Here is a 115343-nt window from a genome sequence, read left to right as displayed (position 1 = left end):
TTTAAGCAGTGTAAAGATCAGTTTATTGTAGGTGCTCAATTAAGTTTGTGAATGGAGAATAAAGTTTGTGAATCGAATAAAGTTTGTGAATAGAATCAAAGGTGCCTATTCATTTTCACAGTTTTGGGATTAGCAATATATTAATATTTAACGTATATTTTTGAAAAATAAACTGTCAAGGAATTTCTTGCCGAACGTTTTTTGACCACGGGCTTGTCGTATTTTCAATATCAGTCCAAATGGAAATGCAGGCAATCTATGAGTTAATAGTAGATTAATGTTGCTCAGATGCTATATACAACCTTAATTGATCTTTACCTCCTTTTTTTGCTTCATAAGCTTTCTCATCGGCTTGCTTAATAATGGTGTCGAGTAATAAATCTTGACCCTTATGGTCAATTTTTTCCGTTACTTTATTAACTACAGCGGCGCCAATGCTGACTGCGATTGGTAATGCTACACTTTCACCATGATACTCGCAGTTGTGATTTTTTAGTGCCGTCTGCACCCGATCAAATATCATTGTTATTTCTTTTTCTCCTGCACTAGGCAGCAGTATTATAAACTCTTCGCCGCCATATCGACCAATAACATCTGTTTCTCGCAATGCACCAATAATAATTGATGTCAGATTTTGAAGGACTTTATCACCCACATCATGACCATATGTGTCGTTAATTGATTTAAAGTTATCCACGTCCAATATCGCAATAATCATTGATCCATTCTTACTGACATTATTGGTCAACATACCTTTGGCTTGTTCCATTACATTTCTGCGATTTGGACAGCCTGTCAAATGGTCGGTCATAGCCAAAAGACGCATCTTTATTTTCAAATTGCGCTCGCGAATGTAAACATATGCTAGTAGTAAAAGAACCACGATTACCGCAAAAATAACAGTCACTAGAATCCGTTGCTGATTTTGACCTTTTTCTAAAATAATATCGTTAAGTTCGTTCTGTTTTTCCAAGCGCGATGATTTCTCTTGGGCTAACTCAAGTTCAAAATGTAACATTAACTGCTGTGCGTCTAATTCTTTTTTGACTTTAAAATCGTCTTCTTCTAATTTGCTCAGTTGTTTTTGGTAAAAAGTAGCTTTAGCCAAATTGCCATCTTGCTCTGCAATCAGGAAACTAGACTGAAGCAATTCAACCGTCGGTATAGTTTGGTTTTTTGAGTTTTCAATAATGGAGTGAGCCTCCATTAGATTCGTTTGTGCTTTATCCCAATGGCCTAGACTAATATGGAACTCAGATTCATAAGCTAACGCTTCTATTACTTTTTGCGTGTAACCATTTTCTTTATATGTCTGTATTGATGTATGTATTATTTCGATTGCTTCAACACTCTTGCCAAGACCGTGTTGTGCACGGGCAATGACTTCATTCGATAATGCAAGGTACATAAAGCGGTTCGTTTCTTTCGCTTTTTGAGACGCCAATGTGGCTGTATTAAGCGCTTGATCCCACTCTAATAGTTCCAGATGAGATGAAGCTATGTTATGTGTATAGGCTGCTAAATGGCTGGAATACAGAAAGTCTCCTCCCTTGTCTATAGCAAGGTAATTATATTTAATGGCATTCTTATAATCACCCAAAGTGTAGTAGGTATTACCAATATAGCTAAGTGCTTCAGATAGTCGTTTGCGTTTGTCTACTTCATCGAAACTCGGGTTTCTTTGAATAACTTCCATCCCCAGTCGTAATTTAGCTAATCCAACTTTATATTCTCCTGAGACAATATGAAGTTGACCAGCAAGCATAAATATTTGGGCTTCATTCAAGCCTGTAAGTTCATACAATGATAAGTACGACTGTAATTCTACTATTACGTTTTTCGCATCATCATATTCTTGCAAATTTAAATGTGCATTAGCACCGGTCACCAACATACTTGCATAAAGATTAATATTTTCGTTAGTTATATTAATCTTTGCTAGGGAACCGAACTTTTCAAATATGGTTTTTATTTCGGCATGACTCCCTACATGCCTCATTTTGGTTAGGATAGCTTCATTTAAAACAAGTATTAATGGCGAATTTAAATCGCTTTTTGTACTTTCTCTTTGAAGGAGTTCCTTTAGTTCAGTTATTATTTTTTTGGAAGATAGACTAGTTTCATCTTTCAGTGATTTGACTAATTGGCGAGTTTCAGATTGTGATAAACCATCCTGGGCTGAGAACGATGGAGATAAGGCTAGGCAATTAATTAATAGTGTCGTGAATAGCACCAGTTTCATATCGTATTAACCCTAAATCCATTTATAAGTTTTATAATAAAACCCGACTACAACTTGTTACACTGCGAACTACCTGCAGGCACATATTAACGTCAACACTATAGTATATTAAATAATACGGTAGGCTTTAAATTAGTCTCTTTGCTCTCCTTAAATTTAACATGGCCATATTTAGTCAGATTGTGACTAGCATGCAAATATTATCGATTGATGCGTCACATTGTGAATAAAACTAGTCATAATAAACCTTACATCTGATGCTCAGGACGATGCTAGCGCTGACCTGCATAAAGTATTAGAAATAAGTGGTAACAACAAACGCGGGTGATTAGCCCCTAAAGTTTGGTGTGATTTGTGTTTATGCATAAATTCTATTTTGCTTTCTCTATAATTGCTTTCTCTATAATTGCTTTCTCTATAATTGCTTTCTCTAGCATCTCGACAAGTTGAACTCGTGTATAGCTATGGGGTCCCCATTGATTTAACTCTACCAATTGTTGTACTTTAGCGCCAATTGTAAAGGCCTGCTCTTGTTGATTCGGCGTTACAACATAGCGGCGCAGCGGGTTATCATCAAATAAAGCATGCATAAAGGCAGCCGAAACCTCATCAGGCTGCTTGTAGGTCAGTTCACGGGCGGCTGTGTCGGCATACATTTGTTGCATTTCTGCGGTAATTTTCCCGCCCGCTGCTTCTACTTTTGCAAACGTACGCAACACGCTACTGCGACGGATATATGATTGATAATTGCCGGGCGCAATGACACTGACTAAAATGCCTTGTGGCTCCATTTCTAGTGCTAGTGAGTCGGTAAATGCCTCAATCCAATGTTTGCTTCCACTGTAAGCGCTGAGTCCAGCTCTGGTAGCAGTGCCTGCAATTGAACCGGTCATGCTAATGCGGCCTTGTGATTCGAGGATCAGCGGTGCAAATGCTTTTGTAACACGATAAACACCCTCTACATTAATTTGGTAAACCAGTGTTTGGTCTGCCACCGGTGTCTGAGCAACAATACCACCACCGCCGATACCTGCATTATTGACCAATGCATAAAGGCCCGTGCCGCTTTTTTCGATAAGGGCAACCACGGCATCAATCTCGTCTTGTTTAGTAACGTCTAATCTGACCGCTGTAATATTATCGATGGCATTAAGGGCAGCCAGGTCTTTTTCTTTTCTTGCGCCGGCGTATACATGATGGCCATTGCGCGCCAATGTCTCAGCTAGGTTACGGCCAATTCCTGTGCTTGCACCAGTAACTAATACAGACTTGACTTCCTTTTCAGTCGTGGCGCTTGCCGAGACCGGTAATAAGAAGATCGCAGCCATTAATAAAACGATTAAGGGATGGGTACGATTCATTTGAATTCCTTGTATTTTTGGATAATAAGAGCGTAAATAGTGCTCAAAATCCGAGCATATCGATTATTTAAACCTTATGCAACAAGGTAATTTAGAGTCTGATTATAATACCAATATACGCAATTTTTGTTTGGGGTAGCAAGTGATCTGCTTACTATTGAACATAGCTAGAGTCATCATTACTAGCTCTAATATCGTGACCGTGTTGGCTTACCCATAAAACCAAATAAATAGTTTTTGGTGTCTATGCTGACAACTTCTTAATCTGAGTTGCCTAAAAATACATCACCAAAATTGGTTTTAGGGGGAGTTGAGCTTTATCCGCACGCCATCGACATCTGAGTCTTCAATAACCGCAAAGGCCAGATAGCCCTTTTTCACCAACCCTTGCTTCTTTTTCTGATATTATGTTGTCGTAAATAAGCCCTTTTCATGTCAACAATGAGTTCAATATTATGAATGTTTCTATTTTCGGTAGTGCAAAATCAAATAGCGCAACAAAAGCCCTTTTATTAGGGGCCGGCGAACTTGGTAAAGAAGTTGTCATTGAATTGCAACGACTGGGCATTGAAGTGATTGCTGCAGATAGCTACGCAAATGCACCCGCAATGCAGGTAGCTCATTCTTCGTATGTACTTAATATGCTCGATGGAGAGCGCTTAGAAGAAATCATTCGTAAAGAACTGCCTGATTTTATTATTCCTGAAGTTGAAGCAATTGCGACATCGTCATTAGTAAAATTAGAGGCCGAGGGCTTTAATATTGTACCGAGTGCGCGTGCAACAAAGTTAACTATGGATAGAGAAGGTATCCGGCGCTTAGTCGCCGAAACACTTGCGGTGAAAACATCACCTTATGTCTTTACTGACAGCAAAGAAGAATATCTGCGAGCCGTTAAAGAGCTTGGTATTCCCTGCGTTATTAAACCGGTAATGAGCAGTTCAGGCAAAGGCCAAAGTGTTATTAAGTCAGAAGCTGATTTAGAGTCCGCGTGGACTTATTCTCAAGAAGGCGGTCGCAGCGGCGCTGGACGTGTCATTGTAGAAGGCTTTGTGCCCTTTGATTATGAAATTACATTACTAACCGTCAGTGCTGTTGATGGCATTCATTTTTGCGTTCCTATTGGCCATCGTCAAGAAAATGGTGATTACCGTGAATCGTGGCAACCACAAATAATGTCTGAATTGGCACTGCAAAAGGTACAACAAATCGCTGCAAAAGTAGTTAAAGAACTCGGTGGCTATGGCCTCTTTGGTATGGAGTTTTTTGTCAAAGATAATGAAGTCTACTTTAATGAAGTTTCACCGCGTCCCCACGACACCGGCCTAGTTACACTGATATCTCAAGATCTATCGGAGTTTGCCCTGCATGTCCGAGCTATTTTAGGTTTGCCAATCGGCACTATCACGCAATATGGCCCAACAGCGTCAAGTGTCATTTTAGGTAATGGTGTATCACAAGATATTAAGTTTGCTAAATTAAGCCAAGCATTAGGTTTAGTGGCCGGTTCTCAGGTACGTTTATTTGCGAAACCAAATATCAACGGCACACGCCGCTTAGGTGTGGCCATTGCGCGTGGCGAAAGCACAGAAAAAGCGATAGAAAATGCTAAATTAGTATCAAGTAAAATTGAAGTAATTTATTAAGATTAACCTTTAACCGATATTAGCAACAGACATTGGTAAAATCCCTGTTGCTTTGTTAATTGAAGACAAATTAATAAAAGTGTTAAGCATCGGTTTCTGGGATAGGAAACAATACGGGACTAATTACACACTTGAAGATTAGTAAAACAGTGTATTCAACAGCGCAAATTTTCATAATAAACAGATCATATGCATTGTTATATTGCGCTAAGTTAGCGCTAGCCCATTACTCGATAATTTTACCGAGTGTCTCTCAATAATATTAATGTATATTAAACAAAGTCGATGCGACACCTTCAATTGGGGAAGTGAGAATTACCTATATGTCCGACTTTGAAAGACCGCGAGGACTATGTGCGAAAACCCAATGGATATGCAGGCTAAACAATGATGGTAATGTAAACTCTAGCGTTCGAAATAAGCGGTGTTTAAAAGAACTGATCGCTGTAAGGTCATCATCGTATCTAAATATTAAGCGGTTTACGGTCGACGTTTTTTTACTAATGCCGATATGCCGGTTTACTTATCTTTTTGAATTATTAAAGGAATCAATATGCCAGAAGGTCCTGAAATACGCCTTGCCGCTGATAAAATAGCAAAGGTCATCGAAGGTAAAGTAATCGAAGATATTGAAGTAGGTTTGCCTCGCCTTCTTGAGCCTTCAAAAAAACTCGAAGGGATTAGAGTTGAAAAAGTTGAAACCCGTGGCAAAGCTATGCTGATACACTTTGCTAATGGGCTCACAATTTACTCTCACAATCAGCTTTATGGTGTTTGGAAAACAGCTAGGCGTGGTCATTTCCCCAGAACCAATCGCTCCCTGCGTTTGGCTTTGCATACAAAGCAAAAAAGTGCCTTGCTATACAGTGCGTCGGATATCGCAGTATATGATCAAAGTGAGCTGGTGCAACATCCATTTTTGAGCAAAATTGGGCCTGATATTTTGAACAGTGAACTAAGCTGGGAAATCGTTGCTGAACGCCTGCAGCAAAGCCGTTTCTGTAATAGAGGTTTAAGCGCACTGTATTTGGATCAGCACTTTATCGCGGGTATTGGCAATTACTTGCGTACTGAAATCTTGTTTGCTGCTGGCGTCCATCCTGACTTTAAACCCAAGCAACTTGATTCAAAACAAATCGAAACCCTTGCTAGGCAAACGCTAATTATTGGTAAGCGTGCCTACGATACAAAAGGGCACACCTTACCGCCAACTTTGAGCAATAAACTGGCTAAAACAAAAGGCAGCTATGAAAGCGTCCGTTTTATGGCCTTTAACCGCGAAGGTTCGCCTTGTCGTAATTGCGTTCAGCCTATTGTAAAGGCGAAGCGCAATGGTAGGCGAATATATTGGTGTGAGAGTTGTCAGCTCACAGTGTCACGTGGTATTAAAGTTTGAACCTGAATTCTACTCCAAGACCGTGTAATTGTGAGTTTTAAAACAGGAAATTATCGCCAGTTGTTGAGCGCTGTAGTAATATCAGATGGTTTTATTGGATTATGTATTGGCGTAGGACACGTTGACGTGCTTACTTCAGTTTAGGAAGGGAAAGAGACTTTACCCATACTTACATTGGGTTGATTGCGCTTGTTACTTAAAAAGGCACGTTCATTGCCAGCGACACATTCGTTTGCAATGACGGCAAACAAGATTGCTTCTTTTGCATCTGCATCAACACCTAATTTGTTGGTTGAAAATACAGGCCTAGCAAGTAACTCAGAAATATTCTCTAATAAAAGTGGATTATGTATGCCACCGCCGCTGATATAAACAGTTGAGAATTCCGGTAACTGTTTAATGGTATTGACAATAGAATGGGCGGTAAATGCGTTCAATGTAGCCATTTGACTGGGCACACTGATGTCTTCCAAATGCACAGCTTTTAGCTGGGATGTAAACCAATCCAGATTAAACGTTTCTGGGCCAGTGGTTTTAGGTAAGGGTAACTTAATAAAAGGATGCTGCAATAGCTGCGTTAGCAATGACTCATTTACGCTCCCTTGCTTAGCAATAGCTGCGTCTTTATCGAAATCGTAGTCGCCGTATGCTCTCGCAAGGGCATCCATTAGGGTATTACCAGGACCAACATCTGAACAGATAACATTATCAAAGGATGCGTTTGAGGGCAGGTAAGTGATATTTGCAATACCGCCTATATTTAGCAGTGTGCGATGTTCTTGCTCGCTACTTAACAATAAATAGTCGCCGTATATTGCAAGAGGCGCCCCTTCGCCGCCATGTGCTATGTGCTTTTGGCGAAAGTCACTGACTGTTATTATCCCGGTACTAGCCGCAATATGGTCGCCATCGCCAATCTGTAAGGTGCTATTAGGCTGGCTTTTGATTTGATGCAAGGATGATGGTCGATGGTAGATAGTTTGACCGTGACTGGCGATCAAGTCGACGCTGTCATTGCGTATTTGCCAGTTAAGTAAGGCTTGGTTAATCATTTCACCATGCAAATGACCAATTTGAGCGTTCAACAAGCAAAGTGAATCTAAGGACACACTTTGTTTAGCAAATACCTGCTGGATTGCGCTTTTCAACTCTTTGCTATAACCAATGGTGGTGAATTCTTCACACCGCAATACCGCCGACTTTCCGTTCCCGGTTATTCTGCACAGAGCAATATCGAGGCCATCCAGCGATGTGCCGCTCATCAAACCAATAATTAGACGCTCAGGCGCAGTCGCTATGTTTTTAAGCTTTTCAATATGTTGCAACATTAGTAGAGTTTACTGCCCCAATTAAGTTTGGTGCGCAGTACATTAAAATAATTATAGTCAGGTGGATGCACTAAATGGAGTTTATCTGGGTTTTTTCGAATACGTACTTCGTCTCCCGGCATCAATGAAATAACGCTGTGGCTATCACAACTTACTTGCAGGTTATCCGTATTAACATTCGATACTTTTAAGGTTATTTCGCTATTAGCATCGACAACGATAGGTCGACTACTCAGGGTGTGTGGAAACATAGAAACAAGGGTAAGCGCATCTAACTGAGGCATTAGAATAGGACCGCCACCGGATAATGAATACGCAGTTGACCCTGTTGGCGTGGCTATAATCATGCCGTCTGAGCGTTGGCTAAACACAAACTGGTCGTCAACATAAAGCTCAAACTCCATCATGTGAGCCACTTTGCCATGATGCAGCACTATTTCGTTTACTGCTGAATTTGTATCTTGATGCTCATCATTTCTAAATACACTCGCTTCTAATAGAAAGCGAGCTTCTCTATACACATTGCCGTCGAAAATATGCGCAATTTGGCGGCTAATATCTTCTGGATTAATGTCCGTAAGGAAACCTAAATTTCCACGGTTTACACCAACAACATCAGTGTCAAATTTGGCTAATACTCGAGCGGCACCGAGCATATAGCCGTCACCACCAACTACAATAGCCAGTTCGGCACGTTCACCGATAGTATTAAGCGTACAGATTTCCAAAGAACGATCGTCGAGTTCTTCTTTTATGCTTGCCTCTACCAAAATAGTACAGTTTCTTTGTTTTAGTTCGCCAACAAGTACATTGAGACTTACCCGGCTGCCTTCATGGTCTGCTTTACCAATTAAGCCAACGGTTGAATAACTCATTAATTGTTCTCTGGTAATTATTATGCTTGTGTGCGGTAACTTTTACTTAATTGGCAGTGACTTGCAAGCCTAAATTTACAAACTTGCCTAACTCGCTTACCTGGCTGTCCAACCGCCATCTAATATTAGCGCTTGTCCTGTAATATTCTTTGCTGCGCTGCCAATTAAAAAGTGTGCAGTTTGTGCTAATTCTTCAATTTCTATAAAGGCTTTTTTAGGCATAGGTTCTAACATTATTTTATTAATAACATCTTCTTCAGACATGTTGTTTTCGATAGCTTGAGCTGTAATTTGTTTTTCAACCAACGGCGTTTTCACGTAAGCAGGGCACAGAGTGTTAATGGTCACATCAACATCTCCGGTCTCCAGCGCTATGGTTTTTGCGAATCCAAGCAGGCCATGCTTAGCTGCTACGTAGGCTGATTTAAACGGTGAGGCGACGACTGAATGAATAGAACCTACGTTTATAATTCGACCAAAGTTTTGAACTCGCATGTGTGGTAGAAATGCCTGTGTCAGCAATGCAGGCCCCACGAGCATAACGTTAATAAGCATTTGCCATTTTTCAGCAGGGAAATCCTCTAGTTTACTGACATGTTGAATGCCCGCATTGTTGATCAAAATATCTACAGGCGTGCTACTTAGCGATGCAGGTAAAGCGGCAACTTGCTGCGCATCACATACATTTATTTGTATCGATTGCGCGGACAAACCTAAGTTATTGAGGGTTTTTGCTGCATTATCAGCTGCGTCTTCATCAATGTCAGCAATGATGACATGATGACCTAGGTGTGCCAAATATTTAGCGATACCATAGCCGATACCACTTGCACCGCCGGTTACAAATACATTCAAAGACTTAGCTTCAGCAGTCATATTTTTTCCTTATTTTGCAGTTGTGTTTTCAAACGAGATTATCCTTTTTTAGTGCAATTTCAGTTGCAATTTATTGTTACAAACTGATGTTACCAAGGTGATCCCATGTTTTTAAATTGTGTATTAAATGTACTTATTATGAATATTAAAATAATACGTTATTTTGTATTCGAAATAATATTAGGAATATTATCCACTAAGGACATGACAGCCTTGATTTGTTTTCCGTCTTTGTTGGCGTAGTTTACGCCTGTATAACCCCACCAATCCCAGCAAGCTTGGGGGTTTAAAGGCATAAAAGCAGACTTCTTAGTTTGTGGATAAAGTACAATTAAATTATTTGTGTCCGCCCATGCATTAAACCCCGCATTTTTAGCATATTCATTGCCAATGGCTTCGGCATTTTGGTTGCAACCATGAAAGCTGATATGAATATCGCAATTCCTCTTGTCTTTGCAACTTTGGGGAACGAAAAGGTAAGCATTTTCGCCAAGCGTCTCAGCATATTCGCCTGCGTATTCGCGTTGTTCGAATGTGAGTAGTTGCTGGCTTAATTGGTCATTACTTTTAGTCGATTTAGGCTCTGTAAGTTGTGTTATGTATTTAAGCAATTCGCCAGCGGCGTCGTAATTACAATTGCCAATGAAAGGCGATACAGACTCAATGCAAGGCTTACCACTATCTAGTGTTGGCATTACATGAGCAAATGCTTGCTGGCTAAGATATTTGACATTTTTAGGCACAAACAGCGTGTTGATTTGAGCGGCTAATTGGTCTGCAACCACGCGATTAATTCGAGTGTCCAGAGTGCCGTGCAGCAACCAAACCTTATCGTCTTGGTTATATTTTGAAGCAGCTAGTTGACCACTTGCTTGATAATCATCAATAGTTGCAGCGAGCGCGGTTAAGTCTATTGTGGCATCTGGATTTGCTACGCAGTTTTGCAGTGCCGTAGATATGCTTCCTTGGGCACAAAAATAAGGGCCTCCTGCAATGAGCCCTGAGCCAATGACTTGTTCGGAAAATGATAAGTGAAATTGCATTGCCATATACGCCCCGGAAGATAAACCAGAAACACTAATGACAGGAACATCTTTTTGAACACTGGGTTTTGCACCATTACTAGGGCTACCGCAAGCGGCAAGCATCATAGATGTTATTGATACAATGCTGGCCTGTTTTAATATTAACTTTCTCATGTAACCCTCTCGGCTATTCAGCTAAAAATGCAGCGATGGTTGCGCTGTGTTTATGAATGTTCAATACGCCTTCCAAATGTCCCAAATGACCTTGGATCTCAGCAATTTTAGTGTCTTTGTTCATCTCTTTTAGTTCTTTATAAGTGTTGCGTGCATTGTATGGCATCAGCAATAAGTCTGTCGTAGCCGGCAAAAATAGCGATTTGGCGGTCATTTGCTTTAGGCCGGTGCGTAGATCTTGTTTTTGTCCAGCCATGAAGAGTTGGCAGGCTCTCACCAAATACAGCAAGCTATTAGCATCCATGTTTTCAGCGCGCCCTTTTGCTCTATTGTACAACCAATCATTAATACCATGACGCGCCTGTATATCCATCAGTGGCTTTGACTCCAGTGGCTGATGTTTTAGGTCCACACCAACTTGATTAAAGTAATCAGGCGTCAGTGCTACTTGCGTAATAAACATGAGTGCAGCTGTTAATCCTTCGGTCGGTGGCTGGGATTTGTAATAGTTACCTTGTTGCCAATATTGATCGAGCTTAATGGGTATTGTCCATTGTTCGAGTGCAGCGGTTGTCCAAGCATCACTAAACGACGAGCCTATGACTGATATAAGTCGCTCGACCTGATCAGGATAAGCCGTAGCCCATTCTATTGCCTGCATTGACCCCATTGAGGGGCCCGCTACCGCATATAGTTTTTGAATGCCAAGTGACTCCAGTAATGACTTTTGTGTATTGACCATATCTCGCATAGTAATAACCGGGAATGTGAGGCCATAAGGATTGCCTGTGGCAGGATTGATGCTGGCTGGACCGGTTGTGATTACATTTTTGTCTTTTACATTTAGATTTGCCAAGCTGTCCATGCTGACAACAAAAAACTTATTAGTATCTATGGCTTTGTTCGGCCCAATAATACTATCCCAATAACCACTTGTGGCATCGGATGCCGCATATTTACCTGCCGCATGAGAAGTCCCTGTGAAGTAATGTGTTATCAGAATCGCGTTTGATTTATCGGCGTTTAATTCACCGTAACTTTCCCATCCTAATTTCACCTCTTTAATACTTTGGCCATTGAATGTTGTAAAGTCTGCAATACTGTGTACTTGTTTTTGGCTTAGTAATTGTGGCTGCGTATCCGAACTTTCCTGTGCTATAACGGATCGGCTTATCGATATAACCGTAAGCGAAAAAGCAAGCACAAAAAGCAATGCTGCCTTTCTCGCCACACTTTGCTGGTGCAAAGCGAAATTAAGGCGCTTGCCTAGTATTTGTAATAACCGGCTTTTTGAAACGTGATTTTGCATATGGGTTGATTCCTAGAATATGATGAATAGGGCAATGGCTAGCGTTAAGCCAATAAGTGGCACAGCAACGGTTAAGGCGGCCATCGGACCATATGCTCGCTGGTGCGTTTCATGGCATATTGCGCGAATAGTCGTGACAACATAACCATTATGCGGTAAAGAATCCAAGGCACCAGAGGCTATTGCGACAATTCGATGCAATTCTTCTGGATCCACGCCCTGATCTAAATAATGTGGTCCGACTAAAGGCAGTGCAATTGCTTGTCCACCTGAAGCAGAGCCTGTTAGGCCCGCAATAACGCTAACGGCAATTGCTGCCCCGATTAGTTCATTACCCGGAATTTGTGTCATTACTTGAACGGTTTCTTGAAATGCGCTGGTGGTTTGTGCAATCGCACCAAAACCGACCACTGCAGAGGTATTGCCGATGGCAAGTAGGGCACCTGTAGTACCTAAATTAACCGCTTTTCCTAGGTTTTGAAAATACTTAAAATTAATTATCATTAGGGTCAATACACCGCCTCCTAATGCGACTATTAAGGCAAGTTGAGCTAACGATTCGTGCAAAAAGAATGATAATAAAAGAACAACTAAAAGCGGAATAAAACCCGTAATTGGGTGAGGATAGGTACGCTCTTTTATTTCAGGATCTTCCGGTTTTGCTTCAAATACTTCCCCGGCTAATACCGCTTTACCTACCATGCGCTTAAGCCACCAGTAGCCAAAAAGCGCCATAAATATGGCAACCACCAAACTCACTTCCCATGCCGCGAAAGGTGAGGTACCTAAATATTTTATTGGGATCCAATTTTGAATTTCAGGTGAACCCGCCGATGTCATGGTAAAAGTAACGGACCCGAAGGCCATCGTCGCGGGTATGAAGCGTCGAGGTAAGTTTGCATCCTTAAATAAACTCAGGGCCATCGGGTAAACCGAAAAAGCCACTACAAATACACTCACGCCGCCGTAGGTAAGAATGGCGCATGCGGCAACCACAGCAAAAACCGCTTGTTTATAACCTAATTTGCTGACAATCCATTTGGATAAAGCATCGGCTGCGCCGGTGTCCTCCATAAATTTACCAAACAGTGCACCCAATAAAAACATGAAAAACCAAGACGCAATAAAACCAGTAAATCCTGACATGTATGTTTCTACAAAGTTACTTTCGCCACTAAATACCGGGAGCCCACTAGTCAGTCCAACAACCAATGCACACAACGGAGCTGCTATAAATAGGTTCATCCCGCGGATCGTGAGCCATATTAGTAGACCCAAACCACCTACCAAGCCAATTAAACTTATCATTATTTTTTTTCCTAATTGCCGAGTGAAAAATCTGTGACCGCAGATTGCATAGCTACAACAAGTTGGTGAGAAGTAAGTTTGATACATAAGGGCTGCATTGCCCATAGTACGATGGTACTAGTTACCTTTTTGCATTTTTGCCCTAGATTAGTAACAGACCGCTACTGCTAGCAAGAATAATTAGTTAACACTACCGACAGAAATACCTTTAAGGGGATAAAAATGAAGACGACAATGAATAAAAAGCCTCAACTTGCGCTGTGCGCATTAGCGGTAAGTGCCGCTTTATCAATAGGGCCACAAGTTCAAGCGCAAGAAATACAAGAAGTTAAAGAAAGTAAACTAGAAAGAATTCAAGTAACAGCGCGTAAGACGTCTGAAAATTTACAGGAAGTGCCTATCGCGGTCACTTCAATTGGGGCCAAAGAACTCAGTGAAAAGGGTATTTCGGTTATTACCGAGATACAACAATTTTCGCCTAACACAACATTGCAGACCAGTCGCGGTACCAACTCAACGTTGACTGCTTTCATTCGGGGTGTAGGCCAACAAGACCCATTGTGGGGCTATGAGCCTGGCGTTGGTATTTATATTGATGATGTTTATATGGCGCGCCCACAAGGTGCTGTATTAGACCTAATTGATGTTGAAAGAATAGAGGTATTGCGCGGTCCTCAGGGAACTCTTTACGGCAAAAACACCATTGGAGGTGCCATTAAATACGTGACTAAAGAAATGACCGGCGGCACAGAGTTTAATGCACAAACTACGCTAGGTAGTTATTCCCAACGTGATATTAAGTTAACCGGACAGTTACCTATTCTTGATGACAAACTTTATGTCGGCTTCGGTTTTGCAGACTTAAGCCGAGATGGTTTTGGCGAGTTTTTACAATCTGCATTACCAAATCAAGACCGAGAGAACTACAACAAAGATTTATGGGCAGCGCGGGTTGACGTTGAGTTTAGAGCGTCTGATGATCTCTTTGTGAAGTTCAATTGGGATAAAACCAGAGATACGTCAAACGCAAAAGGAGGTTATCGCCTTCTACCGAGCGTAAGGACTAACGCACCCGTGCCAGACAGCGTTTACGATTCATACACGAGCCTACCTACAACAAACTTAGTTGAGCTGGAAGGTTACAGCCTGATGATCCGCTATGACTTCAGTGATGCAATGGAATTTAAATATATTGGTTCGTATCGTGAGGGCTATTCACCAACTAACATTGATTTTGATAATACCGCCTTAGATATATTCGACGTACCTGCCGAATATACGGATGAGAACAACACGCATGAACTGCAGATGAACTACGCAGGTGACCGCGTCAATATGGTCAGTGGTTTATATTTATATGACGGTGAGTCGTGCGGTAATTTTGATGCCATTCTTGGTTTATTCGGTCGCGATGTTTTTGGTAGTCCTGGTTTGACTAGAGAAGTAACTGGGTGCAATAACTCTGAGAGCTGGGCTATATACTCTCAAGCGACGTTCCAAGTAACAGATGAGTTGTCGATGACAGTAGGCGGAAGATATACAGACGAAGACAAGACAGCCATTGTAAATAATGGCTTGATATTTGATAACGTCTATCCTCAGTCTAACTGGATCCCGGGCTATACCAGACCTGATGGACAGCTAGTGCCAACGGTACTCGGCAGCGATAGCAACGGTGATGGCATACTCGATGCGCCCAAAACTGAAAACTGGACGCGTTTTACACCGCGTTTAGGCTTAGAGTATCAAGCTGCTGATAACATGATGTTGTTTGCAAGCTTCTCGCAAGGTTTCAAGTCAGGTACCTTTAATCCAAGAGCGACAACTAACGAAGACGGGGTTAATCCTGAAATTGTTGATTCATATGAAGTGGGTTTAAAAGCGGATTGGAATGACAATTTTAGAACCAACGTAACGTTGTTCTCACTTGATCATAAAGATCGCCAGTACGTTGGTCTTGGTAACGGCAACACCGCTACTGATTTGCTGCAAGTGCTGCGAAACGTAGCAGCAACCTCGGCAAAAGGTGTTGAAGCGGAAGTGACGTATGTTGCTAGCGACTACCTTACTTTCAATCTCGCGTATGGCTACATTGATGATAAAATTGAGAAAAACAACTCCGTTCCACCACTGATTGGCCTAGCAAACACACCTAGCCAAACGGTAAATTTATCGGCTAATTACGTCATTGAATCGGATGTAGGTGATTTTACGATGAACGCAGGATATTACCACAGAGGTGACTATCTGTTATTTGAAACCAGCACATTGTTAGAGCAAGAAGCATATGGTCTATTTAATGTGAGCATTAATTGGCAAAGTGTTGAGGGTGATTGGTATGCCAGCTTACATGGTAAAAACCTTACGGATGAAGAGTACTTAGTCGGAGGTTATGATTTCGTTGGCGTAGCAGATGATGGCACTTTACTAGCCGGCTTAGGTGGTGACTTTACACTTATTGGCTATTATGGTGACCCCAGAACGGTTCACCTGACAGTAGGCTATAGATTCTAGATTTCATGTGTCCTTTAGGGGCTAGCGCCCCTTTTTTGCTTTTGAATGACGAGCATACAACAGAATAAAATTTTTAACTCTTTTCAAATTGACTCTTAATTTAACACCCTCTACTATTCATACCCCCAATGTACAAAGGCATTAATTTTCCACATGGACAAAATCAAAGCATTAATTGCTGATGATCATCCCTTATTTAGAAACGCACTCAAACAGGCGTTAAGCGACCTGTTAGGTGATGGCTTACTAGAATCTGCCGATTTTCATTCCACTATAAAACAGCTTAACTTGCATGATGATATTGACTTACTTTTCCTCGATTTAAAAATGCCGGGTAACTCAGGATTGGCCGGCTTAAGTCAAATTCGTGCTGAATTTCCAAACATTTTGATTGTGGTTGTGTCGGCTGAAGAAACGCCGTCACTGATTGTCAAAGCCTTACAATTGGGAGCCAGTGCATTTATCCCAAAATCGACTTCGTTAGAGTTGATCAATGAAGCTGTATCAGATGTTCTGAATGGCAATGAGTGGTTACCTGAAAACTTAACTCATTTAGGCGAGCATGCGTCAATTGATGGCAATGATGCCTTGCAACGTATTGAACAATTAACGCCGCATCAATTAAAGGTACTCAGGATGATGGCTGACGGATTGTTAAATAAGCAGATAGCTTACGAGTTAGATATTTCAGAAAGTACTGTTAAACAGCACGCTTCGGCTTGTTTGCGAAAGTTAAATGTAAACAATCGAACTCAGGCAGGGGTTATTTTTAAACAACTAATGTCGTTTGAATAACGCATGCTTTTGGCTATGACAGCCTAAAAAGATAAAATGTTGCTTGCAGCTAATTTTTGCTAGATTCGGCAGAAATTACATTTTTAAATTAAACCCATAGAAGTGACCCTTAGGAGAAACATATGACTGACGTTGTTGCTATTCAAATTGAAAAAAAAGTTGCCACTATTACCATTCAAAACGGCAAAGTAAATGCAATTTCGCATCAAGTTATTGATCAAATGAATAACGCGCTCGACCAAGCTGAACAAGCTAAAGCGGTTGTTGTGATCACCGGTAAACAAGGCATGCTATCTGGTGGATATGACTTAAACGTAATGCGAGAAAGCATGAGCTTAGCAATGCAGTTGGTTGAGAAGGGCTCAACCTTATCTCGACGACTGCTTGCATTTCCGTTTCCGGTGCTTGTTGCTTGTCCTGGTCATGCTGTCGCAAAGGGGGCTTTTTTATTACTTTCTGCGGACTACAGAATAGGTGTGGAAGGCAATTTTAAAATAGGTTTGAATGAAGTGGCGATTGGCATGAGTATGCATGATGCCGGTGTTGAATTAGCTCGAGGTCGGTTGGCCCCTGTATTCTTCAACCGCAGTGTTATTTTAGCTGAAATGGTGTCACCGCAAGACGCTATTACAGCGGGTTTTTTAGACAAAGTGGTGAGTGAATCTGAATTCTTGCCCACGGTTACTTTTATTGCTCAAGCGATGACGAAGTTAGACATGAAGGCTCACTATAATACCAAGTTAAAAGCCAGAGCTGAATTACTTCATAGGTTAGACGCCGCAATAGAAAAGGATAAGGGAGGGAGTTTGTAATAACGCCCTGCCCAGAATGATGCGACTGAAATTGAGCTTACAGCTGCAAATGTCTTGTTGAGTGTATGTGAAAATAATCAAAGATTGGTCGTTATTAAAGCCGCACTGAGCGATTTTTAGGCGGTTATTAATGCTCTCTACTCATATAATACGAAGGTTTTCATGAGAATTTTACTTATTATTGGTACGTTATTTTTAACCGCATGCACTAGCACGCAAGGTATAACGGTTTATTCATTTACAAACTCACAAATCGAAGCTGCATTGGATCAACAACTACCCAAGCTAAGAGAAGAAATAAGCTTAATGGGTTTTCCAGTGCAAGTTGAAGTCACTAGCTTGACAGTAAACATTGGTCCGGATAATCGGGACGTGGTTTCGCTCAGCGTTGATTCAAGCGCTAAGATCAATGCCTTTTTGTTACAGTACCCAGTGCGTTTAACTTTACAAATAGAAGGTAGCCCTTTTTATGATAGTGAGAGAAAAGCTATCTTCTTACGCAATGTAAAATTACTAGACTCCAATATTAACGCGGGTGGCTTCAGCGGTAATTTGGCCTTACTTGACGGTGAAGTTATGCAAGTAATAAATACTTTTTTGGCTGTTAACCCTGTATATAAGTTAGATACTAGCATTCCTAAAGTTGCCTTATTAAGTAAGTTGCCACTAACTATGAAAGTAGTTGAAGGCGCTATTAAGCTTATTCCACGATTTTAATGAAGCGCCCGTTTGTTGTATAAGAAACGGTGATGCTAGTTCTTAAATATGCCAGCTGACCAGCTCAAACACATCATGACAATAATAAGCCCGAGTGCAGCAAGGAAAGGGTTGATTAGTGTTAGTGTTTGAGTAGTCCTAAATATTGTTCTAAATAATACCGGTTCAAGGTTTGGTTTTTTGTAGAAGCCTTTTCAATGCCATGGGTTTTAAGGGTTTTGGTAGATAAATCATATTGTGTACGTCTGCTTGCTGTCTTATTGCTTGGCTACGATCCGCCGTACTTAAGAGTAATAAGGGCGTATTTAGTTTATGTTGTTGTCTGTAGGCGATGATTGACTGGCAAACATCAATACCGTTGTCGCCATTATCTAAGTGATAATCTGCGATAATATAGTCAATGCAAGGTTGTTGTTGAAATTTTCTAACGCTTTTCCCATCATGAGCTACATAAACGAACGCTCCCCAGCCCTGCAATAAAGTAGTCATTGCATTGGCTATTAGGGCTTGATTCTCTATTAGCAAAACAGTTTTGTGTTGCATAAACGTTTGGCTGTTAACACTGTCTTCTTTCTCGACGGTGGGCATTGTGCCGCGCTTGCTGCGTTGCAATCGTATGGAAAACTGCGTGCCTTTATCTACAATTGACTGTACTTTAACGTCATGGTTTAGGAGTTGACTCATTTTCTCTACGATGGTTAAGCCAAGGCCTATACCTTCATTATTACCTTTGTTATCCAATTGCTTAAATTCATCGAATATTAAGCGCTTTTGGTCATCAGCAATCCCTCTACCTGTATCCAATACACAAATTTCTATTTTGTTTTCGTTTCTTCTCCTAACGCCTACTAATATCCGACCTGCTTCAGTATATCTCACCGCATTACTAATTAGGTTTTGAATAATCCGATTTAACAAACGACGATCACTGTGCACCCAAACGTTGGTTTCAATATAATCGATGCTTAAGTGTTTTTGTTGTGCAACAACAGCGTACTCGTTGACCAAATTTTTAAGTAATGGATTTAAACTGAATGAATGCATGTCAGGCTTAAACAAACCTGATTCAAGCTTTGTCATATCAAGCAGCATCGAAAGTAATTGGTCGGCATTTTCTAGGGCGTTAACAAGTCCTTGCGTCAGCTCTTTGTCATCTGCACTTTTCAATCGTTGATGCAGCATTGATGCAAATAATGAGGCAGCGTTAAAAGGTTGCATTAGATCATGACCCGCTGCGGCCAAAAATTTGGTTTTACTTGTATTTGCCATTTCCGCATCTAATTTTGCTGAGTTTAATTCAGCCGTGCGCTGCTCGACTCTGGTCTCTAACTCTACTTTTGATTCTTCCAATTGTCTTTGAATATGAATATATTCACTAATATCATTGTATGTGGTTACAAATCCACCGCCTGGAAGTGGGCTACCTGCTATTTCGATCACTCTACCATTTTTATTATCGCGAATGAATTTATAGGCGCTTCCAGACAGTGTGTAAGCAATGCGTCTTTCAATTAGCTCTTCGGATGATAAATCGGTATCTGGTTGATTCATTAACCCGCGTGACGCATTAAATTGAAGAATTTCGCGTAAATGCATGCCCACTCTTAAAAAGTGCTTTGGGTAATCAAATAACTCAATATATTTTTGATTCCAGGCAATTAAACTCATATCCGAGCCTATAACACTGATCCCTTGAGGAATATGAGCAACTGAAGATTGCAATAATTCATGATTGAATTGAAAGGTTTGTGAGGCTTGTTCAATCCACTCAGTGAGTTCGTTAATATCTTCCTTTTTGTTGATTGAAATTGCGGCAAGAAGAATGCGCGCACTGGCGTTTCCTACATGTGATGATAGTAGCCTTTCTGCGTGAGCAAGCACCGATGGCTCGACATAAGCTAAGTTGGCGGCATCTGATAATGACACTCGATCGGAAAAGGCCGTGGCGAGTTTTTCAGGAATAACCCGGTTAATCAGAGCGAGTAGGTCATTGGTCGGGATTTGAAAGTTACTTTTACGTTCATTCACAGGAAGGGTTAACGAACTCTGAGCATTGAACCTTTTTGCCACTTCATTTCTACTATTTGAATATTTATTTTTAGCTGAATTAAACAATGAAATTGCCACAAAAATAACGGTATTACTAATAAATGAAATATAAAAACCAATCGCTAGGTCATAGTCGGTAATAGCGTCTGCAAAGTAATAGCTGGATAGAATACTAGGATATAAAATGAAGTAGGCCCAGCATCCTGCGCCCATCAGAGTGCCAAATAGAGCACTCAATTTGGTCGCGTTTTTCCAATACACACCAAGAATAATGGTGGGAAACATTTGTGCTAGTAGCGATAAAGCGATAAAACCACTTTTAACCAATGGTGCAGTTTGGCTAATGTTTAAGTGATACCAGTAAGCGATACCTAAGACCAAAATAATCGTAAATTGCCTTATCCGTAAAATATTCGCAGGTGCTAGGTTCTTCTTCAAGTGAGGTAACACTTGAGTTGAGAGCCAAAGAGGGGTAACAAAGCTATTGGCTACCATGATGCCCATTGTCAGCGTGGCAACAATAACCATGCTGGTAGCACCAGATAGACCGCCGATATAAGAGGTAACAGAAACCCACTCATTGCCCATACTAACAGGAATAGATAAAGCAAAACTATCGGTGGAAAACTGGGTTGTATCTAAAAGAATATTACCCGCCAGTGCGATCGGTAATACGAATATAGTCATGCAAACCAAAAACAATGGGAATAGCCATCTTGCTAGCAGTAGTTCATTTTCATTATTGTTTTCAATAAACGCGATATGAAACTGGCGTGGTAAGCAAAACATAGAGCAAACACCGAGTAAAACATGGCTAGCAAAAACCCAAATTGAAAAATCAGATTGCAGTATTTGAATAGTTGCTTCATGTTTTGATGCTTGAATAAAGAGGTCAAAAACACCATCGAACAAGCTATAGCAAACATATAAGCCAACAATGACAAGCCCTGCTAGCTTTGCCAATGATTCAAAGGCAATGGTATACATTAGACCTGTGTGTTTTTCGGTTAAGTCTAGGGTTCTGGTGCCGAAAATAATCGCGAACAAAGCCATCAGCCCAACGACATAAAAACCAATACTGGGTGTTAAACTCTCGCTGTCCTTGGTCATCAAGTTTAGCATTAGGGTAATAGCGTCGAGTTGCAATGCAATGTAGGGAACAACACCAATAAAACAAATAAGGGTAATCATGCCAGCAATAATATGACTGTGTTGATAGCGCATACCAATAAAATCGGCGAGTGAACTGATGTTATGTTGGCGGCACAATTTGGCAATTTTGCAAATAACAGGGAAGGCGAACAGCATAACTACAATAACACCTAGGTACGTAGGAACAAACGCCCAGCCAAACTGCGAAGCCTGTGTTGTGGTGCCAAAAAACGCCCAAGAAGTGCAGTGAATACCCAGTGCTAATGAATATATGACAGGAGAGGCGGCTCGTTTTTTATTTCCGTAAAATGCAATAGCAAACAGCACACCTAGATAAACAAGTGTAATCAGGCCAATGGTGTAAATCGAAAACAAGTAAAACTCCTGCTAAAACAATAAAGCGAGTGTGAGTATCTTAGCCACTAGCCTAATGCCTTTTGGACGAAAAAGGTATCAGACTTTCGTTATGCGAGTGGCAAATTGAAAAAAAATGGATTTAATCTGTCATTCTCCCTTGAAGCCATTAAAAGTAACCCCATTAACAGCCCATGCAAAAGTTTTGGTGTTGTTACCTGAACGAAGGAAGTAAGTGAAAGGTCCGCGGAGAATATAATGAGTGACGAGCAGAATAAACCGGTGAACGAACAAGAATTAGAGGCTGAATTGGGTGTTGATAAAGAACAGACAATGACTGCTGACGAATTAGAGCAAGCGATGAACGAAGATGAGGGTATTGCTCGTATCGCGCAGCTTGAAGCCGCTCTTGAAGTAGCCAATGGCACGATAGAGGGTCAAAAGGATTCTGTATTGCGCGCTAGAGCCGACATGGAAAATGCAAGGCGCCGTGCTGAGCAGGAAGTGGATAAAGCACGTAAATTTGCGCTCGAGAGGTTTGCCGGCGAATTATTGCCTGTGCTCGACAACTTAGAACGCGCAATGCAAGTTGCGGATGCTGAGAATGACGCAATAAAGCCGGTTGTTGAAGGTGTCGATTTAACCCTCAAATCATTTATTAACGTGGTTGAAAAGTTTGGAATGGTAATTGTTGATCCGCAAGGCGAAGCGTTTAATCCAGAATTACATCAAGCTATGTCGATGCAAGAAACAGCTGACTTTGCGCCAAATACAGTAATGGCCGTTATGCAAAAAGGCTATACCTTAAACGGACGTTTATTACGTCCTGCAATGGTCATGGTATCGCGCGCCGCCAGCGGCGGTGTAGATACACAAGTATAAGTAACGCAAAGCCATGAAGTAGGGTGAGAACCTTTGTAGATGCGTTTTTTTAGCCAAGCATCTGACCCTACTTCATGGTTAGAATAGCACCGTTAGCTCAGGTGTAAGAAGATAAAAAAATTAATTTTTTTAAATCACATATTGAAAACAGGGGTATTAGCCCCATTTATTATTCAGATAAAACAACAAATCATATTTTGGAGACACACAAATGGGTAGAATCATTGGTATCGATTTAGGTACAACAAATTCATGTGTCGCAGTGCTAGACGGCGACAAAGCAAAAGTTATCGAAAACTCAGAGGGTGACCGTACTACACCTTCGGTTATCGCTTATAGTTCAGAAGGTGAAACGCTTGTTGGTCAACCAGCAAAGCGCCAAGCTGTGACCAACCCAGAAAATACGTTGTACGCGATTAAGCGCTTAATCGGCCGTCGCTTTGAAGACGAAGAAGTACAGCGCGACATTGACATCATGCCTTTTAAAATTGTCAAAGCTGACAATGGCGACGCTTGGGTTCAAGCAAATGGCGAGAAGATGGCACCACCACAAATTTCTGCTGAAATTTTGAAAAAGATGAAGAAAACGGCAGAAGATTATTTAGGTGAAGAAGTTACAGCGGCTGTTATTACAGTACCAGCATACTTTAACGATGCTCAGCGTCAAGCCACTAAAGATGCTGGTCGAATTGCTGGTTTAGAAGTAAAACGTATCATTAACGAGCCAACTGCGGCCGCTCTTGCATACGGTATGGACAAGAAGAAAGGCGACAGTATTATTGCTGTATACGACCTAGGTGGTGGTACCTTTGATATTTCAATTATTGAAATCGATGACGCTGACGGCGAGACTACGTTTGAAGTATTGGCGACTAATGGTGATACACACCTTGGTGGCGAAGATTTCGATAATCGCATGATCAACTACCTAGTTGAAGAGTTTAAGAAAGACCAAGGTTTCGACCTACGCAAAGACCCTTTGGCAATGCAGCGTTTAAAAGAAGCTGGCGAAAAAGCAAAAATTGAGCTTTCTTCTGCACAACAAACCGAAGTTAACTTGCCATATATTACAGCCGATGCCTCTGGTCCGAAGCATTTAGTAATCAAAGTAACTCGTGCAAAATTAGAATCACTGGTTGAAGATCTGGTGAAAAAGTCACTAGTGCCATTGAAGCAAGCGCTAGCTGATTCTGAGTTATCAGTGAGCGAGATCAACGATATCATCCTCGTTGGTGGTCAGACACGTATGCCATTAGTACAAAAGTACGTGACAGAGTTCTTTGGTAAAGAACCACGTAAAGACGTCAACCCTGATGAAGCTGTTGCTGTTGGTGCGGCTATTCAAGGTGGTGTCTTATCGGGCGAAGTTAAAGACGTATTGTTACTTGACGTTTCACCATTGTCACTGGGTATTGAGACCATGGGTGGCGTAATGACAACGTTAATCGAAAAGAACACGACTGTACCTACCAAGAAGTCTCAAACCTTCTCAACAGCTGAAGACAACCAAGCTGCGGTAACTGTGCATGTCCTTCAAGGCGAGCGTAAGCAAGCCCAAGGTAACAAGTCATTAGGCCAATTTAATTTAGAGGGTATTCGCCCAGCATCACGTGGTGCACCTCAAATAGAAGTGACTTTTGACATTGATGCTGACGGTATCTTGCATGTGTCAGCGAAAGATAAAGACACCGGCAAAGAGCAAAAAATTACCATCAAAGCTAACTCAGGTTTGAGCGATGAAGAAATCGAGCAAATGGTTCAAGACGCAGTAGCGAACAAAGATGCTGATGCTAAGTTTGAAGAGTTAGTGAAAGTTCGTAACCAAGCTGACGGTATGGCGCATGGTACTCGCACGCAAATTGAAGAAGCGGGCGATGCATTACCTGAAGAAGATAAAAAGGTGATTGAAGAAGCAATAGACGCTTTGGAGACGGCAAGTAAAGGCGACGATAAAGCTGAAATTGAAGCTAAAACGCAAGCCTTAATTGAAGCATCAGCCAAGCTAATGGAAATTGCACAAGCGAAAGCAGCAGCAGAATCCGAAGGCACGCCAGAAGGTGGTGAAGCGAAGTCTGGTAACGCAGACGACGATGTTGTTGATGCTGAGTTCGAAGAAGTCAAAGACGACAAAAAATAGTTGTTGTTGATTAACTAAGCTAATACGTTGGGCGCAACTGATAAATTCAGATTGCGCCCTGTTTGTATTAAGCTAAATCACTTCATATATAACAATTTATTGTTTTATAAGAACTTTTAAGCACTAAGTTAAATGCTGAATGATGGCCTAAAGAGCCTTTATAAAACAAAGACAAACAATGCGGGAAATGTTGATCTTATGTCCAAACGAGACTACTACGAAGTATTAGGCGTAGAACGCGGTGCCGATGAGCGCACCATCAAGAAAGCCTATAAGAAGCTCGCCATGAAATATCACCCTGACCGTACTCAAGGTGACAAGGGTATGGAAGAAAAGTTTAAAGAAGCACAAGAAGCGCATGAAATCCTAACTGATGCCAAAAAACGCCCTGCGTATGACCAATATGGTCATGCTGGTGTTGATCCAAATCGTGGCGGTGGTCAAGGTCAAGGTGCCGAATTTGGTGATATCTTTGGTGATGTTTTCGGTGATATTTTTGGTGGTGGACGTGGTCGACAATCGCGTGCTCGCCAAGGCTCCGACTTGCGTTACAATCTTGAGATGTCATTGGAAGAAGCCGTTCGCGGCAAGGACGTTGAAATTCGTGTGCCTACATTGGTTGAATGTGACATTTGTCATGGCTCAGGAGCGAATAAAGGATCATCACCTACAACTTGTCCAACTTGTAAAGGAAACGGTCAGGTACAAATGCGCCAAGGTTTTTTTGCTGTGCAGCAGACCTGTCCGACTTGCTCAGGTAAGGGCAAAATTATCAGCGACCCTTGTACACCATGCCGTGGCCAAGGTCGCACTGAGAAAACCAAAACTTTATCTGTAAAGGTGCCTGCGGGCGTTGATACTGGCGACAGGATCCGTCTTACTGGTGAAGGCGAAGCAGGCGAGAATGGTGCTCCAGCGGGAGACTTATATGTTCAGGTTAATATTCGAGAGCATGAGATTTTTGCTCGCGATGGTAATAATCTATACTGTGAAGTGCCATTGGGCTTTGCGAGGGCGGCATTAGGCGGTGAAATCGAAGTCCCTACCCTAGATGGAAAAGTAAAGCTGAAAATTACCCTGGAGACGCAAACAGGTAAAATGTTCCGTCTCAGAGGTAAAGGTGTTAAATCGGTTCGTAGTGGTAGTGTCGGTGATTTGATGTGTAAAGTGGTCATTGAAACGCCAGTTAACTTATCACCCAAGCAAAGAGAAATGTTAGAAGAATTTGATGCTTCTCTTGGTGGTGGTAAGCATCGTCCAAAAGAGCAGGGCTTCTTTGATGGTGTAAAGCGCTTCTTTGACGATTTAACCAAGTAATTTGTAGACACCGCGCTCCTAAACTCTATGTTTAGCTTGGCTGTGACCAAAACATAAAAACGCTCAACATAATTGGGCGTTTTTTTTTGAGCAAATTTTACTCTCGGTATTGTTTTCAAAACATAAATCGGATTAAACTTTGCAAACGACAGGTTAATCATTCAAATTTGGTCTATCCTTATTAAGGAAATAAATTAATTGGGTTAAAGACACTGATTTTTCCGATAAACCTTCAATATATGGTCTTACGGTTAGTAACACACCGATAATAATAAATAAAATGCTAATACAGGAATACAAAATGAAGAAAACGCTCATCTCATTGGCTTTGGTTGCGACTCTAGTAACACCACTAGTTTTCGCAAAAGAAGCAAGCTCAGAAAAGCAGGCTAACACTGCTGTTGATTTTAGGAAAGCGGTGTTGCAATTGGTTCGAAGTAATATGGGTCCCCTTGGTGGCATGGCAAAAGGTCAAATTGACTATGATCCAGAAGTAATAAAAACTAATGCATTACGTATACAGCAGTTAAGCCTGATGATGGGAGATTACTTTGAATTGGATACCAGAAAGTTTCCAGTAAAAACACACGCTCTAGATATTATTTGGGAAGAAATGGATGATTTCAAGAGTAAAACACAAGATCTCGTGGATGCTGCTACAAATCTGCAAAAAGTAGCATTGGCGAATGATGAAGATAATTATCGCAAAGCTATCGGTGCGCTAGGGGCAACTTGTAAGGCTTGTCACGACAAATTTAAGAAGGATTGATTTATATAGGTCTGCATCTATGTAAACCTAGAATGCATATAATTTGTATGAAAATTAAGCACTAATGGGCGCTTCTTTAATAATAATTTAAAAGCGCCTATTTTTTTTAAACTCATGAAATTAAATGTAATTTCAGCTTCCTACAAATAATAATACGGATAAGCAATTAAATTAGTCGAAAGTGGTATTTCATTGATGTAATTTTTATGTAATATTATTGTTAACGACGATGTGTTTTGGGAGAAATATGTCGATCGTATCAGTGCTAAATTGCTTAGTTCAGCAATTACAATGATTGTAGAGAAGAGTCCTCAGTACCCTTTGAGGTCTCTATGGAAACAACGGAAGTTACTAGCGCTAAATCCTGAATAAAAACAAAAAAAGGATTGGCCATTATGTCAAAAAATTCTCTAAAACAAACGGCAGTTGCCGTGGGACTAACCATTCTTTATGGATTGACAATTTCTCAAGCAAACGCATTTTTCTGAATTAAATCGTTAGTGTAGAGTTTATAGGTAAAAGAGCTAAGATAATTATTTTGGCTCTTTTTTTATGTGTTGTTTTTCTCGGTGGTTTTGAGGCGAGCGTAATAAAAGCTTGACGAATGATGCTTCTGAGTCGACAACAACGCATTTAGTAATAAAATTCATCAATAATCTCTGGTGCAAAAGTCACTACAATTAGATAGACGATAATTGCTGATAAGCTGGCAAAAAAAGCAAATTTTAGCCAATGATTTTGTGCTACAGGAGCGCTTATCTGACTTTTATGCTGCTTGTACCCTGTCATCATACTGACAACTAGATTTTGCTTTTTAGCAAATTTGTAAACAAGCATGGCGCCGATATGTAAAGCAAGAAAAAACCAGATTGCGTTAAATCCTTGATGATGGAGCCAATTCATTACATTTTGAGTGTCTTCTGCGACGGCATTATAATAAGGGCCGCTATGAAAGATGTCATCAGTGATAAACAAACCACTTATAGCTTGGGTTAATAATACCGTCAGAATGAAAATTATCGAATAGGCACCTAAAGGATTGTGACCGAGGCTTGGCTTGTAATTACTTTTTGTGAATGTCGTTGAATATAGCCATGCGCGTTGTGGCGAGACTACAAATTGCGAGAACTTAGCGTAATACGAACCCCAAAAGCCCCAGAGTATTCGAAAAATCAGTAAGCCTAAAATAAAATAACCACCGTAAAAATGCCACTGCATAGCGTCGTCAAGTATTTCCGCTGTAACGTACTGCGAAGATACAGCAATGACCAAAAGCCAATGAAATAGGCGGGTGGGGAAGTCCCATATATATAATTTTTGCATCACTGTTCCGTATTTTCAGATACTAATAAATTGAACTACCACTGTTCAGGAATGTTGCTATTTTTGAGGTATGTAAACCGGTTTTAAAAAGTTATGAGGTGAAAAAAGCAGTCCTGTAATCATTCTGTAATCATTATAAATTTAAATCAAGCTTTAGCTTTTTCTCTTATTCGGGCAATATATCATAAACGTAAAAAAGATAGAGTTTATATGACTAAAATAGGTGTTTTGGGAGCTAACGGCCGTATGGGGCGAGTGTTAATTGACGCTTGCTACCGGCATACCGACGTCGCACTCGGATTTGCTAGTGTGCGCAGCGGTTCTTCATTAATTGGTATTGACGCAGGTGAATTAGCTGGAGTTGCTAAACAATATATTACTGTTTGTGATACTCAGCAACAACCAACAGGTATTGCTGATGTCATTATTGACTTCACATTGCCCCAGGCCTTGCAGTCTAATATCAAATGGTGCGTAGAAAATAAGAAAGCTATGGTGATAGGTACAACAGGGCTTTCAGCTGTTGAGTTAAGCATAATCGACCAAGCCGCTAAGTTAATTCCGATTGTGTTTGCCGCTAATTACAGTGTTGGCGTAAACTTATTGCTTAGCTTGGTAAGGCAAACAAGTGCAGTAATGGGTAAAGATGCCGACATTGAAATAGTCGAGGCACATCACCGATTTAAAAAAGATGCACCTTCGGGAACGGCTGTCGCCATTGGAGAGGTAATTGCAGATGAATTAGGCCGTGATCTGTCTAAATGTGCGGTCTATGGCAGGCAAGGTGATACCGGTGAGCGCGATCAACAAAGCATTGGTTTCTGCACTATTCGCGCAGGTGACATTGTTGGTGAACATACTGCTATATTCGCCACAATCGGTGAAAGGATAGAGTTAACGCATAAGGCATCAAGTCGCCTTACGTTTGCGAACGGAGCGTTAACCGCTGCTATTTGGCTTAAAGATAAACCTGCAGGCCTATATAGCATGCAACAAGTGCTGAATTTACAATAACTTAAAATTAACTTATAAAAGCACTTACCAGCGATATATATATTTTGTTATCTGTGCTTTTTGACGCGTTCGTGGTCAGAATTTACCTTAGTGCTTGTTTTCCTTATTTCCTACTTTAATTTAAGAAACAAATAGATCATTTACTAGCATTAATATATACTCAGCGGAATTTGCCACAAACTTGCAATTTCGCTCTACGCGCAAGCATGGATCTTTGGCAAGAAAAGCCATATGATTGAGCTGGCGCTCATGTGTTGAAAATGTGAAGATTCGCGAAGAAGCTACTTAAAAGGCTGTTGTGTACCGCTTTTTATGTATTTTTCGGAAATATTAGCGTTTCGCTTGTATTTCCCTTGTTACCTTTAATTTTAGGAGGTTGACTTGGCTATTTCTGCTCTTTTAGTGCTAGAAGATGGTTCTGTTTTCAATGGTACAGCTATAGGTTGTGCGGGCCATAGTGTTGGAGAGGTCGTCTTCAATACATCAATGACCGGTTATCAAGAAATTCTTACCGATCCATCATACGCTGAACAAATCATCACACTCACATATCCTCACATTGGTAACACCGGCATAAACTCTGAAGATGTTGAATCCGATAAAATACGGGCTAAAGGCCTAATAATCCGAGACCTTCCTATTATCGCTAGCAGTTTTAGAAGCGAACAATCTCTTTCTGACTACCTCGTTGCCAGTAATATCGTTGCTATAGCTGATATCGATACGCGACGTCTGACCCGCATCTTACGTGACAAAGGCGCTCAACGCGGCTGTATTGTGACTGCTGATGCGTTAACACAAGAGCAAGCTTTGGCTGCTGCGAAGGCCTTTCCTGGATTAAAAGGAATGGATTTAGCTAAAGTCGTATCGAGAGCAGAACCAACAACATGGACCGATGGCTCATGGCAGCTTGGTAAAGGTTATGATATCAACAAGCAAAATCTGCCTTATCACGTTGTTGCTTATGATTTTGGTGCGAAAAATAACATTCTGAGAATGTTAGTAGACCGCGGTTGTAAACTCACCTTGGTGCCTGCGCAAACCTCTGCAAAAGACGTGTTAGCGCTCAATCCAGACGGTATTTTCTTATCCAACGGTCCGGGCGATCCAGAACCTTGTGCATATGCAATTGAAGCGATTAAAGTATTTTTGGATAAATCGATTCCAATTTTTGGTATTTGTCTTGGCCATCAACTACTCGCAATAGCGAGTGGTGCAAAAACACAAAAAATGAAATTTGGACATCACGGTGCAAACCATCCAGTCAAGGATTTAGCACGTAACGTGGTCATGATAACGAGCCAAAATCACGGATTTGCAGTTGATGAGTCATCGCTACCAGATAACCTGAAAGTCACTCACGTGTCTTTATTCGACAAGTCGTTACAAGGTATTGAGCGTATAGATAAACCTGCGTTCAGCTTCCAAGGTCACCCTGAAGCAAGTCCTGGTCCGCACGATGCAGCGCCGTTATTCGACAAATTTATTGAACAAATCGTTCAGTCTCAAAAACAAGCTAAATAGTAGGAAATTAGACTATGCCAAAACGTACCGACCTCAAGAGTATCTTAATTCTTGGTGCTGGACCTATTGTGATCGGTCAAGCTTGTGAGTTTGATTATTCCGGCGCGCAAGCTTGCAAAGCATTACGTGAAGAAGGTTATCGAGTTATTCTGGTTAACTCTAACCCAGCCACGATTATGACAGACCCAGATATGGCTGATGCGACATACATTGAGCCAATTCATTGGGAAGTTGTGCGCAACATCATTGCGAAAGAACGACCGGATGCCATATTACCCACTATGGGTGGTCAAACAGCACTAAACTGTGCCTTGGACTTAAACAAATACGGCGTATTGGACGAGTTCAACGTTGAGTTAATTGGCGCATCTGCAGATGCTATCGACAAAGCAGAAGACCGAGAACGTTTCGATAAGGCAATGAAGTCGATTGGTTTAGAATGTCCAAGAGCTGAAATAGCACATAGTTTGGAGCAGGCATATGACGTATCGACCCGCATCGGCTTTCCATGCATAATTCGTCCTTCATTCACCATGGGCGGAAGCGGCGGCGGTATTGCCTACAACAAAGATGAATTCACTGAAATTTGTACTCGCGGCCTTGATTTATCGCCGACCACAGAGCTGCTTATTGATGAATCATTAATCGGCTGGAAAGAATATGAAATGGAAGTGGTGCGCGATAAAGCAGATAACTGCATCATTGTTTGTACCATTGAAAACTTCGATCCGATGGGTGTGCATACTGGTGACTCAATTACGGTAGCACCAGCACAAACGCTAACCGACAAAGAATATCAAATTATGCGTAATGCGGCCATGGCGGTATTGCGTGAAATTGGCGTGGAAACCGGTGGTTCAAACGTGCAATTCGGAATTTGTCCAGAGACAGGGCGCATGGTCATCATTGAAATGAACCCACGCGTATCTCGTTCATCGGCATTGGCGTCCAAAGCGACCGGTTTTCCAATTGCTAAGATTGCGGCAAAACTTGCAATTGGTTATACATTAGATGAGTTGGCAAATGATATTACAGGTGGTTTAACACCAGCTTCGTTCGAGCCAGCCATTGATTATGTTGTGACTAAAATCCCTCGTTTTAACTTTGAAAAATTCGCCGGCGCTAACGATCGCCTAACAACTCAAATGAAGTCGGTCGGTGAAGTAATGGCAATTGGCCGCAACATGCAAGAATCGCTTCAAAAAGCCTTGCGTGGACTTGAAGTTGGGGTTTCTGGATTAAACCCAATTCTTGACTTGAACGATCCAGAAGCTAAAAACAAGTTGATTTACGAACTTCGTGAACCGGGCGCTGAACGCATTTGGTATATTGGTGATGCGTTCAGAATGGGCATGTCAGTAGATGAAGTTAATACACTTACTAATATTGACCGTTGGTACTTAGTGCAAATTGAAGAAATTGTGCAATTAGAACAACTCGTCGAGCGCATTGGTTTATCAGAAATTGACAAAAACTTGATGAGAACACTCAAGCGCAAAGGTTTTGCTGACGCAAGATTAGCAGAGTTAACCAATGTGGCTGAAGATGATGTGCGTGATATGCGCAAAAAATTCGATGTATTCCCAGTTTATAAACGCGTTGATACCTGTGCGGCCGAATTCAGCACATCAACCGCATATATGTATAGTACCTATGATGAAGAGTGCGAGTCGAATCCCTCTGATAGAGATAAAATAATGGTACTTGGTGGCGGTCCAAACCGCATAGGTCAAGGCATTGAATTTGATTATTGTTGTGTTCATGCGGCATTAGCTATGCGCGAAGATGGCTATGAAACGATCATGGTTAATTGTAACCCGGAAACTGTTTCAACCGATTACGATACATCGGACCGTTTATACTTTGAGCCAGTAACATTGGAAGACGTACTAGAGATTGTGCGTGTTGAAAAGCCAGTAGGCGTTATTGTTCAGTATGGTGGTCAAACTCCGCTTAAGTTAGCGCGCGCATTGAAAGAGAATGGGGTGCCTATTATTGGTACATCACCGGATGCAATTGACCGTGCTGAGGATCGTGAACGCTTCCAGCATATGGTCAACAAGCTAGGTTTGAAACAGCCGGCTAACTCGACAGTGAGTAACATGGAAGAGGCTCTAACTCAAGCTGAGATCATTGGTTTTCCATTGGTTGTGCGCCCGTCTTATGTATTAGGTGGTCGTGCGATGGAAATCGTATATGACCTGCAAGATCTGCGTCGTTATCTGAATGAAGCAGTGAAAGTCTCAAATGACAGCCCTGTATTGCTTGATCGTTTCTTGGATGACGCTATTGAGGTCGATGTAGACGCAATCTGTGATGGTGAGCAAGTGGTCATTTGCGGGATTATGGAACATATTGAGCAAGCTGGTGTGCATTCAGGAGATTCAGCATGCAGCCTACCTCCTTATACCCTATCTAATGAAATTCAGGATGTGATGCGCAAGCAAGTGACGCAAATGGCTTTAGAACTTGAAGTCGTTGGCTTAATGAATACTCAATTTGCAGTAAAAGACAATGAAGTTTACTTAATTGAAGTAAACCCAAGAGCAGCTAGAACCGTGCCTTTTGTGTCAAAAGCAACGGGTGCTCCGATAGCTAAAATTGCAGCGAGAGTGATGGCTGGCACGAGCTTGGCTAAACAAAACTTTACCAAAGAAATTATTCCTCCTTACTTCTCAGTAAAAGAGGTGGTATTGCCTTTTGCCAAGTTCCAAGGCGTTGACCCACTATTAGGACCTGAGATGCGGTCAACAGGCGAAGTTATGGGCGTTGGTGATGGTTTCGATGAAGCTTATGCTAAAGCCAACTTAGGTGCGTCGGCACCGCTGCCTGTTGAAGGTAAAGTACTGTTATCAGTTCGTAATAATGATAAGCAACGCTTAATTGGATTGGCAAAAGAAATGCTAGAGCAAGGCTTTACTGTAGAAGCAACCAAAGGTACGGCTCAGTTCTTAGGCGAACATGGTGTTGTATGCGGCACGGTAAACAAGTTATCGGAAGGTCGTCCAAACATTGTAGATGCTATTAAGAATGGTGAATATTGCTACGTTGTAAACACCACAGAAGGTAGACAGGCAATAAACGATTCTGTTTATATACGACGTGAAGCTTTACTTAGTAAAACCAGCTACACTACGACAATCAATGCTGCTTTTGCAACAATTAGAGCTAGGACTGCTGACGCGAAGACTAATGTGACCTCGGTTCAAGAGCTGCACAAGCGATTGAACGCTTAAAAGAACTTGACTAAAATTGTGTTGAAGTCAATTATCGGGCTTTAGTCAATTCAAAAATAGTATATAATCAATATAATGATTGAAAATGAAATGCGCCTTAGATGGCGCATTTTTGTCTAGTATGGACAGCTGAAACCATCTTGTAGGGCTTGCTGCTATAAAAATATTAGCTTCATTCTTTCCGTTTCAGATAATAAAAACAAATTAAAGAGTAGATAGATGACTACATATCCCATGACTGCGCATGGCGCCCAAATGCTACAAAAAGAATTACTTGAGTTAAAAACCGTGAAGCGTCCAGAAATCATTAAATCGATTGCCACGGCTCGTGAACATGGCGATTTGAAAGAAAACGCTGAATATCATGCTGCGCGTGATCAGCAAAGCTTTTGTGAAGGACGTATTCAAGATATTGAAGGTAAATTGTCGAACGCGCAAATTATTGACGTTACTAAAATAACAAATAACGGCAAAGTCATATTTGGTACAACGGTTACCGTAATGAATTGCAAAACAGAAGAAGAAATCACCTACAAAATTGTTGGTGATGACGAGTCAGATATCAAGAGGCTACTTATTTCAGTGAATTCACCGATTGCTAGAGGTTTTATTGGTAAAATGGCTGATGACGTGGTTAATATTCAAACCCCAGCTGGCAAAGTTGAATTTGAAATTATTGACGTGAAGTACATCTAGTTTCCAACTATCTTCCATGTCCTGAGCAAATACAGGTGAGTTGGTCTTATACCAACTTACCTTCTTAATATAGCAAGTCTAAATTGATTGCCGTCAACGTAAGTGCTAATTACTTAGTTTGTTTTCGTTTGATGAGTCTTTTACTGATCCTTGAGCGTGCAACCAATCAGTAGCCTTAGTTAATGCCTCAGTACGATTATTTACGAATGCATCCGGCGGTAAAATTTCAGTAAAACCCATTTTCTGAAATTTTTTCTTCGAACTCGGTTGTTTGACTAACATGAGGATATGTTTATCCAGCTGGTTTGCATCTTTTATTAAGTTTTCAATTGCCAGAGCAATAGTGTCGTCAAGGAACGAAACATCGCTTAAATCGATAATAATTACTTTATGTTCGGTCATGCTACTGAGTTCTCGCGACAATGCTTTTGATACACCAAATATCATGGTGCCACTTAAATAGAAAAATAAAATCTGACCATTGGCTTTATTGAGTAATTCTCGTTGTTCAATTGTCAGCGGTAAGCGCCCGTCAACATCACTAATCGCTTTTATATTTTTAGCCTGAGAGGCGCTGAGTTTTTCAATTGTAATGATATTAGCAATGAAAACACCAATGCCTACGGCAACCACCAGATCGACAAATACCGTCAGTAATAAAACTGCATACATTATTAACGAAGATTGCTTAGAAACCTTGTGAGCACGTTTGATAAAGCTCCAATCGAGTATATCGATACCGACTTTGACTGCGATACCTGCTAATACCGCGATAGGGATGACAGAAATTAACCCAGAAGCACCGAAAATAGCAACCATCAAGACGAAAACACGGATCAAGCCCGAGAGTGCAGTTTTGGCTCCAGCTTGAATATTAACCACGGTTCCCATGGTTGCGCCTGCGCCAGGTAAACCGCCTAATAATCCCGACATCATATTACCTATACCTTGGCCTATGAGTTCTTTATCTGACTTGTGCTCGCTGCGTGTCAGATTATCTGCAATGACAGACGTTAGCATTGAATCGATACAGCCGAGCATACCAAGCACAATACCATCGAGGATCATGGTTCTAATTTGATCTGACGTAAACTCAGGAAAAATAATAGAAGGTACGCTCACGTTTATTTCACCGATCCTCCTGATATCCACGGTTTGAAAGAACAAGACCGAAATAAGCGATATCATAATCAATGCAATGAGTTGGGGAGGCACAATATTTTTGAGCTTTTTAGGGGTTAAAAAGAGGATCAAAATAGTCGCGATTGCCATACCAAATTCAGTAAAGCTGATATTTTTAATAATCTCAGGCAGTGAAGTCAGCGTGCCCATTACGCCGCCAGTAGGCGCAGCCGATCCCAAAGCCGGAGCGAGTTGCATTACGATTAAAATACAGCCGATACCAGACATAAATCCGCTAATAACGCTGTATGGCATCATGGTTATGTATTTACCCAGTTTCATAACACCAAAGATAATTTGGGTAAAACCGGCGATCATGACCACAGTGAATGCCATTGCTAAGCCGTTATCAGGATTATCGGCAACCAGTGTAGTAACAACAGCTGCCATAATGACGGTCATCGGTCCGGTAGGTTCTGATATTAAGGTAGGTGTGCCACCAAACAAGGCCGCGAATAGTCCGATAATTATTGCGCCGTATAAACCAGCCTCAGGTCCGACACCGGATGCAACACCAAAGGTTAATGCCAATGGAAGCGAAACAATAGCTGCGGTGACGCCACCCAGAATATCGCCGCGCAGATTGCTCTTATTAATAGTATTGAAAATTTGCAAAACTGACCACCTTAATCAACGCATTATCTACGCTCCGATAATACATATTTCTTATTATTTTGTGTCAAGCAGACTTATGTTCTTGTTTACCGACAATAACTTACTGTATCTGTATTTTACGTTGAAGCAGAGCGCCAATGATGAACAAAACAAAGAAAAACAGGTAAGAAGGCCAGTTTCCAAGCTCTCTATACGGCGTTTTTCCGGTAACCAGCATAACGTCTTGAGTTAATACCGTATCTTCAAACTGTGGGGCAATTGCACTGATGATACCGCGATGGTCGACAAATGCAGTCACGCCTGTGTTTGTCGAGCGTAATACCGGTAATCCAAATTCTTTTGCGCGTATTTGTGCTATTTCTAAATGTTGATGTGGGCCATGTGAATCACCAAACCAAGCATCATTACTGACGGTTATAATGGCGTCCGTATTGTCATTTAGGTTGGCTCTGATTTGATTAGGAAAAGCGATCTCAAAACAAATGGCCGGTGCGAGTTTCATTCCATTCGCGACTAAGTTTGCTTGCACATAATCACCTCTGGTAAAAGAGGACATTGGCAGATCAAATATAGGGGCAAGTTTTCGTAGAATAGATTCAAATGGCACAAATTCACCAATTGGCAATAAATGGTGTTTGGCGAAACGGTTTTTATGTCCATATGCATAAGGGATTGAGTTTTGGCCTAATTCATCATTTCCTAAACTGACTAAATTATTGTAGATTTTTTGCGTACTATAATTAACGTCAACAATGCCAGTGATGAGTGCAGTATTGGTTTGTGTTGCTTTTTTATCGAGTAATTCAAGATACTCAGTAGCGGCAATTTCCAGCTTAGGAATAGCTGCTTCGGGCCAAATAATGAGATCAGAATCCCAATGATCACTGGTTAAATTCCAATACTTTTGCATGGTAGGGCGGTCTTGTTCAGGAACCCATCTAACGGTTTGTTCAATATTGCCCTGAACCATAGTGACTCGTTTTATTTCACCGCTTGGCTGCGTCCAACTGATCAAATTTAATACCAAACCAGAGACACAAAAAATAACGCCGACACTAATTGATTGAAGCCCGTTGATACGCCAAGATGTATGCTCGTGTATTAACTTTAGGCTTAAGCCTAGATTGACCGTTATTAAGATCAATACTGCACTAACACCAATTTCACCAATAATTGGGAGCCAACCACCCAGCGGTCCATTTAGCTGGCTATAACCAAGCGATAACCAAGGAAATCCAGTCATAAAATGCGCACGTGCAAACTCTAAGGCTAACCAAAATAGAGGAAGAGAAAGAGGCCAAAATTGCTTTGCGAAATAGCGATTTGTTAACCAAATTGCGATAGCTGGAAATAGGGCAAGGTAGCCACAGAGAACGGCCATCATGGCGATAGAGACAACTAAGGGTAGACCGCCATGGTCTGCAATGCTGACATGTATCCAACTTATACCAGCAGCAAAATAGCCAAAACTAAAAAACCACGCCATTTTAAAACTGTGTTCGGTGAGTTTTACTTGAACAAAAAACCAAATAGGTAAAACAATAAAAGGCATCCACCACGCATTAAACGGGGCAAAAGCAAACGTTAAACTTGCCCCCAAAATGAAAAGTGAAATTCCTTTTAACCACATGTTCAGGCGTTAATCCTCTGAATCTGGTAGTGTCACTTTCAGTTGCATAATTCGGCGTTTGTCAGAGTTGGTGATCTTAAATCCTATATTTTCGATGGTAATTTCATCATCTGTACCGGGCATATGACCAAAAGCGCGCAACACTACACCACCAATAGTATCGGACTCCTCTTCATTTAGGTTAGTTTCAAAGAAGCGGTTAAAATCCTCGACAGAGGTTAGCGCCTTTACAGAATAAGTGTGCTTATTCAATGGCCTAATTTCATCGGTTTCCTTAATGTCGTCATCGTATTCATCTTCAATCTCGCCGACAATAAGTTCCAAAATGTCTTCGATGGTAACTAGACCAGATACACCGCCATATTCATCCACTACGATGGCCATGTGATAACGCTGTTGGCGAAACTCTTTTAGTAAAACGTCAACGCGCTTGCTCTCCGGTACGATGATAGCTTGGCGCACTACTTCTTTTAGTTTAAATTCTTTATTAGGCAGAAACGCGTAAGGGAGCAAGTCTTTAGCTAGCAGAATGCCTTCAATGTGGTCTTTATCTTCGGAAATAACTGGATAACGGGAGTGGGCATGGTCGAGCATAATGGGTAGGAATTGCTCAACGTCTTGTTCAATATCGATAGTGACCATTTGTGCTCTAGGGATCATAATTTCCCTGACCCGGATTTCACTAACTGTCATCACCCCTTCAATCATTTCTTTGGTTTGGGGGTCTATTAGATCACGCTGTTCGGCGTCTGAAATGACTTCAGAAAGTTCTTCTCTGCTTCTCGGTTCCCCCTTAAAAGAATAGGCTAAGCGATTTAGCCAGTTTCTATTTGAGGAACCGCTGGTAGAGTGTGGGTTGTCGTCGCTCATGATATTTTCGCTTATTTCCTAGTACTTTATAATTAATTATATTGGTAAGGGTTGCCAATGTTCAATTTGGCAAGTATCGCGGTTTCAATACCTTCCATTTCTTGCGCTTCACTTGCATGCATGTGGTCATAACCTAACAAGTGCAATAAACCATGAATACATAAATGCGCCCAATGGTCAATAATTTGCTTGTTTTGTTCTTTAGCTTCTTGCTCGACAACAGCGGCACACACGACTAAGTCACCCAAAAACGGCATATCAATATGCTCAGGTGCGTCGAACAGGAAGGATAACACATTTGTCGGTTTATCTTTTTCTCTATAGTCTGAATTGAGTTGTCGGGACTCAATTGTATCTACTATACGAAAGGTAACTTCAAACGCCGTTTGCTGAATATTCTGTATCTCGCTATGCGTAATATGATTACTTTGGGCAGCGTTTGTATCGGCCGCTAATCCAGCATTCTTTTGCATCGAAGACCTTGAGCGTAGGTCGTTAATCGTCGCGTTTAGCCATTCTTCAATTTGCTGTACTGTGGGCAAAGCGTGGATGAGCTTGTCGCGCTCAACCACGCTTTGTAAATCAACGCTGATCGTCATTACTAGGGTGTTTACTTGTCTGCGCTTGCTGTAAGTCTTGCTCGTCAATATGTTTGCTAGAGTGACGAATTTGATCTTCTCTTAGTTGTTTCTTTGCCTCTAATTCAATTTCTTTTTTTGCTTCATATTCTTCATAAGCTTGTACAATACGGGCAACAATTGGATGTCTTACAACGTCTTGTGCAGTAAAGAAATTAAAAGAAATATCGTTAACATCACTTAATACTTCTATTGCGTGACGCAAGCCTGATTTCGCCCCTCTAGGCAAATCAATTTGTGTAATATCGCCGGTAATTACAGCTTGAGAGTTAAAACCAATGCGTGTTAAGAACATTTTCATTTGCTCTACAGTGGTGTTTTGACTTTCATCGAGAATGATAAAAGCGTCATTCAATGTGCGACCGCGCATGTATGCTAATGGTGCAACTTCAATTACGTTGCGCTCAATGAGCTTTTCAACTTTTTCAAAGCCTAACATTTCAAATAAGGCATCGTACAATGGACGTAAATAAGGGTCGACCTTTTGTGCTAAGTCACCGGGAAGGAAACCTAGCTTCTCACCCGCTTCTACCGCAGGACGGGTTAACAAAATACGTCTCACATCTTGACGCTCAAGTGCATCAACTGCGCAGGCAACGGCAAGATAAGTCTTGCCTGTTCCGGCTGGGCCAACACCAAAAGTAATGTCGTGAGTTAGCACGTTAGACACGTACTTTGACTGATTTGGGTTACGCGGTTTGATAACGCCTCGTTTGGTTGTTATATGGACTTCTTTGCCATAATCGCCAGCTTCGGCGCGTTCCAAACATTTGACTTCTTGAATAGCTAGGTGCACTTGGTTAGGTTCTAAGATAGGAACACTGCCTTTTACAGGCTGCGTTTCTATGTACAACAACTTCAACAGTTCGCTTGCGCCATTCGCTTGTTGCAGTTCTCCTAACACCTTAAATTCGTTTGAACGGTAAGTTATTTCAACACCTAAGCGACGCTCAATCTGTTTGATGTTGTCGTCTAATGGACCACATAGACTCGATAAACGTTTATTGTCTTGTGGCTGTAATACAATTTCATTACTCACTAACTTGCTCAATATAACCTCTTTTATTTAAGACTCTTATTTATCATAGACCGGCTTATGCTTGTTTCAAGCTCGCCTTTTCAAACTGCGTGTTATTGTCAAGCCATCACGCAGGAACGAATTGAGTTACACCCACATTATCAGGTTGCGGCTTTTTGGCCATAATGCTTTGCGGTGATACTGCAATACGCAATCCCATGTCTTTTTCACGTCTAATAACGTTACCACGCAGTGAATTACTGTAAACCGCTGTAATTTCAACGTCAACAAATTCACCTATCATATCAGGAGAACCTTCGAAATTAACCACACGGTTATTTTCTGTTCTTCCAGTTAATTCCATCACATTTTTCTTAGATGGCCCTTCAACCAAAATGCGTTGAGTTGTTTCTACCATATTGCGTGCAATGCGCAGTGCATTTTGGTTGATGCGTTGTTGTAAAATTTGTAAACGCAGTTTTTTGGTAGCATCAGTGACATCGTCAACGATATCAGCTGCAGGCGTTCCAGGTCGTGAGCTATAAATGAAACTAAAACTCATGTCATATTCAATGGCACTAATTAAATCCATCGTTGCTTCAAAGTCAGCATCTGTTTCACCAGGGAAACCAATAATAAAATCAGACGACATACACAGGTTAGGACGCACTTTTTTCAATTTGCGAATAGTCGACTTATATTCGATAGCAGTGTGGCCACGTTTCATTTGGTTAAGAATACGGTCAGAGCCGCTTTGAACTGGCAAATGCAAGTGATCAACTAACTCTGGAATGTGCTTGTAGGCTTCTACAATATCATCAGTAAATTCGACCGGATGAGAGGTTGTATAGCGGATACGGTCAATACCATCGATTGAAGCGACAAGCTCGAGTAACTCAGCAAAACGACAAATACTACCGTCATAATGCGGGCCTCTAAATGCATTCACGTTTTGACCTAATAAATTAACTTCACGCACACCTTGCGCCGCAAGTTGTGCAATTTCCAGTAATACATCATCGACTGGGCGATTAACTTCTTCTCCGCGAGTGTAAGGCACCACACAAAAGCTACAATATTTTGAACAACCTTCCATAATTGATACGAAGGCTGTTGGGCCATCTGCACGTGGTTCCGGCAAACGGTCAAATTTTTCGATTTCGGGGAAGCTAACATCAACAACGGATTTATCACCGCCTTTGATTTGTGTGATCATTTCAGGCAAACGATGCAATGTTTGTGGACCGAACACAATGTCGACATAAGGTGCACGTTTCCTAATTTCTGCACCTTCTTGAGACGCAACACAACCGCCAACGCCGATAATTAAGCCCGGCTTGTTTTGTTTTAAATTCTTCCAGCGGCCTAATTGATGGAATACCTTCTCCTGTGCTTTTTCGCGAATAGAGCAAGTGTTGAGTAGAATGACATCTGCATCTTCCGCGTCGTCTGCTAATGTGTAGCCATGAGTCGAATCGAGCAGATCTGCCATTTTCTCAGAATCATACTCGTTCATCTGGCAGCCCCAGGTTTTGATAAATAACTTCTTATTCATAATAGCGATATTTCGTCTTTAATTAGTTCGATACGGTCCGAACGAACGATTTTTTCGAGTTCGCTTCGGCTGATCATTCCGCTTGGAATACATAAGTGTAACATTACATTTTAGACTGGAACAGTGATAGACGCTAGTTTAAACACTCGGTAGTTCATGTTTTATTTTGTTTAAATAAACCATCGTTGTCTAATCGTTACATTTGCTGCCCAAATTAACAGAATTCCGCCAAAAAGCATGCCCAGCGTTAGCGGTTCGTCCCAGAACGTGTAACCGATCATGGCGGCGAAAAATACACTTGAATAGCCCAGTAATCCTATTTTTACAGGCGAGGCGTAATAGTACGCTTGTGTCATCAGCAATTGTCCACAAACCGCTAACGCACCGGTAAGCACTAACAATCCCCAGTTTTGGTTATTGATGGGTTGCCAGTCAGTCATCATTAGTGGAAACGAAAATAAAGTCGAAACACAAATAAAGTAGAAAACAATTCGCACTGCGGGTTCGGTGTCGGATAATTTTCTGATCGTACATTTGGTAGTAGCGACTAACAACGCACAAAACACGACAATGAATAATAAATTGAATTCAATACCTTGTTGCGGGTTTATTATAAAAGCAGCGCCAACGAAGCCAATCATAATTGCTACCACGGTTTTGGATTGTATTCTTTCTTTTAACCATATTTTGGCAATTATAGGTATAAAAAAGGGGGCCATTTTTAACGCCAGTATAGCGGATGTAAATGGCATGTGCGCAAGCACGTAAAAGAAACAATACATTCCACCGAGGCCGGTTGCAGCGCGAAATAAATGCAGACCAACACGTCGGGTATATATTGCTTGAGCGCCTTTTCTTAGACACCAAGGACCTAAGAATAGTAGCGCGAAAAAATTACGGAAGAAGATTATTTGAGATTCTGACAAGCTGTCGCTTAATAGTTTTACAATGGCGCTTACGCCTGCAAAAAAGGCCTCTACAATAACCAGCGCAATAGCACCTAGCAACACTTTATTTTTCATTATTGATTATATTGTTGAGTTGGCGCATGAGGATATTAACGATACTATGTTAGCGTGGAGTTCTGATATGATTTACCTATTTTTGCTACATTAAGTTCACTAGTAAATTTTGCAATTCAATGTTCAGCGCAGAGTATCGGGCATAAGTTCGTGAACCGTTTGTTAATTGAAGCGTAATCATGCTTACGACCAGGCGTTTTGTCAGGAAATTAGTACGGAGCTTAGATAAGGAGCTTATATGAGGAGCTTGGTAATTCGTTCTCGACCCATGGTGAAAGGTAACTAAATATCGGTTGGTGCACAGTGGTTGAGTATGACTATAAACAACATCATAAAAAGTAGGAAAGCATGGAAATAACCGTAGATTACTGTATTTTTGGTGGCGGTATGGTTGGTGGCACTATGGCGATAGGTCTGTCAACGTTAGGCTATAAAGTCGCTGTAGTAGAAGCAATCAAACCCAAGGTATTTAACGATGCTGAGTTGCCCGATTTGAGAGTTTCAGCATTAAACCGCTTCACGCAACGCCTATTGCAATCCTATAATGTGTGGGACAAAGTACTCGCCATGCGATGCCAGCAATACAATCGACTCTCCGTCTGGGAGAATAGTACTAAGGCGCTTAATTTTGAGGCCTCGCAAATCGGTGAATCGTACTTGGGATATTTTGTTGAAAACCGCATTTTACAACTTGCGCTACTAGACACTATTGAACAAGAACATGCTGACAACATCCAGTTGGTTTATGGCAGGGCCGTGGATATTAATCTGATTGCAGCTGACGTGATACTAGACAACGATATTCATATTCAAGCTAATACGCTAATCGGCGCAGATGGTGGGGATTCGCAGTTGCGCCAACAAGCCAATATTGGTGTCACAGGCTGGCAATATGAACAGCAGGCTAACGTGCTATTAGTCAAAATGGTATCGGAGTTTGAATCCGCAACTTGGCAACAATTTACACCACAAGGGCCAGTTGCTTTTCTGCCTTTGTTTGATGGCTATGCAAACTTAGTTTGGTACGCCGATTCAGCAACCAGTCAACATATTCGAAACACCAGCAATACAGACATAAAAAAAGAAATCATTGCTCGATTTCCGTCTACTCTAGGTGATTTTGAGGTGCTAGATAAAACAGGCTTCCCATTGCGTCGAATGCATGCCAATCAATATTGGCGCAAAAACGTGGTGTTGATAGGCGATGCAGCTCATCAAATTAACCCATTGGCAGGACAGGGTGTAAATCTTGGCTTTAAAGACGTAGATGCGTTGGTTACCTGTATTGAAAATAATCCCATTACTGCGAAGAATAAGCAGGCGTTGAAGGATTATGAAAATAGCAGACGAACACCTAATTTAGTTATGATGAGTGCGATGGATATTTTCTATCAAACTTTTAGTAACGACATTAGCGTGTTAAAAACGATGCGTAATTTAGGTGTTCAAATGGCCAATGTAGCGGGCCCAATTAAGCACAAAGCACTCAAATATGCGATGGGGATCGAATAAGCCTGCGCTTATCATATGCAAATCGGATAAGGCCCATAGAAAACCAACTTCAAGCAGCAGATAATCACTTAAATATATAATAAGGAAGTATTTATGGCAATTTTAGGCATATTGGCGGTTTTGTTTATCGCCCTCATTGTCATCGTTCCGATGCTTGAGAAATCAAGTGTGAGAATATCGCCAGAAACGCAAGCTAAATTCATGAAATGGGTGATACCGCTTATCGTAATTCTGCTGGTTATTCAGCTATTCATGTATATGTGAAGGACCGTTTTGTGCAGGATCGTTTTGTAAAAAGCAGTTGATCATATATGCACAATAGGTCTGGTGCAGAAACGCGCAATCACTAAGAGTGGGGCGCGTCAGCACCAAGTCGGATTACTACTTCCAAATGTTGTCTTCAGTGCGCCCTTGTATTTTGCAATTAGCTTCAATAAAGTCCATTTTCGCTTGATTCTTACGCTTTTCATTATAGTCTTTAGTGACTGCAACAATGGTTGGCGTCAGCATCACAATAGCGATAATATTGACTACGGTCATTAACCCTAAGGCCATATCAGCCATCGCCCAAACTTTTGGTACTGCTGCCATTGAACCCCACAAAATCATTCCAAGGTAACCCGTGGTATAGAAAGTGCGACCAAACTTATTGTCAAGTTTAAATACATGTAAGTTACTCTCTCCGTACGCGTAGTTTGCCACTACCGAGGTAAACGCAAATAAACTAATAGCAGCAGCCACGAAATCTCCGCCGTAAGCTCCTAAATGACTTTCCATGGCAGTTTGTGTTAAGCGAATACCCTCCATTTCGCCGACATCATTGCCATGCCCTGCCAGCAATATGATAAAGGCAGTACAAGTACATAAAATCATGGTGTCAATAAATACACCGAGCATCTGAATATAGCCTTGTGATACCGGATGGTTAGGGTGGGGCGATGCACTCGCTGCCGCATGTGGCACACTACCAGAACCCGCTTCGTTAGAATATAAACCTCGTTGGATGCCGTTTTTCACTGCTGCTGCGAATGCACCAGCACCAGCCTCTTGTAAACCAAAGGCTGATTTTACGATATCGATAATTACGTCGGGCAATAATTGAATGTTGATAATTGTGATCACCAGCGCAACTAAAACGTAAGCGACACCCATAAAAGGAACTATCCATTCGGCAAATCTTGCAATGGCGCGTAAGCCACCAATCACGATTAATCCTGCAAGGGCGATAATGACCAGCCCTGAATGCAAGGTCTCGATACCGTAGCTGTTACTGAGCGCGTCAGTAATGGTATTTGCTTGAACTGCAGAGAACACAAATCCGTAGCCAAAAAATAAGCATAAAGCGAACAAGATAGCGAACCATGAATTATTTAGACCTTGCTTAATATAATAGGCTGGGCCACCTCTATACTCGCCGTTTTCGTCTTTTATTTTATATACTTGGCCTAATACGCTCTCGGCGTATCCTGTCGCCATACCGAGCAATGCTATAACCCACATCCAAAATATTGCGCCAGCACCACCTAAGGAAATGGCAACTGCAACCCCAGCTAAATTACCCGTTCCCACTCTAGCTGAAAGACTGGTGCATAGAGCTTGGAATGAACTGATACCAGCAGCATCGCTTTTACTACTGCCTTTGAGCAGTGAAAACATGTGTTTGAAATTAAGGATTTGAATGAATTTCAGTTTAACTGTAAACCAAATGCCGGCGATCAACAGCAGATAAATAAGGACCTGGCCATCGCCCCATAAGACCATATTGACGAAGTCGACCACAATTGTGATCCACTGACCCATGAGATTGACTAGTTGGATGAAAATGTTTGCGGATTCGCCAGTGGGGATTTGTATTTTAGTAACTAAGTTAAATAACAAAATTCTGTTCCTTTAAAACGCAAAAAACGCCGGATAAACCGGCGTTCTAAAATTGGCTGGGGTAGCAGGACTCGAACCTACGAATGACGGGATCAAAACCCGTTGCCTTACCAACTTGGCTATACCCCAAGAGTAATCAAGAGTGCTCTAAATTACAACTCAAAATTTTGAGTTTTAAAAACTGAGATGGCTGGGGTAGCAGGACTTGAACCTACGATCGCGGGATCAAAACCCGCTGCCTTACCAACTTGGCTATACCCCAACAGTTTTTGGTGCGGAAGGAGAGACTTGAACTCTCACGCCGTGAAGCACTGGAACCTAAATCCAGCGTGTCTACCAATTCCACCACTCCCGCATATCTCAGACACCTACTATTCCTAATAAGTGAATTGGTGGCTACGGCGGGACTCGAACCTGCGACCCCATCATTATGAGTGATGTGCTCTAACCAGCTGAGCTACGTAGCCTACCTATCACTCCAAACCAGCGCTAGTCCGCTTCAGAGTGGCGCGTATTATGCTCAGTTGGAGTGAGGTCGTCAACCCCTTTTTTGCATGAAATAACTAGTTGGACACAAATTAGTCAAGAAACCTTCACTATGCCCAATATTATGGAAATTTTCTTGGTAACATTCCAGTCGCAATATTAAACTTTTGCATTTGTGAGACCAGTTTTAGGCCTAATACGGAGTCTGATAATCTCGGTACTCTGGTCTCATCTGTATCATAATTACTTTGTTTGAAAGCTAAGGTAAAATTTATGTCATTCTCGGTAAGCCCTTTGTGTCGGGTTTTAGCTGACAACTCACTTATTTTTCTAATACTGTTTTTTCTTGAAAACCGCGCGAATGTTTTAAAGGTGAAATGTTCCTCTACATGGCGGTTACTTAAGTGTAATAACGCGTCCATTAAACTGAATAAAAGCGCATTTTCGGTAGGTGCTTCAATGAGCACATTAAAGTTAGACAGCACCAGTAGTTCAGGCAACTTAGTCGTATCAGAGCAATTGAACTGAACTGTTACAAGCAGTTGTTCGCTGCTTAATGGTAAAAGCTTGACAAGTTCGAAGTAACCGTGGTCATACTGTAATTTAGCAATCACCTTTTGCAGCGCAACCTCGCTTACATGGCCGCTTTTATCATCGGTATTGGTTTTCCCTGACATCGCCATTAGTGGGAGGTCATGATGGCAACTGAACGGTGTTGTCGCTTTGTTATTATCGTTGTATTTTATTAACTCTCGAACTTCATGTTCTCGCGCCTTCATTATCGCTAAAAATGCGGTTTGTATAATTTCAGAAGAAGGGAGCTGGGGTTCAACACGCCAGCGTCGACCATAAACTATCTTTTGGCTGTCTTGTGATTGGGCACTCATATAATTATCGACGCCAATAATGCCGACCTGAATAAATATTCCACCTTTGTCTTCGTCTACAAATAGCAGGTAACTTGGATCGTAGCTTACTTCGGCTACGATATTGTCTACAGATTCTTTTGTGTGATGATAAGACAAATAATGCTGCGGAATACAGTTGGTGCCGTCATCCAATAACACTTTTGGTGCGCTAGGTAGTGCTGTCTCACCGGGCAATAATGGGAGTTGCGTTTTCATGTAGTTTTGTCACCAAATACTATTAACGTGCATTTGACCTACAATAAGTAAGTCGTAATTCATTTTGTAGCCTTGTTACGTTAAATATATCTTTTGGGTTTTACATGAGTATAAAATATTTATGATGGTTAGACTAAAACAAGTAATAACTAAATTAAATCAATTGCTTAGTTATGATTAATGAACTGAATGGAGTCGTATTAAGCCCACATTAACTAGTACTAATGCGGGCTTAAAATAAGTTTTACACGTTAAAACGGAAGTGAATAACGTCGCCATCTCTGATAACGTAATCTTTACCTTCTAAACGCCATTTACCTGCGTCTTTGGCGCCTGCTTCACCCTTACAGGAAACGAAATCGTCATAACCAATGATTTCAGCACGAATAAAGCCTTTTTCGAAGTCGGTATGAATTTTACCAGCACCTTGTGGCGCGGTTGAGCCGATAGGATAGGTCCAAGCTCTGACTTCTTTGACACCGGCAGTGAAATAAGTCTCCAACGTCAACAAGCTATAACCGGCACGGATCACGCGGTTTAAACCTGGTTCTGTTAAGCCTAAATCGGCCATAAATTCGGCTTTTTCTTCTTCGTCTAACTCGGCAATATCAGACTCAATAGCGGCACAAATACTGACGACAGTAGCGCCTTCGGCTTCAGCAATCGCACGCACTTTATCAAGGTGAGGATTATTTTCAAAACCATCCTCGCTGACGTTAGCAATATACATTGTTGGTTTTAAGGTTAAAAAGTTCATATAGGCTATGACCGCGTGTTCTTCTTTGCTTAGCTCAATAGAACGCAGTAATTGACCTTCGTTTAAACAAGGCAACAACTTTTCAAGTACCTTTAACTCAAATTTAGCATCTGAATCACCACTTTTTGCTCTTTTCCCAACGCGAAATATGGCTTTTTCTGCGGTTTCTAAATCTGACAATGCAAGTTCAGTATTGATGATGTCAATATCTTCTTGCGGGTCTATTTTACCTGCAACATGAATAATGTTTTCATCGTCAAAACAGCGCACAACATGACCAATGGCATCTGTTTCTCGGATATTAGCTAAAAATTTATTGCCTAAACCTTCACCTTTCGATGCTCCAGCCACTAAACCAGCGATATCCACAAATTCCATAGTGGTTGGAATGACGCGCTGAGGTACTACTATCTTTGCCAATGCATCCAGCCTTTCGTCAGGCACAGGGACAACGCCGGTATTAGGCTCAATGGTACAAAACGGGAAATTTGCTGCTTCGATACCTGCTTTGGTCAATGCATTAAAAAGAGTAGATTTTCCTACGTTTGGTAGGCCTACAATGCCGCACTTAAAACCCATATTATTGGTCCTTTAATATCTATTTATTGAGAAGCATTGCGTCAAACGCAATACCAAATAATATTTAATCCGCTTTGAAAGAATGCAATCGCTGTATAGCGGAGACTAAATCTTCTTTGATTAAGATCTCAGTACATCTGATTGCTTCATCTATAGCGGCATCAATTTTTTCTTGCTCTGCTTGTGCGGCTTTACCTAAAACATGGCCGGTAACCTTACCTTTATGACCTGGGTGACCGATACCTATTCTCAGTCGCAAAAATTCCCGTTGATTGGCTAGGCTAGCAACAATATCGCGAATACCATTTTGCGTTGAACTACCACCTATTTTGAATTTAGCAACTCCTGGGTCAAAATCGAGTTCATCGAATGCAACTAAAAGTTGGTCATAATCTATTTTGTAGAAGTTGGCTAATGCAGCGACCGCTTGGCCACTTTTATTCATAAAGGTAGTTGGGATGAGCAAACGGATGTCGCGCCCGTGTAGAGTAAAACGACCGGTAAAACCAAAAAACTTACTTTCAAACTTTAAAGGACAATTAAATCTTGAAGCTAAGCTTTCAACAAACATCGCACCCGCATTGTGGCGGGTACTTTGGTATTCGGGGCCTGGATTACCCAGACCCACGATTAGACGAATGTCAGACAAACTGATTATGCCTCAGTTGCGTCTGCTTCACCTTCATCTGCTGCTTCAACGCTTGGGCCCTTAGCCGTTTTAACAGTAACCACTGCTAAATCATGCTCTTCGCCTTTACCTAACTCAACCGATTCAACGCCCTTAGGGAATTTAACGTCTGATAAGTGAATGGTTTGACCCATTTCAATATTACGTAAATCAATTTCAATATATTCAGGTAAGTCTTTAGGCATACATAAAACTTCGATATCGTTCATGTGATGCTCAGCGTGACCTCCATTCAATTTAATCGCGTCAGATTCTGCTGCGTTAATGAAGTGAATAGGTACGTTAGTAGTTAAAGTTTGACCAGCAATAACGCGTTGAAAATCGATGTGCGTTACTTTTGGCTTAAACGGGTGGCGTTGCATATCTTTAACAAGCACTTCTACTTTTTTACCATCAATGTTAATTGTTAACACGTGCGAGTAAAAAGCTTCAAACTCTTGAGCTTGGTTTACTTTATTATGTTCAAGGGTGATAGATATCGGCGCTTCTTCACCACCATAAACGATTGCAGGCACTTTATCCTGAAGACGAAGGCGGCGGCTCGCACGTTTCCCTATGTCAGTTCGGATAGTTGCATCCAATTTAAAAATTGCTTTAGACATGTTATGTCTCCAAATATATAAAATTAATAAGCTCGATTTTGCGACCAAATCGAGTATGTTGTTGTTTGTTACCGCTTTTTATTACCGTCTTTTCTTTGTTACCGAATTAGTATTAAAGATATAACGCGAGTAGACGACACCAGTAAAAAACAAAAGCCCGTACTAAAACGGGCGGCGCATTCTATCACTGCGGGTACTAACACACAATGTAAACTTAAGCTCAGCCAGCCTAAATTAAGCGCAAAGTAGATAATCTTTGGTTTGGTCAGTGTTTTGTTTTACAAATCTGTGTCATTGACGCTGGGACGTCCTGCTTCCTGCGCATTTGACTCATCTAGGATGACGACACTTTCAACCTTAATAACCTCACCAAATTGGGTAGTTGTGAGCATATTAGGTAATAGTTTGCCGCTCAACTGGATTACTAAGCCATGACGTAAATCAGCTTTGTTCATGCCTATCGGCGTGTATTTATTACCATTCTCATCAATAAAACCAAAAAAACCGCCTTCCATTTGTTGAAATAATACTTGGCCTTTTAAAACCAATAATTCTGCTGTGTCGGAAGATACTTTTTGCATATCATTACTTAATGTTTGCTCGATTACTTTATCTTCGGGCGTATTTGCGGCTTTATCTGCGTTTTCACCAGAGCATCCGGATAGCGCCGCAGTTAACAGTAAAAGACGGATGATAGAACCCTTTGACATACACATATTAATATTTCCTTTAAAAATTTAAGTCTAACACTGCACCATTAACATAGCAGTTTAGACTGCTATTATCGATTGCAGCATGGCCGAACGCACTAAGGTCTATACAGACTGGGTTTTGTAGACTGACTTCATCATAATGTAATCAATTTAGAATAAGTCTGACCGATGCTTTGTTTTAAATAAAAAATAGCTTTAAATAAATAACATAGCTTTAAATAAATAACATAGCTTTAAATAGATAATATAATTTTAAATACAAAAAAAGCCGCAAATCGGCAAAAATAGGCGGCTTTTTTAGTTATTTTTAGCGTTTAGTATTCAAACATCGCTGATATAGATTCTTCGTTGCTAATACGGCGGATCGTTTCTGCTAACATCTCTGAAAGTGACAACTGCTTAACTTTCTTTAACGCTCTTATTTCTGCGCGAAGCGGAATACTGTCAGTAATAATGATTTCGTCAATCACAGAATCTCGCAGGTTTTCCACCGCATTGCCTGAGAATATCGCATGTGTCGCATATGCAAATACTCTTGCTGCACCTTGCTCTTTAAGTGCCTCAGCTGCTTTCGCTAAGGTCCCACCCGTGTCGATCATATCGTCGACAATAATACAGTCTCTGCCTTTTACATCACCGATAATGTTCATTACCTGAGCAACGTTTGCTTTAGGTCGACGTTTATCAATAATAGCTAAGTCAGAATCATTTAACAGCTTGGCAGTTGCTCGTGCTCTCACAACACCACCAATATCAGGTGAAACAACAATGGGTCGAACAAAGTCACGTTGGAACATATCATCAAGTAATATTGGCGTACCAAACGCATTATCTACAGGTACATCAAAGAAACCTTGAATTTGTTCGGCATGCAAATCGACGGTTAAAACGCGATCTACGCCAACGTTTGAAAGGAAATCAGCAACAACTTTCGCTGTAATTGGAACTCTTGCCGAGCGCACGCGTCGGTCTTGACGTGCATAACCAAAGTAGGGGATAACTGCGGTAATTCGGCCGGCAGAAGCGCGACGGAAAGCATCAATCATAACGATTAATTCCATTAAGTTATCATTGGTTGGCGCGCAAGTAGATTGAATAATAAAAACGTCAGAACCACGCACGTTTTCATGAATTTCTACACAAATTTCACCATCACTAAAACGACCAACACTGGCATTTCCTAATTTAGTGTATAAACGTTCGGCGACTTTCTGGGCGAGTTCAGGTACAGCATTTCCTGCAAAAAGCTTCATATCAGGCACAAGATAATCCTCAGTGCGTTGTTTAGGTGGTGGCTGGGGTAGCAGGACTTGAACCTACGATCGCGGGATCAAAACCCGCTGCCTTACCAACTTGGCTATACCCCAATAATGTTTTAACTTGTCAACAACTAGATGTCAGCTATTTTAGATCCCAAGGGCGATATGCAAACCTGAACGGTTAACGCCTTTAGCAACAAAACCAGCATAACAATCGGGTAGCAGATGGAGAACTTTGTCTGCGTTTTCTTTCGCATCGAAAACCGCAAAAACACTCGCTCCTGTTCCAGTCATTCGCGACGGTGCGTAGTGTAACAACCAGCGTAATAAATTTGCAACATCCTTATGCGTTTTCTCAACTAAAGTTTGACAATCATTGTGAGTTTCTTCAAACCGGTATGTTTTAACGTCGATCTTAGGCGTATTTCGAGGTAAGTCAACCGAAGTAAATATTTCTTTTGTAGATATTGATACATTGGGCGTCGCCACCAAATACCACTTCTCAGGTCTGAGCGTTGGCAATAACACGTCTCCAACGCCTTCTGCAAATGCCGTATTTCCATGCACAAAAATAGGCACGTCAGCACCCAGTGTTAAGCCAATTTTGGCCAACGCTTCAGTGTCCAAGTTGCAATGCCATAGTTGATTCAACACAACTAAAACCGTTGCTGCGTTTGAAGAACCACCACCGATTCCACCACCTATAGGTAAGCATTTCTTGATGTGCAGCGCACAGCCGCTTCTTTGCGGAGCATATGCTTTCAGTGCCATCGCAGCGCGGTAAACTAAGTTTTCGTGCTCGGGCACGCCAGACAATTGCTCGGCTATTTTAATATCACTGTTAGCATTTATGTCGAAACCAATCTCATCGCTTTTGTCTAATAATTGAAACAGACTCTGCAACTGATGATACCCATTTTCATAGCGACCGGTAATGTGCAAAAACAAATTAAGCTTTGCAGGACTTGGGTACCAGCTTATTTTCTTTGCCACTGACTGACCTTAAATTTTAATCGGGTTTGCTTTAATGGATTATTAACTTCAACTAAAAAAGGAAGCCAAACACCTTGCACATGTTCATATTGACTGTAGGTAATTTCCCAACCAGTGCATGTTGCACAAATAGGCTGAATAATTTCTGGTAAGCCTTTGTCACTCAATACCACGCGGTCCTGTTCACCGACCGAGCCTTTAATCCACTGAGGCAAGTTATCTAGGGGAAGTATCCATCCTGTGGTTTGGTAAACTAGGGCTTCTGTCGATTCTCCCTCGTACTCTTCGCCATCCGCTTGTAAACGCGCAACATCACCATCGTAAGTCAGCTTAAGTAAGGATACACCAATCAAGTTGCTTAGCCGAAAATCGACAACTTGATTTGATTGTTGCCAATTTAAGTAGGCACTCTTGCGTTCACTCGGTGTAATAATTGCAATTTTGCCAGTGAGTTCCCAGTGACTCATTAACGTTAGTTTTTGTTGATTATGCAATTGCAGATACTCAGCCGACATATCAATTGCTTTTCGATTATGCAGGTTGTGCGTGTTTTTACAGCCAGTAACTAGCAAAATAAGAAGATAAATACCAACAAATTTATATGGTGAAGTGGTAAGCACTAAAAAGCCTTTGGTGAAATAACGCGTTGAAAGACTAGCATTTTTGCTACTTAAATTAAATTAGCGAGATAACGAAATGATAAAGTTAAAAAATGTGCAAATCAATTGCCTAGTTAGTGCTCTTTATTATTTAATAAGCTTGGCCTTGAATTATAACGCTTATAGTAAGTATTTTTAGTAGTAAACCGCATTGAATATAGCAGAATCGACTGACTACTGATGTCTATTAATAAATTCTTTAATCTCAATTTCTTTCAATCATATACGCTTTTTCGTACAATGCGGCGAACAAACCTAATATGGTACTAATATCTTTTCTTAATGACCATCATTGCGCTCGGGATTAATCACAAGTCTGCACCGGTAAATTTGCGGGAAAAAGTTGCCTTTTCACCCGATAAACTTGCGCATGCTCTGCAATCTTGCCCTCAATATACGGGTGCTAAGCAGGTAGTTATATTATCTACTTGCAATAGAACCGAAGTGTACATCAAGGCAAAACAGCCTGAGGATGCGGACAAGCTATGTCAGTGGTTAGCGGATTTTCATCAAACCGATTATGAGATTATTAATAAGCACAGTTATGTCAAGCACGGAGACGACGCCATTAATCATCTTATGCGAGTTGCGTGCGGATTGGATTCGTTAATAATAGGTGAACCACAAATTTTAGGTCAAGTTAAGCAAGCATATACGGAATCTAAAAACGCGGGTAAGATCAGTGCAGAGTTTGAAAAGTTATTTCAATCTACCTTTTCTATCGCAAAAAAAGTGCGTACCGACACTGAAATTGGTGCTAACGCAGTTTCTGTTGCGTTTGCGGCAGTGCAGTTAGCAAAACAAATATTTTCAAAATTAACACACAGTAATGTGTTGTTGATTGGGGCGGGTGAAACCATCGAATTGGTAGCAAAGCACTTGGTCGACGCCGAAACAAAATCGATTACAGTTGCCAATAGAACGCTTTCAAGAGCGAGTAAACTCGCACAAAGCCTAAACGGGACTGCAATAACAATTAGTCAAATACCAGAGCATTTGGTGCAAGCTGATATTGTGATCAGTTCGACCGCAAGCTCATTGCCGCTTATTGGCCAAGGTACCGTAGCAACAGCGCTTAAAGCAAGAAAGCATAAGCCTATGCTGTTGATTGACTTGGCGGTACCTAGAGATATAGAACATGAAGTAGGCGAGTTAGATGATGCCTATTTATACACAGTAGATGATTTGCAGAATATTGTGGAACAAAACGTAGCAAATCGAGAAATTGCGGCGCAACAAGCTGAACACATGATTAGCAAAATGGTAGTTGGATACGGGTTTTGGCAGCAGCATTACCAAAACATTGATTTAATAAAAAATTATCGTGAAAAAGCAGAACAAACCCGTGATGATGCGCTGCAAAGAGCATTAAAGCAGATTGATGATGGCATTGCGCCAGACGAGGCCATGAAAGAGTTGGCCTTCAAATTAACCCAAGCTATGTTACACGGCCCAACCAAAGCTTTGCAACATGCAAGTAAGCTGCCCGACGATAATAATCTCAACTTTTTAGCAAAAGCGCTAGGATTACAAGGGACAGTCAAAAGAGAAACAGGAAAAGAATGAAACAGTCCGTAGTCAATAAATTAGAATCGTTGGTGGAGCGTTTTGAAGAAGTTCAAGCGCTATTAGGCGATCCTAGTGTGATTGGTAATCAAGATAAATTCCGTAATTTAAGCAAGGAATACTCACAACTAGAAGCGGTTGTTACGCAGTTTGGCAGCTATCAGTCAGCCCAAAAAGACGTAGAATCTGCGCTTGAAATGATTCAAGAAAATGATCCTGAAATAAAAGAAATGGCGCAAGAAGAGTTAAAAGACAGCAAATCACGTGTTGAAGAACTAGAAATGAGTTTGCAAATTTTGTTACTGCCCAAGGACCCGAAAGATGACAACAGTTGTTTCCTAGAGATCCGTGCTGGAGCTGGTGGAGATGAAGCAGCAATCTTTGCTGGCGATTTATTTCGTATGTATAGCCGCTATGCAGAAACCAAAGGCTGGAAACTGGAGTTAATGAGTTCTAACCTTGGCGATCACGGCGGCTACAAAGAAGTTATTGTTAATGTCAGCGGCGCTGGAGCATATGGCGTTTTGAAATTTGAGTCGGGTGGACATCGCGTGCAACGTGTACCAGAAACTGAATCTCAAGGACGTATTCATACGTCGGCCTGCACCGTAGCCGTATTGCCTGAAATTCCAGAGTCAGAAGCTATTGAAATTAATTCTGGAGATCTTCGCGTAGATACTTACAGGGCCTCGGGTGCCGGTGGTCAACACGTTAACAAAACTGACTCAGCGATCCGGCTCACGCATTTACCCACCGGTGTGGTTGTTGAATGTCAAGATGAACGCTCGCAACACAAAAACAGAGCGAGAGCGATGTCGGTTTTGCAAGCACGTTTAAATCAGATTGAAGAAGATAAGCGCAATGCAGAAGAGGCTAGTACTAGAAAGAGCTTAGTGGGTAGTGGTGATCGCTCAGAACGTATACGTACCTACAACTTTCCTCAAGGACGGATTACGGACCACCGGATCAACTTAACGTTGTATAAATTAGACGACATCATTGCGGGTGATTTAGGCGCGTTAATGGAACCTATTCGTCAAGAGCATCAAGCAGATATGCTTGCTTCACTGTCCGAAGAGTATTGATCAAAAAGTGGCATCGACTCGCAGTAGCATAAAAATTGATGGCGCTAGTGAAACACAAACTAGGGCTATTGGCATGTTCATCAATTCATGTAATAGCTTTGCTGATGTATTGACTGCTAGTAAAAAAGTGTTATCTGAGCAGCAAGCTAACCTGACGTTTAATGACCCAAGGCTAGAGGCTAAAATATTTGTTGAGTATGCATTTAATAAAACATCCATGCAGTTAATTACCCAAAGCGATAAACCGCTATGTGTTGGTGGTAAAAAGAAGCTTGTCACGGCACTTAGCAAACGTATATTAGGATATCCAGTAGCCTATATCGTTGGATGTCAGCCCTTTTGGACGCTGAATTTGAGAGTGTCAGAACACACCTTAATTCCTAGAGCTGATTCCGAAATAGTGGTTGAAACAGCGATATCATTGCCGCTCTCAAATCATGCAAATGTACTTGATTTAGGCACCGGTACTGGTGCTATCGCTTTGGCAATTAAATCAGAATGTCCACATTGGCTTGTTACTGGGTGTGATTTTAAACAAGAAATAATTGAACTTGCAGAGGCAAACGCAATCCTCAATAACGTCGATGTCGCGTTTGTACTGAGCAATTGGTTTTCGGCGATTGCAGTAACCCAAGCTTACGATTTAATTGTTTCTAATCCTCCTTATGTCGAATCTAATTCGGTATGGCTCAAGCAAGGCGATGTTCGATTTGAACCTAGCAGTGCCTTAACCTCGGGTATAGACGGTTTAGACGATATCAAACATATAATTTGCGAGGGTGCTCAGTTTTTAAATAATGGTGGTTATTTGCTGCTGGAGCATGGGCACAAGCAAGCCGGTATGATCCAGCAGATGCTGCAAGAAACCGGTTATACAGAAGTGACGACAAAACAAGATTTAAATGGATTAGATAGGGTGACACTAGGACGCTGGCTACCTAATAATTAGCAATAAATATATAATTGTAAAAAAGGACGATAATATGTATGAAACAGCCCTCCATCTTCATGTGAGCGCTGTGGTAATTAGTTTAGCCCTGTTCTCATTCCGCTTTGCACTCACGCTAAAAGGCAGTGATGTATTGCAAAGGAAGTGGCTTAAAATAACACCACATGTTGTTGACACAGTTTTATTAGCAACGGCCATTTGGTTACTGACGATTTCTAGCATGGTAAACTTAGTCAGTGTCTTTAGGCGTTTTTGCTGTAGCTGCTTAGCGTCAATATGCTGTAAACTGGAACGATGACCATAGGATTATTCTGTTGTGATTACACAAGTTAAAGTACAAAATGTAACCGTTGATAATAGTGCACCATTTGTTCTTTTTGGTGGCATGAATGTGTTGGAATCGCGGGATTTAGCAATGCAGATTGTTGAAAAATATAAAGAAATAACAACTAAATTAGGCATTCCATATGTCTTTAAGGCATCATTTGATAAGGCAAACAGAAGCTCTGTTAATTCTTACCGTGGTCCTGGTTTGGAAGCGGGTTTAAAAATTTTTGAAGAAATTAAAAGTCAATTCCAAGTACCTATTATTACAGATGTTCACGAGGCTTCCCAAGCAGCACCGGTTGCTGAAGTTGTGGATGTAATTCAATTGCCTGCGTTTTTAGCTCGTCAAACTGACTTGGTGGTAGCGATGGCAAAAACTAACGCGGTGATCAATGTGAAGAAGCCGCAATTTTTAGCACCACATGAAATGCGCCACATTATTAAGAAATTTGCCGAGGCAGGAAATCAAAAAATTCTGTTGTGTGAACGAGGTTCTTGTTATGGCTACAATAATTTAGTTGTTGATATGTTGGGGATGGACGAAATGAAAACTATGGCACCGGTTATTTTTGATGCCACTCACGCACTGCAGCAACCGGGTGGACGCAGCGATTCTGCTGGAGGTCGCCGACAGCAAGCTGCTGAACTTGCTCGTAGTGGCATGGCATTGGGTATTGCTGGTTTGTTTATCGAGTCCCATCCTAATCCGGATGAAGCCAAATGTGATGGTCCATGTGCGCTACCCTTAGATAAGTTAGAAGGGTATTTGTTGCAAATGAAAGCGGTTGATGACTTGGTGAAAAGCTTTGCGCCACTTAACATCAAATAGCATCTTAGCGACTCATCATGTTGTTGTATCTGAAAATGGTGGTTTGATAGCGTGATATTTAACAACGAAGCTGTGATCCTCTTGCATGGGTTGGCTCGCAACGCCTCTTCGATGAACAAGCTGGAGAGAGCGTTAAAAGAAAATGGATATCAGGTTGTTAATGTAGATTACCCGTCGACAAAACATGATATCGAAGCGCTTGCAGAATGGAGCATCGGTAACGCTATTAAAAAAGTGGCGCCAAATAGTAAAATTCATTTTGTAACACACTCGATGGGTGGAATTTTGGTACGCCAGTTTCTGCGCCAATATAAAATGCAAAACCTAGGTCGAGTGGTTATGCTGGGGCCACCCAATTCGGGTAGCGAAATTGTGGATTTGCTACAAAACGTACCTGGCTTCAAAACAGTTAATGGACCTGCTGGTTTGCAGCTTTCTGCGAAAAAAACTGCGTTACCTAATCAATTAGGTCCGGCTAATTTTGAATTGGGAATTATTGCCGGCTCTCGCAGTGTCAATTTGGTTTTATCAACAATGCTACCTATGCCTAATGATGGCAAAGTGTCGGTTCAAAGCTCCAAACTAGAAGGGATGTCAGATCACCTTACGATGCCCGTAACGCACACTTTTATGATGCGAAATTCAGCAGTTATTGCGCAAGTTATCCTATTCTTACAACACGGGGCGTTTAAGTCGCTTGCAAAATAGAGTGACTATGTCCGGCAACACTTTTTATATTTTTTAGCACTGCCACATGGACACTCATCGTTTCGATTAGGCGTAAATTTTCCTGACTTATCTTGCTCAACACCTGTGGTGTAATACCAATGTTCATCTTGCTTTATGAAACTGGACAGTTCATGCATGTAAAAATAGTCGGCTTCCAAGGCATAGGTCGCAATAAATTCGACAAACCCAGTAGCGTCTCTTTGTGACGATCCCAATACATCGAGTTTGAGCCACTTGGTGTTATTAGCAGACTCACGTAATGTCGACAAGCTTAGGTTTTGTCTTTGATCAGGAGCATAGGTTGCTAAAACGTAAGCATAGTTTTTGAGCGCATATGCACTAAACCGTGAGCGCATTAGTTGCTCTGGATCCAGTGCGCTTATATTTTTTATTATAGGCTCGCAACAATCTGAAAACAGACGATTGCTGCAACAATAACAGTACATATTTATCTCAATCTCAACAATGTATGCTAAGAAGATACTTAAAATGAGTGTATTGTTCTAGCGAAAGCGACAAAAAATAGATCCTAAGTTGTGGTGTTTTTACAATAAATCAAAAAATGAGTAAATACTGGCAAATTGACTTGTGCTAAAGCGACTCAAATAAGGCAGTCTCATCGGATGAGTTGCGATGTCTTACGCAAATCATCCTATTCCTATATAAAAATAGTTTAAATTCCTTTAAAATGTATGGCTTCGAATTATATGCGTAGATGATTGCTGTCAATAACCACAAACACTTGATTGTAATCTAACAACATTAAATTCGAGCAATCTCATTATTTTATTTTACAGTTTACAAGCATTAGGAATTTTAATGACTACTGATACATCCAAGATTATTTACACCATTACCGATGAGGCTCCAGCGCTAGCCACGCAATCATTATTGCCGATCATTAAGGCATTTACTGCATCTTCTGGTATTGATGTTGAAACTCGCGATATTTCTTTAGCTGGCAGAATCATTGCAAATTTCCCAGATTATCTAACTCAAGAACAACGTCTTTGTGACGCACTTGCTGAACTTGGCGAATTAGCTCAGACACCTGCAGCGAATATCATTAAATTACCAAATATCAGTGCGTCAGTGCCGCAACTTCAAGCTGCGATTAAAGAACTTCAGGCGAAAGGCTACGCTTTACCTAATTATCCAGAAAATCCGAAAAACGAAGAACAAGAAACAATCAAGCAAAGCTATGCAAAAGTGCTTGGTTCTGCAGTAAATCCGGTCTTGCGTGAAGGTAACTCTGATCGTCGAGCTCCGGCTTCAGTAAAGCAGTATGCTCGTATAAACCCACATTCAATGGGGGCTTGGTCAACCAATTCTAAGTCTCATGTTTCGCATATGGAAACAGGTGATTTTTACGCTAGTGAGCGGTCAACAACCATCTTAGGTGCACAAGACGTACGTATCGAGTTTGTTGTATCTAACGGCACGGTAACAACATTAAAAGAAAAAGTGTCGCTGCTTGATAAAGAAATCATCGATGCTTCGGTAATGAGTAAAGCCGCTTTAGTTAGCTTTTTTAACAAAGAAATTGACTTAGCCAAAGAGCAGGACGTCCTGCTTTCATTGCATATGAAAGCGACAATGATGAAAGTATCAGACCCTGTTATTTTTGGCCACGCAGTTGAAGTATTTTATAAAGACGTGTTTGCTAAACATGCTGATACCTTTGCTAAAATTGGCGTTGATGTTAAAAACGGTTTAGGTGATGTATATGCCAAGATCGCATCACTACCAGAGCAACATAAAGCTGAAATTGAAGCAGATATCGACGCTGTATATGGTACTCGCCCAGAGATGGCAATGGTTGACTCAGACCTCGGTATTACTAATTTACATGTCCCAAGTGATGTTATTATTGACGCCTCAATGCCAGCTGCAATAAGAGCTTCAGGTCAAATGTGGGGACCAGACGGTAAGCAAAAAGACACCAAGTTTATGATCCCCGATCGCAGCTACGCAGGTGTATTCTCCTCAGTTGTTGAATTCTGCAAGAAGCACGGTGCATTTGATCCAACAACCATGGGTACAGTGCCTAATGTTGGTTTGATGGCGCAGAAAGCCGAAGAATATGGTTCGCACGACAAAACCTTTATTTTGCCTGCAGCGGGTGTGGTTCGAGTTGTTGATACGGCGGGTGATGTATTGATTTCCCACGATGTTGAAAATGGTGATATCTGGAGAATGTGTCAGGCCAAAGATGCGCCTATACAGGATTGGGTAAAATTAGCAGTGACTCGCGCTCGTGCAACAAATTCGCCAGCCATTTTCTGGCTAGATGAAGACCGTGCACACGATGCGCAAATGATTAAGAAAGTGAATATATATCTTAAAGATCACGACACTGCGGGTTTGGATATTCAAATAATGAGCCCCGTTGAAGCTACCGAATTTACATTGCAACGTTGTGCAAAGGGTGAAGATACGATTTCTGTAACGGGCAATGTATTGCGCGATTATTTAACTGATTTGTTCCCGATATTGGAATTGGGTACAAGTGCTAAAATGTTATCTATCGTTCCATTAATGAATGGCGGTGGTTTGTTTGAAACCGGTGCTGGTGGATCTGCGCCTAAGCACGTTCAGCAATTTGAAAAAGAAAATCACTTACGTTGGGACTCGTTGGGTGAGTTTTTAGCATTAGCGGCTTCTTTAGAGCACTTAAGTGTAACGACGGATAAACCGAAAGCAAAAGTGTTGGCAGATACATTGGACAGAGCAACAGCGAAGTTCTTGCAAGAAAATAAATCGCCATCACGAAAAGTAAATGAACTGGATAACCGTGGTTCGCATTTTTATCTAGCTACGTATTGGGCGCAAGAACTTGCCGCACAATCTGGTGATCCTGAATTGAAAGCACAATTTATGCCTGTAGCCGAAAAACTAACGGCACAAGAAGCAACGATTGTTAACGAGTTGAATAGCGCACAAGGCGTCTCTGTTAATGTAAATGGTTATTACTTTGCAGATGATAATTTAGTTGCTGAAACAATGCGTCCGAGTGCGACATTAAATGAAATACTTGCGTCAGTTTAAAACGTCGGGGTGTTAACTGTATTTAAAGTTAACACCTTTTAGTCACCACAGACTGATTGCAAAACTAAAAGGTTAGATGAAAAATCATCTAACCTTTTTAGTTTTTGAGAGCACAATAAAGCTCACTAGGCATTAACAGCAAGTTGATGCTTTGCTAATCTAATAAAACCCAATAACCGATATTTATCAAGTCTGTCACAATCGCGACAAACTCAAGGTTATTGAGAACTTCTTCGTCAATATCTATACCGATGGCGACGTCTTTATTGTTGAGTAAAACTTCAAAAGCATCCTTTAGCGTGATGTCTACTGTAAATGAGGTTCCATCAATGAAAAACACGAACCTCTCAGACCTCTGTTGCTCCGCATATACTGGCTTGACGCCTGTCATTTTGGCCAACGATACACCATCCAGCAATTCACCGCGAACATCCTCAATAGTGTAATTTGCTTTTAGGGCTTCGTCATTTGGTAAGCCTTGACGGCTAAGTAATTGCAGAAGTGCATGCTCTGCTTGTTCAGAATTAATCAATTGATTAAGATGTTGCTTTATTCTGTCTATTTCAGCTGAATTAACCGCAGCGCTTGGTGTATTAATTGTTCTTAGGCCAAGTAATTCAGCATCGGTATAGCGCAGTGAAGTTGCAGGATCGATACTGTTCTCATCAACTAAACCGCTCAACAATTCAAGTGACGTAGGCGCTCTAAAACCGATACTGTAATTAAGGCAGTCGGTAAGGGCGACGCCATTATGAGGATGTTTTGGGGGGATGTAGACAACATCACCCGGTAACAGCACTTCATCAATAATAGGTACAAAATCATCAATCTGTTTTAGTAAAGGGTGGGGAATAGATTCTAAATAATCGCCGGGCACACCAACTTGCCAGCGCCTTGACCCTTTTCCTTGAATAATAAGTACATCATATTCATCAGTATGGGAGCCAACACCAGCACCTTCGTTTGAAAAGCTGATCATGACATCGTCAAGACGCCAGTTGGGGATGAAGTTGACTAATTGAGTTAGTTCGTCAACATCATCAATGTATTTGTCAACGCCCTGAACAAGCAAAGACCAAGCGCCTAAACATACATCTTCAAATGTCTCGAAAGGCCCCTGAGTTGCTGTCCATCTCCCGTTTAAGCAGGAAACAATGCGGCTATCTACTTCATCTTCTTGAGCTAAGCCAGCTAATTCATGTTCATCAATAGGGTCGTTGAATGACTTAACGAAACCTCTAATAATACATGGCTTTTTTTGCCAATATTCTGTCAAGAAGTGAGTTTGGTCGAATTTTTTGATGATCATTTTGCACCTAATAACTTATATACGGTAACTTGTCCTAAGCCTTTCAGCGGCTGCGTTAACCCAGAACAAAATCTAAAATTTTGCATACTATACAGCATGGTTTGTTGGCAGACCTGAATTTCTCTATTCGCGGCTGTTGATTCTAAGCGGGAAGCAAGGTTCATTGTATTCCCCCACACATCAAATGCGGGTCTTGATTGTCCAATAATACCGGAAATTGCATTGCCTGATGCTATACCCATTTTAATCCCAATATTTACACCGGCTTTAATTTCAAATTCTCGACTGATGGCGAGTGCAAATTGACAGCACTGTTGACTCGTTTCATAAGAGCTTAACGAGCTATTGCCCAGACCAACCGCGGCAATATATTGGTCACCATTAGTCTTTATTTTAGTTAGCTGATGTTGCTCTGCAATAGTATCAAATACACAATATATGCGGTGTAAAAACGTGACCAAATTTTTATCTGAGGTTTGGCGGCTATAAGGTGTGAACTCAGTGAAATCGATAAATATGATGCTAGCAAATGAATGTTCAGTAATACAATTTTCTAAACTCAAAGGCTCAGCTGACATAAGGTAACGCGCAATACTACTAGGGATCACCTTTTGTAATAGCTGTCTTGTTTTTTGCTCTGTCATTTGCATTTGTTGCCAACTACGATTGATCTGTCGGCGGATCCATGTGGCCAGCAGGAAACAAGAAATTGAGAGTGTCCATGTGTTGACATTTATGACACCAAACTGCCAATCTTCCCTACCAATAGAAAACACAAATTGGGTTTGGAAGTAGATAAACAATCCACAAAATATACACAGTGTTATCCACAAGTACTTGGTCTCCCGAGGATGAAAAAAATAGAGACAAGCAAACATGCCCAGTAAAAAGTAAAATTGAATATTTAGGTTTATTTGCCATAACAAAATAGCAGTGATGAGATAGCTAATATAAGTCAAGATTAGCAAGCACCTAGCTAATTCAAACAGATTCAATTTACTTAAGAAAAATGCGGAAGAAAAAAAACTAAGGTGCAATAGCATATTGATTATGTGCATATGTACACTGGGGATATCCGAAAAGCATAATAGTTTTAACGATTGAACAAACAAAACTAAACACAAAAACAAACAAATTCCGGCTAATATCTCAGCTCTCTTGCTTGGTTTTGATTGAATTGTTAGGGGGGGAGAATTTAATCGCTCAAAATACTGTTTAAGCACAGGCAAAACATGCAACATGACACACATCCTTGTGAGTCTTTAATTAAGCGTCTATTTTTTCAGGTTATTGTTCTGCAAGCAACTGATCAACAAGCCTGATTGCATCACCTATATAGTTTGCCGGCGTCAGTTTTTTCAATTCAACTTTGACTTCCTGCGGCAATTCTAAATTATCGATGAACTCAGCCATTACTGCCGCATTGACCTTCTTACCACGCGTCAATTCTTTGAGTTTCTCATAAGGTTTTTCAATGCCGTAACGACGCATCACTGTCTGAATAGGTTCAGCCAGTAATTCCCAGTTATTATCGAGTTCAGCAAGTAAGCTTGGTTCGTTAAGTTGTAACTTGCTTATGCCTTTCAATGTTGCTTGATAAGCAATGACCGCATAACCTAAACCGACACCTAAGTTTCTTAAAACGGTGGAATCAGTTAGATCTCGTTGCCAGCGGCTGACCGGTAGTTTTGTTGCTAAATGACCTAAGATGGCATTCGCAATGCCTAAGTTACCTTCTGAATTCTCAAAGTCGATTGGGTTGACTTTATGCGGCATTGTGGACGAGCCAATTTCACCAGCAATGGTTCTTTGTTTGAAATGACCTAAGGCGATGTAACCCCATATATCGCGATCAAAATCGATGAGTATAGTGTTGAAACGAGCGATCGCATCATATAATTCAGCAATGTAATCATGCGGTTCAATTTGAGTCGTAAAGGGATTCCATGTGATACCCAGTCCACTAACAAAATCGCCTGCAAATTTATGCCAGTCTGTACTTGGATATGCACTCAAATGGGCATTGTAGTTACCTACTGCACCATTGATTTTGCCTAACAGTTCGACGTTTGCAATTTGCGCTCTTTGACGTTTCAGACGCATTGCCACGTTTGCCATTTCTTTACCCATTGTTGTAGGCGAGGCTGGTTGGCCATGAGTTCTCGCCATCATTGGAACACATCGGTATTCTTTGGCTAAGCGAGTAAGCTCAGAAATAAGTTGGTCACAATAGGGGAGCAATACATCATCACGACCGCCTTTGAGCATCAATGCATGTGATAGGTTATTAATATCCTCTGACGTACAAGCGAAGTGAATAAATTCATTAATGGCTTGTAGTTCGGCATTATCCGCTACTTTTTCTTTTAGGAAGTACTCTACTGCTTTGACATCATGATTTGTTGTTGCTTCAATATCTTTAACACGTTGGGCGTCAGCTTCACAAAACTGTTCAATAATATTGTTTAACAGAGCATTCGCGTGTTTACTAAGAGTAGGGATCTCCGTGATGTCTTGATGTTTTGCGAGTGCTTGTAGCCAGCGAACCTCAACAATGACACGCTGCCTAATTAAACCATATTCGCTGAAATATTCTCTCAACTCCTTTGTTTTTGTGCCGTAGCGGCCATCCACAGGCGAAAGAGCAGTAAGTGCGGATAGGTTCATTGTGTGTCCTTAAAAATTATAAATTACGAATTAAATATGCATTTTACATTTGAGTCGCAATGCATTTCCACCCTTTCTGTGTTAGGAAATGACGCGTACAGCTTGCTTAGCCGCTGTTAAAATCTGATTTTTGTTAAATAATATGTGTCTTCTTTTGCCTCCCATTTGGCGCCACAGCACTGCAGAACGAACACCAGCGAGAAGCAATGCGCGCACTTTGTGTTGATTCGTTTCCAAACCAAGGTATTGCTGATTTCCAGCTATCTGAATTTTCGGAGAGAGTGGGCTGACGACATCGGTGTACACGCTTGCTAACGATGACATTATTTGAGTATGCTCGATATCGATATGCGCCAATTGACGTTGTACGTGCGATATCCGCTCGCCCAAGGTATTTAACGCAGTGGGATGTTTACTTAGCTTTCGTTCTAAACTCAACATCGACGCTACATAACGCGTTATTTCGGCATCTTTGTGGCGGCTTTCATTGTCTAATTGTGCGAGCAATGTATTAAAACCCACAGTTAAATTAGGTAGGGAACCGTAGACTTGTTGTGGATTGTCTGGCGCCGTGACCAAAATACTTGAAATACTTGTCTCAATGGCTTGCGCATCAGCACTACCTTTTCTAGCCACACTTTGCACTAATGCTGCGGCTTGACATACTCCCGCGAGGGCTATGTGACGTTCTATATCAGGGCTAATCATTTATTTTTTACCCTTATGCTTCAGCAATATTTGTTGGAATTTTTTTAACTTCGTTGTCAACCAAGTAGCCTTCTATTATGCCACCACCTAAGCAGGTGTCTTCGATATAAAAGACAGCTGATTGGCCTGGTGTGACGGCCTTTTGAGGCTCATCAAAAATGACTTTTACATTACCATTGTTATCAGGTGTAACAGTACAGGGTATATCTGCTTGACGATAACGAGTTTTTACCATCATTTTGCCTGCTTCGACTGGCCCTTTTCTGTCAACCCAATGCAACTGATTTGCAATTAAGCCGTCAGAATAAAGGCGTGGGTGGTTAGCACCTTGGCCAACAACTAAAACATTACGCGATACCTCTTTATCGACAACGTACCAAGGCGCCTCGCCGTGTTCTTTTTTGCCACCAATAAGTAAGCCTTTACGCTGTCCTAGTGTGTGGTACATGAGACCATCATGATGACCAATCTCTTCACCTTCGGTGGTTTCAATAACGCCCGGGCTAGCAGGTAAATATTGGCCAAGAAAATCTTTGAATTTGCGTTCACCGATAAAGCAAATGCCGGTACTGTCTTTTTTGTTGTGTGTTACCAGACCTTGCTGCAGGGCAATCTCACGCACTCTTGGTTTCGCTATAGCGCCAACAGGGAAGAGTGTTTTAGCGATATGCTCATGACCGAGGGTGTATAGAAAATAACTTTGGTCTTTGTTGCTATCATGGCCACGAACCATCTTCCACTTACCATCTTCAAACTGGCGTTGCACATAATGACCTGTCGCAATGTAGTCGGCACCTAAATCTTCTGCTGCGAATTCTAAAAAAGCTTTGAACTTGATTTCTTTGTTGCACATTATGTCTGGATTAGGTGTTCTGCCAGCTTTATATTCTTGCAGAAAATATTCAAATACATTATCCCAGTATTCTGCAGCAAAATTGATTTGATGAAGATAAATACCAAGTTTGTCGGCTACCGCTTGTGCATCAGCTAGATCCTCGGCTGCCGCACAATATTTGTCATTGTCGTCTTCTTCCCAGTTCTTCATAAACAAACCTTCAACTTGGTAACCTTCTTGTTGCAGAAGATAAGCTGACACTGAAGAGTCAACACCGCCTGACATACCGACGATGACCTTTATTTCAGAGTTTGGTTTTGATGAACTAAGCGTATTATTGTGAGTCAACGAGCTGCTACCTTTTTTATGTTGATACGAATGGCCGGTGATTTAGGGCACATATAATAGCAATTTTTAACCAGGGTTTATAGTTTCTCATAGTGTAAAATTGACTAATTTAGTTCGCTTTTGGTTGAACTCAGCTCAACATACTCACCACTGGCTATGTTGTCTAATGTCCAATTGCCAATACTATATCGAATAAGTCGCAGCGTAGGGAATCCGATATGCGCTGTCATACGACGAACTTGCCTATTTCGTCCTTCTGTAATGGTGATGGACAACCATGTGGTAGGAATGTTTGCTCTAAACCTCACTGGCGGAGTTCTTTCCCATAAGTCAGGGGCAAGTATTTGTTCAACTTTAGCCGCTACAGTCGGACCATCGTTCAAAGTTATACCATTACGCAACTTGTCTAAATCGGATGCACAAGGTTGCCCTTCTACTTGTACCCAATAGGTTTTACTGGTTTTATTTTTTGGCGATGAAATTTTATTTGCTAGTTTACCGTCATTGGTCAATATCAACAGTCCCTCACTGTCACGATCAAGACGGCCGGCAGCATACACGTTTAAAATAGGAATAAAGTCTTTGAGCGTTTTGCGCTCCTGTTGGTCAGTAAATTGCGTCAGCACCATGTAAGGTTTATTAAAAAGGACCGTTTTTTTCGGCTCTGACGGCTTATTTTCTTGTTTTTTTCGGCGTTGACTAAAATACGTTGATTGTGAGTTTTTCACGAAAATTGACTGCCTAAACTTTATTCTCAGTATTTAATGAAAATAATTATGCCACGAAGTCGTGTTTAGCGTAAGAATCTTTTTACGTTCATCTCCGTTTGAAACGTATTGAGCCCTCATTTTGTCAATCAAGAATGCCGTAATAGGCATTATTTTGGACTATTTTGTAACTAAACATGGATGCCTTAAGTATAATTTTCAGACACAAAAAAGCAGGACCATATCCCACTTTTTTATCTCTGTTTATACGCTTTTAAACGGTTTTCGGCTATCTGTCTGGCTCTTCGTCATTTAAGCCAATGTTTTCCGCATGTAAACCTTTTGGACCTTGTTGGACTTCATAAGTCACGTCTTGGCCAGCTTTGAGAGAGCGGTATCCATCCATTTTGATAGTCGAATAATGCGCAAATATATCTTCGCCGCCGTCTTCGGGTACAATGAAACCGAACCCCTTAGCATTGTTAAACCACTTAACTTTGCCTAATGCCATGCTATTTCCTTTTCTTGATCCTTGAATTACAGCAAATTTGTCCCCACAATAAAAGGGACAACGAAGTGATGTTAACCAAAAAAGCATCACGTACTAAAAATGTATGTTTTTTGACCAGTAATTGTCAAGTACAAATTAAGTATTATGACAATTTATTAAAAAAACTGGTCCTGTTCTTATTTTTGACACTATTATAGTAACTATGACTAAACAAAATATAATTAGCATTGACGGCGAAAAGCAAATTGACACCGTTAAGAAGAAAGTTGAGCCGCCGCCGATGTACAAGGTGATGCTTAACAATGATGACTACACGCCTATGGAGTTTGTGATAGAGGTGCTGGTGACCTATTTCAATATTAATCCTGAAAAAGCAAATCAGTTAATGCTTACCGTACATACCCAAGGTAGGGCTGTTTGTGGCATATTTACTGCAGAGATTGCAGAGACCAAAGTGATGCAAGTGAATCAACATTCACGAAAATACCAACATCCATTGATGTGTACAATGGAACCGGCGCAATAGTAAGGGGAAGAAATGTTAAATAAAGATTTAGAACAAACATTGAATGAAGCCTTTGTTTTCGCGCGTCAGCATCGTCATGAATTTATGACTGTAGAGCATTTGTTACTTATGTTGCTCGACAATTCTGCCGCTAAAGAGGCGTTGAAAGCGTGCGGTGCAAGTATCGAAGCATTGCGCACAGAACTAACAGATTTCGTCAATGAAACCACACCTTTGATGTCGGAACAACAAAGCAGCGAGCGTGAAACGCAGCCAACGCTAGGATTCCAGCGCGTATTACAACGTGCAGTATTTCATGTTCAATCTTCTGGCAAAGGTGAAGTAAACGGAGCAAACGTACTGGTCGCTATTTTTAGTGAGCAAGAATCACAGGCCGTTTACATTCTTAAAAAGGCTGACGTTACTCGCTTAGATGTCGTCAATTACATTTCACACGGCGTTAGCAAAGCCGACGAAGGTTCAGATACGCCCGAAGAAGTTCAGGAAGAGGGCGCTGAAAATGAAGAAAATCAGTCGATGCTGTCGAAATATACGAGCAACCTAAATGTTGCCGCTAAAGAGGGCAAGATTGATCCGCTTATTGGTCGCGATCAAGAATTAGAAAGAAGTATCCAAATTTTATGTCGCCGTCGAAAGAATAATCCGCTATTAGTTGGCGAGGCTGGCGTCGGTAAAACGGCAATTGCTGAAGGCCTAGCGTATCGAATTGTGCAAGAAAATGTACCTGATGTTATTGCCTCATCCACCGTTTATTCACTTGACCTAGGTGCTTTACTCGCGGGTACAAAGTATAGAGGCGACTTTGAAAAACGTTTGAAAGGTATTTTAAAAGAACTCAGCAATGATCCTGATGCGATTCTTTTTATCGATGAAATTCATACTATCATCGGTGCCGGTGCAGCATCTGGCGGAGTCATGGACGCGTCGAATTTGTTGAAACCAAAATTAAGCAGTGGTGAGTTACGCTGTATTGGTGCAACAACGTACCAAGAGTTTCAAAGTATTTTTGAAAAAGACCGAGCACTTGCTCGTCGCTTCCAAAAAGTCGATGTTGTTGAGCCTAGTGTCAGCGATACGACAAAAATTTTGATGGGCTTGAAGTCTCGTTATGAGGAACATCACAGTGTGCGGTTCACGCAAAAGGCCTTAGCTGCGGCAGCGGAGCTCTCAGCTAAATACATTAACGAACGCCATTTACCGGATAAAGCAATAGACGTGATGGACGAAGCCGGAGCAAGTCAGCGTTTGTTGCCTGCTTCAAAGCGCAAGAAAACTATTAATGTCAGCGATATTGAACAAATCATCGCCAAGATTGCACGCATTCCTGAGAAGTCCGTGTCAAGCTCTGACAAGGAAGTACTAAAGAACCTTGGGCGCAATCTTAAAATGGTAGTGTTTGGCCAAGACAAAGCGATTGACATACTGTCAGACGCAATTCAGCTATCTCGTTCTGGTTTAGGTGATGAGTCTAAGCCAATTGGTAGCTTCTTATTCGCAGGTCCAACCGGAGTAGGAAAAACCGAAGTCACCCAACAACTTGCTAAGGTGATGGGTGTAGAGTTGGCGCGTTTTGATATGTCTGAATACATGGAGCGTCATGCGGTTTCGCGCTTAATTGGTGCACCACCAGGCTACGTTGGTTACGACCAAGGTGGATTACTAACGGATGCGGTTATTAAAAACCCATACTGCGTGGTTCTATTGGATGAAATGGAAAAAGCTCATTCAGACATTTACAATATACTATTGCAAGTAATGGACCACGGTACACTTACCGACAATAATGGTCGTAAGGTGGATTTCAGAAATGTTGTGCTGGTAATGACGACTAATGCTGGCGTGCAACAAACAATGCGCAAGTCTATTGGCTTCAAAGAACAAGACCATAGTCATGACGCAATGTCTGAGATAAATAAGACATTTGCACCTGAGTTTAGGAACCGACTTGATGGGATCGTTTGGTTTAATCATTTAGACGAGCAAGTTATTCTGCAGGTCGTAGATAAGTTTATTATCGCATTGCAGGCTCAGCTTGATCAGAAAGGCGTTTCATTAGAAGTTACAGATAAAGCGCGTGATTGGCTTGCTAAGAAAGGTTATGACAAGACAATGGGTGCAAGACCAATGGCTCGGATTATTCAGGAGAAACTTAAAAAGGAACTTGCTTCTGAGTTATTGTTTGGGAAATTAAGCAACGGTGGTGAAGTGAAAGTCGATCTGAAAAAAGATGAGTTGACTTTCGCATACGCTCCGATAACGAAAGCTAAATCTGAGGCTTAATCATTATTTTTTATTTTAGTGATTAAATAGAGAAATTAAAAAACCGCCGAAAGGCGGTTTTTTTTGAAACTTTTTTGCTTGTTTAAGTAATGAACAACATCATTGTAAGCTAGCATCGTCTGAGTCCGAGCGTTTAAATCAAAAGGAATAGTCCTGTTGACCTTAAGGCCTCAGCTTGACCATTAACGCGCTCTATAGATGATACGGCCTTTACTTAGGTCGTATGGAGTCATCTCAACGGTGACTTTGTCACCAGTTAATATACGAATGTAGTTTTTACGCATTTTACCTGAAATATGCGCAGTCACTACGTGACCATTTTCCAATTCTACTCGGAACATGGTGTTTGGTAGTGTGTCTAACACCGTACCTTCCATTTCAATACAATCTTCTTTTGCCATCTAAAGCAACAACCTCAATATGTTAGTCAATATTTTGCCGCGCAGAAAGTAACTCAAATGCACTGGTATGTAAAGGGATTCATGTGTTTTTTACAGATAAATGCCACTTATTGTCAAAGAAACGTTCATGCGGGTAAAAGTTCTGTTTGTAATTCATTTTTTTACATGCATCAACTTGGTAGCCTAAATAAAGGTAGGGAAGGTGCTCGTCTGCAGTTAATTGGATTTGCTGTAGTATAAAAAAGATACCAAGCGAGCGTTTGCTCATACTGGGCTTAAAAAATGTATATAGCGCGGAGTAGCCGTACTTGAGTTTATCGGTGACGGCAACTCCGATAAGTTCGTCATCCAAAAAGGCTTCGATAAAGATAGGCCGTTGCCATTCACAATTAACAAAGCCATCATATTGTTCTTTTGAGGCGGGGAACATAGCGCCATCAAAGTGCACATTATTGATGTACTTTTCGTATAATAAGTAATATTCGGACTTATTTTGCTGACTAATTTTTATCTGCAAATCTTTGTTTTTAGATAAAACGCGTTTTTGGCTTTTGCTGATAGTAAACGCTCTGGCTAATATTTTGATTGATTGGCACTGGTTGCAATGTAAACAGTGTGGCCGGTATATTTGCTCGCCCGAGCGTCTAAAACCAGACTCTGTTAAGTCTGAGAAAACATGTTGCAGAACAGCAGTGGGTTCAACACACACAAGTAACTGTTCTTTTCTGTCTGGCAGATAGTTACAGTCAAATTGTTGTGTAATACCAAATTTCAAATCAACTTTCCTAATGATTGAGAACGCCAAATTTCAGGATTTATTTTGCGGTCTTTATAATGGTCTAAACGTTTGAGAAATGAATCTCTAGAAACTGTTTCACAGCCTAAAGTGGCTAAATGAGGTGTTTCCATTTGGCAGTCTATAAAACCCATATTACCATTTTTCATATGTTGAACCAGTGCATATAAGCCAACTTTTGATGCATCTGTTCTAGAGTGAAACATAGATTCGCCACAAAAAACGCCACCAACAGAAACACCATACAGTCCGCCAACCATATCTTCTTTATGCCAAACTTCAATTGAATGCGCATATCCTGCTTCATGTAATTCAACATAGGATTGAACCATTTCATCGGTTATCCAAGTTTGTGTGCTGGTTTGATCAGCTTGTTTCAATCCAGACGCTTTTCTTGGTATCCGGGAACATTGATTAATAACCTCTAAAAAATTATTATTTAGCGTGACTTGATATTCGCCTTTTTTCAGTGATTTACGCAAGGTCTTGGAGGTATGAAATTTATCTAACTCTAATATGCCGCGGGGATCGGGTGACCACCAAAGATAAGGGTCTTCATTGCCAAACCATGGGAATATGCCTAAGCGATAAGCATTTATTAGCCTGTTAATTGACAGATCACCGCCAAACGCTAGTAAGCCATTAGGCTCATCTAGCGCAAAATCGACAGCGGGGAAATCATTCGTGTGGTCGAGTTTAAATAATTCAATCATGCGGCTTCCTGAGAGGAATTACCGCCTGTCTGAATGTTAGCAAACGACTACTGGGCATCCAAGAACTTTTCAGCATCAAGCGCTGCCATACAACCCGTTCCAGCTGATGTAATTGCTTGTCTATAAACATGGTCGCTGACGTCGCCGGCAGCAAAGACACCTTCAACGCTAGTTTGCGTTGCATTACCTTCTAGGCCACTTTTTACTTTGATGTAGCCATCTTTCATTTCTAATTGGCCGTCAAAAATGCTGGTATTAGGCGAATGACCAATGGCGATGAACACCCCCATAACATCAATTTTAGAGATATCACTGCTTTGCGTATCTTTAATGTTGATGCCGGTAACGCCCATATTGTCACCAAGTATTTCATCGAGTTCTTTGTTTAGATGCAATATAACGTTGCCGTTCTTTACTTTCTCCATTAAGCGGTCTACAAGTATCTTTTCACTACGAAAGCTCTCTCGACGGTGCACAACATGCACTTCTGAAGCGATATTAGATAAGTAGAGTGCTTCCTCTACAGCGGTGTTTCCGCCGCCAACAACAGCTACTTTTTGATTTTTATAAAAGAAACCATCGCAGGTTGCGCAGGCTGAAACGCCTTTACCCATAAATTCTGTTTCAGACGGTAAGCCAAGATACTTGGCCGATGCCCCAGTTGAAATAATAAGTGCATCGCAAGTGTAAACGCTTTGATCGCCCGCTAGCGTAAACGGTCGTTTGCTTAAATCTGTTGTGTGAATATGATCAATGATAATTTCAGTATCGAACTTTTCCGCATGCTTTTGCATACGAACCATTAAATCAGGCCCTGTTAAGCCTTCTGGATCGCCTGGCCAGTTTTCCACGTCAGTTGTGGTGGTCAATTGACCACCCTGTTCAATGCCAGTTAACAAAACGGGTTTTAAGTTTGCTCTTGCTGCGTACACAGCGGCTGAATAGCCTGCTGGTCCAGACCCTAATATAAGCAAGGGTACGTGTCTGGTTTGTGCCATGTAAATCTCCAAAAACTGCGTGATAGTGTAAGACCGATATTGGGATGGTTATTTTCAATTCAATGTTGATCTTTGCTTGTACGAGCAGAAGTATAAACTACTTTAGGAAAGCCTCCATGCTTAATCACTATATCTGCGATCGTTTTGTAATAATGAAGAAATATTGTTTCTTTTTTGTGCTAATATCAAGGCAATTCGGGTTTAGTTTAGAAACGGTGAACGTATATGACTAATCAACTACCAAATGTAATTCAGCAAGGCCAAAGCTACATGGACGCTTGGCCAATGCAAAAGCAACTGTATGGCCTTTTTCCCGAGTGCAGAATTATTGCCGCCACCAAATTTGGTTTCAAAGTGATGCCAGCGTTAGCCGTATTGACGGTTGCGGTGCAGTTCCATTTTATGGGATTGTCGCAACTGCCCCAAGCACTAACGTTGGGTTTATTCTTTTTAAGTTTACCGGTGCAAGGTCTCATTTGGCTCGGGTTTCGCTCGCAAAAAGTGCTACCGCCGGCTATAAAGGCGTGGTATCAGGACATTTACCTAAAGATGCAACAACAAGGGTGCGCTGTAGAGCACCCAAAGTCTCAACCACGATTTCATGAGCTAGCTTGCTTGCTGCGAACTGCGTTTTCTGAGTTGGACAAAGCATTTACCAAACATTTATTTTAAGTTATTGACACTCGGCTAATAACGTATTCAATCAGCACAAATTAACACGGCAAGTTAAAGTGCCACTGCAGGGCAGTTAGGCCGGTGTTAACAATGACTTGCATTTCTGGCAACGGTAACGGTGCTTGCCACGCGATACTTTGTTATGACGAACGGTGCTTAACATTATTAACTCATTGCAGTCACACCGATAAGCAAAATCTTGCATGCCAATATTGGCGACATCATATTTATGGGTAACGTTGGCATCTAAACTGAATAGCGAGCGCATAATACCCTGCCATTCGATGCCGTGTGGCTTCACCTTTCCAAATTTTTGATAGCAAATTATATGTGCAACTTCGTGAGGGATAACTTGATGTAAAAAGTCCTCGAAATTTTGTATAAATAGCTTCTTATTTAATTTGATTATATTTTTTTGTAAGTGCGCGCTTCCTGCAATTTTACCTCGCTGGTTTAAGCTAACAGAGGGCATTGCAAAGCGTGTTGAAAAGTACGTATTGGCAAGTTGACAGCTTTGTTCAATTGCTGTCTCTGCTGAGTTGAGAAGGTCGATATCGTTCATTCTTGTAGTTTACTGTAGGCATAAAAAAATGGACAGTCGAAACTGTCCATTTTTGCGTTTATGTATAATAACCTACCTTCAAAAACGTAACTTAACAGCCGTTACTTAGCGCTAAGTTTTACTCAACTTGGCATTCAATGCACATTGCATAAGTTGCCAGTGGGTCATTCAATTGTGTAAATTGTTTCAAGTCTGCATCTACTCTAGCCAATATTTCTTGGAAAGCACTTGTTTTCGGCTCAATATCTAAGCCAGAAAATACAGAGGCAGTTCCTGCTAAGAAACTCTGCCAGAACAATTCTTTATCAGACAATGTTTTAACAATATATTTAGTATCATAGTCCTCTAATTCGGCCAAGGCAGCAGCTGATTCAATCGCATCCTGCAAGTTCCCTAATTTATCTACCAAACCAAGTTCTAGCGCTTGCGTCCCTATCCAAACCCGACCTTGGGCAATTTTATCAACAGCTTCTGCTGTCATTCCACGTTCGGTCGCGACTAGGTTAATGAAGCGTTCGTATCCACGTTCAATGTTCATCTGAATAATTTGCTTGATACCAGGAGAAAGTGCTCGTGTCGGGCTCATACCAGCGAATTCGGTTGTACCTAAACCATCGGTTCTCACACCAACATATTCCAAAGTTCTTTCAAACGTTGTTATCATGCCGAAAATACCAATGGAGCCAGTTATGGTGCTAGGCTCAGCGATAATTTCGTCAGCACTTGCAGATATCCAATAACCACCAGATGCTGCATATGTCGCCATTGAAGCAACCACAGGTTTACCTGCTGCCTTAATGAGATCTATTTCTTTACGAATAACTTCAGAAGCAAAAGCACTACCGCCGCCTGAGTCAACTTGCAACACAACCGCTTTTACTTTGTTGTCTAGGCGCGCTTCTCTCAATAACGCGGCAGTGCTGTCGCCCCCTATTGTGCCCGGCTTTTGAGTGCCATCCAAAATAGTTCCTTTGGCGATAACAATAGCTACCTTATCTTTAGATGATTCAGGTAATGCAATCTTAGGTGTAATTAATTCTAAATATTTCTGATAACTAACGGTGTTATATCCTCGCTTATTATCAGCCTCACCTAATAGCGCGACCATTTCCTCACGGAATTCGTTGCGTGATCTTAAGCCATCTACCCAACCATTTTGCAATGCATATTCAGCAAAGTCACCGTTGACTGATTCAAATTTAGGGAGCAATTGTTCAATTTTCTCGTCAAAGTTGCTTATGTCCATTTTTCTTGCAATCGCAACATCTGATTTATACTGTGCCCATAGCTCGTTCATCCACATTTCATTGGCGAGTCTCGCTTCAGGTGACATGTCGTCACGTAGAAAAGGTTCTACAGCAGATTTAAATTTTCCTACTTTAAATACGTGTACTGAGGCGCGCAGTTTTTCTAAGCCTTCTTTGTAATACATTCTGTAGCGACCATAACCCTCAATAATCATCGCACCCATTGGGTTAAGATAAAGATTGTCAGCATGAGCGGCCAAGTAATATTGATTCTGTCCATAATAATCAGCCATTGCATAAATAGGTTTACCAGAGGTTTTAAAGTCGGTCAGTGCTGCCGCTACTAAACGCATTTTGTCTAAACCACCGCCACCAAGTCCACCTAATTGCAAGACTAAGGCCTTGATTCGTTTGTCTTCCTTGGCATTGTTGATGACCTTGACCAGATCTCTCACTAATACTTCCGGATTATCAGTAGCTTGACCAAATGCTTCTGCTGCAAATTTTGCAGCAGGTTCGACATATTGTTGCTCAATTACCAAGTTCCCGGTTAGGTTTAGGACTAGCGCACTGCTTTTATCTACCGTGGCTTTTTCACCGCTTGAATTGCTAATTCCAACAAGAACGGCAATCAGTATGATGAAGAATATAAGGTTCAAAACGAACTTTCTCGTAAAATTGATGACGTTCCAAGAACCGATAAAAAACGACTTAGTCCAACTCTTTTTCTCTGACATTTTATTAATTTACCTTTTAGTTTCCTTCATTATGCATGATATCGAATTGCTTTCACAAACGACAACACTTAAATGTAATTGTTTGTTACGGTTTAACTTGTTGCTCACTTAACCAAGCTTTAATTATTTGAGCTACTCCTTTGTGATCATGGTTTGCGTAGGTCATTAACAGAGCGCTTTGACGTCTCTGAATATGCGGCGCCTTCGCATGTTTACGCATAATGTGTTGGAGCGGCCTTAATTTTTCGGGTTGCTGCATCATAACTTCGCGTGTTGTTCTTTCTTTTAAGTACAAGAGTACATTACAATAGGATAAAACACAGTATGCTATATGCCTACGTTTTGTTTGCATAAAAATACTTTTGACTGTCTTTGTAATCCTAGACAGGTAACATAATTTATATACCGTTTTTTTGGAGACGAATGTGCAAGCTTTAGATCTATTACTAAACCGAAGTTCTCAACCACGATTGACCGAGCCAGCGCCAGAAGGAATTGTTTTGGAGAACATCATGCAAGCAGCTTTGCGTGCGCCAGACCATCGCTGTTTAACACCTTGGCAATTTATTGTTTGTAAGGGAAAAGGACTCGTTAAGTTAGGAGAAATATTCGAGCAGGCAGCAATAAGTTCTGGCGTTGGACAAGCTATTGTCGACCGAGCTATGCAACTTCCATTGCGAGCACCAATGGTCATTGTGGCTATTTGTAAGTACAAAGAAGACGATAAAGTCCCTTGGGTTGAACAGGTTGCATCAACTGCTTGTGCTGTTCACAGTATGCAAATGGCAGCATTGGCGCAGGGTTTTCAGGGCGTTTGGCGATCCGGGAGTTATGCCCAAGACAAAATTGTTAAAGATGCATTTGGGTGTTTTGAGCATGATGAAATTCTGGGTTTTCTTTATTTGGGCAGCAGTAAGTTGAAAACCATGGCAAAACTAAAACGCACAAGTAGTGCGTATTTCGATGTTTGGGAATAATCAGTTGCAGACGCTTTCTGTATATCTTCAAGCGAGATCATTGGAACGTTCAGCGATCTCGCTTGAAACAACACACGTGTTGACATTTTTGAGAGACTTTATGCCTCTATTTTGAAAGTGAGTCCTGCATTATCTCGTAAGCGTTTTATTAATGCATTACCCAGCGCTGGAGCAGTTGTATAAAATCCACCTTGAATATTGTCCACATTTTCCACTAAACACAAAGCGCTTTCAGCAATCATTCGAGACGTTGAACCGTAACCAGGATCAACTTCACCTGCAACGCTAACAATATGTGTTTTGTTGTTAATATCTTGGCCGACAAACATGACGTCGTAAAAACCATTGTCACGTTCTTCCTTGGTCGGACCTTCGCCTGGCTTAGGACCGTCATCGCCACCCAATGACTTATCGCTCGCGACAGCATTTGCTGTTGCTTCGCCACGCTCACCAGGACCAGTAAGCATCATTTCATCATATTTGAAATTATGCCCATACTGATGGCCGAGTAACATATTTGAACGATGTACATTACGAGTGTTAATTGCGGCCATGATAAATGGTGCAACCCAACTTCCTAAAGCCTCATCAAAATAAGGTTTTTCACCATTTGGTTGTTCGACAGCATTGGTTGTTGATGCCAGAGCATATGGGTTTTTTAGCACTTCCATCACGCTTGGGTCTGCAAATGCAGCTTTCATAGTGGCTTTCAAACTGGCTGCAGTGCCGCCTGAGAATTTGCCTTGCATTTTACGCACTCGACCTTTGACATATTCAAGGGGGGAACCCGTTTCAGCAATTACTTTCTGCTGTAAATGGAAAACGCCAAGGTCAAAAGGTATAGAATCGAAACCACATGAAAATATAATTTTAGCGCCACTGCTTTGCGCTTGTGTTTGATATTTAGTAATCATGTCGTGCATCCAAGTTGGTTCACCACAAAGGTCAACGTAACCAGTACCAGATACAGCACAGGCTCTTATCAAGTTTTCACCGTATAATTGATAAGGGCCTACTGTGGTTAACACAACAGCAGTTTGCTCGACTAAGTTAGCGATACTATCCGCGTCTTCGCCATTAGCCTCGATTAATGGCGTGTCGGCAGGCGCATTTAATTGGTCTCGGACTTTGGCGAGTTTTTCCAAGTTCCTACCAGCCATTGCCCAGCTAATTTGGTCATTACCTGCGTATTGACTAAGAAAGTATTCGACAACTAGCTTACCGGTAAAGCCAGTGGCGCCGAAAATTACAACATCATATTTTTTATTTGCGGTATTTAACATGCTTGTCTCTTTATTAAAATATTGTCAGTCTAGCCTTTAACTATACGACCGAAGGTTGCTCGACAGTATTTTTTTAGATTATTTATGCGTATCACTCAAACTTCTTTTAAGCGATAGTCACAATTTTACATGCATTCGTAGCACCAACAGTTTCCATACGATCGCCATACGTTAAGATGACTTGATCACCAACTTGCAGCAGGCCTGATTCTTTTAGCGCCTCGATAACATCAAAGGTCAATGCACCGGGAAGGCTTTTTGTTGAATCAAAATATAGCGGTATAACACCACGGTAAAGCGCCATCATGTTCAATGTTGCGATGTGTCTAGACATTGCAATAATCGGCAAAGACGTGGTAATTCTGGACATTAATTTGGGTGTTGTGCCACTTTCGGTGAGGCCGACAATCGCTTTAATTGTAGGTAAGTGATTTGCTGCATACACTGCTGACATAGCAGTCGTTTCACTCACATCTTTAAAGAATTCATCTAATCGATGTTTAGATATTTGAACATTTGGGTGTAGTTCCGCACCTTCACAAACTCTGGCCATTGCTTTAACAGTTTCAACAGGATATTTACCGGCTGCAGTTTCGGCTGAAAGCATCACTGCATCTGTACCGTCAAGGACTGCGTTTGCCACATCCATGACTTCAGCACGCGTTGGCATTGGGCTTTCAATCATTGATTCCATCATTTGTGTAGCCGTAATGACAACCCGATTTAGCTGTCTGGAACGTGCAATCAATTTCTTTTGTACACCGACAAGTTCAGCATCACCAATTTCTACACCTAAGTCGCCGCGGGCTACCATGACGGCGTCAGACGCCAGAATGATATCGTCCATGGCGGCTTCGCTGGCAACAGTTTCTGCGCGTTCAACTTTGGCACAAATTTTAGCCTTCGAGCCAGCTTGCAGTGCTAGCTCGCGTGCATAATCGAGGTCAGCGCCGCAGCGAGGAAAAGAGACGGCTAAATAATCAACACCAATTTCGGCTGCAGTAACAATGTCACGTTTGTCTTTTTCTGTTAATGCTTCAGCTGTCAATCCACCGCCTTGGCGGTTAATGCCTTTATTATTGGATAGTTTGCCGCCAACCGTAACCGTTGTAATTACTTTGCTGCCTTCAACGCGATTGACAAGCAGCTGAATCCTACCATCATCTAATAACAATAAATCGCCTTCGCTAACATCATCAGGAAGGGCTTTATAATCGATGCCAACGGCTTCATTGGTGCCTACATTGACCTCGAGTTCGGCATCTAATGTAAATGTTTGTCCAATGTCTAATTGAACGGCTGAATCTATGAAGCGAGAAACACGTATTTTAGGACCTTGGAGATCGCCTAGAATAGCCACATATCTGTTCAGTTTTTTTGCCGCGATGCGCACTTTATTCGCTCGCTCAATGTGGTCTTGCGCATTACCATGCGAAAAGTTCATCCTAACCACGTTTGCACCTGCTGCTATAATGGCTTCAATCATCTCCTGGGTATCAGTTGCAGGACCTAAAGTGGCAAGTATTTTTGTTCTACGCGACATATCTTTACTCAATTTGTGTTGTGGTTTCGGATTTATTTGTTGCTTTTGTGTGTAAGCAGTGACAGCTTGACGTTAAAACTAAAATCAATCGATAACTACGTCTCTGTTTTGTTAAAGCGGCTGCCCCGTAGGGTGTCTTTTACTCTTTTTAAGTTCTCTCTAAACCTGGTGCCTCTGCGAAGAGTGAAACCCGTTGCTAAAACATCAATTAATGTCAGTTGCGCAATACGAGAGGCCATTGGCATATATAAGTCAGTATCTTCAGGAACCGCTAGCGAAAGTACGTAATTGCACTCTTTGCTTAATGGACTATCAGCAGAAGTTATGCCTACAACAACAGCGTCATTTGATCTTGCAATTTGTGCAATATCAACCAAACTTTTGGTTCTACCTGTATGCGAAATTAACATCACGACATCTTCTTCCGTGCAGTTCATACAACTCATGCGCTGCATTAATGTATCTTCAAAATAGACGACAGGCACGTTAAATCTAAAGAATTTGTTGAGTGCGTCATGAGCCACCGAAGAAGACGCTCCCACACCAAAAAATGAAATCCTTTTAGCTTGAGTTAGTAGGTCTACCACTCGATTGACCGTCGCGATATCAAGTGACTGACGAGCCACTTCTAATGAGGCCATGGTGGATTCGAAAATTTTATTGGTGTATTCCGTCGGCCCGTCAAATTCATCAACGTGACGATTTACATATGGGGTACCATTGGCGAGGCTTTGCGCTAGATGCAATTTAAAGTCTGGGTATCCTTTGGTGTCTAATCGTCTGCAAAATCGATTGACTGTTGGCTCACTAACGTTCGACATTTTAGCTAATGTTGCAATTGAAGAATGAATAGCCACTTGTGGATTCGCAAGGATAACTTCAGCTACTTTTTTTTCTGATTTACTGAAATCAGCTTTTTGCCGTGTAATTTTTTCGAGGATGTTCATTATTATTATCTCGCTAAAGAGGCTTTTATTCACTCTCTTTGTTATTTTTAGCACGCCCCAAGTAAATTCGGAAATTCTTTTGGTCGCTCACGAACAGTTAAACTGTAATAATACTACGATTATTTTTAACGTTTGTCATTTTTGTTGTAACTTATTGACAACAATAATTAACATTTCACTGAATTTAAGCCTAACTATTACCATCAGTTATCGGCTCATTTAGTTATTTTATACACAAAGATTTCTATGCTTTATAGTCAGTATAGGTGCTGTAAATAAACAAATGTATGATTTTCAAGATGACTAGTATATTGATATTATAAAAACAAATGTGCTGTTTATTTTTTGTTAAAGAGTTTGGTGTTTCGAACTTGTATTAGTTGTAATATTACTACATTTGTTGTCTACTATGTACAACGATTACCTGTCAATAATTACAATGTTGCACGAATTCGATGCAAAGAGGCTACTATGATTATAGATACTGGGGCAACCAATTCTGGTTACGAACCCATTGATTTTGTTTTATTTGGCACCTTAGGTGACTTAGCAAGACGCAAACTACTTCCTTCCCTTTATCAGCTTGAAAAAGCTAAGCTATTAAATAGCGACACCAATATTATCGGTGTTGCGCGTCAAGACATGCAACAAGCAGAATATGTTTCTAAGGTTAAAGAAAATATCAGCAAGTTTTTAGGCGAAACTTTTTGCGATGAAACATGGCAACGATTTGAACAACGTTTAGATTATGTTCAAATTGATATGAAAAATGCAGAGGATTATTCAAAACTTTGTGAGCATGTTGATGTCTCTCGCACCATGGTTTGTTATTTCGCAACACCGCCTTCGATATACGGTGATATTTGTAAGGGCATGAAAGCCGCTAATGTAATCGACCCTAGTGTAAGAGTGGTGTTAGAGAAACCCATCGGTCATGATTTAGCATCGTCAAAAGTAATTAATGAGCAAGTCGCGGCGTTTTTCAGTGAGAGACAAATTTACCGCATCGATCATTACTTGGGTAAAGAAACGGTGCTGAATTTGATAGCATTACGTTTTGCAAACAGCATTTTTGCAACTAACTGGGATCATAACTGCATTGATCATGTGCAAATTAGCGTTGCTGAGTCAGTCGGTATTGAAGGGCGTTGGGGTTATTTTGATGATGCGGGTCAAATGCGAGATATGGTGCAAAATCATCTTTTACAAATTTTGTCCTTGGTTGCAATGGAACCGCCGACGACCTTAGACGCTGACAGTATTCGCGATGAAAAGCTGAAAGTACTCAAAGCGCTGCGCCCAATTAATTCATCGAACGTGGCAGAAAAAACGGTCAGAGGACAATATGTCGCCGGTTTTGTGCGCGGTGCGGAAGTGCCTGGTTACCTTGAAGAACCTGACGCTAACGAAAAAAGTAAGACTGAAACATTTGTTGCGATTAAAGCTGAAATTGATAATTGGCGCTGGGCGGGTGTTCCATTCTATTTAAGAACGGGTAAACGGTTACCAAATAAGACCAGTGAAGTCGTGATTTATTTCAAGCGTCAACCACATAACTTGTTTGGGGATAGTTTTACTACGCTGCCTCAAAACAAATTAGTGATCCGTTTGCAGCCAGATGAAGGCGTTGAAATAACCGTAATGAATAAAGTGCCTGGTTTGACAAGTTCTCGTTCGATGGACTTGCAGAAGTCCAAACTTAACTTGAGCTTTTCAGAAGCATTCGAGGCCCAGCGAATACCTGATGCTTACGAAAAACTGCTGTTGGAAGTCATGATTGGTAATCAAGCATTGTTTGTACGCCGTGACGAAATAGAACAAGCCTGGACGTGGGTAGACTCGATTAAAGCCGCTTGGGGTAAAAGTAATGAACCTGCCGAAAGCTATCAAGCTGGCACCTGGGGACCAGTATCTTCCATTGCCCTGCTTGCGAGAGAAGGACGTTCTTGGTATGAAAGTAAAATGAAGCGTGGCAAATAGGAGCTTAGTATGAGTTTAAAAATAACCACGTTTAGTTCAGCTAATGAATTGGTGACTGTTTTCAGTCAACGTATTGCAGATATATTAAAGCAAGCCATTAGTGAAAAAGGTAAAGCCAGTTTAGTGGTCAGTGGTGGCAGTACACCGGTGCCCTTGTTCAAAGCTTTGTCTGTTCGCGCTATTGATTGGTCAAAGGTAACAATAACTTTAGCTGACGAACGATGGGTCGCATCAACCGATGCAGCGAGCAACGAAAAGCTGGTAAGACAAAATTTACTGCAAGATAAAGCGGCAGCGGCTAACTTCATTCCATTGAAAACAGCGCATAACAATGCCGAAGATGCAGTAGAACAATTAACTGCGACGTTTATGAAAGTTGGCTTGCCATTTGATGCTGTTATTCTTGGTATGGGTGAAGATGGCCACACGGCTTCATTGTTCCCATGTTCAGCGCAAATTGAAGCAGGTCTTGATGTTAATCTACCTGCGATGTTAATCGCAACACAACCAACCACTGCACCACATCAACGCATTTCCTTTACGTTGCGCGCTCTTGTTAGCAGCGCCAATGTATTTCTGCACCTAACTGGTCAGAAAAAAAGAGACGTACTATATCATGCGTTAGAACACTCCAGCGACTTGGAAAAGCCAATTAAGGCTGTTTGCGATAAGACCACAGTTGAATTGATGTGGGCCCCTTAGGAGAAAAATATGAATCCAATTATTCAAGAAGTAACTCAACGTATTGTTGAGCGCAGTAAAGAATCACGTCAAGCATACTTAAACAAAATAGCCAAAGCACGCAAGCAGGGTCCGTTGAGAGGCGCGTTGTCTTGCGGTAACCTAGCGCATGGTTTTGCAGCATGTAATACAGAAGATAAATCTAATTTACGCAGTATGGTAAAAGCCAATATAGCCATCATTTCATCTTACAATGATATGTTATCTGCGCATCAGCCCTACGAGACATTCCCACAAGAAATCAAACAAGCCATTAGAGAAGTTGGCAGCGTTGCACAATTTGCAGGCGGAGTACCGGCTATGTGTGATGGCGTTACTCAAGGTAATGCCGGCATGGAATTAAGCTTGATGAGTCGCGATAACATTGCCATGGGGGCGGGTATTGCACTTTCTCATAACATGTTTGACGCCACTATTATGATGGGTATTTGTGACAAAATAGTCCCTGGATTATTATTAGGTGGTTTAAGTTTTGGACATTTGCCCACGGTATTTGTGCCAGCAGGTCCAATGCCATCGGGTTTACCAAACAAAGAAAAAGCACGCATTCGCCAAGCCTATGCCGAGGGCAAGGTGGGCCGTGATGAATTGCTTGAAGCTGAGTCTCAATCATATCATTCTGCCGGTACTTGCACTTTTTATGGTACCGCAAACAGTAATCAGCTAGTGGTTGAAGTGATGGGCCTGCATTTACCCGGGGCTTCATTTGTTAATCCGGGCACGCCACTGCGTGAGGCACTAACAAAAGCGGCTTCTGTACAGGCAACGCGTATTACTGATTTAGGCGAAAGCTATATGCCCATAGGTCATATCGTTGATGCCAAATCAATGGTGAATGGTATTGTTGCGTTGTTAGCAACTGGCGGTTCTACCAATCATACGATGCACTTAGTTGCTGTTGCACGTGCCGCTGGCCTGATTGTGAATTGGGATGACTTTTCTGATCTATCCAACGCAACGCCTTTGTTAACGCGAATTTATCCAAACGGTTCTGCCGACATAAATCATTTTACTGCCGCTGGTGGTACGGGTTTGTTGATTAAGGAACTGCTAGGCGCTGGTCTACTGCACAATGATGTAAATACAATTTGTGGCAGAGGCTTAGAACAATATACAAAAGAACCTATTTTGCGCGACGGCGAACTATTATGGGTTGACTGTCCCGAAGAGTCGCTTGATAAAGCGGTGTTAACCACCGTCGCGGAACCATTTAAACCAGATGGTGGTTTGTCGGTATTAAAAGGCAATATCGGTCGTGCTGTTATGAAAACATCAGCATTACGTGAGCCAAATTGCCACATCAAAGCGCCTGCGGTTGTTTTTGAAGATCAATATACTTTTGATAAAGCGTTTAACCAAGGTGACTTAAATAAAGACTGCGTTGTGGTTGTCCGATTCCAAGGTCCAGCAGCAATTGGGATGCCTGAATTACACCGTTTAACACCACCATTGGGTGTGTTGCAAGACAAAGGTTTTAAGGTAGCGCTGGTGACTGATGGTCGCATGTCAGGCGCTTCTGGAAAAGTACCTGCAGCTATTCACTTAACCCCTGAGGCATATAAAGGCGGGTTAATAGCGAAAGTGAAAAATGGCGATGTAATTGAATTAAACACCACAACAGGTGAGTGTATCTTGCATGTTGAAGAGACCGAATTAGCCTCACGTGAATCCGCAAAGGTGGATTTAACCGACAGCCATGTAGGCATGGGAAGGGAGATGTTTGGCAGTATGCGTGCATCTCTGACAGGTGCTGAGGAAGGCGCTTGTTCATTATTCTTTAAGCACGAGTAACCAATATGAGTAACATGTTCGTGGCTGATGTCGGTGGTACAAATATACGCTTAGCATTAGTACAAGACGGTGAGTTACAACAAATCACCAAGTACTTGTGTAAGCAGTTCGACACTATTACCGGCGCAATTAACCAATTTGCAATCGATGTAAACGTTGACAGCTTCGAGCATGGTTGTATTGCCATTGCTTGCCCAGTCAATAATGATGCTGTCAAAATGACCAATCATACGTGGACATTTTCGAAACTTGAACTGCAAAATCAGTTGAGTTTAAACAGCCTGTTAGTTATTAACGATTTTTCGGCTGTGGCCTTTTCATTACCTAATTTGAAAATGGAACAAGTCATTCAAATTGGTCCTGGTGAAGCTGTCGAAAAAGGCAATATTGTGGTTTTTGGACCTGGTACAGGTTTAGGTGTCGAGCATCTTACTTGGACTGATAGTGGCTGGCAGACCCTCGACGGTGAGGGAGGGCATGTTGATTTTGCACCAAACGACGAACAAGATATTATTGTTTGGCGTTATATTAAATCAAAATTAGGCCGAGTCGCTGCTGAAGAACTGCTTTCCGGAAGAGGCCTTGTTAATATTTACACAGCACTTGTTATGCATGCTGGTGGCAACGTTGAGTATACAGACCCTGCTGATATTACGCAGCATGCGCTTGCCAGCACAAACCTGACATGCGTTAAGGCAGTGCAACAGTTTTGCCGAATTATGGGCAGTTTTGCCGGTAATTTAGCATTAAATTTGTGTACCACTGGTGGAGTTTTTATCGGTGGTGGTATCGCTCCTCGATTGGTCAACTTCTTTGCTAATAATGAATTTCGCCAAAAATTCGAAGATAAAGGAAATTTGGCTAGATATGTCAAAAATATTCCTACCTACTTAATTAATGAACCCAACCATGGATTGTTGGGTGCATTAGCATATTTACTACAACAAACCAAAGAGAAACATTGATAATGAATAACTGGATTTTTTCCTCAGAAGAAATTTTTAGCCAAGGGCCGGTTGTACCTGTTCTCGTGATTGAAAATGTTGAAGATGCTGTGCCTATCGCGAAAGCTTTGATAGCGGGTGGCATTAATGTATTAGAAGTAACCCTACGTACCAAAGCTGCGATGGATGTTATTCGTGTTATTGCTGAACAGCTGCCGGATGTATACATCGGTGCAGGTACAGTAACTAATCGTGAGCAATTAAAAGCGGTAACTGAAGCGGGTGCAAAGTTCGCAATTAGCCCTGGCTTGACTGCAGATTTACTGCAAGCAGGTAAAGAAGGAACAATTCCACTTATTCCTGGCATTTCAAATATTTCAGACTTAATGAAAGCAAAAGACGCGGGTTACGACCATTTGAAATTCTTCCCTGCAGAGGCGGCGGGTGGAGTGAATGCGTTAAAATCGATTGGTGGTCCATTCCCCGATATCAAATTTTGCCCTACCGGCGGTATCAGTCCAAGTAACTACAAAGCGTACTTAGCATTGCCAAACGTTAAATGCTGTGGTGGCTCATGGTTAGCCCCAGCAGATGCAATTGAAAAGAAGCAATGGTCGATAATCACTGAGCTTGCGAAACAAGCGGTAAAAATCTAGTTGGTTAATCAGGGGAATGCAGTGGTTTTGTATTCCCTCTATAATGGGTAAGTTGGCTGATTTACTCTTTATCAGCTAGCCCTTTATCAGTTAGTCTTTATTATCCAGCGTCTCGTTAGCCAATGATTTGCACTAACTCATGCTGTTGTTGTGCAGCTAAGATCGTTCCTTGCGTTATAGACGCTTCAATGCAAAGCATGTCAATGTAGCTATTATCTTGCATATCAGCCATCGTTTTGCTTTTCTTTTGCCATGGATTCCAAATCACAACCGAGTCATGTCCGTGTTGCTCTATGCTGATTTTTTTGTCTGGGCAGATCAAATGGATGAAATCAAAGTGATTATTTTCGTCTTGCAAATGTATCCTATCCGTTTCACTGCTTATTAAATAGGGTAATAACTGCTCGAATGCAGCGCTAGCGTTGGTCTTGTCGATGTATTTCCCAGCGACACCGATTATTTTGGTTTGATGAATATTAGTCACATTGAAATAACTATGTAGGGCAGCCGTGATTGTTAATGCTTGCTTACTTGTATTTTTAGTGATGAGCCTAATGCTGCATTTCTTTGAAAAGGTGAATTCAACAGAAGCTAACAGCTTTTCAGAAAACCCATATAAGCCAAGTTGATTTGGGCTCAATGTAATGGTTGTTGCGTCAGTGCTTTCTGCAATTTCAATCACTTGCCAGTCCTGCGTCCGCACAAAGCCATGAGCTGGTAATTTGGTGTTATCGCTAGCATCTTTGTCAGGATATATATCAGCAAACCATGGCCAGCAGATAGGGATGCCGCCGCGTATCGGTTTGCTTTTATTAAATACAGCGGTCTCGCTCAGCCACAGTCTTTCTGTAGCATCAGCGTTTGGGACGAAACTAAGTAGATGCGCACCGAAAAGCGCTATTTCAGCAGTGCAGTGCCCATTGGTAATCTTCAATGTAGGCAATTGTTCTCTGCTACTCATCGACACCGAGCTATATTGTTTACTCATGTGCGTGTACATAGCGCTCCCCGAATAGTTGAAAATAAAAAGACGACATAGAGCCGTCTTTTATTTATATCGTTGTGTCTTACTTTCCTAGTAAGTTGTTTTATAAATAAGGCGCTATTACAGCGCAAAGTACAGCGCAAAGTTCATTATTTAGAAATATGTGTTACCAAATCTAGTATACGATTTGAATAGCCGACTTCATTGTCATACCAAGCCACGACCTTTACAAACGAATCGTTAAGTGAGATGCCTGCTGTCGCATCAAAAATACTGGATAATGCATCGCCAATAAAGTCTTGTGATACAACCGCATCTTCAGTGTAACCAAGTATACCTTTTAATGGTCCCTCAGAAGCCGCCTTCATCACTTCACATATTTTTGCATAGCTAGCAGGGTTTTCTAAGTTAACGGTTAAATCAACGACAGAAACGTTCGCAGTAGGCACTCTGAATGCCATCCCTGTTAGTTTACCATTCAATTCAGGAATGACTTTGCCAACAGCTTTCGCTGCACCCGTTGAGGATGGAATGATATTTTGAGAAGCACCACGACCACCACGCCAGTCTTTCATGGAAGGTCCGTCAACGGTTTTTTGGGTCGCTGTTGTGGAATGCACAGTTGTCATTAAGCCGTCTTTAATACCAAATGCATCATTTAATACTTTTGCAATGGGTGCTAGGCAATTAGTGGTGCAAGACGCGTTAGAAACAATCGTTTCACCTGCATATTTAGTATGGTTAACGCCCATTACAAACATGGGTGTATCGTCTTTCGAAGGAGCTGATAGAACCACTTTTTTGGCGCCCGCAGTAATGTGCTTTTGTGCGCTTTCTTTGGTTAAAAATAGACCGGTCGATTCAACCACAACGTCAGCATTTACAGCGCCCCAAGCTAAGTCTTCGGGGTTTCTTTCTGCCGTCACTCTAATTTTTTTACCGTTAACAATTAAATTACCGTCTTTGACTTCAACTGTTCCGTCGAATCTGCCGTGCGTTGAATCATATTTGAACAGGTAAGCGATATAGTCTATGTCTAATAGATCATTTATTGCTACCACGTTAATATCTTCGCGAGTTGCCGCTGCGCGCAATACTAAGCGACCAATTCGACCGAAACCATTTATACCGACATTAATAGCCATTAAATACCTCTTTTAAAATGAAATTTATTATTTGAAATAAAATTACCGAAATTATTGATCAAACACCTAAATATTGCAAAATTATATCAACAATTGTTGTTTAATTACAGGCTTTTTAGCGTAAAGTAAGGCTGCAAACGTATTCAATACCTTATTCAGCTAATTTGTTGAATAATAGTCAGTTAAAATTAGAGTACAAGAACGCTAACAACTTTGTTTAATGCATCAAAAAAGTTAAGACCAAAGAAGATTAGGATAAATTAAATGAGAGAAATAATTGAAGGTTTACTGGGGGCACGAGGAATCGAATCGGCATTCGTTGATGCATGGGGAATTCCCGCAACGGTAAAAGATGAAACTAAAGTGAAACTTCTCAACGCAATGGGATATAAAGTCGACGACGACCAAGCGTTTGAACAACAAGTAGAAGATGACTTCGTTAGACAGTGGATGCTTGCACTGAACCCAGTGCAAGTAATAAAACACGATGAAGACTTTGTGTTTCCGCTGCGCTTATCCATCGAGATGGCTGCACAAAAACTGGTCTTGCTGGTGCAACTTGAGGATGCCAGCATAGAAACTCACGAAATAGAAGCGGTTGATCATCAGTTAATCAATGTGGTTGAAATTGAAGATGAAGAGTTTCATGAATATGCAATTGCATTAGACGTTGACTTACCCATGGGCTATCACAAGCTAAGTGTGCAATTGGGTGACCTCGAACTTGCATCTTCATCCATTATAAAAGTCCCACAGCGATGCTTTATTCCAGATGATATTGAAAAAGGCAAAAAGATATGGGGCTTAAGTGTGCAGCTTTATTGTGTGCGCAGCCGCAGCAATTGGGGTATTGGGGACTTCACAGATTTGACATTCTTAGTTAAGCAAGCGGCGTCCCAAGGCGCTGACTTTGTTGGATTAAACCCGATCCATGAATTATACCCGGCCAATCCAGATATATGCAGTCCTTATGGGCCTAGTTCTCGTCGCTGGCTTAATTATTTATATATCGATGTGGCGCAAGTACCAGAGTTTGAAAATAAAGCAGTTCAAGCTTGGTTTAATGACAACGCGATTGGGCAACAACTAGAAATCTTGCGCGCGGTTGATTACGTCGATTACAAGGGCGTAGCTGCGATAAAGTTAGCGGCATTGAACGAGGTGTTTACGCATTATAGCGAGAAATATTTCACAAAAAATACAAAGCAGAATAAAATATTCAAAGCTTTCATTACCCAAGGGGGTGAGAGTTTGCAAACGCTTGCTGTTTTTGAAGCATTGCAAGAAAGCCTAAATGCTGAAGGAAAAGATTGTTGGGGCTGGCCGGTTTTTCCTGACGAATTTAAAGCCTACGATATGCCGAGCGTTGCAAAATTTGCAAAGCAAAATAAAAATAGGGTTAATTTTTATCTCTTTTTACAATGGCATGCTGCCTTACAATTTGAGGCCGCAAGCAACGCTGCTAGCGAAGCCGGTATGTTGATAGGTTTATATCGCGACCTTGCCGTAGGAGTCAGTGAAGGTAGCGCTGAAATATGGGGTAATAAAGACTTATATTGCATCGATGCGAGCATTGGTGCACCGCCGGATATATTGGGACCGCTGGGACAAAATTGGGGATTGCCACCAATGGATCCGATCAAGCTTTATGAGCAAGCTTATCAGCCCATTATTGATTTATTTTCATCCAACATGCATGCTTCGGGTGCTTTGCGCATTGACCATGTTATGGCGCTATTACGCTTGTGGTGGGTATATCGAGGTGATAATGCCAAACTAGGCGGTTATGTTTGTTACCCAGTTGAAGATCTATTAGGCATACTAGCGCTAGAAAGCCAGCGTAATCAAAGTTTAGTCATTGGTGAGGATTTGGGCACGGTACCCGAACAGATCCGTTCAAAGTTAGCTGAAAATGGCATGTATTCATATCGCGTGTTTTTCTTTGAGCAAGCTGAAGATGGCGGTTTTTATGCTCCAGACCACTATCCAGAACAGTCAATGGCAACATTAACGACGCATGACATGCCAACGTTGATTGGTTATTGGCATTGTGATGACCTCGCGTTAGGCGAAAGAGTAGGCTTATATCCAGATGCTGATGTTTTAGCTTCGCTCTATGATATCAGGCATGAAAATAAACAACATATATTAGATACCTTGCATGGCCACCATTCAATTTCTAATAGTATTAGTCATGATGTACACGATGTCGGCATGACAACCGAGTTGAACTACGGTATGCAGACTCACATGGCATCCGGTTCTAGTGCTCTGCTGAGTTTGCAGCTAGAAGATTGGCTAGAAATGGATAAGCCGGTCAATATTCCAGGAACGTTTAATGAATATCCAAATTGGAAGCGAAAATTGTCGCGTAATTTAGAGGATATCTTCGAAGATGATGCTATTGTAAACTTAGCTAAAAACCTGACTAATCAAAGGTCAGTGGCTAGTAAAATAAAATAAATAATGGAGCGAGTATGGCGAATTATTCAGAATTAACGCATGGACATTGTGCGCTGCCCTTTGACGTTTTAGGGCCTAAGCAAGTAAAAACAAAAACCAGCGTTACTCTCTGGATACCAGAAGCTAAAAAAGCAACTCTTTATTGCGCTAAACACAATACAAAATTAGCGCCATTAACCTTAAACCCGGAAGGTTTGTTTGTCGGACAATTTAAAACGCCGACGGAAAATAATTTCATATATGAAGTTGTTGCTGAATATGCTGCTGGCGAACATCGCTTTATTGACCCCTATCAGTTTCAAGCTGAAGCTTATCATGCGGTCCATTTTGTTGACCATCAGCCAGAAAATTTATACCAACAAATTGGCGCCCAATTAGTTGAATCAAAAGGTGTGACTGGTGTCCGCTTTGCGGTTTTTGCGCCAAATGCCTCTGCGGTATCAGTTATAAGTGACTTTAATCTTTGGAACCGTCTGTCTCATCCTATGCAGAAAACTGATTTGGGTTACTGGGTGCTGTTTGTACCTGGTATGAAAGTAGGGGGGCAATATAAATATTCCCTCAAAGACGGTTCTGGACGTCAACTGCCAGATAAGGCTGACCCATTGGGTTTTCATCATCAACAGTATCCGTCACATTGCTCTGTTATTTACGATCAAGATGCTTACGAATGGAAAGATAATGATTGGTTAACGCGAAAAAATATAAATCATTATAAAACACCAATGAGTATTTATGAGGTACATCTAGGTTCATGGCGTAAGCCTGGAAATCCAGAACAACGTTATTTACGTTATCAAGAACTCGCCAAAGAGTTAGTCGAGTATGTAAAAGATATGGGCTATACGCACATCGAGGTAATGCCCGTATCAGAATTTCCATTTGACGGTTCTTGGGGCTATCAACCCGTTGGTCTATTTGCACCAACTAGCCGCTTTGGTGACCCTGATAGTTTTAAATTTTTTGTTGATACCTGTCATCAGCAAAATATTGGCGTTATTGTTGATTGGGTGCCCGCGCACTTTCCTGAAGATGGGCATGGTTTAGCGCGCTTTGATGGTTCTAATTTGTATGAATATGAGGATCCTCGTAAGGGCTGGCATCCTGATTGGAATTCATGTATTTACGATTTTGGCAAACAAACAGTCCGCCAATTTTTAGTTGCAAATGCTTTATTCTGGTTTGATAAATATCATGTGGATGGTATTCGAGTTGATGCTGTTGCATCCATGCTGTATCTGGATTATTCACGTAATGACGATGAGTGGATCCCAAATGTCGATGGTGGTAATTACAATTATGAAGCCATCAGTTTGCTGCAATGGATGAATACAGAAGTGTATGCAAAGTATCCGTGGGCGATGACAATTGCCGAAGAGTCGACTTCGTTTGCAGGTGTGTCTAAGCCAGTAGATGCCGGCGGACTTGGTTTTGGTTTTAAGTGGAATATGGGGTGGATGCACGATTCATTGCATTATATCGCTAAGGATCCTGCTTATAGACGTTTCCATCATTCAGAACTGACCTTCAGTATGGTTTACGGTTTTGATGAAAACTTTATACTGCCTATTTCGCATGACGAAGTCGTGCATGGAAAAGGCTCAATGTTGCAAAAAATGCCAGGCGATGAATGGCAAAAAGCGGCTAATTTGCGCGCATATTATGCTTTTATGTTTGCTCACCCGGGTAAAAAGCTACAGTTTATGGGTAATGAATTTGCACAAGACCGTGAATGGGATCATGATATTTCGCTGGATTGGCATTTGCTAGAGCAACCAAAGCATTTGGGTATTAGCAATCTATACAAAAACTTAAATAAAACCTACCAATCTACACCTGCGTTGTATGAATGCGATCATGACCCCGCAGGATTTCGTTGGATAGATCATAATAATGCTGAACAATCAGTAGTATCTTTGCTGCGCCGTAACGCAAGTAATACTGAACAAGTCGTGGCAGTTGCTAACTTTACTCCTATTCCCAGAGACAACTTTCGTGTTGGCGTAGAACAAAAAGGGGATTATGTTCTTATTTTGAATACTGACAATGCTGAATATGATGGCAGTGATTATCTTTCATCAACGAATGCAGTGCGTTCAAGTGAAAACCAAGCATGTAATGATTGTCCTTATTCTATCCTGATAACTCTGCCGCCTTTGAGCGTGCTAATGCTGAAGTGGAATAAATTTTAATTATGTTTGAAATATCGTCTGGTCACGATTTTAGCTTATTACCTGGTCAGGTTGCTCCATTTGGTGCGACTTTGCATAGCGATGGTTGCAACTTCTCAATTTATTGCCCTGACGCTCAAGATGTTTATCTTTGCTTGTTCGACAAGGACGACAATGAAGTGGCGCAAATAAAACTTGAGCAGCGTGTTCAATCAAAATGGTTTGGTTTTGTTAGCGACATCAAAGAAGGGCAAAAATACGCATACAGAGTGAATTCGAAACTTAATCGCAAAGTAAATTTTGAGATGGATTTAGGGCGCTTGCTTATAGACCCCTATGCAAAACAGTTAAGTCATGCATTGAATTGGGATGGTGAGGCTTACTTAGGAGTGCCTAATTCTATTTTAGGCGATTCAGTAAAGGACAACCAAGCCTTTATTCCAAAGTCGATTGTGACGGCCTGTGCCCCTACCTGTGCTTCTAATGAAGCAATGGCGGATGCGAATCTGACGAGTTTGCGCAAGGGTTTAAATACGGAGCACAAAGGTAATGTCCAGCAAGATAGAATTATCTATGAAGCGCATATTAAAGGGCTAACACAATTGCATCCTGACGTGCCAGTAGAACATAGAGGTACATACTTGGGGGCGTGCCATCCTAGTGTGTTGGCGCATCTTAAAAAATTAGGCGTCACCTGCATTCAGTTTTTACCTATTTTTGCTTTTATGCCAGAACCTTTTATTAGTGACAAAGGATTAACTAATTATTGGGGATACAACCCGATTAATTTTTTTAGTCCGGATCCAAGATATTGCATTAAAGATGCACTTGCTGAGTGCAGACAGATGGTGAGTGAATATCAAAAAGCGGGTTTTGAAGTCATATTGGATGTTGTTTTCAATCACACAGCTGAAAGTGGCGAACCCGGCAGTATATTGTCTTTCAAAGGCTTTTGTCACAAGCATGCTTATTTACAAGTTGAAAATGATGAGCTAAACACGCCCACCTATATTAACTATTCTGGTTGCGGCAATACGGTGAACTCTGCAAATACTTACATGATGACTCTTATTATAGACGCACTGCGATATTGGGTAACTGAAGTCGGGGTTGACGGTTTCAGGTTTGACTTAGCTGCCTCTTTAGGCCGTGAGCCATTAGATTTTCATGCCGATGCTGTTGTGTTTAAAATACTTAGGCAAGACCCTGTTTTAAAGGGTGTTGTAATGATAGCTGAGCCTTGGGATATTGGACCTGGAGGCTACCAACTAGGCCAGTTTCCAGATTATTGGCTTGAAGTTAATGATAAGTTTAGAGACACAGTACGAGGATTTTGGCGCTCAGATACTGGCTTGAAAGCAGCATTTGCGACTCGTTTTATGGGTTCTAGAGACGTTTTTCCAAAAGGCGTTAGACCGATGAAAACGAGTGTGAATAACGTGACGTATCATGATGGTTTTACGTTACATGATATGGTCAGCTATTCACAAAAGCACAACCTCGCAAACTTAGAAGACAACTATGACGGACATAACCATAACCTGAGTGATAATTATGGCGTAGAAGGGGAAACAACCGACACCGCTATTTTGGCTTTGCGCGAAAAGCAAAAACGTAATTTGTTTAGCACCTTAATTTTGTCTCAAGGAACCCCGCATATACTAGGTGGCGATGAGTTGAGCCGCAGCCAAAAAGGCAATAACAACGCCTATTGCCAAGACAACGAACTTAATTGGTTAAATTGGGACTTAGATGCAAGCCAATCGGCATTTCTTGCGTTTAGCCAATATGTCATTGCGCTGCGCAAAAACAACCCTTTGTTGAGCCGAATGATGTTTGAGGATGATCAGTTTAACAACGAAGTAAACATCGAAACCACTGATTGGTATCGCATAGACGGGACGTTTAAGCGAGACCAAGACTGGACTAACGATAGCCATCATTGTTTTGCTTTGCACTTAGTTGGACATACCAGTTCATTTGATGATATGTCCGATGTTGTCTTTCAAGAGTGGCTATATATTGTTAATAGTTCAACAGAAAATGTTGAGTTTAATTTACCTTTGTTGCTGAACACTCAGGATTGGGAGTGCTTATTGAATACTGCTCTCAGTGAAGTAGCGCAATATAGTTCAGAAAAAGTCAGTCCATTGTTGATGATGGAATCGCGTAGTTTTCGTTTGTTAAAGCTGAAAGCTTAAGCTTGTGTTGGATGATGACTTAGGCTGACCGGTTATAAGAGAGTAAGCGTTGCTTTGTAAAAATCCAAATTCGAACAAAAGAAATCGTAAAGCTGTTTATCCGATTGTACTTTGAATGGTATTATCCTACCTCTATTCGAAGAAAAGAGAACTATACATGACTGTTAGATCCGTAAATCCCGAAAAAAATGAAGCATCAACCTTATGTGATATAGGATTTATAGGATTGGGGGTGATGGGAAAAAATCTCACACTTAACTTGGCAGATAACGGCTACAAAGTGGCTTGCTTCGACCTCGACCAAAGTAAAATAGACGCCATTGTAAGTCAGGATGATGTAGAGCGAAAAACGCCTGAGCCAAGAGTGGTAGGTTGTCGTTCATATACTGAACTTCTGAAAAATCTTAAAGCGCCGCACACCATCATATTGTCTGTTCCAGCCGGTGAACCAGTTGACCATGTTTGTCATCACTTAATCGATGCTGGTGTGCAAGCTGATGATATCGTAGTGGATACTGGAAATAGTCTATGGACTGATTCGGTGCAGCGTGAGGCCAAATACAAAGGTAAATTCATCTTTTTTTCTACCGCGATTTCCGGTGGTGAAGTTGGTGCTCGTTTTGGGCCCTCACTTATGCCATCTGGCGACCCATATGCATGGACTCGTATTGAATCTATTTGGCAAGCAGTAGCGGCCAAAGTTGATCCTAATACAGGCTTGCCTATTGAGTCTTATGAGGTAGGTAAGCCTGTTACTGAGGGGGAACCATGCACCACTTATATTGGCCCTGTTGGCGCCGGTCATTATGTTAAGATGGTCCACAACGGTATCGAGTATGCTGATATGCAGCTTATTTGTGAGGCATACCACATTATGCGTAATGGGCTTGATATGAGCCCAAAAGAGATTGCACAAACGTATCGAGATTGGAATAAGGGTGAGTTAAATAGTTATCTCATTGAAATAAGTGCAGAGGTGCTAGATCAACTTGATCCTGAAACCGGTGCTGCACTGGTTGACATTATAATGGACAAAGCGGGGCAAAAAGGCACTGGTTTATGGACTGCTGTTAGTGCGCTGCAAGTTGGCAGCCCTGCGCAAACGATCACGCAGGCTGTTTTTGCAAGAAGCTTGTCTTCATTTAAAAAAGAACGCGTTATCGCTAGCCAAAAGCTGTCCGGTCCTGACCCATCAATGACACACGTTGATTCCAAAGAAACCGTTATAAAACAGTTACATGATGCACTTTATTGTTCTAAAATATGTGCTTACGCACAAGGCTTCCAGCTAATGGATATTGCTGCTAAAGAGCACGGTTGGAAGTTGGACTTTGCTGAAATTGCTAAGATTTGGCGTGCAGGGTGCATCATACGCGCTATTTTCCTACAATCTATTACCAAAGCTTATGAAAATGACGAGCACTTAGAAAACTTGTTGTTGGATCCGTTTTTTATAGACCAAATTAATAAATATCAATCAAATTGGCGCAGAGCGATAGCATCAGCGACCATTGCAGGTATTCCTTGCCCCGCGATGTCTTCAGCTTTAAGTTACTATGATTCATATCGCTGCGAAGTATTGCCTGCCAATTTATTGCAAGGACAACGTGACTTTTTTGGTGCTCACACTTACTCGCGTACTGATAAGCCAGAAAGCAAAAAATATCACATTGAATGGAATAGTTCTGACAGAGCGCAAGTTATCGTTAAAAGGTAACGCAGTGAAGATGCTAATGTGCATTATCTGCTCGGACACTACTTTAGGCATGCAACCAACCAACTAAGATCGTATGGAAAAATTGTGAAGCGCATTTAAGTCATATGTTCGATGATGGCTCTACACCAAGTGGACAGCGAGATTGCCTAAATTCAATTTCTTTGAGCTTTAAAAGTCAAATTGATTGAATCAAATCAATTTAATTACACTTTTTTTGATGTAAGTTTGTTACATCTGAAGGTGTTGACCTGCTAGGGACTTTTTCACGGTGTCCATTCCTTCTTTCGTGCGCTCAAATTCAAGAATAGTGATTTGTAAACAGAGCGTTAGACTTCTATTTACATGATTAATAGCATATTTGTAGCCTACTTTAATTTATTTTTTACTCGTTTTTGCTAAATTAAAAAAACATATCTTGTTAATACGCTCAACCCCATCGGTTATTTGTAGATAAATTACAAACATAATCACGCTGTTCCTGACAAATCCTAAAAAAGTGAAATTTATCAACAATTTGGCATAAGCTGACGGATTGCATAGAATGCGCGCACGCAACTCAAGCATTGCCGTTTATAACGTGCGATATTGGACAATTAACAGCAACACTTACATTATGTTTAGAGGGCACTTTGCATGAATCAGCAGTTCGAACAGGAATTATTATCTAGTTGGCAAGAAAGACAGGAATTTGCCGAAAAAATGCTACCGATTATTGGTCGTCTTTACCGCAACCATTGTGTCGAAATTACCGTGTATGGGCGAACATTGCTCAATGCCAGCGCCATTGACGTAATTAAGGCACACCGGACGGTAAGGCGCCACGAAGGCGAAAAGCTGCGATTAAGAGAAAGTTGGCCTGTGCTCGAAGCTGTTAGCAAAATGCAATTGGCTCCGGTTGAAATTGATATAGGTAAATTAGCGTTTGACTTCTATTATGCTGATAAAATAGGAACAGCTAATGATGGGAAAAACAGAACGGATTTACAGGCTTACCTAAATGAAGAGCTAAAAGAGGTCCACAACGCCGCGGATAATCATCAAGCTACAGACGTTGTTTTATATGGATTTGGTCGTATTGGACGGCTATTAGCGAGACTCCTAATTGAGCGCCAAGGTAACAATAATAAACTCAGACTACGTGCCATTGTCGTGCGTGGCGGCAGAGAAGGCGATTTGGAAAAGCGCGCGAGCTTATTGCGCCGTGACTCGGTGCATGGCCCTTTCAATGGCAGTATTACGATAGATGAAGAACGTAAAGCAATTAAAGCCAACGGCTCATATATTCAAGTTATTTATGCGAATAGTCCTGATGAAATTGATTACACGCAGTATGGTATCAACAATGCGATCATTGTTGATAATACAGGGATGTGGCGAGATGAAGAAGGTTTGGGATTACATCTGAAGTCAAAGGGTGCTGCTAAAGTGTTGTTAACAGCGCCGGGTAAAGGAGACATAAAGAATATTGTGCACGGCGTTAACCATAACGACATTCTGACTACAGACACCATATTATCGGCAGCCAGTTGCACCACAAATGCAATCACCCCCGTCTTAAAGGCATTGGACGAAAAATACGGGATTGAAAATGGACACGTTGAAACGGTGCATTCATTTACCAATGATCAGAATTTGATCGATAATTACCACAAAGCAGATAGACGCGGGCGCAGTGCATCATTGAACATGGTGATCACTGAAACAGGCGCAGCGAAAGCAGTTGCCAAAGCTTATCCGCAGCTTGCTGGTAAGTTAACGGGTAACGCGATACGAGTTCCAACGCCGAATGTGTCTATGGCGATTTTAAACTTAAACTTAAAATCAGTAACCGATAAGGAAAGCATCAACAATTATCTGCAAACTGTCAGTTTATTTTCTGATTTACAACACCAGATCGACTTTACAGCATCAAAAGAAATAGTATCAACCGATTTGGTCGGTACTAGATCTGCCAGTGTTGTTGACTCGCAAGCGACCATTGTTGCGGACAACCGAGCTACTTTATATGTATGGTACGACAACGAGTTTGGCTATAGCTGTCAGGTTATGCGAGTGGTGAGAGACATGGCTGGATTAAGATATCCATCGGTCCCAAAAGTTAATATAGTGGGTGCTTAATTCAATCTCGTTGCAATTTTTGGTAAGGTTGCCGTGTCTACTCAGATACGGCAACTAGCCACAATATGAAACAGTTATAAACGGCAACAACGCTTGGAATAAACGTGGACATAAAATCGTTTTTTAAAAAAAGCTCTTGGACTCGAGATATCCTTATTGGTGGGCTCATCATTGTTGGCTTTATGGCCTATCAAAATCGCAACCTCCTAGAGGACAATGGTTCTATTCAAATTGCGGCTCAAAACTTTGTGCAACTAAATGGTGATATGTATTCTCTTGCGCCGAGTGACAAAAAAACCCTGATTTATTTTTTCGCACCTTGGTGCACTGTTTGTAAGATGAGTATTGGAAATTTAGATGTCGTAGATACCGAGGAATATAATGTAGTTAGAGTTGCCTTGGATTATCAGTCGGTAGAAGAAATAGAAGCTTTTGCTGAAGACGCAGGTGTGCAGGGGATTGTTTTACTAGGTGGTGAGCCTCACAAAAAACGCTTTAATATAAGCGGATATCCTACCTACTACATATTAAATGAAAATTTACTGATTATTAAACATGATATGGGTTACAGCACATCATTAGGTTTGAAATTGCGAACTGAAACTCTGTAAACACATAAATTAGTGGGTTTTGAGTATAAAACTCAAGCAATGAGTTAATAAAAAGTGAGAAATGCACTTTACTGTATTACCGAATAAAATTGCCTATGGTAAAGTAAGAAAAAAGTAGGAACATGGCCTTAAAATGATTATAACGAGCGAATTCGATAGCGGCAATATTCGAGTTATCCAAGCGACAGAGCCTCAAAATATAAAATTGGCCATAAATCCTGATAACGGTTCAGAATTTTATCAATGGTTTCACTTTAAATTACAGTCAAATAGATTTGTTGAGCATAAAATTGTTATTACTGACTTAGAAAAATCTGCTTACCCTGAGGGTTGGCCTGGTTATCAGGCCGTTGCATCCTACGATCGTGAAGAGTGGTTTAGAGTCGATACTGAATTCGATGGCAATAACCTTACTTTCGATTTTGTACCTGAATATGACTCAGTTTACTTTGCCTATTTTACCCCTTACAGCTATGAGCGCCATCAAGATTTTATTTCAGCTGCGCAAATGTCATTTGATTGTGAACTAAGGCATATTGGCTTTACGTTAGATAATCGCGACATGTCTTTGTTGGTGATTGGTGAGGAAGCCGAAGGTAAAAATAAAATTTGGGTGACGGCAAGACAACACCCCGGTGAATCTATGGCTGAATGGCTAGTGGAAGGGGTGGTACGCCGTTTATTGGATGAAGATGATGGTGTGGCAAAGCAGTTACTTGAAGACAATGTCTTTTACGTCATCCCTAATATGAATCCTGATGGCTCTGCACGTGGTCACTTGCGTACCAATGCGATTGGTACTAATTTGAATAGAGAGTGGCAGGAGCCTAGTGCGGAGAAAAGTCCGGAAGTCTTATATACATTACAAGCCATGGATAAGTATGGCGTTGATATGTTTTTAGATATTCATGGCGACGAATCTTTGCCCTATAACTTTGTTGCAGGATGTGAAGGTAACCCAAATTACAATGCACGTTTAGAAGCGCTAGAGAACTGCTTCAAAGAAGCATTAATGCTAGCGACTCCTGAATTTCAAGATGTGTACGGGTATGATAAGGATGCACCTGGTGCAGGCAATATAGCGATTGCTGCGAATGCAGTTGGGCATCGCTACGATTGCCTTTCATACACACTTGAAATGCCGTTTAAAGACAATAATAATTTGCCAGATACCACCTATGGGTGGTCTGCACCTCGCTGTCAGCAGCTTGGTGAAGATTTATTAATTGCAGTGCGAGCGGTAAGTAGTAAGTTACGTTAGTTCGCTGAGCTTGAAGCTATACGATAAGATTTATAAAGACGTTTTACCGAGTCACTAACAAATTATGCTAATGTTGGTAGTGCTTAAACAAAATTCACAGTAAAAATAAAAATAAAAACAAGAATAAGAATAAGAGGATGTAATTTTGGAAGGATTATTAGGTTTTTTTAATTTGCTCGATGGTTTTTTGGGTAGTGCTTTTTGGTTTCCTTACGCTCTTTTAGGTGTCGGTGCATTTTTCACTATTTATCTTAAGTTTCCGCAAATAAGATTTTTCAAGCACGCTTGGTTAGTCGTTACTGGAAAATATGATAAAGCAGATGAACCAGGCGATACAACGCATTTTAGAGCGTTAACGACGGCACTTTCTGGCACCGTTGGTACGGGTAATATTAGTGGTGTTGCGTTCGCTATTTTCCTTGGTGGTCCGGCTGCATTATTTTGGATGTGGGCAACTGCATTTTTAGGCATGACAACAAAATTTGTAGAAGTAACACTGTCGCATAAATACCGAGTTAAAACTGAAGATGGCACAATGGCCGGTGGTCCAATGTATTACATGGACCGCAGACTAAACATGAAGTGGTTAGCGGTTGCCTTCGCGATTGCTACAGTCATCAGTTCTTTCGGTACGGGCAACTTGCCACAAAGCAACGGCATTGCAACCAGCATGGAATCAACATTTGGTTTCTCGCCAGTGGTTGTCGGTGGTGTCTTATCTATTTTACTTGGCCTCGTTATTTTAGGTGGTATCACACGTATTGCTGCAGTAACCAGCAGAATTGTACCGGTAATGGCACTCATATATATCATCGGTGCCTTTGCTGTTATTTTCGCTAACATTGAAAATGTGGGTCCCGCTTTTGCATCAGTAATTAGCGACGCGTTTACAGGATCTGCTGCTGCTGGTGGCTTTTTAGGGGCGACACTTGCGTATGCATTTAACCGCGGTGTGAACAGAGGTTTGTTTAGTAACGAAGCGGGTCAAGGTTCAGCACCTATTGCTCACGCCGCTGCTAAAACCAAAGAACCGGTCTCGGAGGGTATGGTATCCATACTAGAACCTTTTATCGATACCATCATTATTTGCACTCTCACGGGCTTGGTTATTTTGTCTTCTGGGGTTTGGAAAGAGAAACATCAAAATATATTTGATCGCTCGGATATGACTTTTATGGCGGGTCAATATGATGAGTCTAATAGTGAAGATACCAACAAACTTTTCTTGCACTTAAATAATGAGGAGGGCGACGAAGTCACTAACTTTACGGGTGAGATCCAGGTTTTAAATGGCACTGCTACAACAGGTGGTTTCACCTTAATGAACAGCCGTTCATTTGCAGAAAACGTGACTTATAGTGTTGGAGAGACAGATTTTCCGTTTACTGGCACGCTCAAAGTTGATAACGGTGCATTAGTTAAACCGAGTATAATCGTAGAAGGTAAATCACTTGTTCACTCTGCTAATTTAACTGCTATTGCGTTTACTCGCGGTTATTTTGGCGAATTTGGCAAATACATCGTTTCTATTGGTTTACTGTTGTTTGCGTTTTCAACGGCAATTGCTTGGTCATATTACGGTGACCGAGCAATGACCTATTTGCTTGGCCCACGTTCGGTAATGCCATATCGCGTTATCTACTGTGCTGGTTTTTTCTGGGCTGCTATTTCAGATACAACCTTGGTTTGGGCCCTGTCTGCAGTCGCTATTGTGGTTATGACATTGCCAAACTTGTTCGGTATTATGATGCTGCGAAAAGAAATGAAAGACTCAATGAATGAATACTGGGAAAAATATAAAAAATAAAAATTGATGTAGTATTGAATGAAAAGGTTATTCGAATGGTCGTTTAACCTTTTTTTACGTAAGAGATAACTGAAACTAGTCCTTAGAACCAAATTTAAACGGAGACACGTATGGCTATTACAGCATGCCCATCTTGTTCAAAACCTATTTCTGATAAAGCAAAGACATGCAGCCACTGCGGATTTAATATTGGCAACGCAACGGCAGAAGATATAGAAAGAAAAGCTAAGTTTGCACACTATCAAGCGATGCAAAAATTACAAAATCAATCAATGCTTGCCATTTTGATGTTTATTACCGGTTTCGGTCTTATTTACTGGGGCGGTTCTGAGCCGGGTGAAATTCAATACAACCTCTCAATCGGCGCAACCGTTGTTGGTTTTATTTGGTATGCCGTAAATCGTGTTAGGCTGGTAATGGCAAAAAGGAAATAAACGTGAATATTCAGCAACTGGTTCAGGCAATGACACCGCAAATTTATGAAAATTTGCGCACTGCTGTTGAAATTGGTAAATGGCCAGATGGCAATCCATTAACAGAAGAGCAAAAAAGCAATTCATTGCAAGCGGTACTAATGTATCAGGCGAGGGTAGAGCAGTCGGAGCAGCACATGACCATTGGTAGAAATGGTGAGGTAGTGCAAAAAAGCCGCTCGCAACTCAAAAAAGAATTTGATAAAGCATTAGGTAAAAAAGCTTCACACGATACGACAAAAGAAACTGCTGAACAAAGCAGTACTCATGATATACATACGATTGCGCGGTTTAAACAAGATGATATTTGATCGATTCTTCAAAGCAAAGCACCTTAATTCAGATCCTCAAGTGCGCTTAACAGCGATTGCAAACTTGTCAATAGACAAGCCTGCAGACAAGCAAGCCTTGCACGAGCTTGCCTTTAATGATAGCCAGGCTAGCGTGAGCTTAGCTGCCTTAGACAAGCTGAATTCATTCCCGTTATGGCTGAAATCATCGGAGACAGCTGATAATGTAAAATTAAAAAAACAAGCTCATGAAAGAGTATTGACTGAGGTTAATAACCCTAATTCAACGCTACTTACTCAAGCTGACTTTGCTTCATTTGTAGTTGAGTCTAAAAATATTGTGTTACTTGAACAAATGTTGTTCAGCAACCAACGCTTACAAAGTAATAACGTATTAGCATTAGCGGTGCTGTTGAAAGTAAACAAACAAAATATCACTCGTCTATATTTTAAAGATCACGCCAATCAAGCTCAGCAGCAGGTTATTGTGACTCGTGCAGAGGATCTTAATGAATTGAGTAAAATGCTCAAATTCGCCAACAACGATGTTGTGACAAGCGCCATTGATGCCAAGATAGAACATTTGAGAGAGTTAGCGGCATTGCCGATTAAACTGAAGCAAGGTTCTACATTGGTGATTTCTAAACTGCTTGCGCTGAAAGATAGCGGGGATTACGAACGAATTTATGAAAATAAGCAGCAACTTTGCCAAGAATTTGAGCAATACAAAGCACAGTTTAATGTGCTAGATGAGGAAACTGCGCTGTTGCTGGCAGAAAAGTATTTACGTGTAAATGAGTCAGTTGAGAAACGCTTAGCAGCGCTGAAAGAAGACTGGCAAAGTGCTAATGAACTCAAGCTTACAACCAATGCATTATCTGAAATAGATGACCGCTTTAAACAAGTAAAGCAGCAAATAGATGCTATTTTGGAGTCAATTGATGACCCCAGCTTACTTGCTCAAGCTAAATTACTCAGCAATGCCTTGACTGATGTTGGTTTGGATATTGATGATGCTAGCAAACGACCGCAAACAGTGGCACATAAACGCACGATTAAGTCATTGTCGGGCAGTATAGAAACTTATCAAGGTTTCTTAAATCAACTGCCTAACGCACGCGAAACGCGTGATAATGCTAAAGCGTTGCTTGCGCAACTGCAAGCAGTGCCTGAATCGTTAACAAACGATGAGTTAGCCGTTGTATTGAAACAGCTTAAAAATGAATGGAAGCAACTAATCGCATCGGCTTCACTTCCTCTTCCCGATGCCATTTTAGGCGCTTGGCGCGAGACTGAGAAAAAATACCAGAGTAAAGTTTCTGCTGTTCAGGAGGAACTTAAACAGCAAGAAAAAAAGACCTTAGGTAAGCTCAAAACTGTTCAGAGAATGGTTAATCAGGGCAGTTTTAAACCTGCGTTGGCTACCTTTAAACATGCGCAGAAAATGTATGAAGCTTTACCTGAAAAAAGTCAAAAAGGGCTTTCAAAGCTATATGCAGAATTGGGTGAAAAAGCGACTGAGTTACAAGAACTTCAGGCATTTATTGCGGGTCCAAGAAAACCCGCATTATTAGACGAAGTTAATGCGTTGGCAGCGCAACAAAATCTAGAGAGTATTGCCGACAGAGTACAGAGCGTAAAATTGTTTAGAGCACAATGGAATGAACTCGGGAAATTAGGAACAGATGAAGATGATGCACTGAATAAGGTGTTCGATGAAGCTATAGAAAAAGCGTTTTTACCCTGCAGAGAATACTATGGCGAGCAGGACAAACTCCGTGCTGAGAATGCGCAATTAGCAAAAACAATCATTGATGAATTAGTCGCTCTGCATAGGCATGAAAATACGGCGACATTAGGACGAGCTTTGAGCGCCATGAATAAAAAATGGCGTGCGCTGGGCAATCTCGAGCAAGGGGACCGCCGTAACTTACAAAAAGCCTATTTAAATGCGCTAAAACCAACTCAATTGCGCCTAGATACCCTGTATTCTGAAAACCTTCAGCTCAAGCAAGCGTTGTTGAAAAAGGCGCAGCAGCTTAACGATGTTGACGATGTTAGCAGCGCGGCTGAGTTAGCAAAGCAATATCAGCAACAATGGAAAGAGATTGGTTTTTCTGGCAAACAAACGGATGATGGATTGTGGTTAGCATTTCGCAAAGCCAATGACATAGTTTTTGCAAAGGTTAATCAGAAAAGAGATGCCGATGCTACCGGTCTAGCGCAAGTAAAAACTGAATTTCATGACCTAGCCGGCACCCTAACTGAACAACTTAGTGCGGCGAGTGAAATGAAAGATTTGTCTGACTTCGACGCTAACGTAAATGTGTTAAGTCAAAAGCTTCGAGATATGCCAAGTCGACAGGCAAAAACAGAGCAACACAAGCTGGATACAATTTTACAGCAGCATCAAGTTAAGCAAGTTGAGATCGAACAGCACAAAAATGCAGCCCAGTGGCAAGCTTTGTTTGAGGCTTTGGCAGCTTGGACAGACGCTTCTCTGCCAGAAAATTTAGCTGACTTACCCAATAAGTACCAACAGTTGATTAAATCGTCAGCACAGAATAAAGGCGACAGCAAACGCAAAGAATTAACTATTCAAGCTGAAATTATTGCTGATTTGCCGAGTAACAAAGCGGATGATGTCGAACGCAGAAACCTTCAGTTACAGCTTATGGCATCAAGACTTGAGGGTACTGACGTACCGATTATCGCTGAATTACTGGCTGCTTGGATCAGTTGCGGTCCGTTGGGGAAAACTGACCTGGCATTGTTAAAACGATTAAAAAAAGTCATCTTGGCATAAGGCGTTATTCATGCGCAAGCATATCTATGTAGCATATACAGGTGGAACGATTGGCATGAAGCCCTCAAAAAATGGGTTTGTGCCTGCAGCGGGTTATCTGAGTAAAACATTGCTTAACATGCCTGAGTTTCACCGTAGTGAAATGCCCGCCTTTACTATTCACGAATATGACCATCTGATTGACTCAAGCGATATGTCGCCGTCTGACTGGCAGTTTATTGCTGATGATATTGCACAGCATTATGCTGATTACGATGGTTTTATCATATTGCATGGCACAGACACCATGGCTTATACATCATCTGCGCTGTCATTTATGCTCGAGGATCTAAGGAAACCGGTTATCGTAACGGGGTCTCAAATACCATTAGCTGAATTGAGATCGGATGGACAAACTAATTTATTAAATGCGCTTTACATTGCGGCTAATTACCCCATTCCAGAAGTGACCTTATTCTTTAACAATAAACTGTATCGTGGTAATAGAGTGCGCAAAGTAGATGCTGATGGCTTTGATGCTTTTGATTCGCCCAACTTTCCTGCATTATTGGAGGCGGGTATTAATATCGACGTTAATCACGACGTTGTCAGTGTGTTTGATAGCGGTATTGAAGACGCTCAAAACCCAGAAAGTAGCCTCTTATCAGAGCAAAATGCGTCAAAGTCGCAACTGCCGGACAGCTTGAAAATAAGCCCAATAACACCTCAACCCATCGGTTTAGTTAGCTTGTATCCGGGGATTTCAGCTGATGTGGTTAAAAATATTATTCAGCAACCGGTTAATGCGCTTATTTTATTGAGTTACGGTGTGGGCAATGCTCCGCAAAACAAAGCATTATTAGCGCAACTGGTTCAAGCCCAAGAGAACGGAGTGATTGTGGTTAATTGCACACAGTGTTTCAGAGGTACAGTCAACATGACGGGCTATGCGAATGGGCATTTATTGCAAGATACAGGATTAATCTCTGGCGGTGATATGACGCCCGAGGCAACTTTAGCAAAACTGCATTACTTATTGAGCAAACCTGAATTGAGCACACAGCAGCGTAAGGGCTTGATGACTAGAAACCTTCGCGGCGAGTTAACTCTTCGCTAGGCTTTTACTGGGGGTACTTAAAGGCTATCCAGCGCTACCATTACATCATTAATTAGGTCGTCATCTCGCTCACACCCTACACTAAATCTAATAACGCCTTGCGCTATTTTGTCCGCTCCCCATCTCGCACGGCGTTCAGCCATGCTATGCACGCCACCAAAACTAGTGGCTACATAAACGAGTTGGCATGCAGCGAGGAATTTATCCGCCGCTTCTTTACTTTCTAGTTCAAAACTAATAATGAAACCGAACAATTGCTGTTGTTGTTTAGCGATAGCATGTGACGGGTCTGAGGCGAGTCCTGGAAAACGAACTGAAATAACCTTATCGTGACTGTTCAATTCATGTGCTAACAGCATCGCAGTGTCACACATGCGCTGTAATCTAACATCTAACGTGGATAGACTTCTGTGTACAAGCCAAGTTTCCATTGGCCCAGGAATATTACCTGACGCCTTACGCCAATCTCTGATTTTGTCACTAATTGATTTATCTATCGTTGAGACATGACCAAATACAACATCACTGTGCCCGTTAACCGCTTTGGTGTCTGCGCTCATAGAAATATCCGCACCCAGGGCTAATGGCTGCTGTCCTAAGAATGTTAGCGTGGTGTTGTCTATAGCTAAAAGACCACCGTGTTTGTGTATTTTAGTTGCTGCTTTGTGTATATCAAAAGTGTCAAGCATGGGATTGCTCGGCGTTTCTAACAATGCCAGGGTAATTCCTTCGAAATCAAAACTGTCAATATCTTGGGTTGCAATTGTCTTTAGTTTTATGCCAAATCTAACTAAATATTGTTCGGTATAGTAACGCACCGGCGCATAGCCATCGCTGGGTAATAATACCGTATCACCAGGGTTTAAAAGGCTCGTCAATATTGCGCTAGCTGCTGACATTCCAGAGGGAAATATAACCGTGTCACCACCTTCTAATTCGGCTAAGCCGGACTCAAGACTGGTCCAAGTAGGCTGACCAAAACGTCCATATTGATAAACTTGTGAGTCGACATCACCTGACAAGTGGAATGTGCTAGCAAACTCGGGGCCCCGGCGAAAAGCATTTCCGTTCTTTGCTTCAGGGGCTCCTGCGTTAATACTTAGGGAGGCGAGGGAAGGTTTGCGAGTCATGGGTTCTTCTCAGTAATTAGTGTAGTAAACCAATGTGATACCGCGACGCAATGCGAATGCAAGCCATTTGCTCGCGGTTGATATTGTGCGTTTCTATTTGCGGCTTTTTGTTAGCTGTCTTGTAATTTTGCGGCAAGATAATTTGCTATTTCTAGCATAGCAAATTGGCCCACTATTTTTTCTGCATCGGAATTGTAATTTGTATTGGTGTTGACATCATAAGCATAGCTAATGCCATTTGAGTCTTGTATTGCCTCAATAGCCGCAATCTGAATGTTATTATCTTTTAGAAATTTCTCATAGCTATCAATAAACGCTGGGCGATAATTTTCAAGGATCTCAAACTTCGCTTTTACCGACGTCCTGACATCATCGGTGGGACAAAACATATCTTCAATAGAACATGCATCAGCAGGACATAACTGAAACCCTTGGGATGTATCAACCTTAACGCCATATAAAAATTTACCAGCAATAAACTCGTGTCGAACTATAAACGGTTGTGGTGACTCTATGTATTGCTGAATAAGAGTGATACCGTCGATAGGTGGGTCAAAATTGGGGCCATCTATATAATCTTGTAATGCCTGTATAGAGTGAAACAGCTGCACTCCCTGACCTTTACCCGCTCGGTTATGCTTGGTAATAAAAGAAGGCATATGTAATAGGTTAGCAGCCTCAATAATTTGTTTTTTACCGACCGCCGCTAATGTTTTTGGGGTCTCAATACCACTTTTGTTAAGTGCCATATATTGATTAACTTTACTGACCTCTAGCCTAAGTGCACTGGTACCATTAATAACGATGCGATCGTGGCGCTCCAACCAAGCAATGACTGCTTGTGTAAACTCAGGAGCGTACCGATGGTCTCTGGTGTGGGAAGATGCACTGATCCTGTTGTAGAATATCCCTTTAGGTGGCTCACTAGACAAGTCAAGGAGACCTTGATCCAGATGCCATAGTTCATAGGGAAGACCCAACTCATCTAAGCGATGTTGCAAATGGATAGTCCATTCGCTGTTTTCATGCAGTACATAAATTTTACTCATGCTAATTACTTTACTTCTACACCGGCTGCTTGTCTGTCAGCATGATAGCTAGAGCGTACCATGGGACCGCATTCAGCATGCGCGAAACCGATAGAATCAGCATATGCTCCTAAGGCATCAAACTCTGCTGGCGGCACATAGCGCTTAACAGGGAAGTGATGTTTACTTGGTTGTAAATATTGTCCAAGTGTAAGCATGTTTACATTGTGCGTGCGAAGGTCATCCAATACTTTTTTCATTTCGTCGGATTCTTCACCTAAACCCATCATCAATCCTGATTTGGTGGGAATAGTTGGATGTTGCTCTTTAAATTTACGCAGTAAGTCAAGTGACCACTGGTAGTTGGCCCCAGGGCGACATTCCCGATACAAGCGTGGAACCGTTTCTAGGTTATGATTAAACACGTCAGGTACGCCGCTTTTAAATATGTCTAAAGCTCGGTCCATACGACCTCTAAAGTCAGGCACTAACACTTCAATTCTGGTTCTTGGGCTGTGTTCGCGGATTGCATTAATACAATCGACAAAGTGCTGAGCGCCGCCATCTCGCAGATCATCGCGGTCAACGGAAGTGATAACTACATAATTTAATCCCATTTCTGCAATGGTTTTGGCTAATTTTATTGGTTCTTCAGCGCTCGGCGGTAATGGTTTACCGTGAGCTACGTCACAGAATGGACAGCGACGGGTACATACATCACCTAAGATCATAAACGTGGCTGTGCCGTTATTAAAGCATTCTGCTAAATTTGGGCAGCTGGCCTCTTCACATACCGAATGCAAGTTGTTTTTGCGCAGCGTCGCTTTGATGTGGTCTATGCGATCCGTCGTTCGAGGTAGTTTTATCTTGATCCACGACGGCTTTCGTAGAACTTGTTCCTTTTCAGTCGGAACAATAGTGATTGGAATATGTCTTACTTTATCATCATCGCGAAGTTTAACACCCGCTACTGGACGTGGATTATTCATCAAAACCTTCTCTATATTCTTTCTGCTTAATACCCAATAATGAACAAAAATGTTCAACTATTTTAGGACCTGCAATGGTTAATGATTCTGGACCACCTAGTGTGGCACAATCTACCATTTCCATGCCGGCATAGCCACACGGGTTTATTCGCCCAAAGGGACTTAAATCCATATTAACATTCAGTGCTAAACCATGAAACGAACAGCCTTTACGGATCCTCAAGCCGACAGAACATAATTTTTGCTCGTTGACATAAACACCCGGTGCATCTTTCTTTGCATAGGCTTCGATATCGTAGTCAGCCATCAGCCCTACAATACAGTTTTCCAAGCCATTAACCAGATGGCGAACACCAAGTTTATTTCGGCGCACGTCAATTAGAATGTACAACATTTGTTGACCCGGACCGTGGTAGGTTACTTGTCCGCCGCGATCCACTTGAACGACCGGAATATCCCCAGGCGCAAGAATGTGTTCCGCTTTACCTGCTTGGCCCTGAGTAAAAACGGGAGTATGTTCAACTAACCATATTTCATCTGCTGTTTGCGGCGTTCTCTGGTCCGTGAAATCTTGCATTCGTTGCCAAATTGGGCAATACGATCGAGTGCCTAATTGTCGAATAATAGTCGGCTGCATAGGAGTTAAAGCACAAACCTGACTAGCTCAAGACTGGAAATTTCAGTGTAGATCGTTTCCATATGGTCTTTGCTAGTGACTTTAACTCTCACCGAGAGTGAATGATAATTACCTTTACTACTTGGCTTAATACTCGGTGAATAATCACCAGGAGCATGCTGTTGTAAGCAGGAAATAACGACTTCACAGAGGCTAGGATCGGCAACGCCCATTACTTTAAATGTCTGAAAGCAGGGGAATTCTAGGATTTCGTCAAAGTTTGTATTTAATGCCATGATTAACTTTCGAATCCCAATTTTAAAGAAATCCAATCCTTTGCTTTATCAATTAAGCCACCTTCTTGAACTTCATGCAAGGTTACCAATGGATAAGTGGCAATATTTTCACCC

Annotated in this window: 96 protein-coding genes and 5 tRNA genes (1 of these 101 running past the window's edge); 45 read left to right on the top strand and 56 right to left on the bottom strand. The window is 41.4% G+C overall.

All coding sequences use genetic code 11. The features are described 5' to 3' along the window. Nucleotides 1–274: 274 nt before the first annotated feature. On the bottom strand, nucleotides 275–2242 hold the full coding sequence (locus G399_RS0115125; protein WP_006010508.1) for a tetratricopeptide repeat-containing diguanylate cyclase: 1968 nt from the start codon (nucleotides 2240–2242) through the stop codon (nucleotides 275–277). A 371-nt stretch (nucleotides 2243–2613) separates the two neighbouring features. Continuing rightward, nucleotides 2614–3603, bottom strand: a complete 990-nt coding sequence (locus tag G399_RS0115120; RefSeq protein ID WP_006010506.1) for an SDR family NAD(P)-dependent oxidoreductase — start codon at nucleotides 3601–3603, stop codon at nucleotides 2614–2616. 455 nt (nucleotides 3604–4058) lie between these two features. Between G399_RS0115120 and purT the strand changes: the two genes are divergently transcribed. Beyond that, nucleotides 4059–5249: a formate-dependent phosphoribosylglycinamide formyltransferase gene (purT, locus tag G399_RS0115115; RefSeq protein WP_006010505.1), complete on the top strand. Its 1191-nt coding sequence runs from the start codon at nucleotides 4059–4061 to the stop codon at nucleotides 5247–5249. 553 nt (nucleotides 5250–5802) lie between these two features. Further along, nucleotides 5803–6645: an endonuclease VIII gene (gene nei / locus G399_RS0115110; RefSeq protein WP_006010504.1), complete on the top strand. Its 843-nt coding sequence runs from the start codon at nucleotides 5803–5805 to the stop codon at nucleotides 6643–6645. Between the two features lie 140 nt (nucleotides 6646–6785). On the opposite strand, the gene G399_RS0115105 is transcribed toward nei, so the two are convergent. The 6 genes from G399_RS0115105 to G399_RS0115080 all read right to left on the bottom strand — a co-directional run bounded on the left by G399_RS0115105 (nucleotide 6786) and on the right by G399_RS0115080 (nucleotide 13540). Next, complete coding sequence (locus tag G399_RS0115105; RefSeq protein ID WP_006010502.1) at nucleotides 6786–7973, bottom strand: anhydro-N-acetylmuramic acid kinase; 1188 nt, start codon at nucleotides 7971–7973, stop codon at nucleotides 6786–6788. Next, nucleotides 7973–8848 carry an NAD(+) kinase gene (gene nadK, locus G399_RS0115100; protein ID WP_006010501.1) on the bottom strand — a complete coding sequence of 292 codons (876 nt, stop codon included), beginning with the start codon at nucleotides 8846–8848 and terminating at the stop codon, nucleotides 7973–7975. Before nadK ends, G399_RS0115105 begins: the two co-directional genes overlap by 1 nt. 96 nt (nucleotides 8849–8944) lie before the next feature. Further along, complete coding sequence (locus tag G399_RS0115095) at nucleotides 8945–9724, bottom strand: 3-hydroxybutyrate dehydrogenase (protein WP_006010489.1); 780 nt, start codon at nucleotides 9722–9724, stop codon at nucleotides 8945–8947. A 158-nt stretch (nucleotides 9725–9882) separates the two neighbouring features. Then, entirely contained in the window at nucleotides 9883–10923 is a 1041-nt protein-coding gene (locus tag G399_RS0115090; protein WP_006010487.1) for an extracellular catalytic domain type 2 short-chain-length polyhydroxyalkanoate depolymerase, read from the bottom strand. A gap of 13 nt (nucleotides 10924–10936) precedes the next feature. Beyond that, nucleotides 10937–12232: an E22 family MetX-like putative esterase gene (locus G399_RS0115085; RefSeq protein WP_006010484.1), complete on the bottom strand. Its 1296-nt coding sequence runs from the start codon at nucleotides 12230–12232 to the stop codon at nucleotides 10937–10939. A gap of 12 nt (nucleotides 12233–12244) precedes the next feature. Continuing rightward, the gene (locus G399_RS0115080; RefSeq protein ID WP_006010482.1) at nucleotides 12245–13540 is read right to left on the bottom strand and encodes a GntP family permease; all 1296 of its coding nucleotides are present in this window, start codon (nucleotides 13538–13540) and stop codon (nucleotides 12245–12247) included. A gap of 222 nt (nucleotides 13541–13762) precedes the next feature. Between G399_RS0115080 and G399_RS0115075 the strand changes: the two genes are divergently transcribed. From G399_RS0115075 to G399_RS0115060, 4 genes are all read left to right on the top strand, one after another. Then, nucleotides 13763–16054 carry a TonB-dependent receptor gene (locus G399_RS0115075; RefSeq protein WP_006010480.1) on the top strand — a complete coding sequence of 764 codons (2292 nt, stop codon included), beginning with the start codon at nucleotides 13763–13765 and terminating at the stop codon, nucleotides 16052–16054. Between the two features lie 153 nt (nucleotides 16055–16207). Further along, entirely contained in the window at nucleotides 16208–16849 is a 642-nt protein-coding gene (locus tag G399_RS0115070; RefSeq protein ID WP_006010478.1) for a response regulator, read from the top strand. 122 nt (nucleotides 16850–16971) lie between these two features. Continuing rightward, nucleotides 16972–17661 carry a crotonase/enoyl-CoA hydratase family protein gene (locus G399_RS0115065; protein WP_006010477.1) on the top strand — a complete coding sequence of 230 codons (690 nt, stop codon included), beginning with the start codon at nucleotides 16972–16974 and terminating at the stop codon, nucleotides 17659–17661. A gap of 162 nt (nucleotides 17662–17823) precedes the next feature. Further along, the gene (locus G399_RS0115060; RefSeq protein WP_006010475.1) at nucleotides 17824–18378 is read left to right on the top strand and encodes a YceB family lipoprotein; all 555 of its coding nucleotides are present in this window, start codon (nucleotides 17824–17826) and stop codon (nucleotides 18376–18378) included. 165 nt (nucleotides 18379–18543) lie between these two features. Here the strand turns inward: G399_RS0115060 and G399_RS0115055 are convergent, their stop codons facing one another. Next, a complete protein-coding gene (locus G399_RS0115055) occupies nucleotides 18544–21954 on the bottom strand; it encodes a hybrid sensor histidine kinase/response regulator (RefSeq protein ID WP_006010474.1) in 3411 nt (1136 codons plus the stop codon). Between the two features lie 237 nt (nucleotides 21955–22191). Here G399_RS0115055 and grpE point away from each other — a divergent pair, with 237 nt between their 5' ends. The 4 genes from grpE to G399_RS0115035 all read left to right on the top strand — a co-directional run bounded on the left by grpE (nucleotide 22192) and on the right by G399_RS0115035 (nucleotide 27038). Continuing rightward, nucleotides 22192–22815 (top strand): nucleotide exchange factor GrpE, encoded by a 624-nt coding sequence (grpE, locus tag G399_RS0115050; protein ID WP_006010473.1) that lies wholly within the window; start codon nucleotides 22192–22194, stop codon nucleotides 22813–22815. Between the two features lie 211 nt (nucleotides 22816–23026). Beyond that, on the top strand, nucleotides 23027–24952 hold the full coding sequence (dnaK, locus tag G399_RS0115045; RefSeq protein WP_006010472.1) for a molecular chaperone DnaK: 1926 nt from the start codon (nucleotides 23027–23029) through the stop codon (nucleotides 24950–24952). Nucleotides 24953–25150: 198 nt separating this feature from the next. Continuing rightward, complete coding sequence (dnaJ, locus tag G399_RS0115040; RefSeq protein ID WP_006010471.1) at nucleotides 25151–26269, top strand: molecular chaperone DnaJ; 1119 nt, start codon at nucleotides 25151–25153, stop codon at nucleotides 26267–26269. A 301-nt stretch (nucleotides 26270–26570) separates the two neighbouring features. Beyond that, nucleotides 26571–27038: a c-type cytochrome gene (locus G399_RS0115035; RefSeq protein WP_006010470.1), complete on the top strand. Its 468-nt coding sequence runs from the start codon at nucleotides 26571–26573 to the stop codon at nucleotides 27036–27038. Nucleotides 27039–27671: 633 nt separating this feature from the next. Here G399_RS0115035 and G399_RS0115030 read toward each other — a convergent pair. Beyond that, the gene (locus G399_RS0115030; protein WP_006010466.1) at nucleotides 27672–28361 is read right to left on the bottom strand and encodes a cytochrome b/b6 domain-containing protein; all 690 of its coding nucleotides are present in this window, start codon (nucleotides 28359–28361) and stop codon (nucleotides 27672–27674) included. 210 nt (nucleotides 28362–28571) lie between these two features. Between G399_RS0115030 and dapB the strand changes: the two genes are divergently transcribed. From dapB to greA, 4 genes are all read left to right on the top strand, one after another. Further along, entirely contained in the window at nucleotides 28572–29375 is an 804-nt protein-coding gene (gene dapB, locus G399_RS0115025; protein WP_006010464.1) for a 4-hydroxy-tetrahydrodipicolinate reductase, read from the top strand. 381 nt (nucleotides 29376–29756) lie between these two features. Further along, on the top strand, nucleotides 29757–30899 hold the full coding sequence (gene carA / locus G399_RS0115020; protein WP_006010462.1) for a glutamine-hydrolyzing carbamoyl-phosphate synthase small subunit: 1143 nt from the start codon (nucleotides 29757–29759) through the stop codon (nucleotides 30897–30899). Nucleotides 30900–30913: 14 nt separating this feature from the next. Beyond that, on the top strand, nucleotides 30914–34135 hold the full coding sequence (gene carB, locus G399_RS0115015) for a carbamoyl-phosphate synthase large subunit (protein ID WP_006010461.1): 3222 nt from the start codon (nucleotides 30914–30916) through the stop codon (nucleotides 34133–34135). Between the two features lie 219 nt (nucleotides 34136–34354). Then, nucleotides 34355–34831, top strand: coding sequence for a transcription elongation factor GreA (greA, locus tag G399_RS0115010; RefSeq protein WP_006010459.1), 477 nt, complete (start codon nucleotides 34355–34357; stop codon nucleotides 34829–34831). A 105-nt stretch (nucleotides 34832–34936) separates the two neighbouring features. Here the strand turns inward: greA and G399_RS0115005 are convergent, their stop codons facing one another. From G399_RS0115005 to G399_RS0114975, 7 genes are all read right to left on the bottom strand, one after another. After that, nucleotides 34937–36628: a SulP family inorganic anion transporter gene (locus tag G399_RS0115005; RefSeq protein WP_006010457.1), complete on the bottom strand. Its 1692-nt coding sequence runs from the start codon at nucleotides 36626–36628 to the stop codon at nucleotides 34937–34939. Between the two features lie 100 nt (nucleotides 36629–36728). After that, nucleotides 36729–38258 carry an apolipoprotein N-acyltransferase gene (gene lnt / locus G399_RS0115000; protein WP_006010455.1) on the bottom strand — a complete coding sequence of 510 codons (1530 nt, stop codon included), beginning with the start codon at nucleotides 38256–38258 and terminating at the stop codon, nucleotides 36729–36731. Between the two features lie 9 nt (nucleotides 38259–38267). Beyond that, a complete protein-coding gene (gene corC / locus G399_RS0114995) occupies nucleotides 38268–39128 on the bottom strand; it encodes a CNNM family magnesium/cobalt transport protein CorC (RefSeq protein WP_006010453.1) in 861 nt (286 codons plus the stop codon). Between the two features lie 32 nt (nucleotides 39129–39160). Continuing rightward, nucleotides 39161–39727 (bottom strand): rRNA maturation RNase YbeY, encoded by a 567-nt coding sequence (gene ybeY / locus G399_RS0114990; protein ID WP_006010451.1) that lies wholly within the window; start codon nucleotides 39725–39727, stop codon nucleotides 39161–39163. After that, complete coding sequence (locus tag G399_RS0114985; RefSeq protein WP_006010450.1) at nucleotides 39711–40817, bottom strand: PhoH family protein; 1107 nt, start codon at nucleotides 40815–40817, stop codon at nucleotides 39711–39713. The genes ybeY and G399_RS0114985 overlap by 17 nt, the downstream gene beginning before the upstream one ends. Before the next feature lie 94 nt (nucleotides 40818–40911). Next, nucleotides 40912–42339, bottom strand: a complete 1428-nt coding sequence (miaB, locus tag G399_RS0114980; RefSeq protein ID WP_006010449.1) for a tRNA (N6-isopentenyl adenosine(37)-C2)-methylthiotransferase MiaB — start codon at nucleotides 42337–42339, stop codon at nucleotides 40912–40914. A gap of 170 nt (nucleotides 42340–42509) precedes the next feature. Further along, entirely contained in the window at nucleotides 42510–43361 is an 852-nt protein-coding gene (locus tag G399_RS0114975; protein WP_006010448.1) for a DMT family transporter, read from the bottom strand. Nucleotides 43362–43709: 348 nt separating this feature from the next. Between G399_RS0114975 and G399_RS0114970 the strand changes: the two genes are divergently transcribed. Continuing rightward, nucleotides 43710–44873 (top strand): FAD-dependent monooxygenase, encoded by a 1164-nt coding sequence (locus G399_RS0114970; RefSeq protein WP_006010447.1) that lies wholly within the window; start codon nucleotides 43710–43712, stop codon nucleotides 44871–44873. A 93-nt stretch (nucleotides 44874–44966) separates the two neighbouring features. After that, on the top strand, nucleotides 44967–45137 hold the full coding sequence (locus tag G399_RS22310; RefSeq protein WP_006010446.1) for a hypothetical protein: 171 nt from the start codon (nucleotides 44967–44969) through the stop codon (nucleotides 45135–45137). A gap of 117 nt (nucleotides 45138–45254) precedes the next feature. Here the strand turns inward: G399_RS22310 and G399_RS0114960 are convergent, their stop codons facing one another. The 14 genes from G399_RS0114960 to lolB all read right to left on the bottom strand — a co-directional run bounded on the left by G399_RS0114960 (nucleotide 45255) and on the right by lolB (nucleotide 54572). Beyond that, complete coding sequence (locus G399_RS0114960; RefSeq protein ID WP_026843777.1) at nucleotides 45255–46673, bottom strand: alanine/glycine:cation symporter family protein; 1419 nt, start codon at nucleotides 46671–46673, stop codon at nucleotides 45255–45257. 131 nt (nucleotides 46674–46804) lie between these two features. Then, a tRNA-Gln gene (locus G399_RS0114955) sits at nucleotides 46805–46880 on the bottom strand. 58 nt (nucleotides 46881–46938) lie between these two features. Further along, nucleotides 46939–47013, bottom strand: a tRNA-Gln gene (locus tag G399_RS0114950). Between the two features lie 8 nt (nucleotides 47014–47021). Beyond that, nucleotides 47022–47106: transfer RNA gene (locus G399_RS0114945), tRNA-Leu, on the bottom strand. Between the two features lie 35 nt (nucleotides 47107–47141). Continuing rightward, a tRNA-Met gene (locus G399_RS0114940) sits at nucleotides 47142–47218 on the bottom strand. 141 nt (nucleotides 47219–47359) lie between these two features. Further along, complete coding sequence (locus G399_RS0114935) at nucleotides 47360–48361, bottom strand: hypothetical protein (RefSeq protein ID WP_006010444.1); 1002 nt, start codon at nucleotides 48359–48361, stop codon at nucleotides 47360–47362. A gap of 244 nt (nucleotides 48362–48605) precedes the next feature. Continuing rightward, nucleotides 48606–49697, bottom strand: a complete 1092-nt coding sequence (gene ychF / locus G399_RS0114930) for a redox-regulated ATPase YchF (protein ID WP_006010443.1) — start codon at nucleotides 49695–49697, stop codon at nucleotides 48606–48608. A 64-nt stretch (nucleotides 49698–49761) separates the two neighbouring features. Then, entirely contained in the window at nucleotides 49762–50346 is a 585-nt protein-coding gene (pth, locus tag G399_RS0114925; protein ID WP_006010442.1) for an aminoacyl-tRNA hydrolase, read from the bottom strand. A 5-nt stretch (nucleotides 50347–50351) separates the two neighbouring features. Continuing rightward, the gene (locus G399_RS0114920) at nucleotides 50352–50987 is read right to left on the bottom strand and encodes a 50S ribosomal protein L25/general stress protein Ctc (protein WP_006010441.1); all 636 of its coding nucleotides are present in this window, start codon (nucleotides 50985–50987) and stop codon (nucleotides 50352–50354) included. Between the two features lie 278 nt (nucleotides 50988–51265). Further along, on the bottom strand, nucleotides 51266–51703 hold the full coding sequence (locus G399_RS0114915; RefSeq protein WP_006010440.1) for a hypothetical protein: 438 nt from the start codon (nucleotides 51701–51703) through the stop codon (nucleotides 51266–51268). 311 nt (nucleotides 51704–52014) lie between these two features. Continuing rightward, complete coding sequence (locus tag G399_RS0114910) at nucleotides 52015–52962, bottom strand: ribose-phosphate pyrophosphokinase (protein ID WP_006010439.1); 948 nt, start codon at nucleotides 52960–52962, stop codon at nucleotides 52015–52017. A 30-nt stretch (nucleotides 52963–52992) separates the two neighbouring features. Continuing rightward, nucleotides 52993–53067 (bottom strand) — tRNA-Gln (locus G399_RS0114905). Between the two features lie 39 nt (nucleotides 53068–53106). Beyond that, nucleotides 53107–53952: a 4-(cytidine 5'-diphospho)-2-C-methyl-D-erythritol kinase gene (gene ispE, locus G399_RS0114900; RefSeq protein ID WP_006010438.1), complete on the bottom strand. Its 846-nt coding sequence runs from the start codon at nucleotides 53950–53952 to the stop codon at nucleotides 53107–53109. Then, nucleotides 53937–54572, bottom strand: coding sequence for a lipoprotein insertase outer membrane protein LolB (gene lolB, locus G399_RS0114895; protein ID WP_006010437.1), 636 nt, complete (start codon nucleotides 54570–54572; stop codon nucleotides 53937–53939). Before lolB ends, ispE begins: the two co-directional genes overlap by 16 nt. A 321-nt stretch (nucleotides 54573–54893) precedes the next feature. Between lolB and hemA the strand changes: the two genes are divergently transcribed. The 6 genes from hemA to G399_RS0114870 are packed head-to-tail and all read left to right on the top strand — an operon-like array spanning nucleotide 54894 to nucleotide 60075. Then, a complete protein-coding gene (gene hemA, locus G399_RS0114890) occupies nucleotides 54894–56177 on the top strand; it encodes a glutamyl-tRNA reductase (protein WP_006010436.1) in 1284 nt (427 codons plus the stop codon). Continuing rightward, a complete protein-coding gene (gene prfA, locus G399_RS0114885) occupies nucleotides 56174–57262 on the top strand; it encodes a peptide chain release factor 1 (RefSeq protein WP_006010434.1) in 1089 nt (362 codons plus the stop codon). Before hemA ends, prfA begins: the two co-directional genes overlap by 4 nt. Continuing rightward, nucleotides 57237–58211 (top strand): peptide chain release factor N(5)-glutamine methyltransferase, encoded by a 975-nt coding sequence (gene prmC, locus G399_RS0114880; RefSeq protein ID WP_226988940.1) that lies wholly within the window; start codon nucleotides 57237–57239, stop codon nucleotides 58209–58211. Before prfA ends, prmC begins: the two co-directional genes overlap by 26 nt. Nucleotides 58212–58245: 34 nt before the next feature. Next, nucleotides 58246–58509 (top strand): SirB2 family protein, encoded by a 264-nt coding sequence (locus G399_RS21760; RefSeq protein WP_081585762.1) that lies wholly within the window; start codon nucleotides 58246–58248, stop codon nucleotides 58507–58509. An 18-nt stretch (nucleotides 58510–58527) separates the two neighbouring features. Beyond that, a complete protein-coding gene (kdsA, locus tag G399_RS0114875; RefSeq protein ID WP_006010430.1) occupies nucleotides 58528–59367 on the top strand; it encodes a 3-deoxy-8-phosphooctulonate synthase in 840 nt (279 codons plus the stop codon). A 51-nt stretch (nucleotides 59368–59418) separates the two neighbouring features. Further along, nucleotides 59419–60075: an esterase/lipase family protein gene (locus tag G399_RS0114870; RefSeq protein ID WP_006010428.1), complete on the top strand. Its 657-nt coding sequence runs from the start codon at nucleotides 59419–59421 to the stop codon at nucleotides 60073–60075. Nucleotides 60076–60080: 5 nt separating this feature from the next. Here the strand turns inward: G399_RS0114870 and G399_RS0114865 are convergent, their stop codons facing one another. Continuing rightward, the gene (locus G399_RS0114865; RefSeq protein WP_034897331.1) at nucleotides 60081–60542 is read right to left on the bottom strand and encodes a YchJ family protein; all 462 of its coding nucleotides are present in this window, start codon (nucleotides 60540–60542) and stop codon (nucleotides 60081–60083) included. Between the two features lie 373 nt (nucleotides 60543–60915). Between G399_RS0114865 and G399_RS0114860 the strand changes: the two genes are divergently transcribed. After that, nucleotides 60916–63144, top strand: a complete 2229-nt coding sequence (locus tag G399_RS0114860) for an NADP-dependent isocitrate dehydrogenase (protein WP_006010422.1) — start codon at nucleotides 60916–60918, stop codon at nucleotides 63142–63144. 154 nt (nucleotides 63145–63298) lie between these two features. Here the strand turns inward: G399_RS0114860 and G399_RS0114855 are convergent, their stop codons facing one another. From G399_RS0114855 to cspD, 7 genes are all read right to left on the bottom strand, one after another. Next, complete coding sequence (locus G399_RS0114855; protein WP_006010420.1) at nucleotides 63299–64453, bottom strand: cupin domain-containing protein; 1155 nt, start codon at nucleotides 64451–64453, stop codon at nucleotides 63299–63301. Further along, complete coding sequence (locus G399_RS0114850; protein WP_226988939.1) at nucleotides 64450–65412, bottom strand: adenylate/guanylate cyclase domain-containing protein; 963 nt, start codon at nucleotides 65410–65412, stop codon at nucleotides 64450–64452. The genes G399_RS0114855 and G399_RS0114850 overlap by 4 nt, the downstream gene beginning before the upstream one ends. A gap of 328 nt (nucleotides 65413–65740) precedes the next feature. Next, nucleotides 65741–67120, bottom strand: coding sequence for an adenylosuccinate lyase (gene purB / locus G399_RS0114845; RefSeq protein WP_006010415.1), 1380 nt, complete (start codon nucleotides 67118–67120; stop codon nucleotides 65741–65743). Nucleotides 67121–67201: 81 nt separating this feature from the next. Next, a complete protein-coding gene (gene hflD / locus G399_RS0114840; RefSeq protein ID WP_006010409.1) occupies nucleotides 67202–67828 on the bottom strand; it encodes a high frequency lysogenization protein HflD in 627 nt (208 codons plus the stop codon). Between the two features lie 13 nt (nucleotides 67829–67841). Further along, entirely contained in the window at nucleotides 67842–69011 is a 1170-nt protein-coding gene (gene mnmA, locus G399_RS0114835) for a tRNA 2-thiouridine(34) synthase MnmA (RefSeq protein ID WP_006010408.1), read from the bottom strand. Nucleotides 69012–69115: 104 nt separating this feature from the next. Then, nucleotides 69116–69739: a pseudouridine synthase gene (locus G399_RS0114830; protein WP_006010407.1), complete on the bottom strand. Its 624-nt coding sequence runs from the start codon at nucleotides 69737–69739 to the stop codon at nucleotides 69116–69118. Between the two features lie 268 nt (nucleotides 69740–70007). Further along, entirely contained in the window at nucleotides 70008–70229 is a 222-nt protein-coding gene (cspD, locus tag G399_RS0114825; protein ID WP_006010405.1) for a cold shock domain-containing protein CspD, read from the bottom strand. 202 nt (nucleotides 70230–70431) lie between these two features. Here cspD and clpS point away from each other — a divergent pair, with 202 nt between their 5' ends. Beyond that, nucleotides 70432–70755: an ATP-dependent Clp protease adapter ClpS gene (clpS, locus tag G399_RS0114820; RefSeq protein ID WP_006010401.1), complete on the top strand. Its 324-nt coding sequence runs from the start codon at nucleotides 70432–70434 to the stop codon at nucleotides 70753–70755. Between the two features lie 12 nt (nucleotides 70756–70767). Then, a complete protein-coding gene (gene clpA, locus G399_RS0114815; RefSeq protein WP_006010399.1) occupies nucleotides 70768–73035 on the top strand; it encodes an ATP-dependent Clp protease ATP-binding subunit ClpA in 2268 nt (755 codons plus the stop codon). 182 nt (nucleotides 73036–73217) lie between these two features. Here the strand turns inward: clpA and infA are convergent, their stop codons facing one another. From infA to trxB, 4 genes are all read right to left on the bottom strand, one after another. Beyond that, complete coding sequence (gene infA / locus G399_RS0114810; RefSeq protein ID WP_006010397.1) at nucleotides 73218–73436, bottom strand: translation initiation factor IF-1; 219 nt, start codon at nucleotides 73434–73436, stop codon at nucleotides 73218–73220. A gap of 79 nt (nucleotides 73437–73515) precedes the next feature. Beyond that, entirely contained in the window at nucleotides 73516–74211 is a 696-nt protein-coding gene (locus G399_RS0114805; protein ID WP_026843775.1) for an arginyltransferase, read from the bottom strand. Continuing rightward, nucleotides 74208–74945, bottom strand: coding sequence for a leucyl/phenylalanyl-tRNA--protein transferase (gene aat / locus G399_RS0114800; protein ID WP_006010395.1), 738 nt, complete (start codon nucleotides 74943–74945; stop codon nucleotides 74208–74210). The genes G399_RS0114805 and aat overlap by 4 nt, the downstream gene beginning before the upstream one ends. 47 nt (nucleotides 74946–74992) lie before the next feature. After that, nucleotides 74993–75943 (bottom strand): thioredoxin-disulfide reductase, encoded by a 951-nt coding sequence (gene trxB / locus G399_RS0114795; protein WP_006010393.1) that lies wholly within the window; start codon nucleotides 75941–75943, stop codon nucleotides 74993–74995. Between the two features lie 225 nt (nucleotides 75944–76168). Between trxB and yfbV the strand changes: the two genes are divergently transcribed. Further along, nucleotides 76169–76615, top strand: a complete 447-nt coding sequence (gene yfbV, locus G399_RS0114790) for a terminus macrodomain insulation protein YfbV (protein WP_006010392.1) — start codon at nucleotides 76169–76171, stop codon at nucleotides 76613–76615. 76 nt (nucleotides 76616–76691) lie between these two features. On the opposite strand, the gene G399_RS0114785 is transcribed toward yfbV, so the two are convergent. Next, nucleotides 76692–77180, bottom strand: a complete 489-nt coding sequence (locus G399_RS0114785; RefSeq protein WP_006010391.1) for a SprT family zinc-dependent metalloprotease — start codon at nucleotides 77178–77180, stop codon at nucleotides 76692–76694. A gap of 118 nt (nucleotides 77181–77298) precedes the next feature. Further along, on the bottom strand, nucleotides 77299–79164 hold the full coding sequence (gene sppA, locus G399_RS0114780; RefSeq protein WP_006010389.1) for a signal peptide peptidase SppA: 1866 nt from the start codon (nucleotides 79162–79164) through the stop codon (nucleotides 77299–77301). Between the two features lie 425 nt (nucleotides 79165–79589). Here sppA and G399_RS0114770 point away from each other — a divergent pair, with 425 nt between their 5' ends. After that, the gene (locus tag G399_RS0114770) at nucleotides 79590–80141 is read left to right on the top strand and encodes an NAD(P)H nitroreductase (RefSeq protein ID WP_006010385.1); all 552 of its coding nucleotides are present in this window, start codon (nucleotides 79590–79592) and stop codon (nucleotides 80139–80141) included. A gap of 98 nt (nucleotides 80142–80239) precedes the next feature. On the opposite strand, the gene G399_RS0114765 is transcribed toward G399_RS0114770, so the two are convergent. The 3 genes from G399_RS0114765 to G399_RS0114755 form a co-directional block, all read right to left on the bottom strand. Continuing rightward, the gene (locus G399_RS0114765) at nucleotides 80240–81424 is read right to left on the bottom strand and encodes a saccharopine dehydrogenase family protein (protein WP_006010384.1); all 1185 of its coding nucleotides are present in this window, start codon (nucleotides 81422–81424) and stop codon (nucleotides 80240–80242) included. A 106-nt stretch (nucleotides 81425–81530) separates the two neighbouring features. Further along, nucleotides 81531–82967 (bottom strand): pyruvate kinase, encoded by a 1437-nt coding sequence (pyk, locus tag G399_RS0114760; RefSeq protein ID WP_006010383.1) that lies wholly within the window; start codon nucleotides 82965–82967, stop codon nucleotides 81531–81533. A gap of 95 nt (nucleotides 82968–83062) precedes the next feature. Further along, nucleotides 83063–83914: a MurR/RpiR family transcriptional regulator gene (locus tag G399_RS0114755; RefSeq protein WP_006010382.1), complete on the bottom strand. Its 852-nt coding sequence runs from the start codon at nucleotides 83912–83914 to the stop codon at nucleotides 83063–83065. 471 nt (nucleotides 83915–84385) lie between these two features. Between G399_RS0114755 and zwf the strand changes: the two genes are divergently transcribed. Genes zwf through G399_RS0114730 form a run of 5 tightly spaced genes read left to right on the top strand, consistent with a single transcriptional unit; the run spans nucleotide 84386 to nucleotide 90026 of the window. After that, on the top strand, nucleotides 84386–85894 hold the full coding sequence (gene zwf / locus G399_RS0114750; protein WP_006010380.1) for a glucose-6-phosphate dehydrogenase: 1509 nt from the start codon (nucleotides 84386–84388) through the stop codon (nucleotides 85892–85894). A 9-nt stretch (nucleotides 85895–85903) separates the two neighbouring features. After that, complete coding sequence (gene pgl, locus G399_RS0114745; RefSeq protein WP_006010378.1) at nucleotides 85904–86596, top strand: 6-phosphogluconolactonase; 693 nt, start codon at nucleotides 85904–85906, stop codon at nucleotides 86594–86596. Nucleotides 86597–86605: 9 nt separating this feature from the next. Next, nucleotides 86606–88426 carry a phosphogluconate dehydratase gene (gene edd / locus G399_RS0114740; protein ID WP_006010376.1) on the top strand — a complete coding sequence of 607 codons (1821 nt, stop codon included), beginning with the start codon at nucleotides 86606–86608 and terminating at the stop codon, nucleotides 88424–88426. 5 nt (nucleotides 88427–88431) lie between these two features. Then, nucleotides 88432–89391 carry a glucokinase gene (gene glk, locus G399_RS0114735; protein ID WP_026843774.1) on the top strand — a complete coding sequence of 320 codons (960 nt, stop codon included), beginning with the start codon at nucleotides 88432–88434 and terminating at the stop codon, nucleotides 89389–89391. Nucleotides 89392–89393: 2 nt separating this feature from the next. After that, a complete protein-coding gene (locus tag G399_RS0114730) occupies nucleotides 89394–90026 on the top strand; it encodes a bifunctional 4-hydroxy-2-oxoglutarate aldolase/2-dehydro-3-deoxy-phosphogluconate aldolase (RefSeq protein ID WP_006010372.1) in 633 nt (210 codons plus the stop codon). Nucleotides 90027–90141: 115 nt separating this feature from the next. Here the strand turns inward: G399_RS0114730 and G399_RS0114725 are convergent, their stop codons facing one another. After that, nucleotides 90142–91014 carry a D-hexose-6-phosphate mutarotase gene (locus G399_RS0114725; RefSeq protein ID WP_226988938.1) on the bottom strand — a complete coding sequence of 291 codons (873 nt, stop codon included), beginning with the start codon at nucleotides 91012–91014 and terminating at the stop codon, nucleotides 90142–90144. A gap of 146 nt (nucleotides 91015–91160) precedes the next feature. Continuing rightward, a complete protein-coding gene (gene gap / locus G399_RS0114720) occupies nucleotides 91161–92156 on the bottom strand; it encodes a type I glyceraldehyde-3-phosphate dehydrogenase (RefSeq protein WP_006010368.1) in 996 nt (331 codons plus the stop codon). A gap of 264 nt (nucleotides 92157–92420) precedes the next feature. Here gap and malQ point away from each other — a divergent pair, with 264 nt between their 5' ends. The 13 genes from malQ to ansA all read left to right on the top strand — a co-directional run bounded on the left by malQ (nucleotide 92421) and on the right by ansA (nucleotide 111170). Next, a complete protein-coding gene (malQ, locus tag G399_RS0114715; protein WP_006010366.1) occupies nucleotides 92421–94619 on the top strand; it encodes a 4-alpha-glucanotransferase in 2199 nt (732 codons plus the stop codon). A 14-nt stretch (nucleotides 94620–94633) separates the two neighbouring features. Continuing rightward, nucleotides 94634–96811, top strand: coding sequence for a 1,4-alpha-glucan branching protein GlgB (gene glgB / locus G399_RS0114710; protein WP_006010364.1), 2178 nt, complete (start codon nucleotides 94634–94636; stop codon nucleotides 96809–96811). A 2-nt stretch (nucleotides 96812–96813) separates the two neighbouring features. Continuing rightward, nucleotides 96814–98991 carry a glycogen debranching protein GlgX gene (gene glgX / locus G399_RS0114705; protein WP_006010362.1) on the top strand — a complete coding sequence of 726 codons (2178 nt, stop codon included), beginning with the start codon at nucleotides 96814–96816 and terminating at the stop codon, nucleotides 98989–98991. 157 nt (nucleotides 98992–99148) lie between these two features. Further along, complete coding sequence (gene gndA, locus G399_RS0114700; RefSeq protein ID WP_026843771.1) at nucleotides 99149–100708, top strand: NADP-dependent phosphogluconate dehydrogenase; 1560 nt, start codon at nucleotides 99149–99151, stop codon at nucleotides 100706–100708. Nucleotides 100709–100776: 68 nt separating this feature from the next. Beyond that, nucleotides 100777–100896, top strand: coding sequence for a peptide-methionine (R)-S-oxide reductase (locus G399_RS21755; RefSeq protein ID WP_148277384.1), 120 nt, complete (start codon nucleotides 100777–100779; stop codon nucleotides 100894–100896). A gap of 445 nt (nucleotides 100897–101341) precedes the next feature. Continuing rightward, nucleotides 101342–102826, top strand: a complete 1485-nt coding sequence (locus G399_RS0114695) for a glyceraldehyde-3-phosphate dehydrogenase (protein ID WP_026843770.1) — start codon at nucleotides 101342–101344, stop codon at nucleotides 102824–102826. A gap of 104 nt (nucleotides 102827–102930) precedes the next feature. Continuing rightward, the gene (locus G399_RS0114690) at nucleotides 102931–103437 is read left to right on the top strand and encodes a TlpA family protein disulfide reductase (RefSeq protein ID WP_006010358.1); all 507 of its coding nucleotides are present in this window, start codon (nucleotides 102931–102933) and stop codon (nucleotides 103435–103437) included. 133 nt (nucleotides 103438–103570) lie between these two features. Further along, nucleotides 103571–104698, top strand: a complete 1128-nt coding sequence (locus G399_RS0114685; protein ID WP_006010357.1) for a M14 family metallopeptidase — start codon at nucleotides 103571–103573, stop codon at nucleotides 104696–104698. Nucleotides 104699–104843: 145 nt separating this feature from the next. Continuing rightward, entirely contained in the window at nucleotides 104844–106505 is a 1662-nt protein-coding gene (locus G399_RS0114680; RefSeq protein WP_006010356.1) for an alanine/glycine:cation symporter family protein, read from the top strand. 110 nt (nucleotides 106506–106615) lie between these two features. Next, nucleotides 106616–106939, top strand: coding sequence for a zinc-ribbon domain-containing protein (locus G399_RS0114675; RefSeq protein ID WP_006010355.1), 324 nt, complete (start codon nucleotides 106616–106618; stop codon nucleotides 106937–106939). Between the two features lie 2 nt (nucleotides 106940–106941). Next, nucleotides 106942–107289: a YeaC family protein gene (locus G399_RS0114670; RefSeq protein ID WP_006010354.1), complete on the top strand. Its 348-nt coding sequence runs from the start codon at nucleotides 106942–106944 to the stop codon at nucleotides 107287–107289. After that, complete coding sequence (locus tag G399_RS0114665) at nucleotides 107246–110074, top strand: DUF349 domain-containing protein (protein ID WP_226988937.1); 2829 nt, start codon at nucleotides 107246–107248, stop codon at nucleotides 110072–110074. The genes G399_RS0114670 and G399_RS0114665 overlap by 44 nt, the downstream gene beginning before the upstream one ends. 10 nt (nucleotides 110075–110084) lie before the next feature. Then, nucleotides 110085–111170 (top strand): asparaginase, encoded by a 1086-nt coding sequence (ansA, locus tag G399_RS0114660; RefSeq protein ID WP_006010350.1) that lies wholly within the window; start codon nucleotides 110085–110087, stop codon nucleotides 111168–111170. Between the two features lie 17 nt (nucleotides 111171–111187). On the opposite strand, the gene G399_RS0114655 is transcribed toward ansA, so the two are convergent. The 6 genes from G399_RS0114655 to G399_RS0114630 all read right to left on the bottom strand — a co-directional run. Continuing rightward, the gene (locus tag G399_RS0114655; RefSeq protein ID WP_006010348.1) at nucleotides 111188–112300 is read right to left on the bottom strand and encodes a cystathionine gamma-lyase; all 1113 of its coding nucleotides are present in this window, start codon (nucleotides 112298–112300) and stop codon (nucleotides 111188–111190) included. Between the two features lie 110 nt (nucleotides 112301–112410). Then, nucleotides 112411–113349, bottom strand: coding sequence for an ATP-grasp domain-containing protein (locus G399_RS0114650; RefSeq protein WP_006010346.1), 939 nt, complete (start codon nucleotides 113347–113349; stop codon nucleotides 112411–112413). A 5-nt stretch (nucleotides 113350–113354) separates the two neighbouring features. Beyond that, nucleotides 113355–114317, bottom strand: coding sequence for a lipoyl synthase (lipA, locus tag G399_RS0114645; RefSeq protein WP_006010343.1), 963 nt, complete (start codon nucleotides 114315–114317; stop codon nucleotides 113355–113357). Continuing rightward, nucleotides 114310–114954 (bottom strand): lipoyl(octanoyl) transferase LipB, encoded by a 645-nt coding sequence (gene lipB / locus G399_RS0114640; RefSeq protein WP_026843769.1) that lies wholly within the window; start codon nucleotides 114952–114954, stop codon nucleotides 114310–114312. The genes lipA and lipB overlap by 8 nt, the downstream gene beginning before the upstream one ends. Nucleotides 114955–114959: 5 nt before the next feature. Then, nucleotides 114960–115229 carry a DUF493 family protein YbeD gene (gene ybeD, locus G399_RS0114635; RefSeq protein WP_026843768.1) on the bottom strand — a complete coding sequence of 90 codons (270 nt, stop codon included), beginning with the start codon at nucleotides 115227–115229 and terminating at the stop codon, nucleotides 114960–114962. A 2-nt stretch (nucleotides 115230–115231) separates the two neighbouring features. After that, a protein-coding gene (locus G399_RS0114630; RefSeq protein ID WP_006010339.1) for a D-alanyl-D-alanine carboxypeptidase family protein crosses the window boundary here: on the bottom strand, nucleotides 115232–115343 show its end. 1043 nt of this gene lie beyond the right edge of the window; the window shows 112 of its 1155 coding nt (coding positions 1044–1155); its start codon lies beyond the right edge, outside the window; it ends in the stop codon at nucleotides 115232–115234.

It is taken from the genome of Brumicola pallidula DSM 14239 = ACAM 615, assembly GCF_000428905.1.
GTDB classification, from domain to species: Bacteria; Pseudomonadota; Gammaproteobacteria; order Enterobacterales; family Alteromonadaceae; genus Glaciecola; species Glaciecola pallidula.
This window is presented reverse-complemented; position numbering and strand designations above follow the sequence as displayed.

Excerpts from the sequence above, each read along its gene's own strand:
- G399_RS0115125 (WP_006010508.1), bottom strand. The coding sequence starts at position 2,242 with ATGAAACTGGTGCTATTCACGACACTATTAATTAATTGCCTAGCCTTA.
- G399_RS0115120 (WP_006010506.1), bottom strand. The coding sequence starts at position 3,603 with ATGAATCGTACCCATCCCTTAATCGTTTTATTAATGGCTGCGATCTTC.
- purT (WP_006010505.1), top strand. The coding sequence starts at position 4,059 with ATGAATGTTTCTATTTTCGGTAGTGCAAAATCAAATAGCGCAACAAAA.
- nei (WP_006010504.1), top strand. The coding sequence starts at position 5,803 with ATGCCAGAAGGTCCTGAAATACGCCTTGCCGCTGATAAAATAGCAAAG.
- G399_RS0115105 (WP_006010502.1), bottom strand. The coding sequence starts at position 7,973 with ATGTTGCAACATATTGAAAAGCTTAAAAACATAGCGACTGCGCCTGAG.
- nadK (WP_006010501.1), bottom strand. The coding sequence starts at position 8,848 with ATGAGTTATTCAACCGTTGGCTTAATTGGTAAAGCAGACCATGAAGGC.
- G399_RS0115095 (WP_006010489.1), bottom strand. The coding sequence starts at position 9,724 with ATGACTGCTGAAGCTAAGTCTTTGAATGTATTTGTAACCGGCGGTGCA.
- G399_RS0115090 (WP_006010487.1), bottom strand. The coding sequence starts at position 10,923 with ATGAGAAAGTTAATATTAAAACAGGCCAGCATTGTATCAATAACATCT.
- G399_RS0115085 (WP_006010484.1), bottom strand. The coding sequence starts at position 12,232 with ATGCAAAATCACGTTTCAAAAAGCCGGTTATTACAAATACTAGGCAAG.
- G399_RS0115080 (WP_006010482.1), bottom strand. The coding sequence starts at position 13,540 with ATGATAAGTTTAATTGGCTTGGTAGGTGGTTTGGGTCTACTAATATGG.
- G399_RS0115075 (WP_006010480.1), top strand. The coding sequence starts at position 13,763 with ATGAAGACGACAATGAATAAAAAGCCTCAACTTGCGCTGTGCGCATTA.
- G399_RS0115070 (WP_006010478.1), top strand. The coding sequence starts at position 16,208 with ATGGACAAAATCAAAGCATTAATTGCTGATGATCATCCCTTATTTAGA.
- G399_RS0115065 (WP_006010477.1), top strand. The coding sequence starts at position 16,972 with ATGACTGACGTTGTTGCTATTCAAATTGAAAAAAAAGTTGCCACTATT.
- G399_RS0115060 (WP_006010475.1), top strand. The coding sequence starts at position 17,824 with ATGAGAATTTTACTTATTATTGGTACGTTATTTTTAACCGCATGCACT.
- grpE (WP_006010473.1), top strand. The coding sequence starts at position 22,192 with ATGAGTGACGAGCAGAATAAACCGGTGAACGAACAAGAATTAGAGGCT.
- dnaK (WP_006010472.1), top strand. The coding sequence starts at position 23,027 with ATGGGTAGAATCATTGGTATCGATTTAGGTACAACAAATTCATGTGTC.
- dnaJ (WP_006010471.1), top strand. The coding sequence starts at position 25,151 with ATGTCCAAACGAGACTACTACGAAGTATTAGGCGTAGAACGCGGTGCC.
- G399_RS0115035 (WP_006010470.1), top strand. The coding sequence starts at position 26,571 with ATGAAGAAAACGCTCATCTCATTGGCTTTGGTTGCGACTCTAGTAACA.
- G399_RS0115030 (WP_006010466.1), bottom strand. The coding sequence starts at position 28,361 with ATGCAAAAATTATATATATGGGACTTCCCCACCCGCCTATTTCATTGG.
- dapB (WP_006010464.1), top strand. The coding sequence starts at position 28,572 with ATGACTAAAATAGGTGTTTTGGGAGCTAACGGCCGTATGGGGCGAGTG.
- carB (WP_006010461.1), top strand. The coding sequence starts at position 30,914 with ATGCCAAAACGTACCGACCTCAAGAGTATCTTAATTCTTGGTGCTGGA.
- greA (WP_006010459.1), top strand. The coding sequence starts at position 34,355 with ATGACTACATATCCCATGACTGCGCATGGCGCCCAAATGCTACAAAAA.
- lnt (WP_006010455.1), bottom strand. The coding sequence starts at position 38,258 with ATGTGGTTAAAAGGAATTTCACTTTTCATTTTGGGGGCAAGTTTAACG.
- corC (WP_006010453.1), bottom strand. The coding sequence starts at position 39,128 with ATGAGCGACGACAACCCACACTCTACCAGCGGTTCCTCAAATAGAAAC.
- ybeY (WP_006010451.1), bottom strand. The coding sequence starts at position 39,727 with ATGACGATCAGCGTTGATTTACAAAGCGTGGTTGAGCGCGACAAGCTC.
- miaB (WP_006010449.1), bottom strand. The coding sequence starts at position 42,339 with ATGAATAAGAAGTTATTTATCAAAACCTGGGGCTGCCAGATGAACGAG.
- G399_RS0114975 (WP_006010448.1), bottom strand. The coding sequence starts at position 43,361 with ATGAAAAATAAAGTGTTGCTAGGTGCTATTGCGCTGGTTATTGTAGAG.
- G399_RS0114970 (WP_006010447.1), top strand. The coding sequence starts at position 43,710 with ATGGAAATAACCGTAGATTACTGTATTTTTGGTGGCGGTATGGTTGGT.
- G399_RS22310 (WP_006010446.1), top strand. The coding sequence starts at position 44,967 with ATGGCAATTTTAGGCATATTGGCGGTTTTGTTTATCGCCCTCATTGTC.
- G399_RS0114960 (WP_026843777.1), bottom strand. The coding sequence starts at position 46,673 with ATGGGTCAGTGGATCACAATTGTGGTCGACTTCGTCAATATGGTCTTA.
- G399_RS0114935 (WP_006010444.1), bottom strand. The coding sequence starts at position 48,361 with ATGAAAACGCAACTCCCATTATTGCCCGGTGAGACAGCACTACCTAGC.
- ychF (WP_006010443.1), bottom strand. The coding sequence starts at position 49,697 with ATGGGTTTTAAGTGCGGCATTGTAGGCCTACCAAACGTAGGAAAATCT.
- G399_RS0114920 (WP_006010441.1), bottom strand. The coding sequence starts at position 50,987 with ATGTCTAAAGCAATTTTTAAATTGGATGCAACTATCCGAACTGACATA.
- G399_RS0114915 (WP_006010440.1), bottom strand. The coding sequence starts at position 51,703 with ATGTGTATGTCAAAGGGTTCTATCATCCGTCTTTTACTGTTAACTGCG.
- hemA (WP_006010436.1), top strand. The coding sequence starts at position 54,894 with ATGACCATCATTGCGCTCGGGATTAATCACAAGTCTGCACCGGTAAAT.
- prfA (WP_006010434.1), top strand. The coding sequence starts at position 56,174 with ATGAAACAGTCCGTAGTCAATAAATTAGAATCGTTGGTGGAGCGTTTT.
- G399_RS21760 (WP_081585762.1), top strand. The coding sequence starts at position 58,246 with ATGTATGAAACAGCCCTCCATCTTCATGTGAGCGCTGTGGTAATTAGT.
- G399_RS0114865 (WP_034897331.1), bottom strand. The coding sequence starts at position 60,542 with ATGTACTGTTATTGTTGCAGCAATCGTCTGTTTTCAGATTGTTGCGAG.
- G399_RS0114860 (WP_006010422.1), top strand. The coding sequence starts at position 60,916 with ATGACTACTGATACATCCAAGATTATTTACACCATTACCGATGAGGCT.
- G399_RS0114855 (WP_006010420.1), bottom strand. The coding sequence starts at position 64,453 with ATGATCATCAAAAAATTCGACCAAACTCACTTCTTGACAGAATATTGG.
- purB (WP_006010415.1), bottom strand. The coding sequence starts at position 67,120 with ATGAACCTATCCGCACTTACTGCTCTTTCGCCTGTGGATGGCCGCTAC.
- hflD (WP_006010409.1), bottom strand. The coding sequence starts at position 67,828 with ATGATTAGCCCTGATATAGAACGTCACATAGCCCTCGCGGGAGTATGT.
- cspD (WP_006010405.1), bottom strand. The coding sequence starts at position 70,229 with ATGGCATTAGGCAAAGTTAAGTGGTTTAACAATGCTAAGGGGTTCGGT.
- clpS (WP_006010401.1), top strand. The coding sequence starts at position 70,432 with ATGACTAAACAAAATATAATTAGCATTGACGGCGAAAAGCAAATTGAC.
- clpA (WP_006010399.1), top strand. The coding sequence starts at position 70,768 with ATGTTAAATAAAGATTTAGAACAAACATTGAATGAAGCCTTTGTTTTC.
- infA (WP_006010397.1), bottom strand. The coding sequence starts at position 73,436 with ATGGCAAAAGAAGATTGTATTGAAATGGAAGGTACGGTGTTAGACACA.
- aat (WP_006010395.1), bottom strand. The coding sequence starts at position 74,945 with ATGATTGAATTATTTAAACTCGACCACACGAATGATTTCCCCGCTGTC.
- trxB (WP_006010393.1), bottom strand. The coding sequence starts at position 75,943 with ATGGCACAAACCAGACACGTACCCTTGCTTATATTAGGGTCTGGACCA.
- yfbV (WP_006010392.1), top strand. The coding sequence starts at position 76,169 with ATGACTAATCAACTACCAAATGTAATTCAGCAAGGCCAAAGCTACATG.
- G399_RS0114785 (WP_006010391.1), bottom strand. The coding sequence starts at position 77,180 with ATGAACGATATCGACCTTCTCAACTCAGCAGAGACAGCAATTGAACAA.
- sppA (WP_006010389.1), bottom strand. The coding sequence starts at position 79,164 with ATGTCAGAGAAAAAGAGTTGGACTAAGTCGTTTTTTATCGGTTCTTGG.
- G399_RS0114765 (WP_006010384.1), bottom strand. The coding sequence starts at position 81,424 with ATGTTAAATACCGCAAATAAAAAATATGATGTTGTAATTTTCGGCGCC.
- pyk (WP_006010383.1), bottom strand. The coding sequence starts at position 82,967 with ATGTCGCGTAGAACAAAAATACTTGCCACTTTAGGTCCTGCAACTGAT.
- G399_RS0114755 (WP_006010382.1), bottom strand. The coding sequence starts at position 83,914 with ATGAACATCCTCGAAAAAATTACACGGCAAAAAGCTGATTTCAGTAAA.
- zwf (WP_006010380.1), top strand. The coding sequence starts at position 84,386 with ATGATTATAGATACTGGGGCAACCAATTCTGGTTACGAACCCATTGAT.
- pgl (WP_006010378.1), top strand. The coding sequence starts at position 85,904 with ATGAGTTTAAAAATAACCACGTTTAGTTCAGCTAATGAATTGGTGACT.
- edd (WP_006010376.1), top strand. The coding sequence starts at position 86,606 with ATGAATCCAATTATTCAAGAAGTAACTCAACGTATTGTTGAGCGCAGT.
- glk (WP_026843774.1), top strand. The coding sequence starts at position 88,432 with ATGAGTAACATGTTCGTGGCTGATGTCGGTGGTACAAATATACGCTTA.
- G399_RS0114730 (WP_006010372.1), top strand. The coding sequence starts at position 89,394 with ATGAATAACTGGATTTTTTCCTCAGAAGAAATTTTTAGCCAAGGGCCG.
- G399_RS0114725 (WP_226988938.1), bottom strand. The coding sequence starts at position 91,014 with ATGAGTAAACAATATAGCTCGGTGTCGATGAGTAGCAGAGAACAATTG.
- gap (WP_006010368.1), bottom strand. The coding sequence starts at position 92,156 with ATGGCTATTAATGTCGGTATAAATGGTTTCGGTCGAATTGGTCGCTTA.
- malQ (WP_006010366.1), top strand. The coding sequence starts at position 92,421 with ATGAGAGAAATAATTGAAGGTTTACTGGGGGCACGAGGAATCGAATCG.
- glgB (WP_006010364.1), top strand. The coding sequence starts at position 94,634 with ATGGCGAATTATTCAGAATTAACGCATGGACATTGTGCGCTGCCCTTT.
- glgX (WP_006010362.1), top strand. The coding sequence starts at position 96,814 with ATGTTTGAAATATCGTCTGGTCACGATTTTAGCTTATTACCTGGTCAG.
- gndA (WP_026843771.1), top strand. The coding sequence starts at position 99,149 with ATGACTGTTAGATCCGTAAATCCCGAAAAAAATGAAGCATCAACCTTA.
- G399_RS0114695 (WP_026843770.1), top strand. The coding sequence starts at position 101,342 with ATGAATCAGCAGTTCGAACAGGAATTATTATCTAGTTGGCAAGAAAGA.
- G399_RS0114685 (WP_006010357.1), top strand. The coding sequence starts at position 103,571 with ATGATTATAACGAGCGAATTCGATAGCGGCAATATTCGAGTTATCCAA.
- G399_RS0114675 (WP_006010355.1), top strand. The coding sequence starts at position 106,616 with ATGGCTATTACAGCATGCCCATCTTGTTCAAAACCTATTTCTGATAAA.
- G399_RS0114665 (WP_226988937.1), top strand. The coding sequence starts at position 107,246 with ATGATATACATACGATTGCGCGGTTTAAACAAGATGATATTTGATCGA.
- ansA (WP_006010350.1), top strand. The coding sequence starts at position 110,085 with ATGCGCAAGCATATCTATGTAGCATATACAGGTGGAACGATTGGCATG.
- G399_RS0114655 (WP_006010348.1), bottom strand. The coding sequence starts at position 112,300 with ATGACTCGCAAACCTTCCCTCGCCTCCCTAAGTATTAACGCAGGAGCC.
- G399_RS0114650 (WP_006010346.1), bottom strand. The coding sequence starts at position 113,349 with ATGAGTAAAATTTATGTACTGCATGAAAACAGCGAATGGACTATCCAT.
- lipA (WP_006010343.1), bottom strand. The coding sequence starts at position 114,317 with ATGAATAATCCACGTCCAGTAGCGGGTGTTAAACTTCGCGATGATGAT.
- lipB (WP_026843769.1), bottom strand. The coding sequence starts at position 114,954 with ATGCAGCCGACTATTATTCGACAATTAGGCACTCGATCGTATTGCCCA.
- ybeD (WP_026843768.1), bottom strand. The coding sequence starts at position 115,229 with ATGGCATTAAATACAAACTTTGACGAAATCCTAGAATTCCCCTGCTTT.